The sequence below is a fragment of the Rhizobium sp. Root274 genome, assembly GCF_001429245.1.
Classification (GTDB): domain Bacteria; phylum Pseudomonadota; class Alphaproteobacteria; order Rhizobiales; family Rhizobiaceae; genus Allorhizobium.
Genome location: NZ_LMJE01000007.1, coordinates 1,062,972 through 1,175,754, shown reverse-complemented (window position 1 = coordinate 1,175,754; position 112,783 = coordinate 1,062,972). Strand labels below are relative to the sequence as shown.

Annotated in this window: 107 protein-coding genes and 1 pseudogene (2 of these 108 only partly in view); 60 read left to right on the top strand and 48 right to left on the bottom strand. The window is 61.6% G+C overall.

From position 1 onward, the window contains the following. The 4 genes from ASE36_RS14615 to ASE36_RS14600 form a co-directional block, all read right to left on the bottom strand. Positions 1-912 carry the 5' portion of a glycosyltransferase gene (locus ASE36_RS14615; protein WP_062280828.1) on the bottom strand. 564 nt of this gene lie to the left of the window's left edge, so 912 of the gene's 1,476 nt are visible here — the first part of the coding sequence; the start codon lies at positions 910-912; its stop codon lies off the left edge, out of view. 11 nt (positions 913-923) lie between these two features. Beyond that, the gene (locus tag ASE36_RS14610) at positions 924-2,243 is read right to left on the bottom strand and encodes a nucleotide sugar dehydrogenase (protein WP_062280825.1); all 1,320 of its coding nucleotides are present in this window, start codon (positions 2,241-2,243) and stop codon (positions 924-926) included. Between the two features lie 242 nt (positions 2,244-2,485). Further along, complete coding sequence (locus tag ASE36_RS14605; protein WP_062280822.1) at positions 2,486-3,130, bottom strand: helix-turn-helix transcriptional regulator; 645 nt, start codon at positions 3,128-3,130, stop codon at positions 2,486-2,488. 641 nt (positions 3,131-3,771) lie between these two features. Next, positions 3,772-4,497: a ParA family protein gene (locus tag ASE36_RS14600; RefSeq protein ID WP_062281442.1), complete on the bottom strand. Its 726-nt coding sequence runs from the start codon at positions 4,495-4,497 to the stop codon at positions 3,772-3,774. Between the two features lie 337 nt (positions 4,498-4,834). On the opposite strand from ASE36_RS14600, the gene ytfQ reads away from it, so the two are divergent. From ytfQ to ASE36_RS14575, 5 genes are all read left to right on the top strand, one after another. Then, entirely contained in the window at positions 4,835-5,797 is a 963-nt protein-coding gene (ytfQ, locus tag ASE36_RS14595; RefSeq protein WP_062280820.1) for a galactofuranose ABC transporter, galactofuranose-binding protein YtfQ, read from the top strand. Positions 5,798-5,902: 105 nt separating this feature from the next. Further along, positions 5,903-7,426, top strand: coding sequence for a sugar ABC transporter ATP-binding protein (locus ASE36_RS14590; RefSeq protein WP_062280817.1), 1,524 nt, complete (start codon positions 5,903-5,905; stop codon positions 7,424-7,426). After that, complete coding sequence (locus ASE36_RS14585) at positions 7,423-8,454, top strand: ABC transporter permease (RefSeq protein WP_062280813.1); 1,032 nt, start codon at positions 7,423-7,425, stop codon at positions 8,452-8,454. Before ASE36_RS14590 ends, ASE36_RS14585 begins: the two co-directional genes overlap by 4 nt. Continuing rightward, positions 8,451-9,431: a galactofuranose ABC transporter, permease protein YjfF gene (yjfF, locus tag ASE36_RS14580; protein WP_062280810.1), complete on the top strand. Its 981-nt coding sequence runs from the start codon at positions 8,451-8,453 to the stop codon at positions 9,429-9,431. Before ASE36_RS14585 ends, yjfF begins: the two co-directional genes overlap by 4 nt. Further along, on the top strand, positions 9,428-10,162 hold the full coding sequence (locus tag ASE36_RS14575) for a FadR/GntR family transcriptional regulator (RefSeq protein ID WP_062280806.1): 735 nt from the start codon (positions 9,428-9,430) through the stop codon (positions 10,160-10,162). The genes yjfF and ASE36_RS14575 overlap by 4 nt, the downstream gene beginning before the upstream one ends. 42 nt (positions 10,163-10,204) lie before the next feature. On the opposite strand, the gene ASE36_RS14570 is transcribed toward ASE36_RS14575, so the two are convergent. Further along, positions 10,205-10,918, bottom strand: a complete 714-nt coding sequence (locus tag ASE36_RS14570) for a GntR family transcriptional regulator (RefSeq protein ID WP_062280803.1) — start codon at positions 10,916-10,918, stop codon at positions 10,205-10,207. A gap of 257 nt (positions 10,919-11,175) precedes the next feature. On the opposite strand from ASE36_RS14570, the gene ASE36_RS14565 reads away from it, so the two are divergent. The 6 genes from ASE36_RS14565 to ASE36_RS14540 all read left to right on the top strand — a co-directional run bounded on the left by ASE36_RS14565 (position 11,176) and on the right by ASE36_RS14540 (position 17,091). Further along, the gene (locus ASE36_RS14565; protein WP_062280800.1) at positions 11,176-12,264 is read left to right on the top strand and encodes an ABC transporter ATP-binding protein; all 1,089 of its coding nucleotides are present in this window, start codon (positions 11,176-11,178) and stop codon (positions 12,262-12,264) included. Positions 12,265-12,293: 29 nt separating this feature from the next. Beyond that, positions 12,294-13,580 carry an ABC transporter substrate-binding protein gene (locus ASE36_RS14560; protein ID WP_062280798.1) on the top strand — a complete coding sequence of 429 codons (1,287 nt, stop codon included), beginning with the start codon at positions 12,294-12,296 and terminating at the stop codon, positions 13,578-13,580. Between the two features lie 188 nt (positions 13,581-13,768). Beyond that, the gene (locus tag ASE36_RS14555; RefSeq protein WP_062280795.1) at positions 13,769-14,674 is read left to right on the top strand and encodes an ABC transporter permease; all 906 of its coding nucleotides are present in this window, start codon (positions 13,769-13,771) and stop codon (positions 14,672-14,674) included. 1 nt (position 14,675) lies between these two features. Next, positions 14,676-15,494 (top strand): ABC transporter permease, encoded by an 819-nt coding sequence (locus ASE36_RS14550; RefSeq protein WP_062280792.1) that lies wholly within the window; start codon positions 14,676-14,678, stop codon positions 15,492-15,494. Positions 15,495-15,499: 5 nt separating this feature from the next. Continuing rightward, positions 15,500-16,243 carry an aspartate/glutamate racemase family protein gene (locus ASE36_RS14545; RefSeq protein WP_062280788.1) on the top strand — a complete coding sequence of 248 codons (744 nt, stop codon included), beginning with the start codon at positions 15,500-15,502 and terminating at the stop codon, positions 16,241-16,243. Positions 16,244-16,245: 2 nt separating this feature from the next. Beyond that, positions 16,246-17,091, top strand: a complete 846-nt coding sequence (locus tag ASE36_RS14540) for a GNAT family N-acetyltransferase (protein ID WP_062280785.1) — start codon at positions 16,246-16,248, stop codon at positions 17,089-17,091. Positions 17,092-17,094: 3 nt separating this feature from the next. Here ASE36_RS14540 and ASE36_RS14535 read toward each other — a convergent pair whose 3' ends face one another. From ASE36_RS14535 to ASE36_RS14515, 5 genes are read right to left on the bottom strand one after another with little or no spacing between them, the layout of a single operon-like run. Next, a complete protein-coding gene (locus ASE36_RS14535) occupies positions 17,095-17,595 on the bottom strand; it encodes a GNAT family N-acetyltransferase (RefSeq protein ID WP_062280782.1) in 501 nt (166 codons plus the stop codon). Position 17,596: 1 nt separating this feature from the next. Then, positions 17,597-18,532 (bottom strand): ROK family protein, encoded by a 936-nt coding sequence (locus ASE36_RS14530; RefSeq protein ID WP_062280779.1) that lies wholly within the window; start codon positions 18,530-18,532, stop codon positions 17,597-17,599. Continuing rightward, positions 18,529-19,713 carry an N-acetylglucosamine-6-phosphate deacetylase gene (gene nagA / locus ASE36_RS14525; protein ID WP_062280776.1) on the bottom strand — a complete coding sequence of 395 codons (1,185 nt, stop codon included), beginning with the start codon at positions 19,711-19,713 and terminating at the stop codon, positions 18,529-18,531. Before nagA ends, ASE36_RS14530 begins: the two co-directional genes overlap by 4 nt. Beyond that, complete coding sequence (locus ASE36_RS14520; protein WP_062280773.1) at positions 19,710-20,732, bottom strand: SIS domain-containing protein; 1,023 nt, start codon at positions 20,730-20,732, stop codon at positions 19,710-19,712. The genes nagA and ASE36_RS14520 overlap by 4 nt, the downstream gene beginning before the upstream one ends. Positions 20,733-20,772: 40 nt before the next feature. Beyond that, complete coding sequence (locus ASE36_RS14515; protein ID WP_062280770.1) at positions 20,773-21,540, bottom strand: GntR family transcriptional regulator; 768 nt, start codon at positions 21,538-21,540, stop codon at positions 20,773-20,775. 478 nt (positions 21,541-22,018) lie between these two features. Between ASE36_RS14515 and ASE36_RS14510 the strand changes: the two genes are divergently transcribed. The 5 genes from ASE36_RS14510 to ASE36_RS14490 all read left to right on the top strand — a co-directional run bounded on the left by ASE36_RS14510 (position 22,019) and on the right by ASE36_RS14490 (position 27,469). Then, complete coding sequence (locus tag ASE36_RS14510) at positions 22,019-23,200, top strand: Gfo/Idh/MocA family protein (RefSeq protein ID WP_062280766.1); 1,182 nt, start codon at positions 22,019-22,021, stop codon at positions 23,198-23,200. A gap of 12 nt (positions 23,201-23,212) precedes the next feature. After that, entirely contained in the window at positions 23,213-24,097 is an 885-nt protein-coding gene (locus ASE36_RS14505; protein ID WP_062280763.1) for a carbohydrate ABC transporter permease, read from the top strand. After that, positions 24,094-24,954 (top strand): carbohydrate ABC transporter permease, encoded by an 861-nt coding sequence (locus tag ASE36_RS14500; RefSeq protein ID WP_062280760.1) that lies wholly within the window; start codon positions 24,094-24,096, stop codon positions 24,952-24,954. Before ASE36_RS14505 ends, ASE36_RS14500 begins: the two co-directional genes overlap by 4 nt. 80 nt (positions 24,955-25,034) lie before the next feature. Further along, positions 25,035-26,237 carry an ABC transporter substrate-binding protein gene (locus ASE36_RS14495; RefSeq protein ID WP_413813663.1) on the top strand — a complete coding sequence of 401 codons (1,203 nt, stop codon included), beginning with the start codon at positions 25,035-25,037 and terminating at the stop codon, positions 26,235-26,237. Positions 26,238-26,338: 101 nt separating this feature from the next. Continuing rightward, entirely contained in the window at positions 26,339-27,469 is a 1,131-nt protein-coding gene (locus ASE36_RS14490; protein WP_062280755.1) for an ABC transporter ATP-binding protein, read from the top strand. Positions 27,470-27,542: 73 nt separating this feature from the next. On the opposite strand, the gene ASE36_RS14485 is transcribed toward ASE36_RS14490, so the two are convergent. The 6 genes from ASE36_RS14485 to ASE36_RS14460 all read right to left on the bottom strand — a co-directional run bounded on the left by ASE36_RS14485 (position 27,543) and on the right by ASE36_RS14460 (position 31,924). Beyond that, positions 27,543-27,977 carry a GFA family protein gene (locus tag ASE36_RS14485; protein WP_062280753.1) on the bottom strand — a complete coding sequence of 145 codons (435 nt, stop codon included), beginning with the start codon at positions 27,975-27,977 and terminating at the stop codon, positions 27,543-27,545. Positions 27,978-28,020: 43 nt separating this feature from the next. After that, positions 28,021-28,410 (bottom strand): type II toxin-antitoxin system VapC family toxin, encoded by a 390-nt coding sequence (locus ASE36_RS14480; RefSeq protein ID WP_062280751.1) that lies wholly within the window; start codon positions 28,408-28,410, stop codon positions 28,021-28,023. Further along, positions 28,407-28,655: a type II toxin-antitoxin system VapB family antitoxin gene (locus ASE36_RS14475; RefSeq protein WP_062280749.1), complete on the bottom strand. Its 249-nt coding sequence runs from the start codon at positions 28,653-28,655 to the stop codon at positions 28,407-28,409. Before ASE36_RS14475 ends, ASE36_RS14480 begins: the two co-directional genes overlap by 4 nt. A 160-nt stretch (positions 28,656-28,815) precedes the next feature. Then, positions 28,816-29,916 (bottom strand): D-TA family PLP-dependent enzyme, encoded by a 1,101-nt coding sequence (locus ASE36_RS14470; protein ID WP_062280747.1) that lies wholly within the window; start codon positions 29,914-29,916, stop codon positions 28,816-28,818. Beyond that, complete coding sequence (locus ASE36_RS14465; RefSeq protein ID WP_062280744.1) at positions 29,916-31,397, bottom strand: M81 family metallopeptidase; 1,482 nt, start codon at positions 31,395-31,397, stop codon at positions 29,916-29,918. The genes ASE36_RS14470 and ASE36_RS14465 overlap by 1 nt, the downstream gene beginning before the upstream one ends. A 35-nt stretch (positions 31,398-31,432) precedes the next feature. Next, positions 31,433-31,924, bottom strand: a complete 492-nt coding sequence (locus ASE36_RS14460; RefSeq protein WP_062280740.1) for a hypothetical protein — start codon at positions 31,922-31,924, stop codon at positions 31,433-31,435. Between the two features lie 112 nt (positions 31,925-32,036). Between ASE36_RS14460 and ASE36_RS14455 the strand changes: the two genes are divergently transcribed. The 7 genes from ASE36_RS14455 to ASE36_RS14425 are packed head-to-tail and all read left to right on the top strand — an operon-like array spanning position 32,037 to position 39,563. After that, positions 32,037-32,423: a RidA family protein gene (locus tag ASE36_RS14455; protein WP_062280737.1), complete on the top strand. Its 387-nt coding sequence runs from the start codon at positions 32,037-32,039 to the stop codon at positions 32,421-32,423. A 16-nt stretch (positions 32,424-32,439) separates the two neighbouring features. Next, entirely contained in the window at positions 32,440-33,303 is an 864-nt protein-coding gene (locus ASE36_RS14450; protein ID WP_062280734.1) for a MurR/RpiR family transcriptional regulator, read from the top strand. Between the two features lie 46 nt (positions 33,304-33,349). Continuing rightward, complete coding sequence (locus ASE36_RS14445; RefSeq protein WP_062280731.1) at positions 33,350-34,126, top strand: SDR family oxidoreductase; 777 nt, start codon at positions 33,350-33,352, stop codon at positions 34,124-34,126. A 24-nt stretch (positions 34,127-34,150) separates the two neighbouring features. Beyond that, positions 34,151-36,082 carry a beta-N-acetylhexosaminidase gene (locus tag ASE36_RS14440; RefSeq protein ID WP_062280728.1) on the top strand — a complete coding sequence of 644 codons (1,932 nt, stop codon included), beginning with the start codon at positions 34,151-34,153 and terminating at the stop codon, positions 36,080-36,082. A gap of 12 nt (positions 36,083-36,094) precedes the next feature. Next, positions 36,095-37,540, top strand: coding sequence for a M81 family metallopeptidase (locus ASE36_RS14435; protein ID WP_062280724.1), 1,446 nt, complete (start codon positions 36,095-36,097; stop codon positions 37,538-37,540). A gap of 56 nt (positions 37,541-37,596) precedes the next feature. Further along, the gene (locus tag ASE36_RS14430) at positions 37,597-38,820 is read left to right on the top strand and encodes an MFS transporter (RefSeq protein ID WP_062281439.1); all 1,224 of its coding nucleotides are present in this window, start codon (positions 37,597-37,599) and stop codon (positions 38,818-38,820) included. Further along, positions 38,817-39,563, top strand: coding sequence for a copper homeostasis protein CutC (locus tag ASE36_RS14425; protein WP_062280722.1), 747 nt, complete (start codon positions 38,817-38,819; stop codon positions 39,561-39,563). The genes ASE36_RS14430 and ASE36_RS14425 overlap by 4 nt, the downstream gene beginning before the upstream one ends. Before the next feature lie 3 nt (positions 39,564-39,566). On the opposite strand, the gene ASE36_RS14420 is transcribed toward ASE36_RS14425, so the two are convergent. Then, positions 39,567-41,588 (bottom strand): putative bifunctional diguanylate cyclase/phosphodiesterase, encoded by a 2,022-nt coding sequence (locus tag ASE36_RS14420; protein ID WP_062280719.1) that lies wholly within the window; start codon positions 41,586-41,588, stop codon positions 39,567-39,569. Positions 41,589-41,747: 159 nt separating this feature from the next. On the opposite strand from ASE36_RS14420, the gene ASE36_RS14415 reads away from it, so the two are divergent. Then, complete coding sequence (locus ASE36_RS14415; protein WP_062280716.1) at positions 41,748-42,350, top strand: DUF922 domain-containing Zn-dependent protease; 603 nt, start codon at positions 41,748-41,750, stop codon at positions 42,348-42,350. Between the two features lie 41 nt (positions 42,351-42,391). Here ASE36_RS14415 and pcaF read toward each other — a convergent pair whose 3' ends face one another. From pcaF to ASE36_RS14400, 3 genes are read right to left on the bottom strand one after another with little or no spacing between them, the layout of a single operon-like run. Continuing rightward, positions 42,392-43,597, bottom strand: coding sequence for a 3-oxoadipyl-CoA thiolase (gene pcaF / locus ASE36_RS14410; protein ID WP_062280713.1), 1,206 nt, complete (start codon positions 43,595-43,597; stop codon positions 42,392-42,394). A gap of 12 nt (positions 43,598-43,609) precedes the next feature. Next, positions 43,610-44,311, bottom strand: a complete 702-nt coding sequence (locus ASE36_RS14405; protein ID WP_062280710.1) for a 3-oxoacid CoA-transferase subunit B — start codon at positions 44,309-44,311, stop codon at positions 43,610-43,612. Next, positions 44,308-45,015 (bottom strand): 3-oxoacid CoA-transferase subunit A, encoded by a 708-nt coding sequence (locus ASE36_RS14400; protein ID WP_062280707.1) that lies wholly within the window; start codon positions 45,013-45,015, stop codon positions 44,308-44,310. The genes ASE36_RS14405 and ASE36_RS14400 overlap by 4 nt, the downstream gene beginning before the upstream one ends. 131 nt (positions 45,016-45,146) lie before the next feature. Here ASE36_RS14400 and ASE36_RS14395 point away from each other — a divergent pair, with 131 nt between their 5' ends. After that, the gene (locus tag ASE36_RS14395) at positions 45,147-45,908 is read left to right on the top strand and encodes an IclR family transcriptional regulator (protein ID WP_062280704.1); all 762 of its coding nucleotides are present in this window, start codon (positions 45,147-45,149) and stop codon (positions 45,906-45,908) included. A gap of 6 nt (positions 45,909-45,914) precedes the next feature. Here the strand turns inward: ASE36_RS14395 and pcaQ are convergent, their stop codons facing one another. Further along, positions 45,915-46,838: a pca operon transcription factor PcaQ gene (gene pcaQ / locus ASE36_RS14390; protein ID WP_062280701.1), complete on the bottom strand. Its 924-nt coding sequence runs from the start codon at positions 46,836-46,838 to the stop codon at positions 45,915-45,917. 97 nt (positions 46,839-46,935) lie between these two features. Here pcaQ and pcaD point away from each other — a divergent pair, with 97 nt between their 5' ends. Genes pcaD through ASE36_RS14365 form a run of 5 tightly spaced genes read left to right on the top strand, consistent with a single transcriptional unit; the run spans position 46,936 to position 50,584 of the window. After that, the gene (gene pcaD / locus ASE36_RS14385) at positions 46,936-47,748 is read left to right on the top strand and encodes a 3-oxoadipate enol-lactonase (protein WP_062281436.1); all 813 of its coding nucleotides are present in this window, start codon (positions 46,936-46,938) and stop codon (positions 47,746-47,748) included. Next, a complete protein-coding gene (gene pcaC / locus ASE36_RS14380; RefSeq protein WP_062280698.1) occupies positions 47,741-48,160 on the top strand; it encodes a 4-carboxymuconolactone decarboxylase in 420 nt (139 codons plus the stop codon). Before pcaD ends, pcaC begins: the two co-directional genes overlap by 8 nt. Next, positions 48,153-48,902: a protocatechuate 3,4-dioxygenase subunit beta gene (gene pcaH / locus ASE36_RS14375; protein WP_062281434.1), complete on the top strand. Its 750-nt coding sequence runs from the start codon at positions 48,153-48,155 to the stop codon at positions 48,900-48,902. Before pcaC ends, pcaH begins: the two co-directional genes overlap by 8 nt. Then, entirely contained in the window at positions 48,902-49,516 is a 615-nt protein-coding gene (gene pcaG / locus ASE36_RS14370) for a protocatechuate 3,4-dioxygenase subunit alpha (protein ID WP_062280694.1), read from the top strand. The genes pcaH and pcaG overlap by 1 nt, the downstream gene beginning before the upstream one ends. Positions 49,517-49,534: 18 nt before the next feature. Beyond that, the gene (locus ASE36_RS14365; protein ID WP_062280691.1) at positions 49,535-50,584 is read left to right on the top strand and encodes a 3-carboxy-cis,cis-muconate cycloisomerase; all 1,050 of its coding nucleotides are present in this window, start codon (positions 49,535-49,537) and stop codon (positions 50,582-50,584) included. Here ASE36_RS14365 and ASE36_RS14360 read toward each other — a convergent pair whose 3' ends face one another. From ASE36_RS14360 to ASE36_RS14340, 5 genes are all read right to left on the bottom strand, one after another. After that, positions 50,585-50,779, bottom strand: coding sequence for a zf-HC2 domain-containing protein (locus ASE36_RS14360; RefSeq protein ID WP_062280688.1), 195 nt, complete (start codon positions 50,777-50,779; stop codon positions 50,585-50,587). Next, entirely contained in the window at positions 50,776-51,402 is a 627-nt protein-coding gene (locus ASE36_RS14355; RefSeq protein WP_156378656.1) for a sigma-70 family RNA polymerase sigma factor, read from the bottom strand. Before ASE36_RS14355 ends, ASE36_RS14360 begins: the two co-directional genes overlap by 4 nt. A gap of 89 nt (positions 51,403-51,491) precedes the next feature. Next, complete coding sequence (locus ASE36_RS14350; protein WP_062280685.1) at positions 51,492-51,923, bottom strand: DUF3429 domain-containing protein; 432 nt, start codon at positions 51,921-51,923, stop codon at positions 51,492-51,494. Between the two features lie 4 nt (positions 51,924-51,927). Then, the gene (locus ASE36_RS14345; RefSeq protein ID WP_062280683.1) at positions 51,928-52,920 is read right to left on the bottom strand and encodes an NAD(P)/FAD-dependent oxidoreductase; all 993 of its coding nucleotides are present in this window, start codon (positions 52,918-52,920) and stop codon (positions 51,928-51,930) included. Between the two features lie 45 nt (positions 52,921-52,965). Further along, entirely contained in the window at positions 52,966-53,871 is a 906-nt protein-coding gene (locus ASE36_RS14340; RefSeq protein ID WP_062280679.1) for a LysR family transcriptional regulator, read from the bottom strand. Between the two features lie 122 nt (positions 53,872-53,993). Here ASE36_RS14340 and ASE36_RS14335 point away from each other — a divergent pair, with 122 nt between their 5' ends. From ASE36_RS14335 to ASE36_RS14325, 3 genes are all read left to right on the top strand, one after another. After that, the gene (locus ASE36_RS14335) at positions 53,994-55,598 is read left to right on the top strand and encodes a proton-conducting transporter membrane subunit (RefSeq protein WP_062280676.1); all 1,605 of its coding nucleotides are present in this window, start codon (positions 53,994-53,996) and stop codon (positions 55,596-55,598) included. 4 nt (positions 55,599-55,602) lie between these two features. After that, complete coding sequence (locus ASE36_RS14330; protein ID WP_062280673.1) at positions 55,603-58,059, top strand: YbcC family protein; 2,457 nt, start codon at positions 55,603-55,605, stop codon at positions 58,057-58,059. A 186-nt stretch (positions 58,060-58,245) separates the two neighbouring features. Continuing rightward, entirely contained in the window at positions 58,246-60,786 is a 2,541-nt protein-coding gene (locus ASE36_RS14325; RefSeq protein WP_062280670.1) for a methyl-accepting chemotaxis protein, read from the top strand. A gap of 70 nt (positions 60,787-60,856) precedes the next feature. Here the strand turns inward: ASE36_RS14325 and ASE36_RS14320 are convergent, their stop codons facing one another. From ASE36_RS14320 to ASE36_RS14310, 3 genes are read right to left on the bottom strand one after another with little or no spacing between them, the layout of a single operon-like run. Next, positions 60,857-61,954 (bottom strand): ABC transporter substrate-binding protein, encoded by a 1,098-nt coding sequence (locus ASE36_RS14320; protein WP_062280667.1) that lies wholly within the window; start codon positions 61,952-61,954, stop codon positions 60,857-60,859. Next, on the bottom strand, positions 61,951-63,342 hold the full coding sequence (locus ASE36_RS14315; RefSeq protein WP_062280664.1) for a sensor histidine kinase: 1,392 nt from the start codon (positions 63,340-63,342) through the stop codon (positions 61,951-61,953). The genes ASE36_RS14320 and ASE36_RS14315 overlap by 4 nt, the downstream gene beginning before the upstream one ends. Then, entirely contained in the window at positions 63,329-64,006 is a 678-nt protein-coding gene (locus ASE36_RS14310) for a response regulator transcription factor (RefSeq protein ID WP_062281427.1), read from the bottom strand. The genes ASE36_RS14315 and ASE36_RS14310 overlap by 14 nt, the downstream gene beginning before the upstream one ends. A gap of 259 nt (positions 64,007-64,265) precedes the next feature. On the opposite strand from ASE36_RS14310, the gene ASE36_RS14305 reads away from it, so the two are divergent. The 3 genes from ASE36_RS14305 (at position 64,266) to ASE36_RS14295 (ending at position 67,410) form a co-directional block, all read left to right on the top strand. Next, a complete protein-coding gene (locus ASE36_RS14305; protein ID WP_244474750.1) occupies positions 64,266-65,240 on the top strand; it encodes a Bug family tripartite tricarboxylate transporter substrate binding protein in 975 nt (324 codons plus the stop codon). A 161-nt stretch (positions 65,241-65,401) separates the two neighbouring features. After that, positions 65,402-65,860, top strand: coding sequence for a tripartite tricarboxylate transporter TctB family protein (locus ASE36_RS14300; protein WP_062280658.1), 459 nt, complete (start codon positions 65,402-65,404; stop codon positions 65,858-65,860). Positions 65,861-65,889: 29 nt separating this feature from the next. Beyond that, entirely contained in the window at positions 65,890-67,410 is a 1,521-nt protein-coding gene (locus ASE36_RS14295) for a tripartite tricarboxylate transporter permease (RefSeq protein ID WP_062280655.1), read from the top strand. Between the two features lie 102 nt (positions 67,411-67,512). On the opposite strand, the gene ASE36_RS14290 is transcribed toward ASE36_RS14295, so the two are convergent. Next, the gene (locus ASE36_RS14290) at positions 67,513-67,731 is read right to left on the bottom strand and encodes a hypothetical protein (RefSeq protein ID WP_062280653.1); all 219 of its coding nucleotides are present in this window, start codon (positions 67,729-67,731) and stop codon (positions 67,513-67,515) included. A gap of 272 nt (positions 67,732-68,003) precedes the next feature. Between ASE36_RS14290 and ASE36_RS14285 the strand changes: the two genes are divergently transcribed. Beyond that, positions 68,004-68,693, top strand: coding sequence for an EAL domain-containing protein (locus ASE36_RS14285; protein WP_082511083.1), 690 nt, complete (start codon positions 68,004-68,006; stop codon positions 68,691-68,693). Between the two features lie 69 nt (positions 68,694-68,762). Here the strand turns inward: ASE36_RS14285 and groL are convergent, their stop codons facing one another. Continuing rightward, positions 68,763-70,388 carry a chaperonin GroEL gene (gene groL / locus ASE36_RS14280; protein ID WP_062280648.1) on the bottom strand — a complete coding sequence of 542 codons (1,626 nt, stop codon included), beginning with the start codon at positions 70,386-70,388 and terminating at the stop codon, positions 68,763-68,765. A gap of 37 nt (positions 70,389-70,425) precedes the next feature. After that, a complete protein-coding gene (gene groES, locus ASE36_RS14275) occupies positions 70,426-70,740 on the bottom strand; it encodes a co-chaperone GroES (RefSeq protein WP_062280645.1) in 315 nt (104 codons plus the stop codon). Positions 70,741-71,006: 266 nt separating this feature from the next. Here groES and ASE36_RS14270 point away from each other — a divergent pair, with 266 nt between their 5' ends. Both ASE36_RS14270 and treY read left to right on the top strand, forming a co-directional pair. After that, positions 71,007-71,279 carry an usg protein gene (locus tag ASE36_RS14270; protein WP_062280642.1) on the top strand — a complete coding sequence of 91 codons (273 nt, stop codon included), beginning with the start codon at positions 71,007-71,009 and terminating at the stop codon, positions 71,277-71,279. A 75-nt stretch (positions 71,280-71,354) separates the two neighbouring features. Next, complete coding sequence (treY, locus tag ASE36_RS14265) at positions 71,355-74,012, top strand: malto-oligosyltrehalose synthase (protein ID WP_062280639.1); 2,658 nt, start codon at positions 71,355-71,357, stop codon at positions 74,010-74,012. Between the two features lie 5 nt (positions 74,013-74,017). On the opposite strand, the gene ASE36_RS14260 is transcribed toward treY, so the two are convergent. The 4 genes from ASE36_RS14260 to ASE36_RS14245 all read right to left on the bottom strand — a co-directional run bounded on the left by ASE36_RS14260 (position 74,018) and on the right by ASE36_RS14245 (position 76,892). Further along, on the bottom strand, positions 74,018-74,608 hold the full coding sequence (locus ASE36_RS14260) for a cysteine hydrolase family protein (RefSeq protein ID WP_062280636.1): 591 nt from the start codon (positions 74,606-74,608) through the stop codon (positions 74,018-74,020). 21 nt (positions 74,609-74,629) lie between these two features. After that, complete coding sequence (locus ASE36_RS14255) at positions 74,630-74,932, bottom strand: DUF982 domain-containing protein (RefSeq protein ID WP_062280633.1); 303 nt, start codon at positions 74,930-74,932, stop codon at positions 74,630-74,632. Between the two features lie 74 nt (positions 74,933-75,006). Continuing rightward, entirely contained in the window at positions 75,007-75,867 is an 861-nt protein-coding gene (locus tag ASE36_RS14250) for a PfkB family carbohydrate kinase (protein WP_062280630.1), read from the bottom strand. Continuing rightward, positions 75,864-76,892: a substrate-binding domain-containing protein gene (locus ASE36_RS14245; protein ID WP_062280627.1), complete on the bottom strand. Its 1,029-nt coding sequence runs from the start codon at positions 76,890-76,892 to the stop codon at positions 75,864-75,866. Before ASE36_RS14245 ends, ASE36_RS14250 begins: the two co-directional genes overlap by 4 nt. A 345-nt stretch (positions 76,893-77,237) precedes the next feature. Between ASE36_RS14245 and ASE36_RS14240 the strand changes: the two genes are divergently transcribed. Genes ASE36_RS14240 through ASE36_RS14215 form a run of 6 tightly spaced genes read left to right on the top strand, consistent with a single transcriptional unit; the run spans position 77,238 to position 83,303 of the window. Next, positions 77,238-78,497 (top strand): ABC transporter substrate-binding protein, encoded by a 1,260-nt coding sequence (locus ASE36_RS14240; RefSeq protein ID WP_062280624.1) that lies wholly within the window; start codon positions 77,238-77,240, stop codon positions 78,495-78,497. A 60-nt stretch (positions 78,498-78,557) separates the two neighbouring features. Next, positions 78,558-79,544, top strand: a complete 987-nt coding sequence (locus ASE36_RS14235; RefSeq protein WP_062280621.1) for a carbohydrate ABC transporter permease — start codon at positions 78,558-78,560, stop codon at positions 79,542-79,544. Beyond that, entirely contained in the window at positions 79,544-80,371 is an 828-nt protein-coding gene (locus ASE36_RS14230) for a carbohydrate ABC transporter permease (RefSeq protein ID WP_062280615.1), read from the top strand. Before ASE36_RS14235 ends, ASE36_RS14230 begins: the two co-directional genes overlap by 1 nt. A gap of 11 nt (positions 80,372-80,382) precedes the next feature. Then, positions 80,383-81,408: an ABC transporter ATP-binding protein gene (locus tag ASE36_RS14225; protein WP_062280612.1), complete on the top strand. Its 1,026-nt coding sequence runs from the start codon at positions 80,383-80,385 to the stop codon at positions 81,406-81,408. A 57-nt stretch (positions 81,409-81,465) separates the two neighbouring features. Further along, positions 81,466-82,251 (top strand): ThuA domain-containing protein, encoded by a 786-nt coding sequence (locus tag ASE36_RS14220; protein ID WP_062280609.1) that lies wholly within the window; start codon positions 81,466-81,468, stop codon positions 82,249-82,251. Further along, complete coding sequence (locus ASE36_RS14215; RefSeq protein ID WP_082511081.1) at positions 82,248-83,303, top strand: Gfo/Idh/MocA family protein; 1,056 nt, start codon at positions 82,248-82,250, stop codon at positions 83,301-83,303. The genes ASE36_RS14220 and ASE36_RS14215 overlap by 4 nt, the downstream gene beginning before the upstream one ends. Positions 83,304-83,393: 90 nt before the next feature. On the opposite strand, the gene iolG is transcribed toward ASE36_RS14215, so the two are convergent. After that, positions 83,394-84,389, bottom strand: a complete 996-nt coding sequence (iolG, locus tag ASE36_RS14210; protein WP_062281421.1) for an inositol 2-dehydrogenase — start codon at positions 84,387-84,389, stop codon at positions 83,394-83,396. 188 nt (positions 84,390-84,577) lie between these two features. Between iolG and ASE36_RS14205 the strand changes: the two genes are divergently transcribed. The 7 genes from ASE36_RS14205 (at position 84,578) to ASE36_RS14175 (ending at position 92,009) form a co-directional block, all read left to right on the top strand. Further along, positions 84,578-85,396 (top strand): MurR/RpiR family transcriptional regulator, encoded by an 819-nt coding sequence (locus ASE36_RS14205; protein ID WP_062280607.1) that lies wholly within the window; start codon positions 84,578-84,580, stop codon positions 85,394-85,396. A gap of 120 nt (positions 85,397-85,516) precedes the next feature. Beyond that, positions 85,517-87,445: a bifunctional 5-dehydro-2-deoxygluconokinase/5-dehydro-2-deoxyphosphogluconate aldolase gene (locus tag ASE36_RS14200; RefSeq protein ID WP_062280604.1), complete on the top strand. Its 1,929-nt coding sequence runs from the start codon at positions 85,517-85,519 to the stop codon at positions 87,443-87,445. Further along, complete coding sequence (iolD, locus tag ASE36_RS14195; protein ID WP_062280600.1) at positions 87,442-89,262, top strand: 3D-(3,5/4)-trihydroxycyclohexane-1,2-dione acylhydrolase (decyclizing); 1,821 nt, start codon at positions 87,442-87,444, stop codon at positions 89,260-89,262. The genes ASE36_RS14200 and iolD overlap by 4 nt, the downstream gene beginning before the upstream one ends. A 2-nt stretch (positions 89,263-89,264) precedes the next feature. Continuing rightward, entirely contained in the window at positions 89,265-90,158 is an 894-nt protein-coding gene (iolE, locus tag ASE36_RS14190; RefSeq protein WP_062280597.1) for a myo-inosose-2 dehydratase, read from the top strand. Between the two features lie 104 nt (positions 90,159-90,262). Beyond that, the gene (locus ASE36_RS14185) at positions 90,263-90,529 is read left to right on the top strand and encodes a hypothetical protein (protein WP_062280595.1); all 267 of its coding nucleotides are present in this window, start codon (positions 90,263-90,265) and stop codon (positions 90,527-90,529) included. Positions 90,530-90,553: 24 nt separating this feature from the next. Further along, a complete protein-coding gene (gene iolB / locus ASE36_RS14180; RefSeq protein ID WP_062280592.1) occupies positions 90,554-91,363 on the top strand; it encodes a 5-deoxy-glucuronate isomerase in 810 nt (269 codons plus the stop codon). 115 nt (positions 91,364-91,478) lie between these two features. Continuing rightward, a complete protein-coding gene (locus tag ASE36_RS14175) occupies positions 91,479-92,009 on the top strand; it encodes a DUF3833 family protein (protein WP_062280590.1) in 531 nt (176 codons plus the stop codon). Between the two features lie 13 nt (positions 92,010-92,022). Here the strand turns inward: ASE36_RS14175 and ASE36_RS14170 are convergent, their stop codons facing one another. The 3 genes from ASE36_RS14170 to ASE36_RS14160 are packed head-to-tail and all read right to left on the bottom strand — an operon-like array spanning position 92,023 to position 95,426. Beyond that, on the bottom strand, positions 92,023-93,237 hold the full coding sequence (locus ASE36_RS14170) for a TIGR03862 family flavoprotein (RefSeq protein ID WP_062280587.1): 1,215 nt from the start codon (positions 93,235-93,237) through the stop codon (positions 92,023-92,025). 6 nt (positions 93,238-93,243) lie between these two features. Then, positions 93,244-94,419, bottom strand: a complete 1,176-nt coding sequence (locus ASE36_RS14165; protein WP_062280584.1) for an aminotransferase — start codon at positions 94,417-94,419, stop codon at positions 93,244-93,246. A gap of 17 nt (positions 94,420-94,436) precedes the next feature. Further along, complete coding sequence (locus ASE36_RS14160; RefSeq protein ID WP_062280581.1) at positions 94,437-95,426, bottom strand: LysR substrate-binding domain-containing protein; 990 nt, start codon at positions 95,424-95,426, stop codon at positions 94,437-94,439. 164 nt (positions 95,427-95,590) lie between these two features. Between ASE36_RS14160 and speB the strand changes: the two genes are divergently transcribed. The 5 genes from speB (at position 95,591) to ASE36_RS14135 (ending at position 100,765) form a co-directional block, all read left to right on the top strand. Continuing rightward, complete coding sequence (gene speB / locus ASE36_RS14155) at positions 95,591-96,646, top strand: agmatinase (protein ID WP_062280579.1); 1,056 nt, start codon at positions 95,591-95,593, stop codon at positions 96,644-96,646. 89 nt (positions 96,647-96,735) lie between these two features. Beyond that, positions 96,736-97,824, top strand: a complete 1,089-nt coding sequence (locus ASE36_RS14150) for an ABC transporter substrate-binding protein (RefSeq protein WP_062280575.1) — start codon at positions 96,736-96,738, stop codon at positions 97,822-97,824. Between the two features lie 258 nt (positions 97,825-98,082). Further along, positions 98,083-99,117 carry an ABC transporter ATP-binding protein gene (locus ASE36_RS14145; protein ID WP_062280573.1) on the top strand — a complete coding sequence of 345 codons (1,035 nt, stop codon included), beginning with the start codon at positions 98,083-98,085 and terminating at the stop codon, positions 99,115-99,117. Then, positions 99,114-99,968 (top strand): ABC transporter permease, encoded by an 855-nt coding sequence (locus tag ASE36_RS14140; protein WP_062280571.1) that lies wholly within the window; start codon positions 99,114-99,116, stop codon positions 99,966-99,968. The genes ASE36_RS14145 and ASE36_RS14140 overlap by 4 nt, the downstream gene beginning before the upstream one ends. After that, positions 99,965-100,765: an ABC transporter permease gene (locus ASE36_RS14135; protein WP_062280569.1), complete on the top strand. Its 801-nt coding sequence runs from the start codon at positions 99,965-99,967 to the stop codon at positions 100,763-100,765. The genes ASE36_RS14140 and ASE36_RS14135 overlap by 4 nt, the downstream gene beginning before the upstream one ends. A gap of 9 nt (positions 100,766-100,774) precedes the next feature. On the opposite strand, the gene ASE36_RS14130 is transcribed toward ASE36_RS14135, so the two are convergent. From ASE36_RS14130 to ASE36_RS14095, 8 genes are all read right to left on the bottom strand, one after another. Next, positions 100,775-102,370: a GMC family oxidoreductase gene (locus tag ASE36_RS14130; RefSeq protein WP_062280567.1), complete on the bottom strand. Its 1,596-nt coding sequence runs from the start codon at positions 102,368-102,370 to the stop codon at positions 100,775-100,777. A gap of 26 nt (positions 102,371-102,396) precedes the next feature. After that, positions 102,397-104,532 carry a methylmalonyl-CoA mutase gene (scpA, locus tag ASE36_RS14125; protein WP_062281418.1) on the bottom strand — a complete coding sequence of 712 codons (2,136 nt, stop codon included), beginning with the start codon at positions 104,530-104,532 and terminating at the stop codon, positions 102,397-102,399. A 5-nt stretch (positions 104,533-104,537) separates the two neighbouring features. Further along, positions 104,538-105,002 carry a hypothetical protein gene (locus ASE36_RS22785; RefSeq protein WP_156378653.1) on the bottom strand — a complete coding sequence of 155 codons (465 nt, stop codon included), beginning with the start codon at positions 105,000-105,002 and terminating at the stop codon, positions 104,538-104,540. Positions 105,003-105,010: 8 nt separating this feature from the next. After that, the gene (locus tag ASE36_RS14115) at positions 105,011-107,020 is read right to left on the bottom strand and encodes an acetyl/propionyl/methylcrotonyl-CoA carboxylase subunit alpha (RefSeq protein ID WP_062280561.1); all 2,010 of its coding nucleotides are present in this window, start codon (positions 107,018-107,020) and stop codon (positions 105,011-105,013) included. Positions 107,021-107,085: 65 nt separating this feature from the next. Beyond that, positions 107,086-107,499: a hypothetical protein gene (locus ASE36_RS14110; RefSeq protein ID WP_062280558.1), complete on the bottom strand. Its 414-nt coding sequence runs from the start codon at positions 107,497-107,499 to the stop codon at positions 107,086-107,088. Between the two features lie 3 nt (positions 107,500-107,502). Beyond that, a complete protein-coding gene (locus tag ASE36_RS14105) occupies positions 107,503-107,880 on the bottom strand; it encodes a hypothetical protein (protein ID WP_062280555.1) in 378 nt (125 codons plus the stop codon). Between the two features lie 11 nt (positions 107,881-107,891). Then, positions 107,892-108,812 (bottom strand): glutathione-dependent disulfide-bond oxidoreductase, encoded by a 921-nt coding sequence (gene yghU / locus ASE36_RS14100; protein WP_062280553.1) that lies wholly within the window; start codon positions 108,810-108,812, stop codon positions 107,892-107,894. A 132-nt stretch (positions 108,813-108,944) separates the two neighbouring features. Further along, positions 108,945-110,477 carry an acyl-CoA carboxylase subunit beta gene (locus ASE36_RS14095; RefSeq protein WP_062280550.1) on the bottom strand — a complete coding sequence of 511 codons (1,533 nt, stop codon included), beginning with the start codon at positions 110,475-110,477 and terminating at the stop codon, positions 108,945-108,947. Positions 110,478-110,611: 134 nt separating this feature from the next. Between ASE36_RS14095 and ASE36_RS14090 the strand changes: the two genes are divergently transcribed. The 3 genes and pseudogenes from ASE36_RS14090 to ASE36_RS22620 form a co-directional block, all read left to right on the top strand. Continuing rightward, positions 110,612-112,021, top strand: coding sequence for a helix-turn-helix domain-containing protein (locus ASE36_RS14090; protein WP_062280546.1), 1,410 nt, complete (start codon positions 110,612-110,614; stop codon positions 112,019-112,021). Positions 112,022-112,108: 87 nt separating this feature from the next. Next, complete coding sequence (locus ASE36_RS14085; protein ID WP_062280543.1) at positions 112,109-112,669, top strand: hypothetical protein; 561 nt, start codon at positions 112,109-112,111, stop codon at positions 112,667-112,669. A gap of 35 nt (positions 112,670-112,704) precedes the next feature. Beyond that, positions 112,705-112,783, top strand: a pseudogene (locus tag ASE36_RS22620) (short-chain fatty acyl-CoA regulator family protein); its annotated part runs 76 nt beyond the window's last position; the annotation flags it as partial.

The following is a 112,783-nucleotide window of genomic DNA, read 5'->3' as shown; positions in this document are numbered from 1 at the left end:
GAGCATCTTGTAGCCGCGCTGCAGAAGCCAGAACCAGGTGGACTTGTCGTCGCCGGTCAGGAAGTTGACGCGGCCGAGACGCCAATGGTCAATGAAGTCGTGGCGCACGAGCTCGACGAAACCGGGATCGGTTGCAAGGCTGGCGCGGAAGATCGACATGCGGCCCGTCAGGGTCAGAACGCGCTCGCTCAGCGACATCGACGACATCATCACGTGACGCTGGGAGAAGCGCAGGTCGAACCAGTCGCGGAACAGGCGCCCACCCTGCGTGTCGCTCAGCTCGTCAGTGGTCACAGCACCGACAGCCGGATCTGTGAAGAAAGGCAGGCTGCGATCGACGACATCGATCGGCACGCAGCTGTCTCCGTCGACGAAAACGACGATATCATTGCGGCCAGGGTTCAGCTTGGCGATCGAGCGCAAGGAGGTCGCCAGCGCATCACGCTTGCCGGTGCCGGCGATCTTGTCGATCTTCAGGCCGACCATGGCATTGCTGCCGGGATGGCGAGCGGCAACCGATTCCATCACCCGGCGGATCAGCCGTGCATCGGCTTCGTCGACGATGGACGCGACGATGGTCGCTCCGCCGGCTGCGTTATAGGCGGCCTCGAAGATGGAGCGGTAGACGCGCGTCGAGATTTCCGGAGCGATCTTGTAGGTCGTCACGAGGAAATAGGCGTGATCCTTGAGACCTCTGCGAGTGTAGGCCTCGGCGGCGAGACGCCGCCGCCGGGGATAGGCGAAGTTGAGGAAGTAGGCGGCCCGCGCCAGGTTGATCCCGGCCCAGGCATAACGCCAGGCTCCGATGAGACCAACGGTGATCAGGGTGCCCGAGACCGCGTTGACGGTCGGATGCGGCACGCTGAGCGCGAGGATCATCATGGAGAGGAGATAGATGACGTGGGCCAGCATCGGCGCGCTCCTTACCAGCAAATACCCTGGTAGGTTCCGGACGACCTGATGTCCGGGCGGATGCGCAGGAGGTCGACCATGGGAATGGTATCGCTCGACTTCTGCAGGGCCGGCATGGCTTCAGCGTAATGGTTGCCGACCAGGATGACGTCCGAGGTGTCGATCAGGTCGTCCAGTTCGCCGACAAGGCGGTTCTTCAGGTCGATCGCGGTATCATTGCCGCGACCGGCGCCGCTCATGCCTTCGGCATAAGCCTGCTGAACGAAGGGGTCGTAGATCTTGAGATCATAGCCCTTGTCGATCAGGCGTGAAGCAAGGCTTGCAAGCGGGCTCTCGCGCAGATCGTCCGTGCCGGTCTTGAAGCTGATGCCGACCATGCCGATCGTCTGGCCGCCCATCTGGGAGACCATGGTTTCGGCGCGGTCGATCTGGGCTTCGTTTGCTTCGAGAACCGCGTCGAGCAGCGCGCTTTCGACATGGGCTTCCTTGGCCAGGTGACGAAGCGCACGCACGTCCTTGGGCAGGCAGGAGCCGCCAAAGGCAAAGCCGGGGCGCATGAAGTAGGGGGAGATGTTGACCTTGAGGTCCGAGCACAGGATCTTCATGACCTGCTGGCCGTCGACACCGCAGGCCTTAGCAATGTTCCCGATCTCGTTGGCGAAGGTCACTTTGACGGCGCGCCAGGAGTTGCTTGTGTATTTGATCATCTCGGCGGTGGCGAGCGGCACCGAATGGCAAACGCAGGGAAGACCTGCATTGATCTCGTGCAGTATTGCATCCGTCTTTGCATCGATTGCGCCGAAGACGATGAGGCCCGGATCGTAGTAATCTTCGATCGCAGTGCTTTCGCGGAGAAATTCCGGATAGTAACCGACGCCGAAATCTTTCCCGGCGATCATGCCCGTTGCAGCTTCCAGCGCAGGGATGCACACCTTGTCCATGGTACCCGGCACGATCGTGGATCGGACCACTACGGAGTGGAAGCCGTCCTTGCGGGCGATTGCCGCGCCGATGGCTTCGCAAGCCTTCACCACGTAAGTCAGGCCAACCGAACCGTCTGGGGCGCTCGGTGTGCCGACGCAGACGAAGGACAAGTCCGTCGCAGCGATTGCCTCATCGATATCGAGCGTGGCGCGGAGTTTCCCGCTTGCCACGGTCATCTCGATCAGTGGCTCCAGGCCCTTCTCGACGATGGGCGTCTTGCCGCGATTGATCGTGTCGACCTTTGCCGGATCGATGTCGACGGCCACGACTTCATGGCCATCCTTTGCCAGGCAGGCGGCTGCCACCACGCCGACATATCCGATTCCAAAAACGCTGATCCTAGCCATGTGCTGCCTCTTCTCCTGGCGACAGACCCGTTCGGGACCCGCCGTTGGTTAACATCTGTTAATGTCGACGCTAGGATTGGCAGGTCCCGGTCTCAGATCAAAGTCAGGAAAACCGGAGCCGTGTCAGGATTTTCCCTGACAAAATCAGCAAACTGTCAGAATGCATAAATATTAGATTTTAGCCCAAAAAATAAGCCGCGATCGAATGACCGCGGCTCTTGTAGTATAAATGTCATATTATATTAATGCTGAAGCCAGCCAACACTCATTGCGTAGCTAACTATATCTGATCTTGTCCTCAGATCCAGCTTTTTGGTGGCTCTGTATTTATAGGTTTCGACCGTCTTGGCACTCAGCTGAATGTCGGCGGCGATCTCCTTCATTGCTTTGCCGAGCGCCACATGGCGGAGGACGAATTCCTCTTTCATGGACAGTTTGCGCGAACCAGTGGCGAGAGCGTTCGGCGGCGGATCCGATATGGCAAGGACCGCTTCGTCGATAACCACGTCACCGGCATGCACGCTCTTGATGGCCCTCAACAGTCGAGGGCTTGCGACCGACTTGGTGACGACGCCACTGTAGCCGCGGGTGACATAGCTCTCGCCGGGGAGCGAATCGCGGATGTCGCAATAGGCGATCAGCTTCGACTGCGCCCGCAGATCCTGCAGTTGCATCTCGCAGTCTTCCAGGGTCCGGTCCAGATGAACAGGATCTGCCACGATGACGTCGGGTTCGAGCCGCTTGACGGCGTCCTGCAGTCGTTGGTCCCGATTGGCCAACGCGAGTGCCGCCAGTTGCCGTGTCGAGTTAACGAGGAAATTCAGTCCATCGACCAAGACCGGATTTTCGTCCAACACCAGAACCCTGATTTTGCCAGTGGTCTCCATTGCAGCTCCAATCTTCCGACAATGCCACAAATTTTTTGAAACGCTCTTAGCCTCAGCGTGAGGTTCGTCGTTCACTAGCTTGTGACCCGATGTTCCGAGAGAACGCCTGAGGTGTCAAGATGTTGCGCCGCCGCGAAAATTCTAGGCAAATTGTTGTTGTGCAGCATTTTTGAGCCGCGTCTTGCATCACAATCGATTGAAAAGCTTAAATGCGAACAATATCTTGCTGACCGATATTTAGCGTGTCTATCGCGTGTTGTCGCTAGTCGTCTCAACCCTGAGTACCCATAAACAGTCTCAAATTGAACCATTTCCTTCGGCTCTGAAGTGAAAATCAAAGGACTTGGGGATGACAATTCGGCCTGTGGACGGAGCGGAAGCCCCGGCAAATATGGCGATAATATGGTGGGTGTCTGCGCTTGCCTGCGGTCTTTCGTCATACTGCTATCCCTTCTGATGGGGCGAACACATCGAACCGAACCGGTGGTTCCTCGGAAGGAACGTTACCGATCTTATCAGGCAGAAATGCAGCAGCGACATTTATGTCGGAATCTGAATGGCGCGCTCGGCCGGCCGAAGATCACTCTTCTGCTCGCGTCGTACCGTTTGGCGTTGGCAAAGTTCCGCAGTTTCGGCGCCGTTCACGCAGCGGTTTCGATGGGTGCGTATGTGCGGTTGCTCAGAGGGCCTGATTTGGTGGCGAGACCGGGCGCAACCAGAGCGAGGACGTCATCGGCATAATCCGATGCGTTGGTGACCGCCTTCTCGACATTCCGGCCGGGACCGTCATCGAGGCGGCGCAGGGGGCGGCTGAGGTCGAACATTTCCCGGAAGGCCGCTCTTTCGGCAATCGGCGTGTCGAGAACGTGGATTTCCTGCTGCGTGAGCAGGCGTTTCACCGCCTGCATCGAGCGCGTGGTGATCATCGGGTTGACCCGGGACAGGACGACGGAGTGGGGTATGCAGATCCCCGCCTTACGGTCGAGATAGCGCAGCATGTCGAGAACCTGTGCGCCACCCTGGGCATCCATGCTCGAGCCCTGGATCGGGACGAGGACATGGTCCGACAGCCCGACGGCAGACGCGAGGAGCGGCGACTGAATGCCAGGGAGATCGATGATGACGAAGTCCCATTGGCTGCGACGTTCATGAATGATTTTCTGGATCGTCGACGTGGAGACGTAAGTCTCGATCGTGAAATTGGGAAGAAGCGGCGCGCCTTCATACCATCGGGAGAACCAGCGTTGCGGATCGGCGTCGATGACGCAGACACTGTATTTGCGATGAAGGAGTTCGGTCACGAGAAGAAGGGCTGCTGTCGTCTTGCCGGCGCCGCCCTTGGTATTGGCGAAGGTGATAACTGCCATCGACTGGTCCTGCTGCGTGAAGATCGAGCTCGAATCGCTCCCCCAGGCACAGGCATCGTGCATCTGCAGATATAGCTAAACATGGTTAACAAGCTATTACGATATTTTGGGAGGCTTGCCGAGGATACGTCAGAGGCCCTGCACCACAAGCTTAGCAGATCAATCGCTGCCGCACTGTTTACGGATGCAACGGTCAGCGGGTCCTCAAGGACGAGGCTGTAGTTTATGCTGCAGTGCACAACATATAATAGTACTTTTGATCTTTACAGGCTGCAAACTCTTGCCTATGCATAATGACAGACACCGTGGAGGCGGTGTCTTTCTTAGGGAGGACATCATGAATATTGTACGCAAGCTCGTGCTCAGCGCGAGCGTGATAGCTCTTAGCTGCACTGCTGTAATGGCTAAGGATCTGACCGTCGGCTTTTCGCAGATCGGTTCTGAATCCGGTTGGCGCGCGGCTGAAACTTCCGTTACCAAACTGGAAGCCGAAAAGCGTGGCATCACGCTGAAGTTCGCCGACGCGCAGCAGAAGCAGGAAAACCAGATCAAGGCGATCCGTGGCTTCATCGCACAGGGCGTTGACGCCATCCTCGTTGCCCCGGTCGTCGCAACCGGCTGGGAAGACGTTCTGACCGAAGCCAAGGAAGCCAAGATCCCGGTTATCCTTCTCGACCGCGGCGTTGACGCTCCGCAGGATCTCTACCTGACCTCGGTCGCTTCCGACCAGGTCAAGGAAGGCCGCGTTGCCGGTGAGTATCTGGTCAAGACGGTTGGCGACAAGCCGTGCAAGGTGGTCGAGCTGCAGGGTACCGTCGGTTCGACGCCTGCGATCAACCGCAAGAAGGGCTTTGAAGAAGCCATTGCCGGCAAGTCGAACATCACGATTGCCCGCAGCCAGACCGGTGACTTCACCCGCGCCAAGGGCAAGGAAGTCATGGAAGGCTTCCTGAAGGCCGAAAACGGCGGCAAGGACATCTGCGCCATGTATGCCCATAACGACGACATGGCCGTCGGTGGCATTCAGGCGATCAAGGATGCCGGTCTGCAGCCGGGCAAGGACATCCTGGTCGTTTCGATCGACGCTGTTCCGGATATCTTCGCGGCCATGGTTGCCGGTGAAGCTAATGCCACAGTCGAACTGACGCCGAACATGGCAGGTCCGGCCTTCGACGCGCTCGACGCCTATCTCAAGGACGGCAAGGAGCCCGAGAAGTTCATCATCACGGAATCCAAGCTGTACACCCCTGCTGACAATCCGCAGGGCGAATACGACAACCGCAAGGGCCTCGGTTACTAAGGTAACCCTCCCGGAGCGACCCCGTCATTTTATGGTGGCGGGGTCGTTGCCGCTTCCTCCGGACCGCGTTCGGAGATAGCTTCGCGGGAGAGGGGAAAGAGGCACATGACCGACAATCCATCCATCGTGCTCGCAGCTGCGGGCATCGTCAAAACGTTTGGCAATCATACCGCACTGGACAAGGTCGACATCGCGTTTCATCGCGGGGAGATCCACGCTCTGCTCGGTGAAAACGGTGCCGGTAAATCCACACTGATCAAGATCCTCACCGGTGCCTATATTCCGGACGGTGGAACGATCATGGTCGATGGCGAAGCGGTCAATTTCACCACGCCCCAGCAGGCCCAGACACTCGGCATTGGCACGGTTTATCAGGAGGTCAATCTCCTGCCGAACATGACCGTGGTCGACAATCTTTTCATCGGGCGCCAGCCGACCAACCGTTTCGGCCTTGTCGACAAGCGCCGCATGGAGCGCGAATCCCGCGAAATCCTGTCCACCTACGGTTTGGACATTGATGTCCGGGCCGAACTCTCGACCTTCTCCGTTGCCGTACAGCAGATCATTGCGATCGCGCGGGCAGTGGAATTGTCAGGCAAGGTGCTCATTCTTGACGAGCCGACCGCCAGCCTTGACCGCTCCGAGGTCGAGAAGCTTTTTAGCATCGTTCGGCAGCTCCGGGACCGGGGTCTCGCCATCGTCTTCATCACCCATTTCCTCGACCAGGTGTTCGAGCTGTCCGACCGGGTGACCGTCTTGCGCAACGGCAAACTCGTCGGCACTGAATCGATCGCGTCGCTTGATCGCACGAGCCTTGTCCGCATGATGCTCGGCAAGGATCTCGCTTTCCACCATCCCGACGTGCTCGGCGAAGAGGCGGAAGTCGGCGAAACGCTGATGCAGTTCAACGGTTTCGGGTTGACCAATACGGTCCGGCCATTCGACCTGAAGATTCATCGTGGCGAAGTGGTCGGCGTCGCCGGCCTCCTGGGCTCCGGCCGCACCGAAATGGCGCGGCTGATGTTCGGCATCGATCAGGCCGATAACGGCACGCTGGAGATCGATGGCCAGTCTCGCCAGGTGCGCAACCCTCGCGAAGCCGTCGAGCTTGGTTTCGGCTTTTGTCCAGAGGACCGCAAAATCGACGGTATCTTTGGCGACCTGTCGGTGCGAGAGAATATCGTCATTGCCATGCAGGCGCGGCTCGGCTGGTTCAAGGCGCTCAACCGCGACGAACAGCTGGAGATCGCCGGCAATTTCATCGAGGCGCTTGATATCCGCACGGCCTCGGCCGAGTTGCCGGTCAAGCTTCTCTCGGGTGGCAATCAGCAGAAGGTGATCCTTGCCCGATGGCTCGCCACCGACCCGCGCTTCCTGATCCTCGATGAGCCGACACGCGGCATTGACGTTGGGGCGCATGCCGAAATCGTCCGCATGATCAGCCGGCTTCGCGAAGACGGGCTGGCGCTTGTCGTCATCTCGTCGGAGCTCGACGAGATCGTCAGCTATTCCTCGCGTGTCGTTGTCATGCGCGATCGTCAGATGGTTGCCGAGCTGCACGGCGCCGACATCACGCCTGGAGTCATCGTCCAGACTATTGCCGCCCAACCGGCGGAGGCCGAAGCATGAAAAGACTGCAACTTTCCCGGATCATATCTCCACAATTGCTGGCGCTCGCCGGCGTGCTGTTCTTCAACTGGCTCGTTTTCCCGGGCTTCTTCGACGTCACGTGGAAGGACGGTCGCCTCTTCGGCAGCCTGATCGATGTAATCAATCGGGGTGCGCCGGTGGCCATCCTTGCGATCGGCATGACGGCCATCATCGCGACCAAGGGTGTCGACCTTTCTGTCGGCGCCGTGATGGCGGTGGCGGGTGCGGTTGCGGCGACTTGCGCGGTCGCCGGTCAGCCGCTGATCGTGACGCTGCTTGCCGCTCTTTCCTTCGGCCTGATCTGCGGATTGTGGAACGGCCTGCTCGTCGCCTATCTCGGGATCCAGCCTTTCGTCGCGACCCTCGTGCTGATGGTGGCGGGGCGCGGGGTGGCGCAGCTGATCACCGAGGGATCGATCGTCACCTTCTCCGATCCGGCGTTGATCTTCGTCGGCACCGGCAACCTGCTTGGTTTGCCCATGCCTGCTGTCATTGCGATCGTGCTGATGATCGCTGCCCATCTCGTCATGCGCCGCACGGCCATCGGCCTCTTCATCGAGGCGATCGGCACCAACCTGTCGGCGGCCAATTATACCGGCCTGCGCAGCAAGGTGGTGATCCTGTGCATCTATGCCTTTGGCGGCTTCTGTGCAGCGACGGCCGGGATTATCGCTGCGGCCGACATTCGCGGCGCTGATGCCAACAATGCCGGCCTCTGGCTTGAACTCGACGCCATCCTTGCGGTCGTCATCGGCGGCACCTCGCTGCTCGGCGGGCGCTTCTCGATCCCAATGTCGGTGCTTGGCGCGATCATCATTCAGGCGATGAACACGGGCGTGCTCGTGTCGGGCTTTCCGCCGGAATTTAACCTCATCGTCAAGGCCGGCATGATCATCATCATTTTGGTGCTGCAATCCGCCCGCATCGCCCACGTGCTTGGCCGCAAGTTCGGCCCGCGCCAGGGATTGAGCCAGACGACTGTACAGACTTCGGGGCAGACACGATGAATCCGCGTTACAGGCCGCTTGCCGCCACCACCATCATCTTCATCATCGCCTATGCCATCTGCATCTTCCAGTATCCCGGCATGTGGTCGACCCGCGTGTTCGGCAACTTCCTCACCGACAACGCCTTCCTGGGGATCGCTGCCGTCGGCGCTACCTTCGTCATTCTCTCCGGCGGGATCGACCTGTCGGTGGGCGCGGTCATCGGGCTGATGGGTGTCATCACGGCGATCCTGATCTCCTGGTTCGGCATGCATCCGCTCGCAGTGTTTGCCATCGTGCTGGTGCTGGCGGCGCTCTTTGGCGCCAGCATGGGGGCCGTCATCCACTTCCTGCAGGTACCGCCCTTCATCGTGACATTGGCTGGCATGTTCCTCGCACGCGGCCTGGCCTCGGTGCTGACCCAGGATTCGATCCCGATCGACCACGAGTTCTACCGCACCATCTCCAGCCTTTATTACAAGCTGCCCGGCGGCGGACGCCTCAGCGCCATCGGTCTCCTCATGCTCGGCACCTTCCTCGTCTTCGGCCTGATCGCCCATAAGACGCGCTTCGGCTCCTATGTCTATGCGCTGGGCGGCAACGCGACGTCGGCCTCGCTGATGGGGGTGCCGACGGGTCGCGTCACCATCGCGATCTATGCGCTCTCGTCCTTCCTCGGGGGTCTCTCGGGCATCGTCTATTCTCTCTATACGTCGGCCGGTTACCCGCTGGCGGCCGTCGGTATCGAACTTGACTCGATCGCGGCCGTGGTGATAGGCGGGACCCTGTTGACAGGCGGTTACGGGTTCATCTTCGGGACCCTGATCGGGGTCATGCTGCAGGGCCTCGTCCAGACCTATATTGTCTTCGACGGTACGCTCTCCAGCTGGTGGACCAAAATCGCCATCGGGTTCCTGCTGTTCATGTTCATCCTTCTCCAGAAGCTGGTCTTCAACGCACAGACCGGGCGGTCCCGCCTGAAGAAGGGCCCTGCATGAGTGAGCCGGGGAGCCTTCTTCGCTCCCTGTCCGGGCGGTCGACGGCGCGTAACTTCCATTCGCATGTGATCAATGAAATCGGGGCCGGGGTGATCTCCGGCCGCTATCCGATCGGGACCACACTGCCGAACGACGCCGAACTGATGGCCGATTTCGAGGTGTCGCGCACGGTTCTGCGCGAGGCGTTGAAGACGCTTGAGGCCAAGGGGCTGCTGGAGGCGCGACCGAAGGTCGGCACCAAAGTTGCCAAGAAAAGCCGCTGGAACCTTTATGACCCGCAGGTGCTTGCCTGGCATCTCGATGCGCCGCCGGATGCGGAATTCCTGTCCGGCCTGCACGAGGTGCGGCGTTCGCTCGAGCCGATCGCGGCCGCTGAAGTGGCGCGACGGCGCACGGCTGACCAGATCCGCCTCATGCTATACTGGATCCGCCAGATGGAAACGTCGCTGACCTCGCCGCAGAATTTTGCGCTGGCCGACTTCGAACTGCATCGCATCATCGCCGATGCTGCACACAATCCCTTCATCCGGGCGCTCTACGGCGTCATCGAACTTGCGCATGCCTTTGCCTATCAGCGGCTGGTGGATACGCCGGAGGAGGAGGTGCTGGTCGCCATTCTCGACAAACACAAGATGCTGGTGGAACGGATCGAGTATGGGGACGAGGCGGGAACACGTGCTGCCATGCTGGAGACGATCGAGCATGATCGGCAGATCGCGCTTCGCAGCTAAGCGGATCGCGGGCGCTCAGACCGCCACAAATGCGGCTGCTACCTAAAGCTCCAACGCATCTTTCAGCGTTCGTGTTTCCGCGACCGACAGGTCGAGATCAGCCTCGATATGATCGATGTGATGCAGCATCAAGCGTGTCGCCTCGGCCACGTCACTTCGCTCCAGCGCATTGAGGATCTCATCATGTTCGTCATGGCCGCAACTTGAGATGCCGGTGCGGCCATAGAGCGCGATGACCAGGGATGAGCGCGCCACCAGTTCGTCCATGAATTTTTCCAGCACCTGATTGCCGGCAACCTTGGCCAGCATCAGGTGGAAATCGCCGGAGGCCTTGATTTCGGCGCGACGGGCCGAGGCGCCGCGTTCGGCGCGGTAGCGGGCCTCTTCCTTCAGGTGTTCGCGAAATGCCGAGATCTCTTCTGCCGTGATCCGCTCGGCGGCAGCGGCAATAATGCCCGCCTCGATCAGGCGACGTGAGGCGAAAACCTGGCGGGCCTCTTCCGTGCTCGGGTTGGAAACGAAGGCGCCGCGATTGCGCTCGGTGCGAACAAGTCCTTCAAAGGCCAGCATCTGCAGCGCATCGCGGACCACCGTGCGGCTGACATCGAAGAGCGTGCCAACTTCGGCTTCCGAGAGCTTCGTGCCGGGGGCTAGACGCCGGTCGACAATCGCATCGCGCAGCGCGTCCCGGATCGCGCGGGCGCGATCTTCCTGGTTCGGGTCGAGATGTCGGCGCAGCGAGCTCTTCGCGTTCATGGGTCCATCCGTGTCGTTCTTCCTTTTAGCCAGCATGTGGGGCGAGGGGAAGACCGCGGCCAAATATTGCGCCACAACATTGCATACAATCTGCCGTCAATATTGGCTGCAATCGATTAATTCGTGTGCATGCATTCGTGCAGGCTGCACATTCCGCAAGCGACGCAGATTGCTGCCCCTGACAATTCAAGGGTTTGGCAGGCGGGAGCGCAGTTGGCACGGCTTATGCATCGTTGATGGCAGCAGAAGGAGCCGTCATGACGAAAGCCGCCGAGATCGAACTTGCCGCCGTCTCCAAAGTCTATGGAACTGCCACGGCCGTGCATGCCATCAGTCTCAAGGTTCCGGCTGGCACCTATTGCTGCCTGCTCGGTCCGTCCGGCTGTGGCAAGACGTCGACGCTGCGGATGATTGCCGGTCATGAGAGCGTGTCGTCCGGCGACGTGATTTTCGGCAATGCCAATGTGACCGACCTGCCGCCGGCCAGCCGTGGCACGGCGATGATGTTCCAGTCCTATGCGCTGTTCCCGCATCTCGATCTTGTCGACAATGTTGCCTTCAGTCTGAAGATGAAGGGTGTCGACAAGGAGACCCGTCGCCGCGAGGCGCTGGAGATGCTGAAGCTGATGCAGCTTGAGCCTTATGCCAGCCGCCGACCGGCGCAGCTCTCGGGCGGCCAGCAGCAGCGCGTGGCGCTCGCCCGCGCACTCATCACCAAGCCGGAGGCACTTCTGCTTGACGAGCCGCTGTCCGCGCTCGACCCGTTCCTCAAGATCCGCATGCGCGCGGAACTCAAGAAGCTGCAGACCACGCTCGGCATCACCTTCGTGCATGTGACCCACAGCCAGGAAGAGGCGATGGCGCTCGCCGATCTCATCGTGGTGATGAACGAGGGTCGCATCGAGCAGGCGGCGACGCCGCGCACGGTCTTTGAGAAGCCGGCCACTGGCTTCGTTGCCCGCTTCATGGGTGACCACAACGTGCTCTCCGGCCGGATCGCCGAGCGCGAAGCGGACGGGCTGTTCATCGAGGTGGTCGGCGGCGGGCGCTTTTATGCCGGAGGCACTGCGCCGGTCGACCAAGATACGGCCGAGATCGCCATCCGCACCGACCATGTCCGTATTGGTCCGGCCTCAGTCGCGGGCCTCAGCTTCGACGGCATCGTCTCGAATGTCGAATATCTCGGGGCCAAGGTGAAGCTGACCGTCACCACCGCCTTTACCGATGAATTCACCGCCGTGCTCACGGACGCGGCCTTTTTCGCAGCGCCCGTTAAGGTCGGCGAGGGCGTGACCCTGTCGTGGGACAAACAGGATTCGATCGTCCTCGGACGTGTCGAGAAGTGAAACCAAACCAAGAAAACCAGGAGAACAGCATGACTGCCAAGAAGACTCCCAAGGGCGTTTCGCGCCGCACATTCCTGAAGACGGCCTCTGCCGCTGCCGGCCTCGCCGCCGGCTCGGGCGCCATCACCGGTTTCCCGACGATCTGGGCCCAGTCCAACATTACGCTCCGCCAATTCGGCACCGGCGTGTCGAACATCAATGCGATCGCCGAGCAGTGCAAGAAGGACCTCGGCATCACGCTTGAGATGACCGCGACCGATTCCGACGCCGCTGCCCAGCGCGCCGTCACGCAGCCGAACTCCTATGACATTGCCGACATCGAATACTGGATCCTGAAGAAGGTCTATCCGACCGGCGTGATCCAGCCGATGGAAACGAAGAAGCTCAAATATTACGACAAGGTCGTACCGCTGTTCAAAACCGGCAAGCTGCTGCCCGACAGCGTCATCGCGCAGGGCACTGCGCCGCATACCGTCGGTTATGTCGAGAGCAAGGATGCCAAGACCTTCGCCTCGGGCGAGACCGAACTCTTCACGATGATGCCGACGATCTACAATGCCGATACGCTCGGTATCCGCCCGGATCTGGTCGGTCGTGAGATCACCACCTGGGCCGACATCATGGACCCGGCCTTCAAGGGCAAGACCTCGATCCTGAACATTCCCTCGATCGGCATCATGGATGCCGCAATGATCTGCGAAGCCATGGGCATCATCAAATATGCCGACAAGGGCAATATGACGAAGGCCGAGATCGACACGACGATCGACTTCCTCATCAAGGCCAAGCAGGACGGCCAGTTCCGCGCCTTCTGGAAGTCGTTCGATGAGTCTGTCAACCTGATGGCGTCTGGCGAAGTCGTCATCCAGTCGATGTGGTCGCCGGCCGTTGCTGCCGTCCGCTCCAAGGGCATTGCCTGCAAATACCAGCCGCTCAAGGAAGGCTATCGCTCGTGGGGCGGCGGTCTCGGCCTTGCAGCCCATCTCTCCGGCGCACAGCTCGACGCGGCCTATGAATATATCAACTGGTACACGTCCGGCTGGGTTGGCGGCTATCTCAACCGCCAGGGCTACTACTCCGCCTGCATGGAAACCGCCAAGGAGTTCATGTCCGCCTACGAGTGGGGCTACTGGATCGAAGGCAAGGCCGCGACCGGCGACATCATGTCTCCGGAAGGCAAGGTCATGGAGAAGGCCGGTGCTATCCGCGACGGCGGCTCCTTCGAAGAGCGCATGGGCAAGGTCGCCTGCTGGAACTCCGTCATGGACGAAGACCGCTACATGGTTCGTCGCTGGAACGAGTTCATCGCGGCCTGATCTTACTGCGGTCGCTCGCCCCTCATCCCCCTGCCGGGACCTTCTCCCCGCATGCGGGGAGAAGGGGACGAGCCGCTGACCGTGCCACAAGTGTCTTCTCCCCGCTTGCGGGGAGAAGGTGGCGGCAGCCGGATGAGGGGCAACTCTCTCGGTCCGCACTTTCTCGCAGCGATTGGAGACCTAACATCATGGTGGAAGTCCGATTTTTGGGCGTCGGCGAACCTAAGCCGAAACGCGTGATCCGTGTGCCGCTCGGGCTTGTCTCCTATCTGCAGGCGACGCCGCTGGCGCTGATACTCGGCTGCTTCCTGCTCCTGCCGATCCTGATGATCGCGACCGTGTCCTTCTGGGACTATGACTTTGCCCAGATGTATCCCGACTTCGTTACCTTCAATTATACCGAGACACTGGGCTCCTGGGTCACCTGGAAGACCTATCTCAACACCTTGAAATTCGCCCTGATCGTCTGGACGATCACGCTGTTCGTCGGCTTCTGGGTCGCCTATTTCCTCGCCTTCCATGTGCGCACCTCCGCCATGCAGAGCGTTCTCTTCCTCGTCTGCACTGTGCCGTTCCTGACCTCCAACATCATCCGCATGATCTCCTGGATACCTGTGCTGGGGCGCAATGGGCTGATCAATTCGGCGCTGGTGAATGCCGGCATCGTGCCGCAGCCGATCGAATGGCTGCTCTATTCCGATTTCGCCGTCGTGCTCGCCATGGTGCATCTCTACACGCTGTTCATGGTCACCCCGATCTTCAATACGATGATGCGAATCGACCGATCGCTTCTGGAGGCGGCGCGCGATGCCGGTGCCAGCGGCTGGCAGATCCTCACCAATGTCATCCTGCCGCTCTCCAAGCCCGGCATGGCGATCGGCACCATTTTCGTCGTCACGCTGGTGATGGCGGATTTTTCCACCGTGCAGGTCATGTCCGGCGGCCAGAGCGCGTCCGTTGCGCTGATGATGAAAAACCAGATGTCGTTGCTGCAATATCCGGCCGCTGCCGCCAATGCCGTGGTGCTGCTGATCCTCGTCCTGCTGATGGTCGCGGCGATCCTGCGCGTCGTTGATATCCGGAAGGAGCTCTAAGATGCTTTCCGACAAGCGCCCCCGCGAATTTTACATTCTCGCCGCCTTCTTCGCGCTCTTCGTGCTCTTCCTCTATGGGCCGCTGTCCGCGATCGTCATTCTGTCGTTCCAAGGGCCGAATGGCGGTTTGACCTTCCCGCTCAACGGTGTGTCCCTGCACTGGTTCGCCAACCTGTTCGAGACCCAAGCGGTCGGGGATTTCGGCGGTTCGTTCCGCCGCTCCTTCGCGCTCGGCCTGATGGTGATGGTGGTGACGGTCGTCGTGTCGTTGCTGGCGGGTCTTGCTTTCCGCCGCAAATTCGTCGGGGCGACGCCGCTCTTCTATCTCTCGGTTGCGAGCCTCGTCGTGCCGTCGATCATCATCTCGCTCGGCATCGGCGTGTTGTTCAGCCAGCTCGGCTTACAGCCCGCCTGGTACACCTCCGGCTTCGGGGCGCATCTCACCTGGACGCTGCCCTTCGGCGTGCTGATCATGTTCGCCATCTTCAACCGCTTCTCGCCCTCTTACGAAGAAGCCGCGCGCGATCTCGGTGCCACGTCGTGGCAGACCTTCCGTCATGTGGTGCTGCCGATGATCGCGCCGCCGCTGATCGGGGTTGGGCTGTTCGGCTTCACGCTGTCCTACGACGAATTTGCCCGCACGCTGATGACGTCAGGCACCTACAACACGCTTCCACTCGAGATCTACGGCATGACGACCAATGTCACGACGCCTGTGCTCTATGCGCTGGGAACGGTCACGACGCTGTTTTCGCTGCTGGTGATCGGCGGCACGCTCGGCCTCATCGTCGCGATGAACCGCCGCCGAAGCCAGGGCTGAATTGCATGAAAATTGCCGTCATCAATCCGAATACCACCGCCAGCATGACCGCGACCATTGCGGATGCTGCGCGGCGGGTGGCGCATGCGGACACCGAGATCCAGGCGATCACCTCGTCGATGGGGCCTGTCTCGATCGAGGGCTATTATGACGAGGTCTTTGCCATACCCGGGCTTCTCGTGGAGATTGCCAAGGCGGAGCGGGAGGGGGCAGATGCCATCGTAATTGCCTGCTTCGACGATACCGGCTTGGATGCCGCTCGTGCTCTCGCCTCGATCCCGGTCATTGGCATCTGTGAGGCCGCCGTCTCCGCCACAGCCTTCATCGCCCAGCGTTTCTCGATCGTGACCACCATGGAGCGCTCGCGGCTGCCGGTTGAGCATCTCATGCATCGCTATGGCATGGGCAGCCGCTGCAAGGTGCGGGCGGCGGATGTGCCGGTGCTGTCGCTCGAAGACCCGAATTCGAATGCCCGCGACCGGCTGCGCAGTGAAATCTCGGCGGCGCTGAAGGACGACAAGGCGGAGGCGATCGTGCTCGGCTGTGCCGGGATGGCGGACCTGACGGCGGCACTTCGGCTGGAATTCGGCGTTCCCGTCGTCGATGGTGTTGCGGCGGCCGTCAAGCAGGCGGAGGGGCTTGTGGCGCTGGGGCTTTCGACCGCCAAGCGCGGTGCTTATGCGACGCCGGTCCACAAGCCCTATCACGGTGATCTCGCGCGTTTTTCGCCCGAAGCCATAGGCGCGTGAGAATGTTAGGTGATCCGCAGGTCCGCGTGCTAACGGATGCCGAGGTCGAGGAACTTGTCGGCTGGGCAGCATTGGAAGGCTGGAATCCGGGACAGGGCGATGCCGCAGCGTTTCGCGCGGCAGACCCGGATGGTTTCATCGGCTGTTTCGTCGACGGGCGGTTTGCGGCCGGGATTTCCGCCGTTAGGTATGGTGCCGGTTTCGGTTTTATCGGTCTCTATATCTGTCACCCGGAGTTTCGCGGGCGTGGTCTCGGTCGCCTCGTCTGGGATGCCGGCATGGCGCATCTTGGCGATCGGGTGATCGGTCTCGACGGCGTGGTCGAGCAGCAGGCCAATTACGGTAAGATGGGGTTTGCGGCGGCCTATGACACGGTCCGCTGGAGCATCGAGCGCATGCCGGTCTTGTCGAGGGCTGATGCCAGTTGCCATGCAGTTGGCGTAGCCGATGTCGCTGACATCCTGGCCTTCGATCGAAGTTTCTTTCCGGGAAGACGGGAGAGCTTTCTCACCGCCTGGCTCAAGTCGCCCCGTCAGCCTTTCGTCTGCCGCCGGCAGGGTGCGGTGGCCGGTTATGCGGTGGTACGCCCCTGCCGCAGCGGCCACAAGATTGGTCCGCTCTTTGCGATCGATGGACGCACAGCCGAGGATCTGCTGAAGGTTTGCCTTGCAACTCTCGGTGGTGGCGAGATCAATCTGGATGTGCCTGATTATCAGCAGGGGTTCCGTTATCTGCTGGAACGTCTGGGGTTCAAACCTGGCTTCAAGACGGCGCGGATGTATCGTGGAGAGCCGCCGTCGCTTCAGAAGGCCGGTGTCTATGCCATCACCACGCTGGAACTCTGCTGACGCTTACTCGGAGACACCGGAGGGCGCGGCCGTGGGCAGCATGCCGCGATAGATGCCGGGCGAGGAGCCCTCGATCGGGATCGCGCCGACGCTTCTCCGATAGAAATCGACAGGACCGGCGCCACCAATCACAGCATAGCCGTAACCTTGGTCGCGCATGTCGAGTAAAGTGCGCAGCAGAAGCGCGTGGCCAACGCCCTTGCCACGGGCACTTTCGTCGACCCCTGTCGGCCCGAAGAAACCCTTCATGGTGGCCTCGTGGCAGGCGAAGCCGAGGAGGGTTTCGGCCTCATGGGCTATCCAGCAGGTGACCGGCTGGCGCAGGATCGCGGCCGTCGCCTCGTCGGCCCAGCCTGCGCCGAAGCGAGGGCGGATCCAGTCGCAGATGGTTGTCATTTCGGGAACCAGCGCTCGGCGCAGGGTGATGCCCTGGTCCGTCATCCGTTGGTCTAGCACGGGGTCGGCTTGCAGGTCATAGAGCTTCACCAGCATGTCTGTCGCCATGTCAGCTCTCCCGATGCTCTGCCGCAAATCCGAGACCAAGAATTGCGGCGCCAATCAATCCCGGCTCGACCCTGCATGTAGCAGGCACGACGATCGGATGGGCAAACTTGCGCAGGATGCGGCGGCGCAGCGCCACGTCGATTGCCGAAATCAAGGCCGGCACATTGGACAACCCGCCGCCAACGGGCAGGATCGTTGTTCCCGTGACGTTGACGACAAGAGACAGAGCGTCTGCCAGGATATCGATATAGACGTCGAGGGTGCGGATTGCCGTTGCGTCGCCGTTCTGCCAGTCGGCGAGGATCTCCTCGCTGGTGCGCGTTTCGCCATGCAGTTCGCGGTGCAGCTTCTCCAGGCCGCGCGCGCTACAGACAGCGTCGATGCAGCCGACTTGGCCGCAGCCGCATTGGAAGCGTGGGACGCGTACCGGCGGGGTGCCTGCTTCGTTGGCCTGGACGGGGCCGTGACCCCATTCGCCGGCAAATCCGCCGGCGCTGTTGATCAGCTTGCCGTCGATGACGAGACCGCCGCCGACACCCGTGCCGAGGATAATGCCGAAGACGACGCGGTGGCCACGGGCTGCACCGATGCCAGCCTCGGCCAGCACGAAGCAGTCCGCATCGTTGGCGATGACGACGGGAAGCCCAAGGGCTTGTTCCAGATCTGCCTGCAGCAGCCTGCCGTGGACGCAAGGTATATTGGCGACTACGGCCTTTGCCGTGTCGGGATCGATGACGCCGGCGATCGACAGTGCAACACAGTCCGGGCGCTTGCCGGCCTCAGTTTCCGCCTCTGTGATAACGGCGGCAAGCGTTGCGACGAAGGCGTCAAAATCATGCAGTGGTGTCGGCTGGCGCGGGAAGGGGCAGATGTCGTCGGCCGAATAGGCGACCGCACCCTTGATCGCGGTGCCGCCGATGTCGAAGCAGATGATCATGCTGTGGCCCTGTCCTGCAGCGAAACTGTCTCATAGACACAGCTTCCACCGATCCAGGTGGAGTGGATGTCGAGTGCCTCGTCCAGCAAGACGAAATCGGCGCGTTTGCCGGGTTCCAGCGTACCGCGATCGGTCGCGCCCACCGCTTCCGCCGGATAGAGCGTTGCCATGCGCAAAGCTTCGTCGAGCGGTACGCCCAGCCGTTCGTGAACAAAGCGGATGCAGGAGAGCATGTCGATATCGGCGCCTGCCAGCGTTCCGTCGGCCAGCGTCAGACGACCGTCGCGGCGGTAGACGGTCCGGCCGTTCAGGTCGAAGCTTGTCTCATCCGAGCCGATGGTCGACATGGCGTCGGTCACCAGGAAGATATGCGCCGGTCCCTGCTTGGCAGCCAGTGCCACACGCATGCTGACCGGATCGACATGGAAACCGTCGGCGATCAGGCCGCAGTGCAGGGCAGGGGATGCGAGGGTCGCACCCACGAGGCCCGGCTCGCGATTGCCGAGCTGGCTCATGGCATTGAACAGATGGGTGACCATGCTGGCACCCGCTTCGACATAAGTTGCTACATTGGCGCACTGCGTGTCGGTGTGGCCAAGGCTGACGCGGTAGCTGGCGGCGGTGAGACGCTTCACCTGCTCCGGCGTCACGCTTTCCGGGGCAACGGTAATCATGGAAAGGCCGAAACTGCCGGCAACACCTTCGAGATAGTCGAGATCGGCGTCCGTCATCGTGCGGATGAGAGCTGGGTCGTGTGTGCCCTTGCGGGCGACCGACAGATGCGGGCCTTCAAGATGCAAGCCGAGATAGCCGGGCAGGCTGTGGGCTGCCGCTTCCTCGCCAGCGGTGATCGCGATCCGCTTAAGTTCCGGACGGTCGGTGATGAAGGTGACCATCAAGGCTGTCGTGCCAAAACGGGCATGGGCCTCGCAGATCGTGCGGATGCCGTGCTCTGTCGGATCGTTGTTGAACAGAGTGCCGCCGCCGCCATTGACCTGCAGGTCAATGAAGCCGGGTGTAATCAGGGAGACTGGTGCGCCGGATCGCGGCATGCCGGCCGGCAGGTCGGCCTGGGTGACGATCGAACCGATCTTGTCCCCTTCCACGACCAGAGCGGAATCGGCGTGCATGCGGTTGCCGTCAAAGATGCGGCGGGCGGTGACGGCAAAGGCTGATGTCATTGAGTCTCGGTTACCTTTTTCAGCGCAACGGGCTTGTCCGGGTTAAAACCCCGGACGCGCGACAGGGATTCGATGAAGCCATAATAGGGCACGATCAGCGCCAGCGCATCCGTGATCGGGTGGCCGGTCGCAACGAAGGGCAGCCGATGCCCGCCCGTGCCGAAATCCGAGGTGATGAAGCAGGCGGCATTTCCTGCGGCCAGCTTCGAGACCGTCTGGACAATTGAGGCTTCGGCCTTGTCGCGCGCCGCGAAGCCGACGACGGGGAAGTCTCGTCCGACGATCGAGACCGGTCCATGCAGCACCTCCGCGGAGGAATAGGCCTCGGCGTGGAGTTCGCATGTTTCCTTGCATTTGAGGGCTGCTTCGGCGGCAATCGCGAGGGCCGGACCACGGCCGAGCATATAGAGCGATTCCGCCGTCGCCAGCGGCTGCAGCAGCGGGCTCCAATCCAGCTCAAGCGCCTTGGCGAGATGGTCGGGGAGGGCGGCCACGGCACGTTCGAGATCCGTGTCACGTGTCCATGCCGCGATGATGGCAAGGCCGGCAACAATGGAGTTCACAAAGGATTTGGTCGCTGCGACCGCAATTTCCGGACCTGCCATGATATCGACAGCGTGCGTTGCGGCCTCGGCCAGAGGCGAGGGCAGGGTGTTGACGAGGCTGATCGTGGTTGCCCCGCCGTCGCGTGCACCTTTCGCCATCGCAACGATGTCAGGGCTTGCGCCGGACTGAGACACGGCGAAGGCTGCAGCGTTGCCGAGTTTCATGGGGCGCTCGTAAATCGAGGCGAGCGAGGGACCAAGCGAGGCGACCGGAAGGCCAAGCTGCAGTTCCATCGCATATTTCAGGAAGAAGGCGGCGTGATCGGAAGAGCCGCGCGCGACGGTGACGACCACAGAGGGGTTCTTGTCGCGAAGGGTTTGTGCGCAATGGGCAATCACCGAAGAGGATGTGTCCAGAAGACGAGCGGCGGCGGCCGGTATCTCGTCGATTTCCTCTCGCATTTTCGTCGTCATAAGTTTGCTTTCGGTTGTGCGCTCGTCAGTCTTTTGAGCGTCAGGTCTGTGGCTTCATCGGCGCGCCGATGCTGAGTTCGGCCACGAGGTCGTAGGCGTCGCTACGGTAAAGGGCGGTCGACATTTCCATGACGCGGCCGGTTTCGAGATAGGCGATCCGCTGTACCGACAGCGCGGCGGAACCCGGAGGGACCCCGAGCAGCTTGGTTTCCTCGTCCTTCAGCAACACGGCTGAAATCCGCTGATTGGCGCGCACTGGGCGGATGTTGCTTTTGAGCAGGTGCAGATAGAGCGAATCCTCTATCGCATCCGGATCAGGCAGCAGATCGTCTGGAAGGCTGGTGCGCTCCAGCGCGATCGGCATGTCGTTGGCCGTGCGCAGGCGGTCCAGGCGGGAGACGCGGGCGCCTCCGGCCAGACCCAGCATCATGGTTTCCTCGGCTGTCGGGTAAAACAGGCCGCGGCCCAGCCAGCGGGAACCGGCCACCATGCCGCGCCGGCGCATATCTTCGGTGAAGGAGGTCAATTGGCTGAGCGGCTGCTGCATGCGCTGCACCGGCTTGACGACGAAGGTGCCGGAGCCGCGCCGGCGCACGAGAAGGCCCTCGCTTACCAGTTCGTCAATCGCCTTGCGTACCGTGACGCGGCTGATGTCGGCAGCATCGGCAATATCGCGTTCCGCCGGCAGCGCGTCGCCATGCTTCAGGCGGCCCGAGGCGACAGCGTCCTCGATCATCATGCGCAGTTTCACATAAAGTGGGCCGCCCCGCATGGACTGTAGTTCGTGTAAGGGCAGAGCCAGGTTCATGCCGCGCACCCGTTCTGGCTGATGCCCGCACGCAGACGGTGTCGTCTACCGGATGCTCGGAGGGAATTTGACATGGCACGTCCCGTGATCTGTTTGGTAAAACAATACCAACTCAAAACCTATTTCGCAAATGGTTTTGCCTGACAGCGTGTCAACAGGCTGAAATTAAGAATTTTGCGTGAAATCCCAGTAATTTAGACGGAATTCGGCTCGTTTGAGCGAAATTGGCTTTACGATTGGACTTTGTTTGGTATTGTAATTTAACGAATGGATGAGGAGTTGATCCTTGGGGTCCAGCTGTCTGCCGCACACGCTCACGCGTGGTGGCGCAGTGATGTATCCAAGGTCGGCTTGATCATTCACTTCGCAGTCTCGTGAAAATCATTTTCACGATTGGGCGACATTTTGCTTGATCTGTTGACGATGACGGTTTTTTGACGCAGTCTGCGAAAAATAATTACGAAAGCAGGGGAATGTCATGAAGGTCGCCATAATCGGACTCGGATTCCGTCTTGGATATTTGGGTCGGGTGTTCCGGGAGCTCGATCCGAGCTTCGAGATCGTCGGTTATGTGGATCCCGCGCCCGCTGGGATGGCGACGCTGACCGATAATGGCATCTCCGCTGGCAAGGCATATGATACGCCTGAGGCATTGGTGGCGGCCGGCGGATTTGATCTTTTGATGATCGGCTCGCCGAACCACATGCATCTCGACCATATCCGTCTCGGCCTGGAAGCGGGCCTTACGGTCTTCACCGAAAAGCCGATCGTGACGAGTGTCGAGGAGAGCTATGCGCTCGCCTCTCTTCTCCATACCTATGGCCATGACCGGTTGCTGGTCGGTCTCGTCCTGCGCTACTCGCCGCTTTACCGCGACCTGCGCAAGGCTCAGGCCGAGGGTCGCCTCGGTGATGTCGTCTCGATCGAGGCATCCGAGCACATCCAGCCCTATCACGGCGCTTTCTTCATGCGGGACTGGCGCCGCTATGGCCGTTATGCCGGCGGTTTCATGCTGGAAAAGTGCTGCCATGACCTCGACCTCTACAATGGCGTGGTCGGTGCGCGTCCGCGCTTCGTCGCCAGCTTCGGTGGTCGCAAGAGCTTCATCCCGGCGAACGCCCCGCAGAATTCCGGCATCAACGACATGGAAGTATATCACCGCAAGCCGAGCGGCTGGGAAGGCTCCGACAAGGTCTTCGACAGCGACGGCGATATCATCGATTACCAGACCGCGATCGTTGAATACGAGAATGGTGTATCGATGGCCTTCCACACCAATCTCAATGTGCCCGACGAATTCCGCCGTTTCTGCGTGATCGGCTCCAAGGGTATGGCGGAAGGTGATTTCGTTCGTGGTTTCATGGATGTGCATGATGCCCGCACCAATGAAAAGATCGTCGCCAACACCTATTCCGCGCCGTCGGCCTTGTCGCAGCATTACGGTGCCGACGAGCAGATGGCCGAAGACGTCATCGCTTTCGTGCAGACCGGCGCCAAGCAGCCGGTTTCGGCCATCGATGCACTCGAAGCCGGCATCCTGGCGCTTGCCATGGATGAAGCGCGTTTCGGGCGGAAGGTCGTCGATCTTCAGCCCGTCTGGGAAAAGTTCGACGCATGCCTGCATGGTGCGCCCGGTGCCGTCCAGGCGCGTTCGGCTTAAGGGAGCGGTCGGATGCAAGCTCGCCGTAGCGCTATCCTCTTTGCCTGGTTGCTGATTGCGCCGGCCCTTCTCTATATCGCAGTCATCGTCGCCTATCCGCTGGTCGAGACCTTCATTCTCTCCTTCACCGATGCATCGCTGAAAAAGACGACCAACTGGGTCGGCTGGGTGAATTACGAGAAGATCTTCAACGATACCTTCGGCACTGTCATCGTCCGGACCTTCATCTGGACCTTCTTCTCGGTGTCGATCAAGATGATCATCGGGACCTTCGGTGCCGCGATGCTGAACTCAGCCGTGCCCGGCCGAACGCTCTTCCGCGTGCTGACCATGCCGCCCTGGATCGTGCCGATGGCGATTGGCATCTTCATGTGGGGCTGGATGTATAACGGCCAGTTCGGCATGATTTCCGGTGTGCTTCAGCGCATGGGGGTGGTCGATGGTCCCGTTGCCTTCCTGGCCTATGGCTCGACTGCCTTCTGGGCGACGATCTTTACCGACGTGTGGATCGGCGTGCCGATGGTGACGCTTTACATGTTGGCCGCGATGCAGGCGATTCCGCAGGACCTCTACGAGGCCGCCTGGACCGACGGCGCGGGACGTGGATATCGCTTCCGCCGCATCACTCTGCCGCTCATTCTGCCCGCCATGATCACCATGTCGATGCTGTCCTTGATCGCAACGTTCAACTCCTTCGACATCATCTGGATCCTGACGCGCGGCGGTCCGAGCGGCGAGACGACGACGATGATCATCGACACCTATCACACCGCGATCGGGTCGAAGAAATACGGGGAAGGCGCTGCACGTGCCGTGCTTATCTGCATCTTCCTATCGATCTTCTGCTTTGCCTATTTCCGCGTGACGAGCCGGCTTTCCCAGGAGCACGCCCGATGAGCTACGACAAGACAGCCCTGATCAACCGCTACAAGTGGTACGAACTGATCGGCATCTATGCGGGTATCGCCGTTTTCCTGACCTTCGTACTGGCGCCCTTCGTCGAAGGTTTCCTGGTGTCGCTGAAGCCACTCAGCCAGTTGTTTTCCTCGCCCTACCGCTTCTGGCCGGAAAACGGATCATTCGAGGCCTATCGGACGATGTGGGTGAGCGTTCCCGGCTTTGCCCGATACATCTTCAACTCGTTCTTCATCTCGACAGTTGCCACCGTGGTCGTGCTTATTCTGGTGGTGCCGGCCTCCTATGCGTTCGCCCGTTTCGAGTTCAAGGGCAGCGGCCAGCTGCTCGGCGCCTTCCTTGCCGTCAACATGTTCTCGGGCGCCGTACTGCTGATCCCGCTCTTCCGCCTGATGCGGTCGCTCGGCGTGCTCAACACCTATTTCGCCATGATCGTGCCGGGTGTAGCCTTCCTCATCCCTTCCGCCATCTGGCTTCTGCGCACATACATGATGCGTATTCCGCGCGAGCTGGAAGAGGCGGCCTATGTCGATGGCGCCGGCTATTTCTACACCTTCCGCCGCGTGGTGTTGCCGCTTGCCACGCCGGGCATCGCCGTCGTCGCCATCACGACCTTTATCGGCGCCTATGCCCAGCAATTCATCTTCGCCCTCACCTTCAACTCCAAGACGGAATACATGCCGCTGCCAATCGGGTTGTTCGCCTATTTCGGCCGGCAGGAAGTCATCTGGAACGAGTTGATGGGCGCAAGCTTCGTCGGGATCGCACCGGCGATGATCGTGATCTTCTTCCTGCAGCGATATCTCGTCAGCGGCCTGACCGCCGGGGCGATCAAATGAGCTGCCAACCATAATTCGGGCCAACCGGACGCTTTCAACCTGTCAACAAAGGGGAACTACCGATGACGAAGAAACTGACCATGCTTGCAGGCTCTTTTGTCCTGCTTGCAAGCTCGGCGCTCACCACGCTGGCTGCCGACCAGGAAATCTCCTGGATCTATTGCGGCGACAAGATCGACCCCATCCACGAGAAATACATCAAGGAATGGGAAGGCAAAAACGAAGGCTGGAAGGTCAAGCCGGAAGTCGTCGGCTGGGAACAGTGCCAGGACAAGGCAACGACGCTCGCCGTCGCCGGTACCCCGGTTGCCATGGCCTATGTCGGCTCGCGTACGCTGAAGGAATTCGCCCAGAACGATCTGATCGTTCCGGTTCCGATGACGGATGAGGAAAAGGCTTCCTACTATCCGAACATCGTTGACACCGTGACTTTCGAAGACACGCAATGGGGTGTTCCGGTCGCCTTCTCGACCAAGGCTCTCTACTGGAACAAGGACCTGTTCAAGGCTGCCGGCCTCGACCCCGAAACCCCGCCGAAGACCTGGGCTGAAGAAATCGCCTTCGCCAAGCAGATCAAGGAAAAGACCGGTACTGCCGGTTATGGCCTGCCGGCCAAGACCTTCGACAACACCATGCACCAGTTCATGCACTGGGTTTACACCAACAATGGCAAGGTCATCGACGGCGACAAGATCGTCATCGACAGCCCTGAAGTGCTCGCAGCCCTGCAGGCTTATAAGGACATCACGCCTTACTCCGTCGAAGGTGCGACTGCTTACGAGCAGAACGAAATCCGCGCCATCTTCCTCGACGGCAAGGTAGGCATGATCCAGGCCGGTTCGGGTGCTGCCTATCGTCTGAAGGACACCAAGGTCAATTGGGGCGTTGCTCCGCTGCCGAAGGGTCCGTCGGCCAAGGGCGAAGGCACGCTGCTGATCACCGACAGCCTTGCAATCTTCAAGGGTTCGGGCGTCGAGGAAAAGGCAACCGAATTCGCCAAGTACATCACCTCGACCGATATCCAGCATGAATACGAGCTGCAGGGAGGCGCCGGCCTGACCCCGCTGCGTCCGGGTGCTGTCGTCGACCAGTTCGTCGCCAATGAACCCTTCTGGAAGCCGTTCATCGACGGTATCGCCTATGGTGGTCCGGAGCCGCTCTTTACAGACTACAAGGGCTTCCAGAACGTCATGATCGAAATGGTCCAGTCGGTTGTCACCGGCAAGGCTGAGCCAGCTGACGCTCTGAAGAAGGCTGCCGGCGAACTCGAGCAGTACAAATAATCTCGGGATACCGAGGCTCCGCGGGCCGGTTTCGGCCCGCGGATTTCAACTGAAATGATCAGCCGGTCGCGTTGACAGATCGGCACACGGGGACAGAAGTCGTGGGACAGCTATTTCTCAACAAGGTGCGAAAGTCGTTCGGACATTTCGAGGTGATCAAGGGTGTCAACCTCGAGGTGAATGACGGCGAGTTCGTCGTCTTTGTCGGCCCCTCGGGCTGTGGCAAGTCCACGCTTTTGAGGATGATCGCGGGTCTCGATGACACCACCGATGGCGACATCGTCATCGACGGAGAGCGGGTCAATGACAAGCCGCCGGTTGAGCGCGGCATCGCCATGGTCTTCCAGTCCTATGCGCTCTATCCGCATATGTCCGTTTTCGAGAACATCGCCTTTCCGCTTCGGGTGGAAGGCCTGCCCGAGGAGACGATCCGCGAGAAGGTCGGTGCGGTGTCGAAGATCCTGCAGCTTGATCAACGCCTGCAGCAGCGCCCCGGACAGCTTTCCGGTGGTCAGCGTCAGCGCGTGGCCATCGGCCGCGCCATCGTGCGCGAGCCGAAGATCTTCCTGTTCGACGAGCCGCTGTCGAACCTTGATGCGGCACTTCGCGCCGATATGCGCATCGAACTGACCAAGCTGCATCGCGACCTGCAGGCAACGATGATCTATGTGACGCACGACCAGATCGAGGCCATGACCATGGCCGACCGGATCGTTGTGCTGAATGCCGGCCATATCGCCCAGGTCGGCGCGCCGCTCGAACTCTATCATAAGCCGCAGAACACGTTCGTTGCCGGTTTCATCGGCAATCCCAAGATGAATTTCGTGCCGGTCACCTGCGTCGGTGTCGAGGCGAAGGGTGTGACCATTTCTTATCAGGGCCAGACGGCGCTGATCCCCGTCGATGGGCATGCCGATCTCATCGGCAGGAGCCTGACACTCGGTATTCGCCCCGAGCATACGCGCCTCAGCGACGGCGACATCAATATCATGGTCACACCGGCCGTCATCGAACGGCTGGGCATCAACACGATCGCCTATGCGGCGCTCCCCAATGGCGAGCCCTATTGCGCGCTCCTGCCGGGCTCGGCCCCGGTTCGCGCGGAACAGCCGATGACGACGGGCATCATGGCTGCGGATTGCCATCTGTTCGATGCTGACGGCCAGGCGCTGGAGCGCCGGATCGATTGGCGCACGCTCGACCTTCCGGCATCGGTCACTGCTGCCGAATAAGTCTCCTCCCGGCCAAGGCCAAACCTGGTCCGCCTTCGGGCGGACCTTTTTCGTGGGCAGATGATTGCGGGCGTTAATCCGGAAAACCGTCGAATTGCGGCAGGTTGTCGAGGATATCGTACCAGGGCGCCTTGGAGCCGACGAAGATGTGCATGGATGGCTTCATCGACGGCGCGTCGATCAAGGTGCCCATGGGAACACGGACCTTCACGGTGCCGTTTTCGGCGATCCAGGAATAGACGAGCGAGCCGCAGGTCCGGCAGTGCATGTCATGGATGCCGTCGGAATCGCCATGCCGGAAGAGGTTTTCCTCCCCCTCCGACACCTCGAAATCCTCGACCGTCACCCCGGCAATCGGCTTGAAGGCTGCGCCGGTCGTTCTGCGGCATTTCGAGCAGTGGCAGTTGAGCGCGTAGAGGAACCGGTCTGCCACCGAGTAGGTGACGGCCCCGCACATGCAGCCGCCGCGCAGCCGCCGCAATCCCTGCAACTGCTTGTGCTCCGTCATGATCGCCTCCCATATTGAGACAAACGATCTCGCTGTGGGAGCACTATGCTGCCGAGCGAATGTCCGTCGCCGCGAAATCGTTACCCTTGAACAGCAGCGGTTCGTCCAGATCCTTGGGAAGAGCGTAGGCAAAGCAGTCGCCAAAGTTCAAGCCGGCTTTGTGCCGGCCTTTGCCGAAATCTAGAAATGCCTGCCGGGCCAGATTGCCCTGCTCGATGGTCACGGGCTCGATGATGATTGCTGAACGGCGGATGAAGGTCTCGGCCTGCCTCGTCCCCTCGGGCCCGAGCTGCTTTTCGATCACCATAGATAGTTCGAGATAGTTTGCCACGCTCATCCGCGTTATTGCCGCGCTGTGGATCCGTTGCGTGAAGTCGGCAGCCTCCGGTTCGCCATAGAAGATTGCTACCATGGCCGATGTGTCGACGATCATTTCGGCAAGCCGTCTGCGTCATAGAGCAGGTCGGCGTGATCGGCGTAAGGCTGCTTGAGGTGCGCTGCGGCGCGGTTCGCGATCGTCAACAGTTCGTCGATCGAAGCCTTGCCTTTCTGCTTCTCAATTTGCGCGTAGCGCTCGCGCAGAGCATCGGTGACAACACGGCTCATGCTCTGCCCGGTGGCTGTGGCGATCGCCTGGGCAAGGCGATGCGCTTCAGGATCCTTTATGTTGAGATTCATGGTGCATCACTCCATTTACCAAGGTGGCGAGAGTTCTACCATTCTAGTTGACTTCCTGACTGTTTCAAAGCGTCGACGTGACGGTTGCAGATTCCTTGGCTAGAGAACCTGCACAGTGCGCCTGACGGCTCCGCCGCAGGAGATTTTTGCCTCGAACTGACTACCAGACCAGCCCGCGGGCTGCGACCTCTTCCACGCGGGTGACGATCCCGTCGCGGTGGAAGGTCATGATGTCAAAGAGGTTGGAGACGACGCAGGTGTGGTTCGGGATGATGCGGACCTTGTCTCCGATTTCGGGCCGGCGGCCGGTCACCTTGGACAGGTCGACCGTGCCATGCTCTTCCGAGAGCCCGGTGATGACCGCTTCGGGATATTCCACGATCATGCCGTAATCGGAAAAGCCGAGGAGGTCGGAGGTCAGTGCCTTGGAGCCGGCATCGAGAATGGCCCTGTCCGGGGTCGGCCGCGACACGACGGTGGCGAGGATGTGCATGGCGCAGTCATCCAGGCTGCAATGGCCGGAACGTGCCATGGCGCGGTCGTTATAGACATAGGTGCCCGCCCGGTGTTCGGTCGCAGAGGGGACCTTGTGGGCGGAAAACAGGCTCGGCGTGCCGCCGTTCGAGACGATGGGGCAGGGGATGCCGCGGGCCGAAAGGCCCGCGATGACGGCGGCAAAGAAGGCTTCAACGTCCTCTTCGGTGTTCGCCTTGGGGTATGTGAGGATGCCGCCGAAGGTGAGTCCGGGGGCAGCCGCGATTGTCTCCGCAAGTGCGATCGCCGCTTCCGGCGTCTGCACGCCGCAGCGGCCGCCGCCCGTGTCACATTCGACAAGAACGCTGAGCGGGCGCGATTGCGAAAACGCGCAGGAAAGGCCGCGAACCGTCGTTTCACTGTCCGCCACGACCTTCAGGCCGGAGATGCGCGTGTTCAGGGCAACGAGGCGACTGTGCTTTTCCGCACCCAGAATGTTGAAGGTGATCAGCAGGTCCTCGAACCCGGCATCGGCGAAGACTTCGGCCTCGGTGATCTTTTGGCAGTTTATGCCCCTGGCACCGGCTGCGACCTGCTGTGCTGCGACGGATGGGATCTTGTGCGTCTTGACGTGCGGGCGAAAGGCGATGCCGTTGTCGTCCATGTAGGACTGCACGCGCTCGATGTTGGAGGTCAGCCTTGCCTCGTCGATCAGGGGCAGCGGAGTCGAAAGTTCAAGGATCGGCTGGCCGATCTGCGGGCGTGGGGCAGGCAGGGAATGCAACATCAGGCGGCCTCGCTGTCTTCAGGGGCGTCATGCGGATTGGCCATGATCGGCCAGATGTCGCGACGGACATGGCGATAGGCTGTCTTCGCCGGATTGTTGGGATAAGGGGAGCCGGCGGCGCAGTAAAGGATTTCGGAGGCGATCTTGGAGAAAGCGGCGTAGAAATGGTTGGTCGACTTGATCACCAGCAGGTGCTTCGTGGTCGGGTCGATGCCGAGCGCGGTAAAGAGCGAGGGGTCGTAGCTCTGCACACGCACGCTCGACAGCACGATGTCGATGCCGGCCAGGTGGATGTGCGCTGCATCGCCAAAGGGGGCGATGCTGTCGCCGAATCGCATTTCGGCACTGGGCACGACCTTCACCACCTTCACCAGCCCATCGACGGGATGGCCGGTGCCGGGAGCGGACTTGGCCCCGAAACGCAGCGGGATCTCGGCACCTTCGCCGGCCGCCATGCAGATCTGCACGGCGATCGGGTCCCAGATCATGCCGATGGCGGCATTCGTCACGCCATGCGCCAGCATTTCCTCGAGGATGACGGTCGCGTCCCCCGCCGTGCCGCCGCCGGGATTGTCCCACATGTCGGCGATGACGACCGGACCTTTCGCGATAGCGAGCGCCTGGTCGAGCGCGGACTTCTCATCGATCTGGGGCATCATGAAGGTGCCGCGCTTGGCGAAGAGTTCGAGCCCCAGTTCCCGGGCAAGCGCCTCGCCCTTGGCTTTGTTGCCGTCGGTCACGGCGATGGTTTTCGTCCCCATTTCCGGAACATCGCCGGCCATGAATCCATGGATGACGGAGAGAGAAAGGACATCTGATTCTGCCGCTTCGATGGCCAAAAGCCTGTCAACAAAGCTGCGCATCGGCTCGCGCGATGTCGGGAAGACGTCGATCATCCGGCAGTCGAATACCGACATGACCGGCTTCACCCGACCCTCCAGCGTGTCGACGGCGATGCGCCAGAGGTCTTCGGCGCGGTCGACGAAGTCGGTATGCGGGAACTCCTTGAAGACGACGAAGAAGTCGACGGCTGCCACGCGTTTCGCCGTCAAATGACTGTGCGGATCGAGTTCGGCGCAGAGCAGAATATCAGGGCCGATGAGCTCACGAATGCGGGAGAGCAGATCGCCTTCCGGGTCCATGTATCCATCGGCGACCATGGCGCCATGCAGGCCGAGTACAACGGCGTCGACAGGCATCGCCGCCTTCAACTGGTCGAGAATTTCGTCGCGCAGGCTCTCGAAGGTCTGACGGTTCACCAGACCCGCCGGGTCGGCCCAGGTCGCGGTGCCTTCGATCAGTGTCCAGCCCTTCTGCGCACAGACCTTGCGGCCGACAGTGATCGGCGCGGTGCACAGTGTCGGGGTCGCCGGATGCTGGCCGGGAGGCGCGTAGAGCGATTCCTCGAAGGCCCGCCGGTCGATGCAGATCGGGGAGAAGGTATTGGTTTCCGTTGCAAGCGCGGCGGTGAAGATGCGCAAGGGTCGACCTCCGGATGTGATGGACGAGCCGCTCTTTACAGCGTGCCCATCGGATTGGGCAGATAGCCGGTAAAGCCAGAGATTTTCCAGCGCCCCTCGTGCAGGCGGCAATAATAGAGTGTCTGCCAGCGCATGACGTCGAGGGTACCGTCGGCCTTCTTGATGCCGCCGTCGAACTTCTTGCGCACCAGCGCCGTCTCGCCAGAGATCTCGATCTCTTCAAGGGTCGTCGTGGTAAAAATCGCCATGCGCGGATCTTCGCCGTACGTGCCCTCGGCAAAATCCTTCGCCTGCTTCAGCCATTCGTCGCGATAGGCGGCAAGATTGGGGAAGGCGAGGCGCCAGTTGTCAGGGTTCGGGTCGCGATTGCCGCTGATGCCGATGAAGCCTTCCTCGACGAAATCGTCCGCCACCATGCTCCAGTCTGCCGCCAGGAAAGCGTCGATGTCGCGCTGCACCAGCATCTCCCAGATCGTGCGGCGAGCTGTGTCTGTTGCCGGAAATGGATTGAGGAAAGGATCGCGCATTTCGTCCCCGCTTTTAAATTCTTTTCATGATTGCCGTTTTTGTCTGGTCAAAATCCGTTTTCTATGGTCGTTTGTCAACGATCGAAGAAAATAATTTGCATAAGAGGGCATAATGACGATCAAGCGGTATGGTGCGGAAAAGGCGGGTGCAGGCGGCCAGCGGCTGCCGTTCGCGCGGGCGGTCGAGGCCGATGGTTGGCTTCATGTCTCCGGTCAGGTCGCCATGGAAGATGGCGAGATCATTCCCGGGGGGATCATCGAGCAGACCCACAAGACGATCGCCAATGTCCTCGCCATCCTTGAGGAAGCCGGCTACGGGGTCGAGCATGTGGTGCGCTGTGGCGTGTGGCTCGACGACCCCCGCGATTTTTGGACCTTCAACAAGATCTACCAGCAGTATTTCGGCGAGCATCCGCCGGCGCGGGCCTGCGTTCAGGCTTCGATGATGGTCGATTGCAAGGTCGAGATTGACTGCATAGCTTACAAACCCTCGAAATAGCTGAGGGATTACGGCATTGGATATCTTCGCGCGCATACAGGACGAGGCGGGGCAGTTTTCTGCCTCCGAACAACGCATCGCGGATATCCTGGTCAATTCCTTCGATTTCGCGGTCAATGCCTCGATCATCGAACTTGCGGAGAGGGCGGAAGTCTCGCCGCCGACGGTGACGCGCTTTTGCCGGCGGCTCGGCTGCCAGAGCTTTGCGGATTTTAAGGTCAATCTGGCACGCACGGCCTATGTCGGCGTGCGCTATCTCAATCCGGAAACGAAGAGTACAGATCCGGCAGATGTCGCGACCGATGTCATCACCAAGGCGCAGAACGCTTTGTTCATGTTGCACCGTTCGCTCGATGCCGGCGTTCTCGACAAGGTGGCCGATCGGCTTTCCCGCGCGGAGATGGTCTATGCCTTCGGCTCCGGTGGCAATTCCTCGATGATATCGAGCGAGATCCAGAACCGGCTTTTCCGTCTCGGCTCGCGCATCACGGCTTCCAATGACCATGCCATGCAACTGATGCTGACGGCGGCTGCCCGGCCCAACGATGTGTTGATCGGCTCGTCGTTTTCGGGGCGCAATGCGGAATTGGTAAAGTGCTTCGCGCTCGCCCGCGAAAACGGCATTACGACCATTGCCCTCACGCAGAGCGAGAGCCTGGTCGCGGAGGCCGCCGAATTGGTGATCGGGATCGATCTGCCGGAGGGCGACAACATCTTCCGGCCGACCTCGACGCGCTTTGCCTATCTGGCGGTGGTCGACGCCATTGCCAGCCTCGTTGCCTATCGCAACCGCAAGCAGTCGCTGGTGACGCTGCGCCATATCAAGCAACAACTGGTCGAACATCGCGATGGTGACGACCGACAACTCCTCGGAGACTGACCGTCATGTCGATCACCCGCACCCCTTGCCTTGCCGGAGTTTTATCGTGACGTCCTCGGTTGCGGTGGTAACGGGAGCGGCGGGGGATATCGGTCGGGCGATCGCAAAGCGGCTTGCCGACAATCATGATCTCGTGGTGCTGCTCGATCTGGATGGTGCAGCCGCTGCGCATGCGGCGTCCGCTCTCGGCCCGGCCGAGCGTTTTGTCTCTGTCGCCTGCGATGTGACAAGTGAGCCCGATCTTGCCCGTACAGCCGCGCGCGTCGCGGAACTTGGGTTGGTGAAGACGCTGGTCAACAATGCCGGGGCGGCGCGGGCCGTGAGCCTCGGCGATACCGATGGTGATATCTGGCGCAAGGACAATGCGCTCAATCTCGAGGCGCCGTATCTTTGCTTTCGCGCCTTCGAAGCGGCGCTTAAAGAAAGCCAGGGCGCGCTCGTCAATATCTCCTCGGTGAACGGCATGGCTGTGTTCGGCCATCCGGCCTATAGCGCCGCCAAGGCCGGGCTGATCCACCTCACCAAGCTCATCGCCGTGGAATACGGCAAGTTCGGTATCCGTGCGAATGCCGTTGCGCCCGGTACGGTGCGCACGCAGGCTTGGGAGGCACGGGCCGCCGCCAATCCGCAAGTCTTCGAAGAAGCCAAGCGCTGGTACGCCCTGCGCCGAATTGCGACGGCCGAGGATGTGGCCAATGCGGTGTTCTTTCTGGCCAGCGATCAGGCCGCGGCCATCACCGGCGTTTGCCTTCCCGTCGATTGCGGTTTGACCGCCGGACAGGCCGAACTCGCGCGAACTTTTTCGCAATCCGACAATTATTGATTTCTAGAAGCGAGGAACACGACCATGGCGACAGCCGTCCAGTTTCGTCTTGAAAATACATGGCACCCGGTCGAGGGCGATCCCTGCGGCGCTTTCGTCTTCACGCTGGTCAACCTGTCGGATGCGGCGATCTCCGATTTCGAACTCGCTTATACTTCGCTCACCCGCGTCAAGGATTTTCAGGAACCTGTGATCGGCAACGCCGTCTTCCTGAAACGCAACGCCAACTTCCATCAGTTCGCGCCGCCCCAAGGCTTCGTGCTCGAACCGGGCGCCTCCTGGCAATTCCATGTCGGTGGGCTCTGGCGTCCGGCGAAGCATCGCACCGACGGTGCAAAGTCGGCCTATCTGACGCTCTCGACGGGCCAGCATGCGGCCGTTGCCGTCGCGGACCTGATGCTGTCAGGCGCCCACAGCGTGCCGCCGCCGGCGCTTTTGCCGGAAGGCCATGCGGCAGAGCCCTTTGCCATGCTTCCCTGGCCTGCCAAGGCTGACATTGTGGCCGGGATCGACTTTCCCGTGGCGCTTTATCCGGCGGATGGCAGTTCGATGGTCGAATTGCGCGCCGTCGAGAATGTCTTGCGGCTGTTCTGCCGGCTGTTCCCGGTCGGCCATGCGCCGCTGTCCCTGGCGAAGGTACATGAGGGTCGTGCGATCACCTTTAAGGCCGATGCTGCGCTCGGTGCGTCCGCCTATGCACTGTCCTTCGTGGGCGAGAGCATCGACTTCGCTTATGGTGATGTCGCCGGTCTGCAATACGGGCTGACGGTCCTTGCCCAGATGCTGCACGGCGCGCGCACCAAGCCAGCCGTCTTCCGTTTCCCCTCTTCTGGTAGGATCTCGGATAAGCCACGCTACGACTGGCGCGGTTGCCATCTCGACGTGTCCAGGCAGTTCTTCCCCGTCGAGGACGTGAAGCGGCTGATCGACGTGCTCGCCTGGTTCCGGATGAACACCTTCCATTGGCATGTGACCGATGACGAGGCCTGGCGTCTGGAGATCAAGGCCTTTCCGCAGCTGACAACGCTTGGTGTGCTGCGCGGTCCGGACGAGCCGCTTCTGCCGCAGCTGGGCAATGGTGTCGATCCGGTGGGCGGGTTCTATAGCCAAGACGACGTGCACGACATCGTCGCCCATGCGGGCGCCTTGCAGGTCGAGGTGGTGCCGGAGATCGACATTCCCGGCCATAGCACGGCAACGCTGGTCGCGCTGCCGGAGCTGGTCGACGGCCAGGAAGCCCCGGACAGCTATCGCTCGGTGCAGGGTTACCCCAACAATGCGCTCAATCCCGCCATCGAATATACCTACGAGTTTCTTGGCAAGGTGTTCGACGAGATGGTCGAGCTCTTCCCATCGAAGCTCGTCCATGTCGGCGGCGATGAGGTGGCGGCCAATACCTGGATGGCCTCGCCGCTTGCCAAGAAGCTGATGGAGCAGGAAGGCATCGAGGGTACCTTCGGGCTGCAGAGCTATTTCATGAAGCGCATTCAGGGCATGCTCGCCGAGCGCGGACGCAAGCTTGCCGGTTGGGACGAGGTCAGCCATGGCGGCGGCGTCGATCCTGAGGGCACGCTGCTGATGGCCTGGCAGAAGCCCGAGGTCGGGCTGGAGCTTGCCAAGGCAGGCTATGATGTCGTCATGACGCCCGGTCAGGCCTATTATCTCGACATGGTGCAGGACGAAGCCTTCCAGGAGCCGGGCGCGAGCTGGGCCGGCACCGTGCCGCCGCATCATACCTATACCTATGAGGCAGTCGCAGATTTCCCGCCGGAACTTGCCGCCCGCATGCGCGGCGTCCAGGCCTGCATCTGGTGCGAACATTTCCTGACCCGCGATTATTTCAACCATCTTGTCTTCCCGCGCCTTCCCGCCATAGCCGAAGCCGCCTGGACGCCGAAGGACAAGAAGGACTGGTTGCGGTTTGCCGCCATCGCACCTTTGAGCCCGCGCTACTGAGGATCTGAAACTATGACGCTTCGTATTGCCGTCGGCGGCATTCACACCGAATGCTCCACCTCGTCGCCTGTGCTGATGCAGCCGGAGGATTTTCGCGTGCTGCGCGGAAAAGACCTGCTGGCGCACGAATACTTCAGCTTCCTCGAAGCGGACGGTGTCGAGCATCTGCCGCTACTGCATGCGCGTGCCGTTCCCGGTGGACCGGTGTCGCGATCGACCTATGAGGGGTTCAAGGCGGAGTTTCTGGAACGCCTTGAGGAGGCACTTCCTCTCGACGGCCTCTATCTCGCCATGCATGGCGCGATGAATGTCGAGGGCATGGACGATGCGGAAGGCGACTGGATCTCCGCGGCGCGGGCCGTCGTCGGGCCCGATGTCATCGTCTCCGCCAGTTATGACCTGCATGGCAATGTCACCCAGCGGATCGTCGATCAGCTGGACATCTTTGCGGGCTATCGGACCGCACCGCATATCGATGTGCGGGAAACCATGGTGCGGGCGTGGTCGATGCTGGTGCGGGCGCTGAAGACGGGTGAGAAGCCCTTCGTCGTCTGGGCGCCGGTGCCGGTGCTCTTGCCAGGCGAGCGCACCTCAACCGAGGACGAGCCTGCGAAGAGCCTCTATCTCAAGCTGCCGGAGCATGATGCCGTGCCGGGCATCTGGGATGCCAATCTTATGGTCGGATATGTCTGGGCCGACGAACCACGTGGCACGGCCTGCGCAGTTGTCACTGCCGTCGACAGGGCTGCCGCAGAAACGGCGACTGCAGCCATCGCCCAGTCCTATTGGGATGCCCGGGATGACTTCCAGTTCGGCCCGGTAACGGGTCCGCTTGCCGACATGCTGGACATTGCCGAGCGTACCGAGACACGCCCGATCATCCTCGCCGATTCCGGCGACAATCCGACCGGCGGTGGCGTGGGCGACCGGGCCGATGTGCTGTCGGCTCTGATCGCGCGAGACTTCCAGGATGCGCTGATCGCTGGCATCACCGACAAGCCAGCGCTTGAGGCATGCTTCGCGGCGGGCGAGGGCGCCACGCTTTCGTTGACCGTCGGCGGCTCTCTCGATCCCGCCAGCGCCTCAGTCACCTTCCAGGCGAAGGTCGTGCTTCTGGACGCTGGAAATGATGCTGCCGAGCGGCAGGCGGTGGTACAGACCGGCGGGATCACGCTGGTGCTGGCCGCGCGCCGTCGGCCCTATCACAACATCGCCGACTTTACGCGGCTGAGGCTCGATCCGGCCAAGGTGCGGCTTTTGGTGGTCAAGTCCGGTTATCTTTCGCCGGAGCTTGCGCCGATCGCCAATCCCAACCTGATGGCGCTCACCGACGGTGTCATCAATCAAGACATCGAGAACCTGACGAGCCATCGCCGCCATCAGCCAAGCTATCCCTTCGTCAAGGATTTCAGCTATACGCCGAAGGTGCAGTTCTCCCAGCGATTCCCTGCGGAGTAGCACCTCTCACGCGCCGCTCTCCGGCGGCGCGACCTCCAGCCCGATCGTTCATGCCGATGCTGTCATCCCTCTCGCTCGTCTTTCGACACGCGCCCATCCGGGTCAGCGCGATCGCGATCTTCTTCTTTGGCTTCACAGGGGCGGCGACGTCTCCCTACATGTCGCTGATCGGGATCCGGGAACTCGGCCTGTCGGATGCGCTTTATTCGGTACTGAGTTTTGCAGCGGCCGTGGTCAATGTGAGCGCGGCGGTGTCCGCAGGGATCATCGCCGATCGTCTCGGACACTTCCGCTCGCCGATGATCCTCGCTGCGATCTTCGGTATTGTCGGGTTCGGGCTCGTGTATCTGGTGCCAACGCAGCTGATGTTCTGTGTTGCCGCGCTGCTGTTCATTCCCGTTTTCGGCTCGATCAATTCGCTGATCTTCGCCAACGTCAAGGCGATCTCGGTTGGCATGCCGGTGCGCGAGCTGATCGCTGTGAATTCCGCCATCCGGGCCGTGCTGTCCGCTTCCTGGGTGCTTGTTCCGGGTATCGTGGGCGCGCTGCTTGCAGGCGGTCCAAGCATGTTGCCGGCGTTTCTGCTCGCGAGCCTTGCCTGCGGCGTCTGTCTCCTGCTCTTCATCTTCGGCATCGACCGCAATCCACCGCCGCAGGAGGAGGGGCGCGTCCACACCTCCTTCTTCCGCTCTGTCCTTCAGATCGGCTCCGGCAGTGTTCTCACCCGATTGTTTGCCGTGTCTCTCATCTCGGCCATGCTGCACATGAACGGCACTGTCCTTCCGCTGATCCTGACGGGCAAGGCTGGGGGGACACCGGCTGATGTCGGCGTGATCGTCGGTATCGTCGCCTTCCTGGAGATCATCTTCATCCTGTTCTGGGGATGGGTGGAGGCCCGAACATCGACCGTCCTGACCATGTCGATCGCCGCGACCATCTATTGCGCCTATCTTGTCTTCCTGGGCCTCGCCGACCATCCGATGGATGTCTACATGCTGACCCTGATCAGCGGTTTGGGTGCAGCCGGCATCATCGCGATCCCGATTACCTACCTGCAAAACCTCATTTCCGATCGGGCCGGTCTCGGCAGTTCGCTGATTGCCGTCAACATCTTCGTCAGTGGCGGGCTGAGCTCGCTGATGTTTGCACTTGGCACCGCCATCAGCGACTATGCCGGGACCGCCATTCTATCGGCGCTGGCTGGTCTTACGGGTGTCGTTCTCCTGTGGGGCCTCGACAGACCGGGCCGGACGGAGATTGCGCAAGGGGGAGGCGCATGACGCTGAGCGAAAAACAAACCGGGTCTCGAGTTCTTGAAATCTGCGTCGACGACGCCGCCGGGCTGGCAGCAGCCGTGAAGGGTGGGGCGGACCGGATCGAGCTCTGCTCCGCGCTCGGCTCTGGTGGGCTCACGCCCTCCCGGGGTTTCATGTCGCTTGCTGCCCTTGCACCTATTCCCGTTTATGCCCTGATCCGACCGCGGATCGGTGACTTCGTCTACAGCGAGGATGATATCGCCGTCATGATCGCCGACATCGAGGCCGCGCAGGCCGCAGGGCTGGCCGGGGTGGTCATCGGTGCAACGCGGGCGCCCGGTATGCTGGACCGTCCGGTGCTGGAGCGTCTGGTGGCGGCGGCTGCGGACCTGGATCTTACACTGCACCGGGCCTTCGATGTCGTGGGCGATTTCGATGCTGCACTCGATCTTGCAATCGAACTTGGTTTTTCCCGCATCCTAACCTCCGGCGGTGCCCGCCATGCCGAAGACGGGATCCAGAGGCTGACGCATCTGAGCAAGCTTGCCAATGGCCGCATTTCCATCATGCCGGGCGGCGGCGTGCGTCCGCAGAATGTCGCCCGTTTCCTCGCCATCCCCGGTGTTTGCGAGGTGCATGCCTCCAGCAGTCAGCCTCGGGCGACCGATCCTAGACTCGTGGATTTCGGTTTTGCCGGTGACGAGATGCGCCACACGGATGAGGCGACCGTGCGGGCTCTGAAAACGGCGCTTCAGCAATTTTCGTAAAGGTCAGGGCGCTGCGGCCGCTTCAAGCATCGGAGAAGACAGCACCGCGAATGTGGCCGTCGCCTCCATGGGCTTGCCGAAATAGAAGCCTTGGACGGCCTCAACCCCTAACCCTTCCAGAATGCGGAGTTCCTCTTCCGTCTCCACGCCCTCAACGATCGCCTGCAATTCCATTTCCGCACAGAGAGCAAGCACGGACTTGACGATCTTGAAGCTGGTGCGGCGGGTGTGAATGTCGCGCACGAAGCTGCCGTCGATCTTGATCTTCGTCAGCGGAAGCTTGTGAACGTGGTTGAGGCTGGAATAGCCGGTGCCGAAGTCGTCAAGGGCGATGCCGCAGCCGAGTTCCCGCAGCATCTGGATCGAGGCGCTCGCCTGTTCAAAGTCGTGCATGACCGCAGTCTCGGTAATCTCGAAGTTGATCCGTCGCGGGTCGAAGCCGCTCTTCAGGACGATGGCTACAATGCGGAGCGTGCTTTCCGGTGACGTCAGGTCATGCGGTGAAAGGTTGAACGAGAGATAGACATCGTCCGGCCATTGCCTTGCTGCTGCCAGCGCCTGGCTCAGCAGGAACCGGGTCATCATGGTGATGCGGCCATTGTGCTCGGCGACCGGAATGAACTCTGCGGGCGAGACGCGCCCTATGCGCGGGCTCTGCCAGCGGGCGAGGGCCTCGAAGCCAATGCATCGGCGGGTGCCGACACAGGTGATCGGCTGGTAAACCAGCGAAAGCTCCTTTTCGAGGTCTGCGGCAACGAGAGCCTCTTCGACGATCTTCTGGCGGTTCAGTTCGTTGGCCTGCACCGCATTGAAGATGACGGTGCCCGCACGGTGCGTCCGCTTGGCGGTATAGAGGGCATAGTCGGCAAGCTCATAGATTTCCTGTCCGGTGCTGCCGACGTCGGGATAGATGGCGAAACCGACTGAGCCTGTCACCTGGACCATGCCGCTGCCGATATTGATGCGTTCGGCAATGCGGTCGCAGACGGTCTGTCCCAGCGCCATCACATCCGCCTGCGCATCGCCCTGGAGAAGGAGGCCGAACTCGTCGCCGCCCAGGCGGTAGACCGAGAGGTTGTCGTTGCAAAGCGTGACCAGTCTTGCACCGATCTCGATCAGCACCTTGTCGCCCGCCGCGTGCCCATACATGTCGTTGACGGGTTTGAAGCCGTCCAGATCGATGACGCCGACAGCAAGGCGCTCACCATCTTCGCTTGCGCGGCGAAATGCAGTTTCCACCATCTGGAAGAAGCTGCGGCGATTGGCCAGCAGCGTCAGGCTATCGAGGTTGGCGAGCCGGAGGTTTTCGTCTGACAGGGACTGCATCGCCTTGTTCTGCTCCTGCAACGCTTCCTGCTGGATCAGCAGGACCTGGCGTGATGCATGCAACTGCCGGAAATCTCTGTAGTGGCCGAGCAGGATGATGATCATCGCCATCGTCACCAGGATGACATTGACGCCCGTTGCGATGAAGGTCGGTTCGCCGCTCAGGCACATCACGACAAAGAATGGCAGGTTCACCGTGACGGTGACAATCAGGGCGGCGGAGCGCAGATGCATCAGGCAGAAGATGCAGCCGATGACCGTGATCGCCATGAAGAAGGCCACATGGGCATTCTGATAGGCGTCGCCATAGGGTAGCAGGGCGACCGACCAGGCTGTGCAGACGACGGCGATGGGGAAAGACAGGAAATTGGTGGCGCGCAACTGCCGATATGCTTCGGCCGGCGTGCGCTGGCGCTTGCGTCCCCGCAGCCAGAGCACGGAACGCAGGGTGAAAAGCAGCGTCAGCACGGCCGGGAAATAGACCACAAGCAGATCGGGCGCCGTGCCCTGGTGGGTCCAGGACAGCGAGATCATGTTCGTAGCCAAAATGAAATAGAGCAGGGGTACCTGTTTCGAGAATGCCTCGTACTGGGCCGCCGTCAAGACAGGGTTGTCGTTCGGCACCGCCAGGAGACGAGCAACCCAGCCGACCGCTTCGGAAAGTGGGCTCTTGTATCCTGGACCGGTCACGCTGCGCATTCCTCCTGTCGTGCCCTCAGGACGTGTTTACATCAGCGACAGTTAAAATTGCGGAAAGTCTGGTCCGCAAATCCTCTGAATGTCCAGCATGGCGTCTCATAGCTAGACATTGAACCCGTGCCTTGAGGCGGCTATTGGGGAGAACCGTTCCTGCAGGAGATGTCTGCCTTGACCTCGCCGTTTGCCCGTCTCGCCCTTTGCATCGTCGCGCTCTCGCCGCTTCCCGTGGCCGCTCAGAGCTGGGAACCGATCGAGAAGACCGAGTATTACAAAATCCGTGGCAATTCACCGATGGCGCTCTACCAATCCATCGGGGAGCGCGGACCACTGCTGGGTGGCGGACGGACGATCGCCCATACGACGTTCAAGCTGACATGGCAGCGTGACTATCAGCAGCAGGGCGCTGCCTGCGTTCTCGCCTCGGCCAAGCCAAAGCTGATCATTACCTATACGCTGCCGAAACCGGCGGGTGCGCTCACTGCCGATGTGCAGGCGAAGTGGGACCGTTTCTTCTCCGGCATTGTGAAGCACGAGAAGCTTCACGGGGTCTTCATGCGTGACCTGACGCAGCAGATCCAGGATATCTCCGTGGGCCTACGGGACGAGAACGATCCGGGCTGCAAGAAGGTGCGGGCAGCTTTGCAGGCACAGTTGAAACCGATCTCGGACGCGCACGGGGCGCGCCACAGCGAATATGACCGGGTCGAGATGTCGCCAGGTGGGGCGGTCCACCAGCTGATCCTGTCTTTCGTCAATCCATAGCGTGAAAAGGCGCCCCCTGTTCAGGCGCCTTTTCAGAGGGTTCAGACGCGTTCGAGCGCGATTGCAATGCCTTGGCCGACGCCGATGCACATGGTGGAGAGCGCGTAGCGCCCGCCTGTTTCCTTCAGTTCCAGGGCTGCCGTTCCGGCAATGCGGGCGCCCGACATGCCGAGCGGGTGACCGAGCGCGATGGCACCGCCGTTGCGATTGACGCGCGGATCGTCGTCGGCGACGCCGAGATCGCGGAGCGTCGCGATCCCTTGGGAGGCAAAGGCCTCGTTCAGCTCGATGACGTCGATCTGCTGTTGCGTCAGGGCGAGACGGGCAAGCAGCTTCTTCGAGGCCGGGGCCGGGCCGAAGCCCATGATGCGCGGCGGCACGCCAGCGGTTGCCCCACCGAGGAAGCGAGCGATGGGGGTGAGGCCGTATTTCTTCACGGCAGCTTCCGAGGCGATGATGAGGGCGGCGGCCCCGTCATTGACGCCCGAAGCATTGCCAGCGGTGACAGTGGCGCCTTCCATTTTGTTGACCGGCTTCAGCTTGGCCAGTGCCTCGACCGAAGTCGCGCGCGGATGTTCGTCGCGGTCAACGATCGAGGGATCGCCCTTGCGCTGCGGGACGGTAACGGGCGTGATTTCCTTCGCCAGCCGGCCATTGGCTTGCGCTTCTGCTGCCTTGGCCTGGCTGCGCACGGCAAAGGCATCCTGGTCCTCGCGGGAGACCTTGAAGTCGATTGCGACATTGTCTCCGGTCTCCGGCATGCTGTCGACGCCATATTGCTTCTTCATCAGCGGATTGACGAAGCGCCAGCCGATCGTGGTGTCGTAGATCTCGGCATTGCGGGAGAAGGCCGTTTCGGCCTTGGGCATGACGAAAGGCGCGCGGCTCATACTTTCGACGCCGCCTGCAATCATCAGCTCGGCCTCGCCGGACTTGATGGCGCGGGCGGCCGTGATCACGGCATCCATGCCGGAGCCGCAGAGGCGGTTGATCGTGGTGCCGGTGACGGAGACCGGCAGGCCGGCAAGCAAGGCGGACATGCGCGCGACGTTGCGGTTGTCTTCGCCGGCTTGGTTGGCGCAGCCGAAGATCACATCCTCGACGGCTTCCCAATCGATGCCCGCATGGCGTTCAATCAATGCCTTCAGCGGCACGGCGCCGAGATCATCGGCGCGGACGGAAGAAAGCGAGCCGCCGAAACGGCCGATGGGTGTGCGGATGTAATCGCAGATAAAGGCTTCAGTCATATGTTCTACTCCTTACAGCGCCGGCACGACCAGGTCGGCGACGGGGCCGTCGGTGTGCAGCTTGCCACCGGTCATGGCCTGCAGCTCGTCCATGGTCATGGCGGCCAGTTTTTCGCGCACGACGAACTTGCCATCGACGATGTCGATCACGGCATGGCTCGTATAGACGCGGGTGATGCTGCCGACGCCTGTCAGCGGGAAGCTGCAGCGCTCGACGAGCTTTGGCTTGCCGTCTTTGGTGACGTGTTCGGTGATGACGACGACCTGCTTTGCGCCATGCACCAGATCCATCGCGCCGCCGACGGCTGGAACGCCCTTGGAGCCGACGCGCCAGTTGGCGAGGTCGCCGTTTTCGGCGACCTGATAGGCACCGAGGATCGCGACATCGAGATGGCCGCCACGGACCATGGCAAAGCTGTCGGCATGGTGGAAGAAGGCTGCACCCGGCTTCAGCGTGATCGCCTTCTTGCCGGCGTTGATCAGGTCCCAGTCCTCCTCGCCGGCGGGTGGTGCCTCGCCGAAGTTCAACACGCCGTTTTCGGTGTGGAAGATGGCCTGGCGCCCTTCCGGCTGGAACTTGGCGACCATTTCCGGAAAGCCGATGCCGAGGTTGACATAGGCCCCGTCCTCAATGTCCTGAGCGGCGCGCCAGGCGATCTGGGCGTTGGAGAGCTTGATGTCCTCGCGGGTGTCGATAGTTGGTGCGTCGGTCATGCGTAGGCCACTCCGGCTCGGATGAGCTCTTCTTCCTGTTGCGGGTTGGCGACTTCAACGACGCCATCGACGAAGATGCCGGGGGTGATCACCTGCTCGGGATCGATTTCGCCGGGTTCCACGATCTTCGAGACCTGGGCGATGGTCTTGGCGGCGGCCATGCACATCAGCGGGTTGAAGTTGCGGCCAGCCATCCGGTAGGTCAGGTTGCCCATGGTGTCGCCGAGATGCGCCTTGACGATGGCGAAGTCGGCCTTCAGCCAGCGCTCCTGCACATATTGGCGGCCATCGAACTCGGCGATGACCTTGCCTTCGGCCAGTTCCGTGCCGAAACCGGTCGGGGTGTAGAAGGCCGGTATGCCGGCGCCGCCGGCGCGGATGCGCTCGGCTAGCGTGCCCTGCGGCACGAGTTCCAGCTCGATCTCACCAGCGAGGTAGCGGTCGGTGAAGGCGCGCGGGTCGGAGGAGCGCGGGAAGGAGCAGATCATCTTCTTGACCAAACCGGCATCGATCATGGCCGCGATGCCGATGCGGCCATTGCCGGCATTGTTGTTGATCACCGTCAGGCCCTTCGGCCCCTTGTCGATCAGGGCGTGGATGAGTTCGATCGGTGCGCCGGAGCCGCCGAAGCCGCCGATCATCACGGTCGCGCCGTCGCCGATCTCCGCCACGGCATCCGCCAGGCTTGCAATTGTCTTGTCCATGGGAACTCCCGTTTCCTTGAGCGCGGTCGCCCGCCTCCTCCCTTCACAAATAGGTCCCGCCGCTCATCGACAGCAAGTGATTTGTGCGATATTTGATTTTTGTTCGATTATCGCACGAATAGAGGTCAGGCATGACAGTCGGAGAGCGGGACCTCATGGGCGGATTCGCCAAAGGACTGCGCGTGATTGAAGCGTTCGGGCCTGAGCGACAGCGGCTTAGCATCGCCGAAGCGGCAGAGATTAGCGGGCTCGACCGGGCGACGGCCCGGCGCTGTCTGCTCACACTCGCGCAGCTTGGCTATGCGGATTATGACGGCAAGTTCTTTGCGCTGACGCCGAAGATCCTGCGGCTCGGCCATGCTTGGCTGTCGGCCACGCCGCTGCCGACGATCGTGCAACCCTTTCTTGATCGGCTGTCGGAGCAGTTGGGGCATAGCGCGTCCGCCTCGGTGCTGGACGGCACGGAGATCGTGTATATCGCCCGGGCTGCCCAGAAGCGGGTGATGTCGATCAACCTGATGCCCGGATCGCGGCTCCCGGCCTATAGCGCCTCGATGGGCAGAGTGCTGCTCGCCTCCCTCCCGGATGCCGAAGTCTCGGCCCTTCTCGCGGCGTCGCCCATCAAGGCGCATACGCCTTTGACGCGCACCGACCCGCAGGACCTGATGGCCGAGATTGGTCGGGTGCGGGTCCAGGGTTATGCCGTGATTGATCAGGAACTGGAAATGGGGCTGTGCTCGATCGCCGTTCCCGTCAGCAATGTAAGGGGCAGGGTGGTGGCGGCCATCAATGTCGGTGCGCCTGCGGCCATTCTGCCGGCCGAGGCATTGCCGGGCCATTGTCTCGATGCGCTGCGGGAGGTGCAGGCCGGCTTGCGATCGCTGCTGTCGTAGCGCCCATCATGCCGGTGTAATTTCGGCGGCCACATGGCGGATCGTGCGCATCAGCAAGGCGAGCGGCATCGAGGGCACCGAATCAGCCCGGACGGTCAGGCCGACGGGTCCCTTGGTCTCGCTGGTGTCGATCGGGAGCGCGGCGAGCGTGCCGTCCGCCAGATCCGTCGCCACGACCCCGGCCGAGATGATCCAGATCGCATCCGTTGCGCGGACGAAGGCGCGGCCGAAGCTGTCCGAGACGGTTTCGATCTGGGTGGGCAGGGCCGAAATACCGTTGGCGATTAGGTAGCGCTCGACAAATGGTCTGATGATCGAGGCGCGTGTCGGCATGAGCACCGGATAGCGCTCCAGTTCGGTAAAGACGCCCGGCCCCTGGACCAGAAGCGGATGGCCGGCGCGCACGCAGAAGATCACCTGTTCCGAGTAGAGATGCTCGAAGGAGAAGCCCGCCATCTGCTCAGGTGCCGCCAGGCGTCCGACCACCAGATCGAGATCACCCACGCGAAGCTGTTCCAGCAGGACCGCGTTTTCGCCGGTCACGATCTTGATGCGTGCGGGAATGTCTTCACGCAGGAACTGGCTCATCGCCTGCGGCATAATCCGGGTGGAGACCGTCGGCAAGGCGCCGACGCGGATCGGCGGGGCATCGGCGTGGAGCGCATGGGAGACGGAATCGAAACCCTGGCGAAGGGCTGTCAGAGCCGCACCCGCATGCTTCAAGAAGGCCTCCCCATAACGGGTGATTCGGATGCCGCGGCCGTCGCGTTCGAAGACACCGACACCCAGGACCTCCTCCAGTTCCCGAATGGTCTTGGTCACAGCCGGCTGGCTGATGTTGAGAACGCCGGCTGCCTTCATCACGCTCTTCTGTCGCGCCACCTCGACGAAGGTCTGCAGATGGCGAAACTTGATGCGATTGTCGACCATGGTAAAACCATAACCCCAGAGTTAATGATTGCGCCGAAAACATCATTTTACCTAACCAAACTGGCTAAGCAATATGGGCGCAGTGGAGGAAATATTCGTGCAATTCGTTCAGCTCAACGATGTCGCGCTGCATGACCAGGTCATTGGTGGACCGGCGCAGCGGCCGGTCATCGTGTTCATCAACTCCCTGGGAACCGACTTCCGCATCTGGCGGGACGTGCTCGTACGGCTCGCCGGCGACTATCCGCTGCTGACCTATGACAAGCGCGGCCATGGTCTGTCGGACGTCGGCGAGACGCCTTATTCCATCGATGACCATGTCGATGATCTCATCGGTCTGCTTGAACATCTGGATGTCCGGCGGGCGGTGATCTGCGGTCTGTCGGTGGGTGGGCTGATCGCGCAGGGGCTCTATGCGCGCCGGCCCGATCTGGTGCGGGCGCTGATCCTCTGTGATACGGCCCACAAGATCGGCACGTCCGACATGTGGGCGAGCCGCATCAATGCAATCAACGAAAACGGGCTTGAGGGCATCGTCGATGGCGTGATGGAGCGGTGGTTTACGCCTTCGTTCCGCGAGCCTGGTAATCCGGCCTTTCCGGGCTATCGCAACATGATGCTGCGCCAGCCGGTGGCCGGTTATACCGGCACCTGTGCCGCGATCCGTGATGCCGATTACACCGTCGCTGCCACGAAAATCAGCGCACCGACGCTCTGTGTCGTCGGCGATCAGGATGGAGCCACCCCGCCCGATCTGGTGCTGTCGCTGGCGAAGCTCATTCCTTCGGCACGCTACGAAGTCATTAAGGATGCAGGCCATATTCCGTGCGTCGAGCAGCCGGAGGCGCTGACCGCCGTCATCGAGGCTTTCCTTTCGCCTCTCGTTTCAGGAGACAAACCTCATGGCTGATGCCCGCAGTCCTTCCGAGCGCTATCGGCAAGGGATGAACACGCGGCGTTCCGTGCTCGGCGACGCCCATGTCGATCGTGCCTCGTCTGCGGCGACCGATTTCGACCAGCCTTTCCAGGACATGATCACCGAGGGTGCCTGGGGCACGGTGTGGTCGCGGCCGACGATCAGCAAGCGCGAACGCTCGATGATCACCATCGCGCTTCTGGCAGCGCTTGGCCATGACGAGGAGGTCGCCATGCATGTGCGGGCGACCGCCAATACGGGCGCCAGCCGCGACGACATCTGCGAATCCTTGCTGCATGTCGCCATCTATGCTGGTGTGCCGGCAGCGAACCGGGCGTTCAAGATTGCCAAGCACGTTTTTGAAGAACTGGATGCGGGACGATCCGGGGGAGGAAGCCATGAGTGATTTTTCAAACGGCAAGCCGGAAACCGGGGCCTTTTTCCCCCGCGATCGTGCCTGGCATCCGCCGGCCTATACGCCGACCTACAAGACTTCTGTCCTCAGGTCCCCGCAAAAGGCGCTTTTGTCGCTGGATGGCACCAAGTCCGAGATTACCGGCCCCGTCTTCGGTCATTCCATGCTGGGCGAACTCGACAACGACCTGATCCACAACTTCGCCAAGCCCGGCGAGAGCGCGATCGGCGAACGGATCATTGTGCATGGTCGCGTGCTCGATGAGCGCGCCCGTCCGGTGCCGGGAGCCTTGGTCGAATTTTGGCAGGCCAATGCCGGCGGGCGCTATCGCCACAAGAAGGAAAGCTATCTGGCAGCGCTTGATCCGAATTTCGGCGGCTGCGGACGCACGGTGACTGACGAGAACGGCTATTATGCCTTCCGCACCATCAAGCCCGGCCCATACCCTTGGCCAAACGGCGTCAACGATTGGCGCCCGGCGCATATCCATTTCTCGGTCTTCGGCCATGGCTTTGCCCAGCGCCTGATCACCCAGATGTATTTTGAGGGCGATCCGATGATCTGGAAATGTCCGATCGTGCTGACGATCCCGGATCGGGCTGCGATCGAGCAACTGGTTGCGGCCCTCGACTGGTCGGCAACCATCCCGATGGATGCACGCGCCTACAAGTTTGACATCGTGCTGCGTGGACGGCGTTCCACTCTGTTTGAAAATCGGATGGAGGGGAACTGATGGTCCAGGATCTCGGCTACCTCAAGGAAAGCGCGTCGCAGACGGCCGGCCCTTATGTCCATATCGGGCTCACGCCCAACTTCGCCGAAATACCGGGCGTCTATCCCGTCGATCTCGGCACCAGCATGGTCAACGACAAGACGCGGGGCGAGCGGATCACGATCACCGGACGCGTAATCGACGGATCCGGCACGCCGCTCAGAGATGCGCTGATCGAAATCTGGCAGGCGGATGCGAACGGGTTCTATAACAGCCCGTCTGAGACGCGCGGCAGTGCCGATCGCCACTTCACCGGCTGGGGGCGTTGCCCCTGCGACCTCTCGACGGGCGAATACCGGTTCGAGACGATCAAGCCGGGTCGCGTACCCTTTCGGGATGGACGCCTGATGGCGCCGCATATCTCGTTCTGGATCGTCGCCCGCGGCATCAATCTCGGCCTCAACACGCGCCTCTATTTCGGCGACGAAGAAGCGGCGAATGCCGAAGATCCGATCCTGGCACGCATCGAGCATCGGGTGCGGGTGCCCACCCTGATTGCGCAGCGGGACTGTTCGACCTATCACTTCGACATTCACCTGCAAGGAGAGAAGGAAACGGTCTTCTTCGATATTTGACCGTTTTCGCGAAATCCCATGACCGCATCCGTTTTCGATCATCCGATCCTCTTCGGCCTTCTGGGTGATCAGGAGGTGGCGGGGCAGTTTACTGCTGCCGCCGAACTCCAGGCGATGCTGGCCTTCGAGGTGGCGCTTGCCAACGCGGAAGCCGAAGAGGGGCTGATCCCTAAGGCTGCGGCTCAGGCGATTGCCGGCCTTGCCGAACACTTCGTTGCCGATCTCGACGCGCTGAACCAGGCGACTGCGCGCGATGGTGTGGTCATCCCGGATCTCGTGCGCCAGTGGCGGGCGGCACTTGGCGAGCATGCATCGCATCTGCATTTCGGCGCGACCAGCCAGGACGCCATCGACAGCGGCCTGATGCTGCGGCTGGTCGAAGTGCTGCGGATCCTGACCCAACGGCTGGCCACCATCATCGTCGCGCTCGATGCCTTGGAAACGCGCTTTGGCCCGCAGCCTCTGATGGGTAAGACGCGCATGCAGGCGGCGATCGAGATCACGATTGCCGACCGGATCGCGGCTTGGCGTTTGCCGCTGGTCGAGTTGCGTGAGGCAATCGCGGTGTTTGCCGCAACGGGGCTTCCGGTTCAGTTCGGCGGGGCAGCCGGCACGCTCGAAAAGCTCGGAGCATCGGCGGTGCCGGTTCGGGCGCGGCTCGCCGCAGAGCTCGGCCTTGCCGATCGGTCGCAGTGGCACAGCCAGCGTGGCATCATCACTGAACTCGGCGGTCTCTTCGCCCGCATCACCGGCAGTCTTGGCAAGGCAGGCCAGGACCTGGCGCTGATGGCCGATGCGGGAACTGCCATCCTCGGCGGCGGCGGTGCGTCGTCCGCCATGCCGCACAAGCGCAATCCGGTGAAGGCGGAAGTGCTGGTGACGCTTGCTCGTTTCAATGCCGTCCAGATCTCGGGGCTTTACCAGTCGATGGTGCATGAACAGGAGCGCTCGGGGGCGGCCTGGACGCTCGAATGGATGCTGTTGCCACAAATGGCGATAGCTGCCGGTGCCTCCACCCGCATCGCCGGTGAACTGTTCGGCTCTGTCGAGCGGCTTGGCGAGGCTTAATCAGTCTTCGCGGTTCCTGCCATCGGTTTCGACATACGTCCGACTGATCCGGCGGATCGCGAGCATCTGCCGGCTGAACTGCGTACAGCCATCGCAGCCGAGAAGGTGCAGCCGCAAGGCAAGTCCCTCACGCATGGAGAGGTTTCGGTCGAGCCGATCCGATGCAAGCCTGGTCGCGTCCTCGCATTTGATCATGTCATCGTCTCCTTCGGTGCAAACCAGTGTCCCTCGAGGCAATTGCGGAGCCGCAAGCGGGCGCGGTGCATCAATACGTGGAGATTGGTGATGGTGATGGCGAGTTCCGCGCAGATTTCGCTCGTTTCCAGTTCGACGAATTCGCGCATCATGAAGACGCGCCCCTGATCGGGGGGCAGGTGATCGAGACAGGTCTCGAAGACACGCCAGAAATCCTTGCCGAGCAGATCGGCCTCCGGATTGCCCCAGTGACTTGGCTGGTGTTCCACCGACCAGTGACCTTTCGCATCGAAATAGCCGGTCTCGTCTTCGTCATTCATGCCGAGCGGGATCGAGATCAGGTTCGCGGTTCGCTTCTTGTGGCGCAACTGGTCGGCGATCTTGTTGCGCAGGATGGCAAACACCCAGGTTCGAAAAGCAGAGCGGCCGGCAAAGGCTGCGGAATTGCGCAAGGCTCCGGCGAGGGCTTCCTGCACCGCGTCTTCTGCCATCTGCGGATCGGACAATTGCAGGGCGGCGAATTTCAGCATGCGTTCGCGCAGTTCACCGATATAGATCCCGTCCGCGAGAAAGGCAGCTGCCTGTCCATCGGACCTGTGCATGGTTTCGACCTGTTCCTGCATGCCCCGTCCTCACGCCCCTGGCGGCTCATACGGCCGACAAGGGCATAGTCGCAGAAGCAGGTCACTTCTTACAGGCGGGACAAAGAAAATTACATGGCCAGGATCACGACCCCATAAGCGATCACGACGAGCACCGTCACATTGCGTCGAAGGGCGAGATACCAGTGCGGCTGGTCACCGTCGCGATGGATGCGTTGGTCGGCGAAGAAGAGAGTGATGAACACCGCCGAATGCAGGATCAAGGCGACAAGCGGCATGGCGTGATGAAGCAGCAGGGCCGCGATGGCGGCGAGTGCGGCTCCATTGCTGAGCAGCAAAAATGCGCCGGGACTGGCCTGCTTGATCTGGACCTGGCTCCAGATCGTGCCGGCCATGAAACAGGAGATGCCGGTGCCATAGGCGATGAAGGCGCTGGACGCCCACGCAGGGTCGAGACCTGCGAATTGGCCGAGGGCCAGGGCCCAGAACGGGAGAGCTCCGGCGTAGGTCAGCAAGGTGGAAAGTCTCTGGTTTTGGTACATGGTATCACCCCTCCGCAAGAATAGTGGTCAGGAGATCGGCGAGCGCCGAGGCGCTCTGAAATGCTGCTTCGACCCGGTTGCCGATGCACCAGTCACCGCAGGCACCGAGGCCGAGTGCGGGATCGAACAGGAAAGGCTCACCGGCGGCCTGTTCCACATTGGCGAAGCGCCAGCGGTGCAGGTCTATCCAGGGCGCCTGCCGAAAATTCACGCCGGTTCGGTTTTCGAGCGACGCAAGCATCTGCTCAGTCACGGCGCCCCGGTCGCTCTCAAGGTTCGCCTCAGCCCAGTCATTGCGGCTGTGCACGACCAGGGCGGGCTTCCCGGGTCTGCCGGGTTTTGTCGAGTTGACGGCCATGAAGCTCAGGATTTCGTCGTCGATGCGGGCCGCCTCAAAACCCAGCTGCGGCGCAATTTCAAGACCGATCATCAAAGTGAAACAGCCGCTGAGGCGGACCTCGGCGAGCGCCGCGTGGCCGCTGAAGGCCTGAGGCATAAGACGGGCGGTCTGTGGGGCAGGGGCGGTCGATATCACCAGATCGAAGCGTCCGAGGTCGCGCTGATCCTGATCCCGCAACCGCCAGCCGTTTTCTTCCGAAATGAGGGGGGTGATGGTGATTTCCCTTTGGATCTCCAGTCCACGAGCCATGTGATTGGCTAGACCGGTCATGGCGGGTGCGCCCACGTAACGGGCTTCACCGCTTCTCCCGTCAGTTGCAAGCTGGGCGGGGCCTGTGAGCGTCGGCACCGCAGCCGGCCATTCTGCCAGGCTGCCGGCAATCATGGCTTCGCGCACCAGCGTCCTGAACCGCTCCGAGCGGGCCGTGAAATACTGGGCGCCGTGATCGAAGGCGCATTCTTCGCGTCGGCGCGTCGCCATGCGCCCACCGAGGCCCCGGCTTTTCTCGAAGATCGTTACGTTTGCCTGTGGCTTAAGCCTCTGGCCCAGTGTCAGCCCCGCAAGACCTGCGCCGATAATGGCGATGGATTTTGGCACGCTGCCCCCTCTGCAGTCTCATCTGTCTCTGCTGTCATGGCAGCATTACGCGGAACGGTCACTTTCGGATCGGGACGCCTGGCTCGCTTCGAGCAGAGGGCGAACCAGCGGGTTGGGGAAACGGCGTCGGGTGGTAACGGCATAGAAGTTCTCGATCATGCCGGGCAGGGCATCGAATTCGACGAGACTGCCATTCTCCAACTCGCCCTTGACGACGATCGGCGGCAGAACGGCAAGGCCCGCTCCTTCACGGGCGAGAAGACGCATCATCGCCATGTCATCCACCTCCGCGGCCACCTGCGGCACGATGCCGAGCCGTTCCACCAGGGCCTCGAACTGCGAGCGCACGCCGCTTTCGAGTGTCGGCAGGATGACCGGATGGCGGGTGAGCAGGGCGGCGAGATCCGAGCCTTCTTGTCCGTAGTCCGGTCGGCCGATCAGGCTCACGCGCTGTTGATAGACATGCTGAGCGACAAAGGGCGTCACCGTATCGGCCATCGGCGCCTGGTTGAGCAGGACGACATCCAGATTGAGGCTTTCCAGCGCCCCCAGCAGTTCGCTGGTGCTGCCGGAGCGCAGGATCATGTCGACATCGGAGCGGCCGAGGATCGGGCGGAGGAATTCCATCTGGAAGTTGCGCGAGAGGGTGGCGAGCGCGCCGATGCGGATGGCGCGGCGGGTACGGCCGGTCTCCTTGAGCGTCTCCACCAGCTCTTCGCCGACAGAGAATATGGTGTCGGCATGGTCGAGGGCGATGCGGCCGGCCTCGGTGAGATACAGCTGACGGCCCCGTCGCTCGAAAAGGGGATGGCCCAGCCGTTCCTCCAGGTTCTTGATCTGGATCGACAAAGCCGACTGCGACAGGTTCAGCCGCTCTGCGGTGCGGGTCAGGTTGCCATCATGGGCAACGGCGCGGAAGTAGCGCAGGTGGTGATAGTTCAGCTCCGACATAGTTCTATTTAATAGAACGAATTTTCAGAAACAATGAATTTTTATTGGGCATCACCGACTGGTAACTGGTCCGTGAAGTTTCCAGCCGGCTACCGAGCCGCCAGACCGGAGATGCCCCCGTGATGTACGCTTTGCCTCTTCTCGCCCCGTTGCTGCTGCTGATCGCGTCCGCGATCAGTTTCCTCAAGCCGGGTTTGCGTCCGCGCACCGCCCTTCAGGCAGCAGAGGCCGCAGCGTTTGGGAGTTTCCTGGTCGCCCTCGCGTCGGCGATTGTCCTTTGGCAGTTCGGACCCGGGACCAGCCCGGTCCTCGGCCTGGGCTTCTTCACCTTTGCGTCCCGCGTCGATCTCGTCAGTCTGGTCATGCTGGGACTGGTGTCTTTCATCGGCTGGCTGGTCTTGCGCTATGCGAACACTTTTCTGGACGGTGAAGCCCGGCAGGGCGCCTTTACCGGCTGGATGACTGCGACCCTTGCCGCCGTACTTTTCTTCGTTCAGGCAGGCACGCTGGCGCAGCTTGTCGTCGGCTGGATCGCAACCAGTCTCCTGCTCCACCAGTTGCTCCTCTTCTATCCGGAGCGGGTCGCGGCGCAGCGGGCAGCACGTAAGAAGTTCGTTGTCTCGCGGACCGGTGATATCGCCCTGATCGGCGCGGTGGTGCTGCTTTGGCTTTCATTCGGGACGGGTGACATCTTTCTCATCCTCACCGCTGCCCGCGAAGGCGCTGCCGAGCCCATGGTGATCGCCGCTGCCGGCCTTCTGGCGCTCGCCGCTTTGCTCAAGTCGGCGCAGTTTCCCACCCATGGCTGGCTGACGGAAGTCATGGAAACACCGACGCCGGTCTCTGCACTGCTGCATGCCGGCGTTGTCAATGCGGGCGGTTTCCTTCTCATCCGGTTTGCCGATGTCATGCTGCAGGCGCCGGTGGTACTCGCGGTGCTGGTCATGATCGGTGGCTTCACGGCGCTGTTCGGCAGCCTCGTCATGCTCACGCAATCGGCGGTCAAGACTTCGCTCGCCTGGTCGACGGTCGCGCAGATGGGTTTCATGATCCTGCAATGCGGGCTGGCACTCTTCCCGATCGCGCTTCTGCACATTGTCGCCCACTCGCTCTACAAGGCCCATGCCTTCCTTGCCTCGGGCTCTGCGGTCGAGGTCGTGGCCTCGGCCCGGCGGCCGGGTCCCGTCACCATTCCGAATGTCCGTGCCGTCCGCCGCGCATTTCTTCTCGCCCTCGCCATCTACGCGGTCATCGGCGTGCTCTTCGGCTTCTCCGACAAACCGCCGCAAGCGCTGGCCCTGGGCGCCATCCTGATCTTCGGTACGGCATATCTGATCGCGCAGGGTCTGGCGGATGCGGCCCCCTGGGCACTCACCTGGCGCACCTCGCTCTACTCCGTCTCGGCTGCCACCGCCTATTTCGCCCTGCAGCGCGGCGCCGACAAGCTGATGATCGGCACGCTCCCGGCGACCCCGCAGCCGGGGCCGCTCGAATGGACGCTGATGGTTCTCGCCGTCGTGACCTTCGGCGTGGTTGCTGTCGCCCAGGCGCTCTTCCCGCTCTGGGCTTATCATCCGGCTGCCGCCGGGCTGCGGGTGCATTTGTCCAACGGCTTGTATGTCAACGCACTGTTCGACCGGTTGCTCGGGGGCTGGAAGGTCCCACGATCGAGAGCCGGCGGCTTTTCTTCCCTTGCCACCCCTTCCACCGCCCATGTCCAGGAGTGAACCGATGAACGATCTCCCCACCGTCGATAGCCTGCATGGTGAGGCCCTTGCCCGGGCGGCCGAACAGGCGGTTCGCGCGATCCCGCCGGCTTGGCCGCTCACGGCCACGGTTGCCGTCAATCCCTTCCTTGGCCAGATGGGCGAAACCCTTGAGACAACGTCATCGCGTCTCGAGCGGATCGGCGGCGTGCGGCTGGCACTGCCCCGCAAGCATTACCGCGGCAAGATCGCCGCTGGCGAAATCTCGGATGACGATCTTCTGTCTGCGCTTTCGGCAAGCGGTTGCGGGCTTGATCTCGTAGCACTCAAGTCAGCCATCGCCGAAGATACCAAGCCGCTGCAACCGCTGCCGACGGTGGCCGAGCTTGCGGCGCGTCATTCGGGTCAGGACTGGCCGGCCGTGATTGCCGATCGCATCGGTAATTTCGCAGCAGGCTTCTTCGACGAAGGGCAGGCGCTCTGGGCTGCCTCAACCCGCAATGGGCTCTATGCCGCCTGGCGCGCCTTCGCGACCCATGACCTCACGCCAGAAATCTGCGGCCTGACCGGTTTCGGCGCCTTCGTCACGGAGACGCCGGAGACGGCGCAGGGCGCGATCGAACGGGCGGCTGTCCGGCTGGGGTTCGGACGCGATCCCGGCACCTACTTTCACCAATTGCTGCTCGGTCTTGGCGGCTGGGCTCAACATGCCCGCCACCTGCAGTGGAAGGCGGAACTGGAGGGGCGGACAGAAACGACGGTGCTCGAATTGCTCGCCGTTCGGCTGGTTTTTGAAGAGGCGCTCTATGCACTCTACCAGCCGGACATCGCCAACGACTGGCGCAGCATCCGGAGGGCGCATGGCGAACCGGTTGTCGCGGCCCAGACAACCGTGATCGATGGTGTCTTGCAGCTGGCGGCGGAACGGGCGGCGCAGCGGCGTCTCGGGCAGGCACTGTCTGCGACCACGTCTTCCACACCGGTCGCTGAAGTGCGGCCCTTCCTGCAAGCGGCATTCTGCATTGACGTCCGCTCGGAAGTCTTCCGTCGGGCTTTGGAAAGCGTGGATCCAGGTATCCGTACGCTTGGTTTTGCCGGTTTCTTCGGGCTCGGTGCCAGCCATCGCGGCTTTGCCTCCGATGTTGCCGAGCATCGGCTTCCGGTGCTGCTCAAGCCGTCGGTTTTCAGCTGCACGGCTGTTGACACGGATGACGAGGCCGATCGACAGGCACGCTTCAGCGCCCGGGCGGTCCGGGCCTGGGGTCGGTTCAAGCTCGCTGCCGTCTCGTCCTTCGCCTTCGTCGAGGCGATGGGGCCGGTCTATGTGATAAAGCTCCTGCGCGACGGGCTCGGCTTCGGCAAGGGCAAGGGGCCGGACAGCGCTCCGCCCCGTTTCTCGCCGACTCTCGACCTGGAGACACGGGCGGCTGCGGCCGAAACCATCTTGCGCGCCATGTCGCTCACCGAAGGCTTGGCACGCTTTGTCCTGCTTGCTGGTCACGGGGCCAATGTCGTCAACAACCCCTTTGCCAGCGCCCTGCATTGCGGTGCCTGTGGCGGCCATGCGGGCGATGTGAATGCGCGACTGCTCGCGGGCCTTCTCAACGATCCTGCGGTGCGGCAAAAGCTGGTGCAGAAGGGGCTCGACATCCCGGCAGATACGGTCTTTCTGGCTGGCCTGCACGACACCACAACGGATGCGGTCACGCTCTTCGACAGCGATCTGGAGATGGAGGCGGATGCCACCGACCTTCACAAGATCCGCCGCTGGCTGGAGCAGTCGGGTCAACTGGCGCGGGCTGAGCGCGCGGTCAAGCTGGCGGGCGCTTCCGCACAGTCGGTCGCCTCGCGCAGCAGCGACTGGTCGCAGGTGCGACCGGAACTCGGGCTTGCCGGCTGCAGCGCCTTCATCGCCGCACCCCGGTCGCGCACGCAAGGAAGGGCGCTCGATGGCCGGGCCTTCCTGCATGATTATGTCTGGCGACAGGATGAGGGCTTCAAGGTCCTCGAACTGATCCTCACGGCTCCCGTGGTCGTTGCGAGCTGGATCAGCCTCCAGTATTTCGGCTCGACGGTCGCGCCTTCCCTCTTCGGTGCCGGCAACAAGCTCTTGCACAATGTCGTCGGTGGCATCGGCGTTCTGGAAGGGAATGGCGGGAAGCTGCGGGCGGGCCTGCCATGGCAATCGGTGCATGACGGTGCTGCCTATCTGCACGAACCGCTGCGTCTGACGGTGGCCGTCGAAGCGCCACGGGAAGCCATTACAGCAATCCTCCAAAGGCACGACGGGGTGCGGGCATTGTTCGACAATGGCTGGCTGCATCTCTACGCCCTTGATGAGCAGGGCCGCTTGGCCTGGCGCTATGCTGGCGAGAGCCGCTGGATCGCTTCGCAAGATGGCGTCGATGCACCAGTTTCACCCCCCCCGTGCGGGCAGCAGGCGCGCCTTAATCTACGGGCGCTTTCCTCAACTCGATCATGAAGATGACTGCCGGAGGTGATTCTTCCGGCAGTCGGTTTCTGGGCGGCCCCATCACGAATTTGCTGCAATTGCGAAGCGAATTCCAAGGTCGCTAATTAAGTCGATGTTAGTTTTCCCCATTCATTCTTAGAGGATTGATTAAGGCGCATGTCGGCATTCGCCGCAGTGTCCGAGGAGAATTAAAACGTGTTCATCGATCGCATTCTGTCCCGTTTCAACATCCAGACAAAGGTCCTGATCTTCATCCTGCCTTTTGTCGTGAGCATTTCCGCCGTCGGCTTCACGGGCCTCTATGCCTCCGGTCTGCTGCAAGGTCGGATCGAGATCTCCAACAGCGTGCTGCAGTCGCTCAGCGGTTTCCGTGATGTCTCCGCTTCCATGACCGACTTCCTGGAAAACACGACACCGCAGTCGCGCGATGATGTGACGACGCGCCTGAAGCAGCAGCAGCAGGATCTGCAGACGACGTTGTCGCAGCTGTCTGCGGATGCTGACGGCCGTGCCGAACTTGAGCAGGCGCGTGCGCTGGTCGACACTGTCGTCGCCCGTACCGACGAGTTGTGGCGGCTGCATGAATCGGAGGCTGCATTGATTGCATCGCTGCAAAAGGGCAATGCACAGGTGGTCGGCGCGCAAGACAAGATCACCGCTGCGATGACCGACATGGAAAAGGCCGTTCAGGCTGATGATGCATCTGCCAAGTCCATGCTGCGCGACGCAGAAGGGATCCGCAGCTCGGGGACGTTCCTCAGCGAAACGAATTCGGCTTTCACCAAGGCGAAGACACCGGACGAGAAGTTTGCCGTCATTTCGGCACGTCTTCCCGAGATCGTGTCGCGGCAGCAGATGCTGGCCAATATCCTGCCCCAGGCGAACAAGTCTGCAGCGAAGACGCTGGACAAGATTGCCGGCCAGTTGAAGGCGGTCCTCGATGCGAATGATCGGTCCGATGCGGTGATTACGGAGCTGCAGGGGACGCTGCGTAATTTCACACAACTGAATTCCTATCTGGGCCTTGCCGCCCAGCAGAAGATGAAGGAAGCGACGATCAAGTTCGGCGAACTCGACGCACCGCTCGCCAAGGCGCAGGCTGTCATCAATGACGGTCGCCAGCTGATGTCGGCCGGTTACGGCCTGCAAATCATGATGGCCCGTTTTCTCCTGGAGCCAACCGATGACAACCGCGCGCTGCTCGACAAGCAGTACACGGCCCTCAGGGCCTCGCTCGATACGGTGGGCACCAGTGCTGCCGACCAGCCGATCTTCATGCAGGTCAAGGACGAGCTGACGCCTGCGATCGAGATCATGGCCGGTGCCAGCGTCGAACTCGTCAAGGTCAGCCAGGCGCGCAAGGCAAGTTACGATCAGGCCGGTTCCGACCTCAACGTGATCTGGAAGCAGCTGACGACCTTTGCGGAAATGCAGAAGGTGTCGGCTGGCGAAGAACGCCGCGATGCCAACTCCATTTCGATTGGTGCCACCGGCATCGGCATCCTGATCTCGATCTTTGCTGGTATCGGCCTCGTCCTGACCTTCAAGGGTCCGATCGGCCAGATCACGGGCGCCATGCGCCGTCTGGCAGAAGGTGGCCTCGACACCAAGATCAACGGTGAGAGCCGCGTCGACGAGATCGGGGAAATGGCCCGTGCGCTCGGCGTGTTCAAGCAGAACGCTCTCTCGAAGATCGAGATCGAGAGCCGCAGCGAAGCCGAACGTGCTGAGGCGGAGGAAGAGCGTCGCCGCAACGATCTCGAAAAGCAGGAGATCGATCGGCAGATCAACTTTGCCGTCAATGCGCTTGCCGCCGGTCTCGGCCGGCTGGCCAAGGGTGATATCTCCGAAACCATCGATACGCCGTTCAACGGTCGTCTCGAGCAGTTGCGCACCGACTTCAACCAGTCGCTGGAGCATCTGCAGGATACGATGACCCAGATCCGCTCGAACACCTACATGATCCAGCGCAATGCAGCCGAGATGAGCAGCGCTGCCGACCAGCTCGCCAAGCGCACTGAACAGCAAGCGGCTTCGCTCGAAGAGACAGCGGCTGCCGTGGACGAAATCACGGTGACCGTCAAGCAGTCGGCTGAGCAGGCCGAGCAGGCCAACACCATCGTTGCCGATACCAAGGGTCGCGCCGATACCTCGTCGGTGGTCGTTGCCAGCGCCATCGATGCCATGGGCCGGATTGAAGATGCGTCGGGCCAGATCGTGCAGATCATCGACGTCATCGACGAGATTGCCTTCCAGACGAACCTGCTCGCACTCAATGCCGGGATCGAGGCTGCGCGTGCCGGTGAAGCCGGCAAGGGTTTTGCCGTCGTCGCCCAGGAAGTTCGGGAGCTCGCGCAGCGCTCTGCAGGGGCTGCCCAACAGATCAAGGACCTGATCCACAAGTCCAGCACGGAAGTCTCGTCGGGTTCCAAGCTGGTCCAGCAGACCGGATCGGTCCTGGCAGAAATCTCGGCCAACATCATCACCGTTGCGGAACGCGTCTCTGTGATTGCGATGGCAAGCCGCGACCAGTCAAATGCGCTCGGCGAGGTCAACTCTTCCGTCAACGAAATGGACCAGATGACCCAGCGCAACGCCGCCATGGTCGAGGAAACCAATGCCGCAACCCGCCAGCTCGCGGACGAGGCGGATGCGCTGATGCAGCTCGTCAACCAGTTCAAGCTGGCGCCGGAAGGTCGTGCACGGGCAAGCGCGCCTCATCACCGCGCCGCCTGATCTTCATCGCTGGATCAAGCAAATTCAAAGCCGCCGACGGGATTTCGCCGGCGGCTTTTTTATTGCACCATCAGGGCGGTGTAGGCGAGAAGAGCGACGACCAGTTGGCGATGAAGCGGTCACGGGTCGCCTGGTCCTGAGCTGCCAGCAAGGCCGGACCAATCCGGATCGGGCGTCCGATCCCGGACTCGATCAGTGACATCGGTCCGTCGACATCCGGCGGCAGAGGTGCGCCTTCCGAGAAGAAAAAGGCCTTCTCGCGCGCGACCTTCTGCCCGCGCGGCGACAGAAGATAGTCGAGGAACCGTTTTGCTAGACCGGGATTGGGTGCCTGTTCCGGAATGAGCGCGCCGCGCGACAGGATCAGCGCATAATCACGCGGGATCACCACGCGCAGATCAGGGTTGCGGCGTGACGCGGCATAGGCATAGGAGCCGAGCACGTTATAGGCGATCCGCAGTCGGCCATTCGCGATCTCTCCCAGCACCTCACTGTTGCAGCAGCGGGTCACGACATCGGCGCGGCTGAAGCTTTCCAGAAGGCGGCCATAGGTGGTCGGCGCCTGAAGCGAGTCGTGGAAGGCGAGCAGATAGCCGATGCCGGAGACGCGGACGTCGTAGGTGCCGATGCGGTTGCGATAAAGGTCCGGCTTGGCGCGCAGGAGTTCGGCAATCTCCACGTGGGAGCGCGGCACATCCTCGGGCGGAACACGTTTGCCGTCATAGACGATGACGGCAGGCTCGAAGGTGAAGCCGAAGACTTCATCGCGCCAGTTGGCCCAGGAGGCAACTCCTTCGGTTTCCTGCGATCTATGGTCCTGGGCACAGCCGTCATTGGCAAGCTTCACCAGTTGGTCGACAGAGGAAGAGAGCAAGAGGTCGCCATAGGCCGCCTTGTTGCGGCAGGCAGCTTCGGCCTCGCGAAATAGGTCGTTGGTGACGTAGTCGTTGAACTCGACCGTCACCTCCGGCGCCAATTGCTGGAAGTCGAGGATCAGCGGTTTCATGGCGTCGACATCGGTGGCCCCGCGAACGACAAGACGCGCCTGTTCGGGAGCAAGGGCGTGGAATACGACGCGTTCGCCCTCGAGCGCTCGTGCTGGGTGCAGGTCCGACAAAAGGCCGACGCCCAGAAGCAGAAGAAACGTGAGGAAGCGGACCGCCGTCATGCGTTTTCCTTCCGCAGCAGGGGCAGTTCGAGGACGACGGTAAAGCCGCGATCCGGCGTCTTCTCGCGAAAGGAGAGCGCCCCCCGCAATGCACCGGCGACTTCCGAGGCAATGGCGAAACCGAGGCCGGAGCTGCCTTCGCCCGATTTGGACGACACGAAACGTTGGGTAACATGCGACCAGTCGGCCGGCGGAATGCCGGGGCCATCATCCTCGACTTCGACCAGACCGAAGTCGCCGCGTCTGGTTACCCGGACCTCGAGCTTTGACAACGTTCCGTGACGCAGCGAATTGTCGATGATGTTGACGATGGCCTCTCGCAGGCTCAGTCCGTCCCCGAGAATTGTCAGTGTCTCGTCGGGCGCTTCAAAAGACACAACGGTATCCGGGTCGATGGTGATCGGCACGGCCGCCCGGAAGGCCTTGCGGGCGATATCGGTCAGGTCCAGCGGCGAGAGTTGCGCCGAATCGAAGCGATGGATCACCATGGCGTGGTTGAGCAGTTGCGTTGTGAAACGCGCGAGTTCGGTGGTGCGGTCGCGCACCCGGCTCAGGTGGCGGCGGTTCGATTCCGATAGCGCCTCTTCGTCAATCAGGCTCACCTGTGCGGAAAGGGCGGTGAGTGGCGTGCGGATCTGGTGGGCGCTGTCGGCGATGAAGCGCTGGAGCAGTTTCAGCCGCTCGTCCAGACGACGCATGAAGTGGTTGATGGAATCGACGAAGGGCGCCAGTTCGCGCGGCACGTCGACGGCGAGCGGCGTCAGGTCCTGGGAATCGCGTCGGCGAAGGGTTGCCCCGAGCGCATCGAGCGGGCGCAGCGAATAGCGGACGGCGAGCACGGTACCGGCGAGCGCCAGCAGGCTCATGATCATCACAAGGATCAGGGCGCGGGTGGTGAGTTCCGTCGTGAGCGCCTGACGGGCTTCGGTGGTCTGGGCGATCAAGACATGCGCCCAGCCGCCAATGCTCGGATCGGAAATCGCCCGGCTGGTCTGGACAAGCCGCACCGGCTGGTCGCGGTAGCGGCTCGTCTCGAACAGCAGGCTGTTCAAGCTATGCTCCTTGTCGGTGCTGGAGGCGAGATCGTCATACCCCGTCAGCGTTTTCCCGTCGGGCGCAATGACGCGGTAGAAGATGCGGTCGCGCGGGGCGAGGCCCAGGAGTTCAAAGGCGCTGGGCGGCAGATTGACGGCAATCTTGCCGTCCTCGACCACGAGGCTGTCGAGGATCTGGATCGCTGCTCCTTGCAGGAGCCGATCATAGGCTTCGTCGGCGGCTGCCCGTGCATAAAGCCAGGCTGCCGTCATCAACACCGCCGCGCCACCGGCCAGAACCAGGGCGACGCGCAGGACGAGGCGTGAGAAGAGGGACGGCTTAGTCCTCTGCATCGGACACCAACTGATAGCCCATGCCGCGCACGGTGACGATCCGCGCCTTGGCACCTTCGAGTTTCTTGCGCAACCGACCGACATAAAGCTCGATCGCATTGGGTCCCGCCGCTTCCTCGAAACCGAACAACTGGTCGAGCAATTGTTCCTTGCTGAATATGCGTCCCGGGCGGCTTGCCAGAATTTCCAGCAAGGTCATCTCGCGGCGTTTCAGCTGCACCTCGCGCTTTCCGACGCGCACCGAGCGCTGCGAGCGATCGAGCAGCACGTCGCCGCAGACGATGACATTGGTGGCTTCTCCGCCGCTGCTCCGGCGCATCAACACACGCGCTCGCGCCTCCAGTTCGCGAAAATCGAAGGGTTTGACGAGGTAGTCGTCGGCGCCGAGATCGAGCGCACCTACCCGGTCGTCGATCTCCGATCGGGCCGTCAGGACCAGCACCGGCACGGTGTTCTTGTTCTGCCGAAGCCGTTTGAGGACGGAGAAACCGTCGAGGCCAGGCAACATGACGTCGAGAATAACCAGATCATATTCGGTGAAATCGAGGATTTCCGAGGCGGCACGACCGTCCGTCTGCCAGTCGACCGTGTGGCCGATGGTTTCAAAGCGGCGGCTGATGGCCTCGCCGACGTCGAGCGTGTCTTCCACGAGCAGAATGCGCATGGCCGACGGTCGCATGTCTGGGGACGGCGATCAAGCGGTGCACGTGGTGCTGTCAACCAGTTAACGGGTTTGACAGGATCGTGACAGGATTGAGGCCTATCAATGGCTGGCCGGCACGAGGAGGAAGCTCTTGCCGGCATTTGGGGAGGATCCCAACGCCATCGCCTTGAGGACCATGCGAATGAACATTCGCGTGACGTTCCTTCTGTTGCCTGCGCGGGGATTGTCCGAGGAAAGCTCAGACATTCGGGAGAGAATGATGATCCGCAACACGATGAAATTCCTGGCCGGAGCGGCCCTGATCGGCCTTGCTGCCGCGACCTCTGTTATGGCCGAGCCGACCAAGCCGGAATGCCTGGCCGGTGCAAAGCCCGGTGGAGGCTTCGACCTGACCTGCCGTCTCGCCGCCAATGCCCTGCTTGAGACGAAGCAGATCAATCAGCCGATGGCTGTCACCTATATGGAAGGTGGCGTCGGCGCCGTGGCCTATAACCACGTCATCTCCAAGCGCGCCAGCGATCCGAACCTGATCACGGCTGCGTCCTCCGGTTCGGCGCTGCTGATCGCGCAGGGCAAGTTCGGTCAGTATGACGAAAACGCCGTCCGCTGGCTTGGTGCGCTCGGCGCCGATTTCGGCGTCATCGTGGTGAATGCCGATTCCCCCTACAAGACGATGGCCGATCTGGTCGCCGCTTACAAAGCCGATCCGACGACCTTTGCCATTGCTGGTGGCGGTGCCGTCGGTTCGCAGGACTGGATGAAGGGTTCGCTGATCGCCAAGGCGGCCGAGCAGGATCCGAAGACGATGCGCTACGTCGCCCTTGAAGGCGGTGGTGCTGTATTGACCGCCCTCGAAGGCGGCCACGTTCAGGTCGGCTCGGGTGACGCTGCCGAAATGGGCAAGCACCACCTCGCCGGCAAGGTCCGTATCCTCGCGGTCATGTCGCCAGAGCGTCTGCCGGGCGAACTCAAGGACATCCCCACCGCCAAGGAGCAGGGCTTCGACATCGAGTGGCCGGTCTGGCGCGGCTTCTACGTCGGCAAGGACGTTTCCGACGCCGACTACGACTGGTGGGTCAAGGCCTTCGACGCCATGAGCAAGACGCCGGAATTCGCCAAGGAGCGCGAAACCCGCGGCCTGTTCGAATTCACCATGCTCGGCAAGGACTTCGATGACCGCGTCAAGAGCGACGTCGCGAAGTTCAAGGTCCTGGCAAAAGAAGCCGGTTTCTGATCCGGTGGCGATGCGGTCCAGGAGGGCCGCATCGCTTTGCCCGTCTCACATCGGGGCGGCATAACGCTTGATAATTCCATCTATCGCAGCCGAGGCCGAAGGCTTGAAGCCCCTGGATACGTCCTTGGGACCGGGCTTGCTTTCAAGTCAGGAGATCACACATGTCGGAAAACACGAGAACCCATCAGTTGATCGCACGCATCAGTGCGCTGGTCCTGCTCTTGCTTGCGGCTGCCTATGGCATTGGCGGCAGCATGATCGAATACGCCTTTTCCTCGGATCCGCTCGGCCCCCGTTTCGTGCCGGTGATGCTGGCCATTCTGCTCGGCCTGTTCACGCTCATCTACCTGAAGTTCCCGGGGACGGTCGAAGGCTTTCCGACCGGCCAGTCGTTGCTTCGGGTGCTTGCCATTCCTGTCACCCTTATCGTGTGCGTGGCGCTTATGGAGCCGCTCGGCTTTGCGGCAGCGATCTTTCTCCTGACCACCGTCACCGGCTGGATCTTTGGCGCGCCGCTCAAACTGTCGCTGATCGGCGGTGTCGTGCATGCCGCCCTCTGGTGGTTCATCTTCTCCTTCTTGCTCGAGGTCTATCTGCCGACCGGCGCCATTTTCGGCTGACCGTCGCCAGGACCTGAAAGGATCATTTCATGAGCTTCGAATATCTCTGGCATGGATTCGGCATTGCCCTCACCTGGCAGAACCTCCTGATCGGCTTCATCGGCTGCTTCATCGGCACACTGGTCGGGGCGCTCCCGGCCATCGGCCCGATCAACGGCATCGCGCTTCTGATGCCGATCGCCTATTCGATGGGCTTGCCCGCCGAAAGCACGATGATCCTGCTCGCCTCGGTCTATTGTGGTGCCGAATATGGCGGCCGTATCTCGTCCATCCTGCTGAACGTGCCCGGTGATGCCGGCGCCGTCATGACGGCGATGGACGGCTATCCGATGGCAAAACAGGGTCGTGCCGGTGAGGCACTGGCATTGTCGGGCATCGCCTCCTTCATCGGCGGCATCATTGGCGTCATCGGCCTCGCCTTCTTCGCGCCGCTGCTCTCTGGCCTCGCTATCGGTTTCGGCCCGGCGGAATACTTCGTGCTGATGGTGTTCGCTTTTGCGACCCTCGGTTCGATGGTCGGCTCCCAGCCCACCAAGACGCTGATCGGCTGTGTGCTCGGTCTGATGCTGGCGACCGTCGGGCTCGATGCCACTTCCGGCGCCTATCGCTTCACCTTTAACGAACCGGAACTCGGCGATGGCATCGAGTTCGTGACCCTGGTCATCGGTCTCTTCTCGATCTCCGAGGCCATGCTGATCCTGGAGCATCAGACCAATGGCGTCACCGTCATCCGCGAGCTCGGCCGCATGACGGCCCGGATGTCGGATGTGGTGAAGAGCATGGGCGCGACATTGCGCGGCTCCTTCATCGGCTTCATTGTCGGCGTATTGCCGGGGACTGGGGCATCGGTCTCCAGTGCCGTCTCCTACACCACCGAAAAGCGCATCTCCGACACCGAAGGCACGTTCGGCCATGGTGATGTGCGCGGCCTCGCAGCTCCGGAAGCGGCCAATAATGCGACAGCTGCCGGTGCTTTCGTGCCGATGCTGACGCTGGGTGTTCCGGGTTCCGGCACCACCGCCGTCATGATGGGGGCGCTGATGCTCTACAACATCCAGCCCGGTCCGATGCTGCTCGTCGAGCGGCCGGAAATCGTTGGCGGTCTCGTCGCGTCGCTCTTTGTCGGCAACTTCATCCTGCTCGCGCTCAACCTGCCGCTGGTCAATATCTTCGCCCGCGTTCTGACCATGCCGAACTGGATCCTGGTGCCCGGTATTCTCGTGCTCTCGGTCATCGGCGTCTATTCGACCCATGCCTCGATCTTCGCGATCTACCTGATGCTGGCGATCGGCATTGCCGGCTGGCTGTTGCGCAAGGCCGGCTTCGACATGGCGCCGATCATTCTCGGCTTCGTTCTGGGCAAGGTGATGGAGGTCAATCTGCGCAATGCCCTGGCGATCAGCGGCGGAGATATCTCCATCCTGTTCCAGAGCAAGATCTCGCTGGTGCTGTGGGCGCTCGCCCTTGCTGTCGCTGTTTTGCCAGCGCTGCTCGGCTGGCGGGCCAAGCGCCGCCGGCAGCTTGCTGCCGCCGAAGCGTCTGCCCAGTAAAGTCCAAGGCCGGCAATCTCTGCCGGCCTCCTTACCGATCCTCCCAAGGAGAAGACGCCGTGTTCTGCTTGCAGACGCGGCGTCTATCGTTTGAGAGGCGGCTTACTCTCCCGCCTGCAACTGGCCGCCCATTGCCGTGGGAGCCGCCGAGAGGGCTTCGACCAGCGATTTCACGATTGCCGCCCTCAGGGCGTAGGTATTCGCGGTAGTTTTCCTGTGGTCCAGCCTTTGGGCTGCAACCACCAGGTTTGCCCCCTGTTGCATGACGATCTGCTGCGCCCGCACCATTGCCCAGGTTTCGATTTCCGTATGGTCAGTCATGTCCGCATCCCCAGCTAAGTCATTTAGCCCCGCAGCCGTCCCGAATCGGCTACGAAATAAAGCATATTTGAATAAAATGGACTGATGAAGTGATGCCCAAAAAAGATTACGCACAAGCGGTCGGGGAGGGTTGCAAAATTCGGAGGTGCTTGCGTAGTGCCTTCAACCTTCCTTAAGCGACACGTGTTTTTCTCGATGCGTGTATTGAAGGAGTGTTTCAAGTGTCGTGTCAGGGTTGCCAAGATGGAGCGAAATTCGCCAGCGATTTTTCCATGGCCTTCCAGCCCATTGTCGACATGCGATCGAGGCAGGTCTTTGCTCATGAGGCCTTGGTTCGGGGCGCGGATGGCAGCGGCGCCTATGGCGTGCTATCTCTCGTCGATCCCGACAACCGCTACGCCTTCGACCAGCAATGTCGGGTGCGGGCGATCGAACTGGCCAGCCGTCTTTTTCCCCGGACGGATATGCCGCATCTGTCGATCAACTTCATGCCGAATGCGGTCTACGAGCCGCGCGCCTGCATCCGCAAGACCCTTGAGACTGCCCGGCGCACGGACTTTCCGCTGGACCGGATCATTTTCGAATTCACCGAGGTCGAGAAGCTCGATACCGATCACATCCTCAATATTCTACGGAGCTATCGCGAGATCGGCTTCAAGACGGCGATCGACGATTTTGGAGCGGGCTATTCGGGGCTGAACCTGCTCACGCGGTTCCAGCCTGATCTGGTGAAGCTCGACATGGACCTCATCCGTGGCATCGATACCGACAGCGTGAAGCAGGTGGTGGTGCGCCATACCCTTGCCATGCTGCATGATCTTGGTGTCACCGTCGTTTGCGAGGGCGTTGAGACGGCGGGCGAGATGGAGGTGCTGACGGATCTCGGCGTCAATCTCATCCAGGGCTATTACCTTGCCCGTCCGACGTTCGAAGGTCTGAGCCCTGTTTCGCTCGCGGCCTGATCTTCCGCTGATCCATAAAAAAGGGCCGCCCCTGAGAGCGGCCCTTCTCACATCAGTTTTTGAGAGACCTCAGAAGTCCATGCCGCCGGCCGGCATGGCGGGTGCGGCTTCCTTTTTCGGCTTTTCGGCGATCATCGCTTCCGTGGTGATCAGGAGACCTGCGACCGAGGCGGCATCCTGCAGTGCCGTGCGCACCACCTTGGCGGGGTCGATGACGCCCTGGGCGAAGAGGTCGCCATACTCGCCGGTCTGGGCGTTCCAGCCATAGGCGAATTCGGACGTCTCACGCAGCTTGCCAACGATGATCGAGCCTTCGGCGCCAGCGTTTTCGGCGATCTGGCGAACCGGTGCTTCGATCGCGCGGCGGATGATGTCGATGCCGACGCGCTGGTCGTCGTTCGGGGTCTTGAGGCTGTCGAGCGCCTTGACCGAGCGGAGCAGGGCAACGCCGCCACCCGGCAGGATGCCTTCCTCGACGGCTGCACGGGTCGCATGCAGTGCGTCGTCGACGCGGTCCTTCTTCTCCTTCACCTCGACTTCGGTCGATCCGCCAACGCGGATCACGGCAACGCCACCGGCGAGCTTCGCCAGGCGCTCCTGCAGCTTTTCGCGGTCATAGTCGGAGGAGGTTTCCTCGATCTGCGCCTTGATCTGGGCCACGCGGCCATCGATCTCGGACTTGGAGCCTGACCCGTTGATGATGGTGGTGTTTTCCTTTTCGATCGACACCTTCTTCGAACGGCCCAGCATGTTGAGGGTGACGTTCTCGAGCTTGATGCCGAGGTCTTCGGAGATCACCGTGCCACCGGTCAGGATTGCGATGTCTTCCAGCATCGCCTTGCGACGGTCGCCGAAGCCCGGAGCCTTGACGGCTGCGACCTTGAGCCCGCCGCGCAGCTTGTTGACCACGAGGGTGGCGAGCGCTTCGCCTTCGACGTCCTCCGCGATGATGACGAGCGGTTTGCCCGACTGGACGACGGCTTCGAGGACCGGCAGCAGGGCCTGCAGGTTCGAGAGCTTCTTTTCGTGGATCAGGATGTAGGGATCGTCGAGTTCGACGCGCATCTTTTCCTGGTTGGTCACGAAGTAGGGCGAGAGATAGCCGCGGTCGAACTGCATGCCTTCGACGACTTCGAGTTCGGTCTCGGCGGTCTTGGCTTCCTCGACGGTGATGACGCCGTCATTGCCGACCTTCTCCATCGCTTCGGCCAGGTATCGGCCGATTTCGGTGTCGCCATTGGCGGAAATGGTGCCGACCTGGGCGATTTCCGAATTGTTGGAGATCTTGCGGGCCTGGGTCTTGAGCTCGGAGACGACCGCATCGACGGCAAGGTCGATACCGCGCTTCAGATCCATTGGGTTCAGACCGGAGGCGACGGCCTTGGCGCCTTCCTTGACGATGGCCTGGGCGAGCACGGTCGCAGTCGTGGTGCCGTCACCGGCAAGGTCGTTGGTCTTGGAGGCGACTTCGCGCAGCATCTGCGCGCCCATGTTCTCGAACTTGTCTTCCAGTTCGATTTCCTTGGCGACCGAGACGCCGTCCTTCGTGATGCGGGGTGCGCCGAAGGACTTGTCGATGACGACATTGCGGCCCTTGGGCCCGAGCGTCACCTTCACGGCATTGGCGAGGATGTCGACGCCGCGCAGCATCTTTTCGCGGGCATCGGTGTGGAATTTCACTTCTTTTGCAGCCATGGTTCACTCCTCAAAGGCAAATGATGACTGGTGGTTCTCAGGCGGCTTTCTTTTCGGCAGCCTGGGCTTCGATGATGCCCATGATGTCGGCTTCCTTCATGATCAGCAGCTCTTCGCCGTCGATCTTGATTTCGGTGCCGGACCATTTGCCGAACAAAACACGGTCGCCAACCTTCACGTCGAGAGCGACGATCTGGCCCTGGTCGTTGCGAGCGCCGGGGCCGACGGCGATGACTTCGCCTTCCTGCGGCTTTTCCTTGGCAGTGTCGGGAATGATGATGCCGCCCTTGGTCTTTTCCTCGGACGAAACGCGGCGGACGACGATGCGGTCGTGCAGCGGACGGAACTTCATGTTTTCCTCCTGGACAAACAAAATGGAACGTCCCCAAAGGCCGGACCGGAAAGGTCCGGACGGGTCGCCGGACCCTTCAACGGCATCCGGCGCGCGAAGATTTGGTTTTTCCGATTTTTCGTTTCAAGAGGTGCCGGCGAAAAAATCAGCACTCGCGGCTTTATGCTGCTAACATAATGAAATGTTTTATAAAAAAATACTTTCGCTCTTGCTCTTCGATGGATTTTTGTCAAACTTTTATCGTCCACAACCACGAGGGAAACCGCATGAATTCGTCCCATGATTTCACCCTCCAGATGGAGGGATACGGTTTGACGACCGCCCATATCCTCTATCGCATGCCCGACTTCCGCTCCGTGCTGCAGACCTTCCTCTGGCAGGACTATGATCTGGCACCTGATTTCCCGCAGATGACAAAGTTTCTCGATTTCTGGCGGACCAATCTCGATGGCGACCTGCACTCCGTGCGCTTCAGCCACAAACGGCTGATCGGGCCGAACGAGTGGCGCAAGGTGGACGGCGAGATCAAGCTCCACTGAGGCGATCTGCTGGGAACAACCCGGGGTTGGCGGCGTTACGCAGCGTCGCCCAAAGTTTCTCCCGAGGATGCCAGCATGCCCATTCCCGTCTCGACATACCGTCTGCAGTTTCGCGACGGGATGGACTTCGATCGTGCCATTGGACTCGTGCCCTATCTGAAACGGCTCGGTATCAGCCATCTCTATGCCTCGCCGATCTTTGCTGCCACGAAGGGTTCGACGCATGGTTATGACGTCACGGACGCAAACCTCATTGATCCCGTCCTCGGCGGCCGCGAAGGAATGGAGCGATTGTCTCTGGCCCTGAAGGCCGAAGATCTCGGCCTGATCCTCGATATCGTGCCCAACCATATGGCGGCCAGCCTTGAAAATCCGTGGTGGCGCAGCGTCGTGACTTGGGGCGAGGCAAGCCCTTATGCCCGCCATTTCGATATCGACTGGAACCAGAAGCTCACGCTGCCCTTTCTCGGGGCGAGCTTCGAGCAGGTGGTGATGGAAGGTGGCTTTTCCCTGGCGCTTGACCGCAGCGAAGGCGGGCTGGCGCTCAAGTATTTCGACAGCCTCTACCCGCTGGCGCCCGCCTCCTATCCGGCCGTGCTGAGCGAAGCGACGGATCCGAAGGCAGCCCGGCTTGCAGCCCTCGGCCGGGAGGCGAAGGCTGACAATGCTGCGGATTTTCATGAGAAGGTTCTGGCATTGTGCAACGGTGGCGACTGCGAGCCTCTGCTGCGGGCGCTTGCTGCGCGGGCTCGCGATGCCGACTTCCTGGTCTTCCTGCACAGCCTCCAGCCCTGGCGCTTGATGCATTACACCGAGGCTGCGGAGGGGCTGAATTATCGCCGCTTTTTCGAGATCGCCGGACTGGTCGGCTTGCGGGTCGAGGATCAGAAGGTGTTCGACGACGTGCATCAGACCGTGCTAGAACTTGTCCGCGACGACATCGTCCAGGGGCTGCGGATCGACCACGTCGATGGACTGGCCGATCCTGCCACCTATCTCGCCAAATTGCGCGCGGCCATCGGCCCTGACATTTATCTGGTGGTCGAGAAGATCCTCGCGCCGGACGAAAGCCTGCCCGAGGACTGGCCGGTCGAGGGCACCACGGGCTACGAATTCATCGCAGCCCAGGTGCCCGTGCTTCTGGAAGAGGAGGGGTTCCGCGCCGTCCGCAAAGCCTATGAGCAGGTGAGCGGAGGACCATCCGATATCCCGCTTGAGATGCGCGCCGCCAACCGGCAGATGATCCGCGTGAATTTTGCAGGCGAGGTCGGGGCGCTGGGCCGCCAGGCGGCTCGACTGACAGGTCTTTCCAAGCCGCTTGTGCAGGTGGCGCTTGAGGAACTGCTCCTCGCCTTTCCACGCTACAGGACCTATGGCAGCGACAAGGGTCTTTCGGCCGGGGATGCCGCTCTCCTCGACGAGGTTTTGCTCGAGGCTTCGCGCAATTTGTCGGAGGAGGAGAGGCAGGCGGCTGGCCACATCGTGGCACTGCTGAAGGGGGAAGGCGAGGGTGCATCCGCCGGAGAGGAGGAGGCCGTTCTACGGCGGCGATTCCAGCAGTTGACTGGGCCGCTGATGGCCAAGTCGCTCGAAGATACGCTGTTTTTCCGCCATGGCGAATTCCTTGCGCTCAACGAAGTCGGCGGAGAATTGGAGCCGCCGGAGGAGGGGCTTGTCCATTTCCATCAGGAGATGGCGCGCCGGGCAAAGGAGCAGCCGCACGGACTTTCTGCATCCTCTACCCATGACACCAAGCGGGGCGAGGATGCGCGGGCCCGGCTATTTGCCTTTGCCGAAGACGCCGACGCGATGGCACCTCTCATCCACACATGGCGCCAACTCGCCCGGCCTTTGGTCAAGACCTTGAACGACGGACCGGCCCCGGAGCCGGAAATCGAGTGGATGATCTTCCAGGCGCTGATCGGCCACTGGCCTGTGGACCTCAGAGCCGATGACCGCGAAGGGCTTGCCGATTTCGCTGACCGGGTCTCAGCTTTCATGGAGAAGTCGCTGCGCGAGGCAAAGCTTCGCAGCGACTGGAATGCCGTCGATGAGGAGTACGAGCGTGCCGTCACAGACTATGTGCGCGGGCTCTTGCTCGACCATCACGCGTTTGTCGAGGCTTTCGTGTCCCGCATCCAACCGGTCATCGCCGCCGGCCTAATCAACGGGCTCACTCAGACGGTCGTGAAACTGACGGCGCCTGGTATTCCCGATGTCTACCAGGGCAGTGAGGGGATCGACCTCAGCTTTGTCGACCCCGACAATCGCCGTGCTCCGCCTTTCGAAACTCTGGCGCAGTTTGATCCGGATGCCCCGATCGCCTTTTCCGATCCGCAGGCCTTGGCCTCCGGCTGGGTCAAGCAGGCTTTGGTGGGGCGCACGCTTCGCCTGCGCCACCGCCTCCCGCAGCTGTTCGCCGAGGGCGGCTATCTCCCGCTTGCGGTGGAGGGTTTGAAAAGCCGCCACATCGTCGCCTTTGCGCGGCGATGCGGATCCGAGGCGGTCATGACCATCGCCTGCCGGTTGCCTCTGTCGATGCTGGCCGACGCTCAGGGCATGGGCCATGCCGAATTCTGGAGCGATACTTCCGTTTCGCTTCCCGAGGAGCTTGCCGATATGTCGTGGCGGGACGCGCTGACGGATCAGGTTTTGCCTGCGTCGGAGAAGATCCTGATGCGCAATGTGCTGCAAGGGCAGACCGTGGCCCTGCTTGCGGGGGAGCGGGGTTAACCTGCTTATCCCTTGTCAGCTATTGCCGACAAAAGCTCGTCGGCAGAGAGCGTAGTCATCTGCGCGGAAAAGCGCTTGCCGAGCAGGGCGAGCGAGGCGTCATGCGTCTCGTCCAGGCCCGAACATACGGCATCAGTCACCAGGATCACATGGAAGCCGTGGTCGATTGCGCCGAGCACGGTCGCCATGACACAGACATCCGTCTCGCCGCCGGTGACAACGAGCGTTTCGACCTGCTCGCGGGAAAGTAGGGTAGCCAGGGTCGGGTTGAGCCAGGGTGAGTAGACCGGTTTGTCGATTACCCTTGCGGGCGGAACGAGAGCTTTGAGCTCCGGGACCAGTTGCACCATTTCATCGGGCAGGTGCTCGCCGGTCATCATCCACCAGCGTCGGTAGTAATCCTTCCAGGCGCCGACGGCTGCGTCTGCCGTGGGCGGTGGAATAAAGCGGGTGAAGAGTGTGCGTCTTGGGCTTGCCTCAGCGATCGACACGATCGTCGGCAGCGCCTTCTTCATCCATGGCAGGTGCCACGGGGTGTCGCGGGCGAACATGTGCTGGACGTCGACACAGATATGTCTCCATTCCCCCAAGCGCATGGCGACCTCGTCATCGGCTCCTCACGCAACAGCCTGGCGCCGCTGTGGCAGGAAACTGACCAGCCGTCCGGGGTCGGTTGCCAGCCGCATTCCGGCTTCCTCCGCTGCCGCAATAAAGGCGGCGCGGGCGAGTTCTGCCGCGCGCGCGCCGCGCAAGGCGTTCTGGCAGAGGCGGATTGCCCGCTCATAGGCCGGGCCGCGGCGCGTCGGCCATTCGGCGTCGAGAAAATCCAGCGCGTCATAAGCATTTTGAAAACGTCGCGTGAGGCCACAAGGCAGTTCCAGCTCGACAGGCCGGTTCCAGATGAAATGATACTCGTTCATGCCTTCCTCCGTTGGGTACCCACAAACTCGCTGAGCTTGCGGGCGGTTCCGGAGAGGCGATCAAATAAAGTTGGCTATAACGCTGTTTTTTCTGTTGTCATCGCGAGCGTTTGCTGTTCTCGGCTGGCCAACCATTCGGCGGTCAAAACCGCAGCCATCCGCGCAGCTTCAACAATGTCGGCCCCGGACAGCAAGGCATGAATCAGTCCGCCGCTGAAGCTGTCGCCTGCGCCGATCGTGTCGCGGACGGCAACAACCTGCTGTTCAATCGCAACCGTGATTTCCCGTGTGCCGTCATAGATGGAGATCGCTTGCGGCCCGTCCGTCATCACGAGATGCCGAAGCCGGCCGTCGGCAAGCGCGTTCGCCAGAGACCAACAATCGGTAATGCTCTTTGCGGGCAGATCGGCCTTGGATCCGATCATGATGTCTGCCGGCCGCGGTACAGCTTGGCGCAACGGCAGCTGCGAAACCACCAGTCGCGCCTGATGCAGCGCGGCGAGGATCGTGTCTGGCAGGATGGGCGCGTTGACGTAGAATGCGCCATCCGAAAGCGGCATGGCGAGCACGAATTCGCGCGACAGGCGGCGCTCGTTCGACAGGATCGTGCGCTCTCCCATCGGGTCGAGCAGGATGTCGGCGAAGTCGGTCTCGCCCGGCAACCGTGTCATCAGCGAGGTGTCGAAGCCCAGGGCGTCGAGATCTGCCATGGCCCTATCGCCGTGTTCGTCGGTCATCAGGTTCGACAGGATTGCCACGGGATGGCCAAGGTCGCGCAGCCGTCGGGCGGTAAAATATCCGCCGCCACCCAGCCGGGTCTCGCGGCTGCTCCACAGAATACGGCCCCCGGCACGCAAGGGTTCTGTCAGCCGCCAGATGCAGTCGTGATTGACATGGCCGATCACGACAATGCGCCCGTCCGTCACGTCCGTCATTGGCTCACGTCCTTGGCAACCGGGCGACTGGACTCGCGGAGGATCAGTTCCACCGGCCAGAGTTCAGCGACGTCTGTCGCTTCGCGGCCGGCCAACATCTGGAGCAGGAGGTCGGCAATGCGGGTGCCGGCCGCGCGGATCGAGGAGCGGGTGGTCGATAGGGACGGGGCCATGTTCTCCGCCGTCAGATAGGGAAAGACGTCGTCATGGGCGATGACGGAGATGTCGCGCCCGACAACGAGGTTCATCGAGCGGGCTGCGCGGTAGACACCGAGCGCGCTCATCATCGACCCGGCGACGAAGGCCGTCGGGCGCGGGCGCTGCTCAAGGGCGGCGCGGGCCACGCGAAAGCCGATCTCGTCGGTAAAATTGCCGTGGGTCACCAGTTTGGCATCATAGGAAACGCCCCGTTCGCTGAGCGCCGACCTGTAGCCCTTCTCGCGGTGCTGGGTAAACGTCAGTCCCTCTCGGCCGTTGATCATGGCGATGCGGCGGTGGCCAAGATCCAGCAGATGCTCGGTCGCCCGACAGATTGCGCCCTCGTTGTCGATGTCGAGCCAGGCATGGGGCACGTCGGTTGCAGAGCGGCCGTGCACAATGAAGGGCAGTTTCAGCTCGTGAAGCAGTGCAATTCGGGTGTCCTTGGGACGGGGCGAGTGGATGACGACAGCATCGACACGGCGGCTCTCGGCGAGCCGGCGGTAGAGTTGCAGCTCGTCGCGGCTGTCCTGCTCGGCCATGGGTGTGATCAGGATATCGATGTCTTCAGGGCTCAGCCGCTCGGCCATGCCGCTCAGAAATTCGGAAAACTGGTATTCGCCGGCACGGCTCATCACGACGCCGATTGCCCCGGCGCGGCCGGTCGCGAGGCGAACGGCATTGATGTTCGGGCGATAGCCGAGCCGCGCTGCTTCTTCGGCCACCCTTGTGCGTGTCGCTTCGCTAACCTCCGGATAGCCGCTCAAGGCGCGGCTGACGGTTGTCGGCGACAGACCGATATGCTGGGCGAAATCCTTGAGCTTCATGCGTGGCTGGCGTCCTTGCGCGAGATCCCCTGTCGGCATCCCTCATGTGCTTATCCCATGGCCGCTCGGCCTCTGGCAAGATTTCCTCTGCAGGATTCAAAGCGATTACAATTTGCGTGCGCTGGGATCGTTTTCCCGCTTCCCGGCAGAAGTATCTTCCCCAGTGTGAATCTAGGGAATTTTCAAAAAATCCTATTTTTATCATTGGTTTGAAGTTTTGTGATTTGGAGACTTGGAACAAGGTTTGACTCAATTTCGGTTTTTTGCCAGTCTAAGGGAACCAAAGCGTTTTCAATTTTATTGTGGAGGCCGTAAACGGCTTTGGTTTCTCGGGAGGAGATATCGATGAAGACATTGTTGAGCGCCGCACTGATTGCGGCAACCGCGCTGTGCGGGTCCGTCCAGGCAGCTGAAATTGCGGTTGCTGCCAATTCCACCGGCAAGAACCTCGACTTTCTGCGCAAGCTGTTCACGGAGTTCGAGGAAAAGAGCGGTCACAAGATCTCGCTCGTCACCATGCCGCCCTCCAGTTCGGAGCAGTTCGCCCAGTACCGGTTGTGGCTTGCCGCAGGAAACAAGGATGTCGACGTCTACCAGACCGACGTCGTCTGGGCGCCGCAGTTGGCTGATCAGTTCGTCGACCTGAAGCCGGCAGCCGGCGATGCGATCAACGAGTTCTTCCCGTCGATCATCGAGTCCCAGACGGTTGACGGTCGTCTCGTCGCGATGCCGATGTATACCGACGCGCCGGCGCTGTTCTACCGCAAGGACCTCCTGGAGAAATACGGTAAGGAGGTCCCCAAAACCTGGGCCGACATGGCTGCTGTGGCCAAGGAAATTCAGGACAAGGAGCGCGAGGCCGGCCAGAAGGATCTCTGGGGCTACGTCTTCCAGGCGAATGCCTATGAAGGTCTGACCTGCAATGCGCTGGAATGGATCAAGTCTTCCGGCGGTGGCCAGATTGTCGAGACCGATGGCACGATCTCGGTGAACAACGAGAAAGCCGCTGCCGCTCTCGATCAGGCAAAATCGTGGATCGGCACCATTTCGCCCCCCGGCGTGCTCGCTTATCAGGAAGAGGAATCCCGCGGCGTCTGGCAGACCGGCAATGCCGTCTTCATGCGCAACTGGCCTTATGCCTTCGCGCTCGGCAATGGTGACGACAGCGCCGTCAAGGGCAAGTTCGACGTGGCGACACTTCCGGTTGCCGCAGCCGGCGACAAGCCGTCTTCGACGCTCGGTGGCTGGAACCTTGCGGTGTCGAAATATTCCGAAGAACAGGAAGCCTCGATCGAACTCATCAAGTTCTTGACGTCGGCCGAGGTGCAGAAGCGCCGTGCCATCGAATTGTCGAACCTGCCGACCCGCTCGGCGCTTTACGACGATCCGGATGTGGCGGCGGCCCAGCCCTTCATGCCGCAGTGGAAGCCGATCTTCCAGGATGCCGTGCCGCGTCCGTCGGCAACAACCAAGGTCAAGTACAACGAGGTCTCCTCGCGCTTCTGGAGTGCGGTTCACAATACGCTTTCCGGCTCGGGAACCGCCGCCGAAAACCTCGAACTCCTTGAGGTCGAGCTCAACGAACTCATGGGCAATGGCTGGTGATGCCGGTGCCGGGCGGCCTTCACGGCGCCCGGCGTCCACCGCTTTCAGGGAGGACCGCCCATGACCGATTTGCCAATTGAAAGAGCCGTAAATCCAAGGGCGGCAAGCGCCGCCGCCGGCTCGGATCTCAGCGCCCAGCGCACCCGATCCGCCTGGATCTTCCTCGCCCCGACGCTTCTGGTCCTTGCCATGGTGGCCGGCTGGCCGCTGGTCCGGACCATCTATTTCAGTTTTACCAACGCCACCTTGAACAACCTCTCCGGTGCCGAATTCGTCGGGTTCAACAACTACCTGACCTGGATCACCTTGCAGAGCGGCCGCACCGTCTGGCGCGGGTTGCTGGTCGATCCGGCCTGGTGGGGTGCGGTGGCCAATACCTTGCGTTTCACGTTGCTGTCGGTCTCGATCGAGACCGTGCTTGGCCTCGTCGTGGCCCTGGTGCTGAACGCGAAGTTTCCCGGCCGCGGCCTCGTACGCGCCGCCATCCTTATTCCCTGGGCGATCCCGACGATCGTCTCGGCCAAAATGTGGGCGTGGATGCTGAACGACCAGTTCGGCATCCTCAACGACATCTTCCTCAATCTCGGCCTGATCAGCGAGAAGATCGCCTGGACGGCCAATCCTGACACGGCGATGGTGGCTGTCCTGATCGTCGACGTCTGGAAGACGACGCCGTTCATGGCGCTTCTGATCCTCGCCGGTCTGCAGATGGTGCCGCAGGATATCTACGAGGCGGCGAAGATCGACGGGGTCCATCCGGTCAAGGTGTTCCTCCGGATCACATTGCCGCTCATCCGTCCTGCGCTGATGGTTGCGATTATCTTCCGCATGCTCGATGCGCTCAGGATCTTCGACCTCATCTATGTGCTGACGCCAAACAATTCGCAGACCAAGACCATGTCGGTGATGGCGCGTGAGAACCTTTTTGAATTCGACAAGTTCGCCTATGGGGCGGCCGCATCCACGATGCTGTTCCTGATCATCGCCTCGATCACAGTGCTCTACATCGTTTTCGGTCGCGTCAATCTTTCGGGAGGAGATCGCTGATGCCGACCGTTGTCAAACAATCCGCCTTCTACCTGCTCGTCACCGTCATCGTGGTGATTGCGGTTTTCCCCTTCTACTACGCCATCATCACCAGCCTCAAACCCGGCAGCGCGCTCTTCGATATCAGTTACTGGCCGAAGAACGTGACATTCGGGAACTATGAAAGCGTGCTGTCGCGCGGCAGTTTCGTGCGCAGCCTTGGCAATTCGCTGCTGGTGGCAACCGTCGTGGTGGTGCTGTCGCTGTTCCTGGCGGTGACGGCGTCTTATGCGCTCGCCCGTGTCCGGTTCCGGGGAAGGGGGCTGCTGCTGCTCACGATCCTCGCCGTCTCGATGTTCCCGCAGATCGCGGTGCTGGCCGGCCTGTTTGAGCTGATCCGCTGGATGGGGATCTTCAACACGCCGATCGCGCTCATCTTCTCCTACATGATCTTCACGCTGCCCTTCACAGTCTGGGTGCTGACCACCTTCATGCGGGACCTTCCGATCGAGATCGAGGAGGCGGCGATCGTTGATGGGGCCTCTTCCTGGGTGATCATCACGCAGGTGTTCATGCCCCTGATGTGGCCGGCGCTGGTGACCACCGGGTTGCTCGCCTTCATCACCGCCTGGAACGAGTTTCTCTTCGCGCTCACGTTTACGTCGTCAAACACGCAACGCACCGTGCCGGTCGCCATTGCACTGCTCTCCGGCGACAGCCAGTTCGAAATCCCCTGGGGCAGCATCATGGCCGCCTCGGTTATCGTCACCGTACCGCTGGTCATTCTCGTTCTGATCTTCCAGCGGCGTATCATTTCCGGCCTCACCGCCGGCGGCGTCAAGGGATAGGAGGATCACCCATGGCCCAAATCCAGCTTTCCAATATCCGCAAATCCTTCGGAGCGCTTGAGGTCATCAAAGGCGTCGACATGGAAATCCGCTCCGGCGAGTTCATGGTCTTTGTCGGCCCGTCCGGCTGCGGCAAGTCCACGCTTTTGCGCCTTATCGCGGGCCTGGAAGACATCTCGTCTGGCACACTCGCCTTCGACGGCGAGGTGATGAACCAGTTGCCGCCGGCCAAGCGCGGCATTGCCATGGTGTTCCAGTCCTATGCGCTCTATCCGCATATGACCGTGTTCAACAACATGGCCTTCGGCATGAAGCTTGCCGGCCAGGACAAGGCGGAGCGGGACCGAAGGGTGCGGGAGGCGGCCGAGATGCTGCAGCTCACCCCCTATCTGGAGCGGCTGCCCCGGCAGCTTTCGGGTGGCCAGCGCCAGCGTGTGGCGATCGGTCGCGCCATCGTTCGCGATCCTCGCGTGTTTCTGTTCGATGAACCACTCTCCAATCTCGACGCCGCCCTGCGCGTTGCCACCCGTCTCGAAATCGCCAAGCTTCACCGCAGCATGCACAACACGACGATGATCTACGTGACCCATGACCAGGTGGAAGCCATGACGCTGGCCGACCGGATCTGCGTCTTGCGTGACGGCGTGGTCGAGCAGGTGGGTACGCCGCTCGAGCTTTATGAGAGCCCGAATTCGCTCTTCGTCGCCGGCTTCATCGGCTCACCGAAGATGAATTTCCTCGACGGGCGCTTTTCGGACGAATTGGGCGCCCATACCATCGGGATCCGCGCCGAACATCTTTCGATTGAACAAGATGGGCGCTGGCGGGGTTCTGTCGTGCATTCCGAAATGCTCGGATCGGACAGCTATGTCTATGTCGACATCGGCACGTCCGAGCCGATCGTTGTGCGGCAGGAGGGAACGGCGACGCTGAAGCCCGGCGAAACCGTGGCTCTCTCGCCTGTTGAGCACGAACTGCACCGTTTCGACCGCGATGGCCGCGCCATCGGCCGCGGCCTGATGAAAGGCGCCGCTTAGCGCCATGATGAAATACGGTCCTCCATGGCGGAGGGCCGAGACCCAAGGAGAAGTCAGATGACGATCAGAACGGTTGTCTGGGGTGAGAACGTCCACGAACGGGAAAATGCGATTGTCCGTGGGATCTATCCCGACGGCATGCATTCCACCATTGCCGCAGCCCTCAACACCGACAGCGAGATCGAGGCTACCACCGCGACCCTGCAGGAGCCGGAGCACGGCCTCTCAGTCGAGCGGCTGGCCGAGACGGACGTGCTCGTCTGGTGGGGCCATAAGGCGCATGGCGAAGTGTCCGACGAGATCGTCGAGCGGGTCGCCAAGCGGGTATGGCAAGGAATGGGGCTTCTGGTCCTGCATTCCGGGCATTTTGCCAAGCCGTTCAAGCGGCTGATGGGCACGCCCTGCGCGCTCAAATGGCGTGAAGCGGGGGAGCGCGAGCGCATCTGGACGGTCAATCCCGGCCACCCGATCGCCGCCGGCATTCCGGAGAATTTCGTGCTCGAAAACGAGGAAATGTACGGCGAGTTCTTCTCGGTTCCCGAGCCGCTCGAAACCGTCTTCATCTCCTGGTTTGCAGGCGGCGAGATTTTTCGCTCGGGCCTGACCTGGAAGCGTGGTGCGGGCAACATCTTCTACTTCCGACCGGGCCACGAAACCTATCCGACCTATCATGACGCGACCGTGCAGCAGGTCATCCGCAACGGCGTGAAATGGGCCTATAACCCCATGCCGCGTTACGGTGCTGTCCACGACGCTCCGAATGTGCCGGTTGAAAAGGCGCTTGAGCCGATCACCGAGCGCGGTCCGCGTCTGCACCAGGCCGGCGAGGAAGGCTACAAATGAGCAGTCCCATCCGTCTTCTGGTGCTCGGCACCGGCGGCATGGCCAATACCCATGCCATGAACTTTTCCACCATCACCGACGTTCAGCTCGTTGCAGCCGTCGATGTCGATCTGGCGAAGGTTCGCGCCTTCGCCGCCCGGCATGACATTCCCAACACGTTCACGAGTCTTGAAGAGGCGATCGCTTGGGGTGAGTTCGACGCCGTCACCAATGTGACGCCCGACCGTATCCATTATGCGACTACATTGCAGCTCCTGGCGGCCGGAAAGCACGTGATGTGCGAAAAGCCGCTCGCTGAGAGTTACGCGAAAGCCGATGAGATGGCGACGGCGGCGGAAGCTTCTGGCCTCGTCAATATGGTCAACCTCACCTACCGCAATGTGGCGCAGGTGCAAAAGGCCCGGCAGATGGTTCTAGCCGGCGAGATCGGCAAGGTGCGCCACATTGAGGCCTCCTATCTGCAGAGCTGGCTCGTCTCAAAAGCCTGGGGCGACTGGGCGACCGAGAGCCAGTGGCTGTGGCGGCTGTCGACCAAGCACGGGTCGAACGGCGTGCTCGGCGATGTCGGCATCCATATTCTCGACTTTGTCGGTTATGGCGCGGTCACCGAGATCGACCATGTCTTTGCCCGGATGAAAGCTTTCGAGAAGGCGCCGGGCAACAAGATCGGCGAATATGATCTCGATGCGAACGACAGCTTCACCATGACGGCTGAGTTCACCAATGGGGCCATGGGTGTCATCCATGCGAGCCGCTGGGCGACGGGGCATCTGAATGAGCTTCGGCTCAGGGTGCACGGAGACAAGGGCGCGCTAGAGGTCATCCACCGTCTCGACGGGTCGCGGCTCAGGGCCTGCCTGCAGGAGGATGTCGAAAAGGCGGTCTGGCGGGATATCGAGGTGGACCCGGTGCAGACAAACTATCAGAAGTTCATCGCCGCCATCCAGTCCGGCTATACCCAGGAGCCGAGCTTTCGGCATGCGGCCAACCTGCAGAAGATCCTCGATCTCGCCATGCTGACGGAAGTGGAGCGGCGGGAACTCGCTGTCTGAGATCTTTACTCTATAAACGAAAGTGCCGCCCGAGGAGGTTCGGGCGGCACTTCCATGTGCGGGATTTTGCAACCCCGCAAAAACGTCGGCTTAGTAGCTGACTGTGACGGCCGACTTGTCCTTGGCCGACTTGACGGCAGCGTCAGCCAGCGCCAGCGCGATCAGGCCGTCTTCGGCCGAGGGTGCCATCGGCGTGTCATTGTCGAGCGCGTCGATGAAGGCGGAGATTTCGGCGGCATAGGCTGCCGTGTAACGGGTCATGAAGAAATCGTGCAGCGGCGGGCGGGTATAGCCGTCCTTGTTGGCGACTTCGATCGAGACCGGGCGCTGGTTTTCAGCAGAAACAGATCCCAGCGAGCCATGCACTTCGATGCGCTGATCATAGCCATAGGATGCGCGGCGCGAGTTGGAGATGATTGCCTGGCGGCCGCTCTTCGTCGTCAGGATCAGCGACGCGCTGTCATAGTCGCCGAGTTCGCCGATCTTGGGATCGACGAGAACGGAGGCCGAGGCCTGGACCGTTTCGATTTCTTCGCCGAGCAGGAAGCGGGCCATGTCGAAGTCATGGATGGTCATGTCGCGGAAGATGCCGCCGGACACCTTGATGTATTCGGCCGGCGGTGCGCCCGGGTCGCGGCTGGTGATCGTGACCATTTCGACCTTGCCGATCGAGCCCTTGTCGATTTCCTTGCGCACGGCCCGGAAATGCGGGTCGAAGCGACGGTTGAAGCCGAGCATGACCTTGCCGCCGACGGCGCGCACAGTTTCGAGGCAGGCCTTGGCGCGGGCAACGTCGAGATCGATCGGCTTTTCGCAGAAGATCGCCTTGCCGGCCTTGGCGAAGCGCTCGATCAGGTCGGCATGGGTGTTGGTCGGCGTGCAGATGATGACGGCGTCGATGTCCTTGTCGGCCTCGATCTCCTCGATCGTCTTCACCGCGCAGCCGGTCTGGGCCGCAATGGCGTTGGCAGCGTCTGCAAAGGCGTCTGCAACGGCGACCAGCTTGGCGCGCTTGTCTTCGGCAATGGCTTTCGCGTGAACCTTGCCGATGCGGCCGGCGCCCAGAAGGGCCAGTCTCGTGACCATGATCATTCCTCCCTGTGCCCGGCCCTATTCGTAGACTAGGCGATTGTTGTGTTGTTAGGCGCTCGCGGGAAGCGCCCTGTCTCTGTTCCATTTCGCGCTGGCAAATGTGACGATTTGGAATATATGTTCTATTTTGCTAGATCGTGACACTGTTCATGTCAAGCGGAGTTCAGGCAAACGGGGGCGGGATGAACGAGAGTATCGGGCCACAGACGATCAAGGCCTTCGAGGACCGGCTGCTGGAGGTATCGAGCACGCTGCCGAAGCGTCTGAAACAGTGCGCCGACTATGTCGCGGCCAATAAGGACCGCATCGCCGTTTCCACCGTGGCCGAGATGGCGGAAGGGGCAGGCGTGCAGCCTTCGGCCTTCATGCGCTTCTGCCAAATCATGGGTTTCACCGGTTTTTCCGAGATGCAGAAGCTCTTTCGCGAGAGCTTCGTCGGCGGTTGGCCGGATTATTCGACGCGGCTGCAGCACCTGCGCGAGATGCAGGAGGGCGCACCCTCGGCGCTTCTGGCCGAATTCGTCGAGGCCGGCCGCATGTCGCTGGAAAATGTTGTAAAAACCGTTGATCCCCAGGCGCTTGAGGCGGCTGTTGCGCTGCTGTCCAAGGCGCGGATGATCCATATCATTGGCCTGCGTCGGAGCTTTCCGGTGGCGAGCTACATGGCCTATGCGTTTGAAAAGATGGGTGTGCCGGCCATGCTGCACAGCGTGGTTGGGCGGCTCGACAATCATCACGCCATCCGCGAGGGCGATGCGCTGCTGGCCGTGACCTTTTCGCCGTATTCCTCGGAGACGCTGGATCTTGTCGAAGACGTGGCGGGCAGGGGCATTCCGGTGGTTGCCGTCACTGATACGGTCGTCAGCCCGCTGCGCCGGATGAACGCCACTTTGCTGTCGGTCTCTGAAGTGGATTTCGGTGCCTTCCGGTCACTCTCCGCGACGCTTTGTCTCGCCATCACTCTATCCGTTGCCGTGGGAACGGCGCGGCAGGAAGATTGAATGTCCGTATTGAAATTCTGAAAAATAGAATTTATAGTCCATTTTGAAGAATGGCCGTTCCATTCCATGGAATGGTCGGTGGAGAGCGGGGCAGATAGATCCCGCAGCAGGGAGGACAATTTGGCTTCGCTCGATCTGATCACGATCGGCCGCTCGTCCGTGGACCTTTACGGGGCCCAGGTCGGCGGTCGGCTGGAGGACATGGCCTCCTTCAACAAATATATCGGGGGGTCGCCGACCAATATCGCGGCGGGCACCGCGCGGCTCGGGCTGAAATCGGCACTGATCACCCGCGTTGGCGACGAGCATATGGGCCGCTTCATCCGTGAGCAGCTGGTGCGCGAGGGCGTCGATGTGCGCGGCGTGAAGACCGACAAGGAGCGGCTGACCGCGCTCGTCCTTCTCGGCATCCGCGACGAACACCAGTTTCCGCTGATCTTCTACCGCGAGAACTGCGCCGACATGGCGCTGTCGGAAGACGATATCGATCCGGATTTCGTCGCCGAAGCGCGCTGCGTCTGCGTCACTGGCACGCATCTGTCCAACCCGCGCACGGAACAGGCGGTGCTGAAGGCGCTGGCGATCTCGCGCGAATTTGGCGGGCTGACAGCCCTCGATATCGACTACCGCCCGAACCTTTGGGGTCTGGCCGGCCATGGAGATGGCGAAAGCCGCTTCGTGGAATCCGAGAAGGTGACGGGTAAGCTGCAGTCGACGCTGCATCTGTTCAACCTGATCGTCGGGACGGAAGAAGAGTTCCACATCGCCGGTGGCTCCACCGATACGATCGAGGCTCTGCGCGCCGTGCGCCAGGTCTCGCCGGCCACGCTGGTTTGCAAGCGCGGGCCGATGGGCGCTGTTGTTTTTGAGGATGCCATTCCAGACAGCCTGGATGAGGGGCAGACCGGGGAGGGGTTCCCCATCGAAGTCTTCAATGTTCTCGGCGCTGGCGACGGCTTCATGTCGGGCCTGCTCAAGGGCTGGCTGACCGGCGAAGACTGGCCCACCTCACTGAAATTTGCCAATGCCTGCGGCGCCTTTGCTGTCTCGCGTCACGGCTGCACGCCGGCCTATCCGAGCTGGGAAGAGCTGCAGTATTTCTTCAAGACTGGCATCCAGAACAAGGCGCTGCGCAAAGACGCGGCACTCGAGCAGGTGCACTGGTCGACCAACCGCAAGGGTGACTGGTCGACGATGCGGGTCTTCGCCTTCGATCATCGCATGCAGCTGGAAGCCATGGCCAAGGAAGCCAGCGTCTCCGAACATCGCATCGGCGCGTTCAAGAACCTTTGCCTCGACGCCGCCCTCAAGGTTTCCGATGGCAAAGCCGGTTATGGTCTGCTCTGCGATAGCCGCCTGGGACGCGATGCGCTTTACCGCGCCGCCGGCACAGGGTTGTGGATCGGTCGTCCGGTCGAGTGGCCGGGTTCGCGCCCGCTGACGCTGGAGCCGGAGATCGGCCCGGATTTTGGCGGCCTGGTCGAATGGCCGGTCGATCATGTTGTGAAGGTGCTCACCTTCTATCATCCTGATGATACGCCGGAGATGAAGGTCGTGCAGGAGCAGACGGTGCTCAGGCTCTTCCATGCGGCGCGCCGCAATCGCCTCGAATTCCTGCTGGAGGTTATCCCCTCCAAGGTCGGGGCCTGCGACGAGGAGACCACCGCTAAGATCATTCAGCGTTTTTACGAGATCGGCGTCTACCCCGACTGGTGGAAGCTGGAGCCGATGAAGACGGTGGCGTCCTGGGCGAATGCCTGCAACGCGATCGAGCGCAATGATCCCTATACGCGCGGCATCGTCGTGCTGGGGCTCGATGCACCGCAGGCCGAACTGGAGGCGAGCTTCCAGCTTGCCGCCGGCTTCGATCTGGTCAAGGGTTTCGCCGTCGGTCGCACGATCTTCGGGGATGCCGCGCGCAAGTGGCTCGCCGGTTCGCTGAGCGATGTCGCTGCCGTGGAGGATATGGCCGCGCGTTACCAGAGCCTCTGCGCCATCTGGGACGCCGCGCGGCAGAAGGCGGTTTCCGCCAAGGGAGAAAAAGCATGAAGACGATCCGGCTGACCGCCGCCCAGGCGATGGTGCGTTACCTCGCCAACCAGCTGAACGAGGATGGCGTTCCCTATATCGCCGGCATGTGGGCGATCTTCGGTCACGGCAATGTCGCCGGCATCGGCGAGGCGCTTTACGGCATCCGCGACGAGTTGCCGACCTATCGCGGCCAGAACGAGCAATCGATGGCCCATGCAGCAATCGCCTATGCCAAGCAGCTCGGTCGCCGTCGCGCCATGGCGGTAACCTCGTCCATCGGCCCCGGCGCGCTCAACATGGTGACGGCGGCAGCGCTCGCCCATGTCAACCGTCTGCCGGTCCTCTTCATCCCCGGCGACGTTTTCGCCAATCGCGGCCCGGATCCGGTTTTGCAGCAGATCGAGGATTTCGGCGACGGCACGATGTCGGCCAACGACTGCTTCCGTCCTGTCTCGCGTTACTTCGACCGCATCATGCGGCCGGAACAACTGCTGACGGCACTTCCGCGCGCCATGCGGACGCTGACTGATCCCGCTGATTGCGGCCCGGTCACGCTTGCCTTCTGCCAGGACGTGCAGGCCGAGGCCTATGATTATCCTGAGGGCTTCTTTGCCAGGAAGACCTGGCGCTTCCGTCGTCCGGAGCCTGACGTCGTCGAGTTCGAAGCGGCGGTTGCGGCGCTGAAGGCGGCGAAGAACCCCGTGATCGTCGCTGGTGGTGGCGTACATTTTTCGGGCGCCACCGACACACTGAAAGCCTTTGTCGAGAAGCATCAGATCCCCGTGGTCGAGACGCAGGCCGGCAAGTCGGCACTGGCCTGGGATCATGGGCTCAATTTCGGCCCTGTCGGTGTGACCGGTGCCGAGAGCGCCAATGTCGTCTCCGAAAAAGCGGATCTGGTCATCGGCGTTGGCACGCGATTTCAGGATTTCACCACCGGTTCCTGGGCGTTGTTCAAGAACCCCAACCGCAAGATCCTGGCGCTCAATGTGCAGCCTTACGACAGCGCCAAGCATGATGCGATCCCGCTGGTGGCTGATGCCAAGATCGGCCTTGAAAAGCTTTCGGCCGCCCTCGGCGATCACAAGTTCGCCGCACCGGATGCCGGTCTCAAGGCGTTCTGGTTCGCCAAGGCGGATGCCGTGACGGCAGCGCCTGTCGACAGCAATGCGCTGCCGACCGACATGCAGGTGATCGGTGCCGTGCAGCGCGCCTCGCGCGACAATACCGTCGTCATGTGCGCAGCCGGCACCATGCCGGGGGAATTGCACCAGCTGTGGAAGTCCAAGCTGCCGCTCTCCTATCACATGGAATACGGCTTCTCCTGCATGGGCTACGAGATCGCCGGTGGTCTCGGCATCAAGATGGCGGAACCGGATCGTGACGTCATCGTCATGGTCGGCGACGGCTCCTACATGATGATGAATTCGGAACTCGCAACCGCCGTTGGCATGGGCGCGAAGATTACCGTCGTCATCACCGACAACCGAGGTTACGGCTGCATCAACCGGCTGCAGATGGGCACCGGCGGGGCGCAGTTCAACAATCTCTATGCCCACACCAATGTCAGCCCGATGGCGATCGACTTCGCCGCACACGCGGCGTCGATGGGCGCGCGGTCCCACAAGGTCTCGTCGATAGCAGAGCTGGAAACAGCGCTTGATGCCGCCCGCGCGGCGACCGAGACCACAGTGATCGTCATCGATACCGATCCTTATCCGACCACCGGAGCCGGCGGCTACTGGTGGGATGTCGCGGTGCCGGAAGTCTCGGCCCGCGCTGAAGTCAATCAAGCCCGCGTTGCCTATGAAGCGGCTCTGAAGGAAAGAACCTGATCATGATCCTTTTCGGAACCAACCCGATCGCCTGGTCGAATGATGACGACCGCCGCCTCGGCGCCCATATCAGCCTCGAACAGTGCCTGGACGAGACCGCCAAGATCGGTTTCGACGGCATCGAGAAGGGCCATAAGCTGCCGACCGATCCAGCCGGATTGAAGTCGGTACTTGAGCCGCGCGGCCTGAAATTCGTCTCCGGCTGGCATTCGCTGAACCTGCTGACCAACTCTATTGAGGAAGAAAAGGCCGCCATGCAGCCCTTCCTCGATGTGCTCAAGGCCATGGGTTGCAAGGTCATCATCGTCTGCGAAACGTCCAACGCCATCCATGGCGCCGATGACACGGCACTCGCTGACCGTCCGGTTCTTTCGGATGCGGAATGGGCCAAGTTCGGTGCCGGCGTCGAGGCGCTGGCCGAATTCTCGGCTTCGCAGGGCATCTCTCTGGTCTATCACCATCACATGGGCACCGTCGTCGAGACCGAAGCCGAAATCGACAAGCTGATGGAGCATACTGGTCCGCATGCCAAGCTGCTGCTCGATACCGGCCATTGCTATTTCGGCGGCGGCAATCCGGAAGCGGTTGCGAAAAAATACATGCACCGCGTCGGCCATATCCACGCGAAGAATGTTCGTCCCGTGATCGCTGATCAGGTGCGGAACGAGAAGCTCTCCTTCCTCGAAGGCGTGCGTCGCGGCGTGTTCACCGTGCCGGGTGACTCGGAAGGCGGCGTGAACTTCCCGCCGGTACTGAAGATCGTGGCCGAGCATGGCTATGAAGGCTGGATCGTCATCGAGGCCGAGCAGGACCCGGATGTGCGCAATCCCTTCGAATATCAGAGCCTCGGCCTGAAATCGCTCAAGGGCTTTGCCAAGGATGCCGGCCTGATCTGATATTGAAGCCGGGGCGGGACTTATCTCCGCCCCGTGTTTTGACAGCACACGGATTTGGGCTCTATTGCAGGCGACCCATTCACAAGACTGCCGGGAGCAAAGCCTTGAAGTTCCAGATCCTCGATCCGACCCATCCGTTTTTCAAGCCGCTGTGGATCCGCATCCTCTGCACGGTGCTGCCGCTCGCTTGGGCCGGGGTGGAGTATTCGAATGGTGCGACGGGTTGGGCGATGATCTTCGTCGTCACCGGTTTCTATGCCGGATACGAACTGCTGTTCATGTATGACCACACAATGAAAAAGGCCGAAGCCAAGGCGGAGGCCGAACGCGCGAGGATCGCGGCGGAAGCCGAGCGCTCCGACGCGGACTAAACGCAGAATTTTGGGAGATGAGATATGGCCGATCTGTTGCGCAAGCCCTCGGGTCAATTGGGCAAGGTGCATGACATCACGCCAGCCAGCGCCGGCTGGGGGTATGTCGGCTTCGGGCTCTATCGCCTGAAGGCCGGCGAAAGCGCCGCAGAGCCGACCGGCGCGACAGAGGTCATTCTGGTGCTGGTCGAGGGCAAGGCCACGATCTCCGGTGGCGGCAAGGATTTTGGCGAACTCGGCCAGCGCATGTCGGTCTTCGAGAAGACGCCGCCGCATTGTGTCTATGTGCCGGCGGGCGCGGATTGGTCCGCCAAAGCGACGACGGACTGCGTGCTGGCGGTCTGCACGGCTCCCGCAATGCCGGACCGCGAAGCCCAGCAGATCGGGCCGGATGGGATCTCGCTCGTCGAGCGTGGCAAGGGCGCCAATACGCGGCATATCTATCCGATCGCCATGGAAGACCGCGACGTCGCTGACAGTCTGCTGGTGACGGAAGTCTTCACCCCTTCGGGCAACTGGTCGTCCTATCCGCCGCATCGGCATGACGAGGACAATTTCCCCGAGATGACCTATCTTGAGGAGACTTACTACCACCGCCTCAACCCTGCTCAGGGCTTTGGCTTCCAGCGCGTGTTCACGGAGGATGGCTCGCTGGACGAGACCATGGCGGTGTCGGATGGCGATGTGGTTCTGGTGCCTAGGGGGCATCACCCTTGCGGTGTCCCCCATGGCTACGAGATGTATTATCTGAACGTCATGGCCGGCCCCTTGCGCAAATGGCGTTTCCAGAACCATCCGGATCACGACTGGATTTACCAGCGCGATAGCAAATAACAGGCTTGGAGGGCGCTTTCGTCTTCACGAAAGCGTTTCCTGTACCAACTCCAAATCCGCCTGCCGATCCGCTCCGTAGTGGGTGCACAAACGCGCCAACGATGGAGACGCATCGATGCCGAAGTTCAGCTTGGCCCTTGTCGGGCTTGCCCTGAGTCTGCTGCCGGTCACCGGACAGGCCGCCGACAAATTCACCTTTGAAGACTATTTTGCCGGCCGCACGGAAGCCGTCGGTTCGTTCAGCGCCATCAACGGCGTCAAGAGGACGTTCACCGTCGATCTCACCGGAAAATGGGACGGCAAAACGCTGACCTTGCGGGAAGACTTTGTCTTCGACGACGGCACCAAGGACCGCAAGACCTGGCGCTTCACCAAGACCAGCCCGACCACCTATAGCGGCACGCGCGAGGACGTCATTGGCGAGACCACCGTTCGGCTGAACGGCGCCGTCGCCCGCTTCAACTATCTGGTCTATCTGAGCCCCGAGACCCAGGGCAACAAGGTGCGCTTCTGGGACAAGATGGTTCTGCGTGAGGATGGAACCGTGCTGAACACGGCTCTGGTCACCAAGTTCGGCATCCCGGTCGCCAAGACGACGGTCGAGTTCCGCAAGCCCGGTTCTTCGCACAAGACGGCGAGCCGCTGAGGCCGGCGGCCGTTCAGCCTTTGCTTCCGTCCAACCAGAGGTCGATGCCGCTGGCGGCCGCGATACCGGTCGCGAAACAGGCGGTGAGCAGATAGCCGCCTGTCGGTGCCTCCCAATCGAGCATTTCGCCTGACACAAAAGTGCCTGGACGGGCGGTGAGCATAAAGCGATGATCGATGGCATCCAGCGCCACCCCACCGGCGGTGGAGATCGCTTCGGCGATGGGGCGCGGGCGCGTGACGGAGAGCGGCAGAGCCTTGATGAGGTTTGCAAGCGCCTTCGCCTCGGACTGGTTTGCGGCGGGGTTGACCTCCCGCAATAGGGCGACCTTCACGCCATCGAGATTGGCGGCCTTCTTCAGTCGTGTCGATAAACTCGACTTGTGATCCTGGCGGGTGAGATCGGCCGTCAGCTTCTCCACCGTCCGACCTGGCGCGAGATCGAGCATCAGTTCGGCATGTCCGTCCCGGTCGAGCGCATCCCTGAGCGCTGCGGAATGGGCATAGATCAGGCTGCCCTCGATGCCGCCCCGGCTGATGACAAATTCGCCTTGGGTTGTGCCCGCTTCCGAGGTGGCTTTCACCGACTTGACTGGCTGGCCGGAGAAGCGCGTGTCGAAGCTTTCGGAAAAATCGCAGTCGAAGCCGCAATTGGCCGGGCGAAGTGGGGCAATGTCGATGCCTTCGGCTTCCAGCAGCGGCACCCAGACGGCATCCGAGCCGAGCTTCGGCCAGCTGGCGCCGCCGAGCGCCAGGAGTGTGGCGTCTGCCGTTACGCGTTTTGGACCGTCTGGCGTGTCGAAGAGCAGGGCGTCAGCGTCAAATCCCGTCCAGCGGTGGCGGGTGAGGATGGTGACGCTCATTCCTTCCAGCCGTTTCAACCAGGCGCGCAAAAGCGGCGAAGCCTTCATGACCTTTGGAAAGACGCGGCCGGAGGAGCCGACAAAGGTTTCCGTGCCGAGCCCGGCTGCCCAGACGCGGATCGCCTCGGGTGTCATCAGGTCGAGCACCGGGCGCAGCCGATCGTTTGCCGCGCCATAGCGGGTGACGAAACGCGCATAGTCCTCGGCATGGGTGATGTTGAGGCCGGACTTGCCGGCCAGCAGGAACTTGCGGCCGACCGTCGGCATGGCGTCGTAGACGGTGACGCGATGGCCCTTGCCGGCGAGATGCTCTGCCGCCATCATCCCCGCCGGGCCGCCGCCGATGACCGCCACGCTTTTCGTCATGTCCGGTCAGTCCAGGGTGAAGGTCGAAAGGCGGGCGACCAGACCTTCGATCGTTCTGCTATCGGCATTGGCGAAGGCGAAGCGAAGGTAGTCCTGGCAGTCGTCACCAAAATAGGCGCCGGGGATACAGAGCACGCCGGCTTTCTTGGCCAGTCTTTCCGCAACATGGGCGGAATCCTGGCCTGCAAAGGGATGTCGGATGAAGGCGAAATAGGCGCCGAGCGAATCCATTTTCCAGTCGGGAAGCTTGGCCATCACGCCTTTCAGGGTTTCGGCGCGGCGCAAGATCTCGATACGGTTGTCGTCGCGCCAGGCTTTCAGTGCCGGGATCGCCTTGGCGACGGCCGCCTGGGGTGCGCGAGGGGCGCAGATCTGCAGGTTGTCCATGACCTTGGCGATTTCCGAGACGGCGCGCGGGCCGGCGGTGATCGCGCCGAGGCGATGGCCGGGGATGCAGAAGGATTTGGAGAAGGAGTAGAGCAGGATCAGGTTTTCTTCCCAGCCGTCGACCGAGAGCAGATCATGCGGGCGGTCTTCGCCGGGGAGGAAGTCGCGATAGGTCTCATCGAGGATCAGGAAAGCGCCGGCCTTGCGGCAGGCGTCGAAGGCCTGGCGCAGCAATTCCGCCGGATAGATGGCGCCCGTCGGGTTGTTGGGCGAGACCAGTGCCACGGCCTTGACGCCCTTCGCCAGGACCGCCTCGATGCCTTCGATGGTCGGCACGAAGCCGGTGGCCGGATCGAGCGGGATCAGCTCGCGGCGGATGCCCATCATCGCCAGCGTGGTTTCCTGGTTGAAGTAGAAGGGATCGGTCAGCGCAACGGCATCGCCGCTTCCAGCAATCGCGGAGACCGTTGCCATGAAGGCCTGGTTGCAGCCTGCCGTGATGTGGATGTTTTCGGCCTTGATAGGTGCGCTGTAAACGGAGGCGACTTCTGCCGCGTAGGCCTCGCGCAGCGGCGTCTCGCCCTCGATCGGGCCATAGCCGGCATTCGCCCGGGCCGAAGCGGCTTCCGCCAGCCAGGCGAAAAGATCGGGATGTGGCGGATAGCCGGGGACGGCCTGGCTCAGATCGATCATGGGGCCGGCTGCTCCGTCATAGGCGCGGGCCCAGGCGAAAACGGAAGGCACGGGCGGCGCCGAGAGATCTGCGACGAGCGGGTTGAAGGGGGCGGCGGGCATGGCAGGTTCCTCGGCGGTTATTCGCTCTCTTCCAGGAGCGGAACGGCGGTATTGGTATTGCGTTTGCGGATCGAGGGCAGGCCTCGTCCCGATGGGCGGCTTGCCGGGCGCGGCTGGGCCGCACGCTCGGCTTCAATCGTGTCGAAGATCCAGTCAATGAAGACCTTGGCGATCGGCGCCGCGCGAACGTCGTTGCGGGCGGCAACATAGAAGGCATCCGGTGCTGGCACTGCGAGATCGAAGGGGATCACGAGTTCGCCGGCGGCAATCAGGCTCGATGCGGTGATGCTGTCGCCGAGCGCTACACCCTGGCCGTGGCGGGCGGCCTCGGTCGACAGGCGTGCGTCACCCATGAAGTGTTCGCGCGCCTTGGGCATGTCGAGCTGGTCGGCGGCGGCGAGCCAGCTTCGCCATTCGCGGCCATCGTCGCCATGCAGCAGGACATGGTCGTGCAGATCGCGAACCGATCGCAGCGGCCGCGTGTTGAGCAGCGTCGGGCTGACGACGGGGAAGAGCTCGAAGGTGCTCCAGAGCCGCGTCCAGCAATCCTTCCAGCCGCCCGGGCCATAGAGGATCGCGATGTCGATGTCGGGCGAATAGATCAGGCTGGAATCGTTGCTGGAGGTGAGCGTCAGGCTGATTTCGGGGTAACGATCGACGAAGGAGCCGAGGCGGGGCACCAGCCAGAGCGAGAGCAGCGCCGGTACGCAGGAGATGCGCAGGCTGCCGCTGGTCGAGGGGCGGTTCATCAGCGCGGTCGCCGCTGCAATGCCGTCGAAGGCCTGGGTGACGGCCGGCAGCAGCAGGGCGCCCTGGGGTGTCAGTTTCAGCCGCTTGCCGCCGCGCTCAAAGAGCACCGTTTTCAGCGTTTCCTCAAGGCTGCGGATCTGATGCGAGATCGCGCCATGGGTGACGCTCAGTTCCCGAGCTGCCGCCGAGATCGAGCCACGGCGGGCCGCTGCCTCGAAGGCGCGCAGAGGATTGAGCGGGGGCAGGCGGCTTGCCATCGATGGTTCAGGATCCGTGAATTTTTCTCACATCGATTGCTATAACATCGTGAATTGATTTTCCAAGTGCGTTGCAGGTTAATGCTCACAATAACAGCAGGCGCGGATCGTGCCGCAAAAATGGACGACTGACGAATGATAGTTCACGAACAGGGAACTTGGGCATGACTTTCGATGAGAAGCGCCTCGCGGCGCTGCGCGAGAAATACGGAAACGACAAGGCCGGTGAGATCTTCGATCCAAAGTTTGCGAAGGTCGGCGAGAAGATCTTCTCGAACGGCACCCGCGCCGCGCCCTATGCCGGCGTGCCCACCTTCGTTTCCGCACCCTATCGTCAGGTCGACCAGCGCAATCCTGATGTCAGCGATCTCGATGTCGCGATCGTCGGCGTTCCCATGGATCTCGGGGTGACCAACCGCCCTGGCTCGCGCTTCGGGCCTCGCGCCTTGCGGGCCATCGACCGCATCGGCCCCTACAACCATGTTCTCGAATGCGCCCCGGTCTTCGATCTCAAGGTGGCCGATATCGGTGACGTTCCATTCTCCAGTCGCTATCGCCTGGAGATGAGCCATGAGGATATCGAGGCCTATTACACCAAGCTCGTCAGCCAGGGTGTGCTGCCGCTTTCGGTCGGCGGAGATCACTCGATCACCCATCCGATCATGAAGGCGATTGCCAAGAAGCACGGCCCTGTCGGCATGATCCATATCGACGCCCATTGCGACACAGGTGGCGCCTTCGACCAGACGAAGTTCCACCATGGCGGCCCTTTCCGCAATGCCGTGCTCGACGGCGTGCTTGATCCTGTCAGGACGATCCAGATCGGCATTCGCGGGCCTGCCGAATATCTCTGGGAGTTCTCCTACGAGTCCGGCATGACGGTCATTCATGCCGAAGAGATCAACGGCCTCGGCATCCCGGCGATCATCGAAAAGGCGAAGGCCGTGATCGGCGATGGCCCGACTTATCTCTCCTTCGACATCGACAGTCTTGATCCGAGTGTTGCCCCCGGCACCGGCACCCCGGAGGTCGGTGGCCTCACCTCGCGTGAGGCACTTGAACTCATTCGCGGCTTCAAGGGCGTGAACCTTGTTGGCGGCGATGTGGTCGAAGTCGCACCGCAATATGACGCCAACCACAATACGGCTCATGTCGGCGCACAAATCCTCTTCGAAATCCTCAGCCTGATGGTCTACAGTCCGTCCACCAAGGCACGCTGAGCATTCTCATTCCGGACAGGTCCGACTGTCCGGTTCCGGGTACAGACAAACGGGCGAAAACGCCTCAACCACAACAAGGGAACAGGACCATGAAAGACATTCTCTCCACCTCCGTCAGCCGCCGCGGCGTGCTGGCCGGATCGCTGGCAGCCGCCGGCGCGCTCGCCATGCCGACGATCCTGCGCGCCCAGGACAAGTCGATCAAGATCGGCGTCTATGGCGGCTACTTCAAGGATTCGTTCGACAAGAACATTTTTCCGGAATTCACCAAGGCGACCGGCATTGCCGTCGAATCCGTCGCCGAGCCCACAGGTGAAGCCTGGCTCGTGCAGCTTGAGCAGGCCGCCAAGGCCGGTCAGGCACCTGCCGACCTCTCGATGATGTCGCAGGTCGCCATGCTGAAGGGTCAGGCGACCGAGCTCTGGGCACCGATCGACATGGGCAAGCTCAAGAACGCCTCGGGCCTGATCGACCGCTTCGTCAACAAGTATCCTGATGGTCGCGTTGCCGGCGTTGGTGCAGTTGCCTGGTATATCACGCTCGTCACCAATACCGATGTCTACAAGGAGGCTCCGACCTCCTGGGAAGCGCTGTGGGATCCGGCAAATGCAGACAAGCTCGGCCTGCTCGCCCTCGTCTCCAACTCCTTCCTGCTCGAGGTTACTGCAAAGACCTATTTCGGCGGCACCAATGCGCTTGATACGGAAGAGGGCATCCTGAAGGCCTTCGACAAACTTGCCGAAGTAAAGCCGAACGTGCGCCTCTGGTATCGTGACGAAGCGCAGTTCGAACAGTCGCTGAAGTCGGGCGAAATCCCGATGGGCCAGTATTATCACGACGTCACGGGTCTCGCTGCTGCCGATGGCCAGCCGGTCCGCTCGACCTTCCCGAAGGAAGGCGGCATTCAGGACTCAGGCTGCTGGGCGCTGTCGCGCGCTTCTGCCAAGACTGAGGAAGCGCACATCTTCATCGACTATATGTGCCAGCCCTCGATCCAGGCAACCCTGTCGCGCAAGGTTGGCACGGCCCCGACCGTTAAGCGCGAACTGCTCGACCTGACGGCCGAAGAATTCGCCGCAGTCTCCTCCGATATCGAGCCGATCACGCCGCGTTACGACCTCTACCAGACCAAGTCGGACTGGCTGAACCAGAAGTGGACGGAGCTGATCGTCGGTTGATTTTTGGGGCGTTTGCCCCTCATCCGCCTGTCGGCACCTTCTCCCCGCAGGCGGGGAGAAGGTGACACGCGGCTCGCGCGGCGCCTGCCTCCCCTCTCCCCGCTTGCGGGGAGAGGGGAGGGTGAGGGGCAAAGCCCCAACCATGAACGCCTATTGCGCCTCATGCCACCGCTCAGCGTTTGCAAGACAATTCGGGCGGGAGATGCTATTGCCGCGCCAAAGGGCTTCGAGCCTACACCATTTGACTTCGGAGACATGATGTCCGGCCTCGCCCTCAATTCCATCACCAAGCAGTTCGGCCCGTTCACGGCGGTCGACAATGTCCAGCTTTCGGTGCCGCATGGCACCTTCGTCTGCCTGCTCGGCCCCTCCGGCTGCGGCAAGACCACGCTGCTTCGGATGATTGCCGGTCTCGACAGTCCGACCAATGGCGCCATCGTTCTCGATGGCAAGGACATCACACAGGTGCCGACACACAAGCGCGAGCTCGGCATGGTTTTTCAGTCGCTGGCGCTCTTCCCGCATTTGACCGTCGGCGAGAACATCGCCTATCCCTTGCGCATCCGTGGCATCGGTCGCGAAGAGCAGGTGAAGCGTGTGGACGAGCTGCTCGCGATGATCCACCTCACCGGCTACGCCGACCGTCCGGTGCACAAGCTCTCCGGCGGCCAGCGGCAGCGCGTGGCGATTGCCCGGGCGCTTGCGATTTCGCCCAAACTGTTTCTGCTCGATGAGCCGCTGTCGGCGCTCGATGCGAAGCTGCGCGAGGCGATGCAGGTGGAACTGCGCAAGCTGCAGCAGCAGCTCGGCATCACGACCATTGTCGTGACCCACGATCAGCGCGAGGCGATGACCATGGCCGATACGGTCGTCGTCATGAATGGCGGCAAGATCCGCCAGGCGGCGAGCCCGATCGAGATCTATCGCAAGCCGGCCGATCGTTTCGTTGCTGATTTCATCGGCTCGACCAATCTGCTGCCGCTCACGGCGCAGGGTGGAACCACGCTGGTGCTCGGACATGCCGTTGCCGGCATTTCGGCACCGTCAGGTTCGGCGCAGGCGAGCCTCTCGGTGCGCCCGGAAGACGTGAAACTCGCAGCTCCCGGCGAAGGCCGGATCACCGGCAAGGTTACCTTCATCCGCGATCTTGGCGGCACGATCGAGACCTTCCTCGACGTCTCCGGTACTGAAGTCGTCGCCGTCTCGACGCCGCGCGAGCGGCCTGTCGTGACCGTCGGCCAGGATGTCGGCATCGTCATCGACCCCGAAACCGCCGTGGTGCTGTCGGCATGAAACGCGAAGCCCCAAAAACTGCGCTCGACTATGCGCCGCTCGCCTTTCCGGCCGGCATGCTGATCCTGTTCTTCGTCGTGCCTTTCGCGACGATGATCGCCGTCTCCTTCTTCAAGCGCGATCCGACCGGCTTCTACTCGCCGGATTTCGTCTTCGACAATTATGCCCGCTTCCTGTCGTTCTTCTTCGGCGGCGTGCTCAGCTTTTCGCTTGGTCTCGCGATTGCGGTTGCCGTCGTCTGCGTGACGCTGGCTTTGCCCTTCACCTATCTGCTCGCCCGCATGTCTCGCAAAGCGCAGGTGCTCTGGCTGGTCGCACTCCTTTCCATCCTGTCGCTTTCCGAAGTCATCATCGGCTTTGCCTGGTCGACGCTGTTTTCCCGCACCGCCGGTATCACCAACCTACTGGTCATGGTCGGGTTGATGGAAAAGCCGGTGGCGCTCATGCCGAATTTCGGCGCCGTCCTGACCGGCATGGCCTATCAGGCGCTGCCCTATACCGTGCTGGTGCTCTATCCCGCGATCGTCCGGCTTGACCCGACGCTGACAGAAGCCGCCCGCACGCTCGGCGCCTCGCCGCCCAAGGCCTTCTTCACCGTCGTCGTACCGGCGCTGCGCAACACGCTGATTGCGACGCTGATCATGGTCTTCATCTTTGCGCTTGGCTCCTATCTCCTGCCGCAGATCCTCGGCCGTCCTTCGCACTGGACACTGTCGGTGCTGATTACCGATCAGGCGATCTATCAGTCCAACATGCCGTTTGCGGCGGCAATGGCGGTGTTCCTCGTGTTGGTCACGCTCGGCATGGTCGCGCTGACGCTGCTCATCGGTCGTAAGGGAGAGGCAGCATGAACAAGGCTCTGACCCGTCTCTACTTCACCCTGATCGGCATCTTCCTTGCAGCGCCCATCGTCGTGGTCGCGGGTGTGTCGGTGAATGCCAAGCAGAGCCTGAACTTCCCGCCGCAGGGCTTTTCTTTGTCCTGGTATGGCGCGATCTTCACCGATCCGGGCTGGCGGGCGGCGCTGTTTGCCTCGGTCATCCTGGCGCTTTGCGCGGCGGCTCTTGCTGTCGCCATCGCCCTGCCGCTCGCCTGGTTCCTCTGGCGGCGTCTTGCCCCTTGGGCGCAGGTCTTCCAGCTGCTCGGCATCGCACCCTTCACACTGCCGCCCGTCATCACGGCGCTAGGCCTGCTCACCTTCTGGGCCGCAACGGGCTTCTATGGTCAACCTTGGACGGCCGTGATCAGCCACGCGATATTCTTCGTCACGCTGCCCCTGGTGACGCTGTCGCTCGGTTTCTCGGCGATCGACCGCTCCCTGGTCGAGGCGGCCGCCACCATGGGCGCCGACGACCGGACGATTTTCCGAACGGTCGTTTTGCCACTGATCGCGCCCTATCTTGTCTCCGGTTATGCCTTTGCCTTCGTGCTCTCGCTCAACGAGTACATCGTCGCCTATATGACTGTTGGTTTCGTGATGGAGACTCTGCCGATCAAGATCTTCAATGCGCTGCGCTATGGTTATACGCCGGTCATGGCTTCGGTGACGATCCTGTTCGTTGCGGTGGCCGCCACCGTGTTCGGCCTCGTGGCGCGCTTTGGCGACCTGCCAAAACTGCTCGGGGCGAATGCCGACGACCGCAGTTGATGAATGGCGTCAGCGGTGATCTTCGAGGATCATAGCGGCTGCCTTTTCGGCAATCATCAGGGTCGGCGAATTGGTATTGCCGGAGACAATGGTGGGCATGACCGAGGCATCGGCGATGCGCAGCCCCTTCAATGCCCGTAGATTCAGGCGCGGATCGACGACGCTGTCCGGATCGGCCCCCATGCGGCAGGTGCCGACGGGGTGGAAGATCGTCGTGCCGATATCGCCGGCTGCCTGTTCCAGCTCCGCATCGCTTTCAAGCGCTGGGCCGGGGCGGTATTCCTCAGGGTGATAGCGGGCAAAGGCGGGCTGGGCGGCAATCTGGCGGGTGAGGCGGATCGAGCGGATGGCTACATCGCGGTCGCCTGTCGTCGAGAGATAGTTCGGCGCGATCCTCGGCTGTGCGGCGAAGTCCGGCCCCGCGATATGCACCGATCCACGGCTTTCAGGTCTCAGGTTGCAGACGCTCGCCGTCATCGCCGGGAAGGGATGGACGGGATCGCCGAACTTGTCGAGCGAGACCGGCTGGACATGGTATTCGAGGTCGGCGGTTTCCTTGTCCGGGCCGGAGCGGGTGAAGATGCCGAGCTGGCTCGGGGCCATGGACATGGGGCCTGAGCGACGGAGAGCATATTCCAGTCCTATCATCGCCTTGCCGTAAAGGCTCGACGCGCGCTCGTTGAGGGTCGGCACGCCCTTGACCTTGAAGACGAGGCGGAGCTGCAGATGATCCTGCAGGTTTTCGCCGACGGCCGGCACCTCCCTCATGGTCTCAATACCTGCATTTTGCAGGACATCACCGCGACCGATACCGGAGAGTTCGAGGATCTGCGGCGAGCCGATGGCGCCTGCTGAGAGCACCACCTCGCGGCGGGCGGCGAAGCGTTTCAGCTCGCCGTCGTGATGCACCTCGGCGCCGGTCACGCGGTCTGCCTCGATGGTCAGGCCCTTCACATGGGCGTGGGTGAGGATCGTGAGGTTCTTGCGGTGCCGGATCGGCTTCAGAAAGGCTTTCGCCGTATTCCAGCGGATGCCTGAGCGCTGGTTGACCTCGAAGAAGCCGGAGCCTTCGTTGTCACCGCGATTGAAGTCGTCTGTCTCAGGGATGCCCGCTTGCTTCGCCGCCTCGCGAAAGGCTTCCAATACATCCCAGCGCAGCCTCGCCTTCTCCACGCGCCATTCGCCGCCGGCGCCATGCTTGTCATCGGCCCCCCGGTGGAAGTTTTCCGTCTTTTTGAAGAGCGGCAGCACGTCGTCCCAGCCCCAGCCGTCGCAGCCCATCTGGCGCCACTGGTCGTAGTCGCGCGCCTGGCCGCGCATGTAGATCATGCCGTTGATCGAGGAGCAGCCGCCGAGCACCTTGCCGCGGGGATAGCCGATGGCGCGACCGTTCAAGCCGGGCTCGGCTTCCGTCTTGAAGCACCAGTCGGTGCGCGGGTTGTTGATGCAATAGAGATAGCCGACGGGGATATGGATCCAGTGATAATTGTCGCTGCCGCCGGCTTCGAGCAGCAGCACACGCCGCGTGGGATCGGCGGACAGCCTGTTAGCCAGCAGGCAGCCGGCGGTGCCGGCGCCGATGACGATGTAATCGTAGGTCTCCATGCTCCTCCCCGAGCGCTGCCGGCGTCTCAACTGTTTCGCAGGCGACCCTCCAGAAGGTCAAGCACGGAACGGGCGGCATCCATGACATTGGTGCCGGGGCCGAAGACGGCGGAGACGCCATGCTCCAGCAGGAAGTCATAGTCCTGACGCGGAATAACCCCGCCGACGACGACGATCACGTCATGGGCGCCCTTGGCCTTCAGCGCCTGGACCAGCTGCGGGGCGAGCGTCTTGTGGCCGGCGGCAAGCGAGGACATGCCGACGACCTGCACCTTATTGGCAACGGCGAGATCGGCTGCCTCCTCCGGTGTCTGGAACAGGGGACCTGCCACGACATCGAAACCGATATCGCCAAAGGCCGACGCGATGACCTTGGCGCCGCGATCATGGCCATCCTGGCCGAGCTTGGCGATCAGGATGCGCGGCTTGGAGGCGGCCTTGCCGTAATCCTTCAGGCGGGTCGACAGCGTTTCCATTTCCGGATCGCCTTCGTAGGCCTTGCCGTAGATGTCATGCACGACTTCGGGGACGGCGACGTGATCGCCGAAAACGGCGCGCATGGCGTCGGAGATCTCCCCGACGGTGGCGCGGGCGCGGGCGGCGTCGACGGCGGCTTCGAGGATATTGCCTTCGCCGGTTTTGGCGACCTCGGTCAGCCGGGCAAGGGTTTCAGCCACCCGCTTCGGGTCGCGCTGGCGGCGCGTCTGCTCGATACGCTTGATCTGCGACAGGCGGACGGCCGTGTTGTCGATCTGCAGGATATCGATCGGCTCCTCGTTTTCGAGGCGGTACTTGTTGACACCGACGATCACCTCCTCGGCGCGGTCGACGGCTGCCTGGCGGCGGGTGGCGGCTTCCTCGATCAGGCGCTTCGGCAGGCCGTCATCGACGGCTTTGGTCATGCCGCCCAGCTGCTCGATCTCCTCGATCAGCGCCCAGGCTTTTTCGGCCATGTCATTGGTCAGGCTCTCGACATAATAGGAGCCGGCCAGCGGATCGACGACCTTGGTGACGCCTGTCTCGTGCTGCAGGATCAGCTGCGTGTTGCGGGCAATGCGGGCTGAGAATTCCGTCGGAAGCGCGATCGCCTCGTCAAACGAGTTTGTGTGCAGCGACTGGGTGCCGCCGAGCACGGCCGACATCGCCTCAAAAGCGGTGCGGACGATGTTGTTATAGGGGTCCTGTTCGGCCAGCGATACGCCCGATGTCTGGCAATGAGTGCGCAGCATCAGGGAGGACGCCTTCTTCGGCTCGAATTCCTGCATGATGCGGGTCCAGAGCAGGCGGGCGGCGCGCAGCTTGGCGGCCTCCATGAAGAAGTTCATGCCGATCGCAAAGAAGAAGGAGAGACGCCCGGCGAACGCGTCGACATCAAGGCCCTTGGCGATGGCGGCGCGGACATATTCGCGCCCGTCGGCCAGCGTGAAGGCAAGCTCCTGCACCAGCGTCGCGCCGGCCTCCTGCATGTGATAGCCGGAGATCGAGATCGAGTTGAACTTCGGCATCTCCTTCGCCGTGTATTCGATGATGTCGGCGATGATCCGCATCGAGGGTTCGGGCGGGTAGATATAGGTGTTGCGGACCATAAACTCCTTGAGGATGTCGTTCTGAATGGTCCCGGACAGTTTCTCGCGCGACACGCCCTGTTCCTCGCCGGTGACAATGAAATTGGCGAGGATCGGGATGACGGCGCCATTCATGGTCATCGAGACGGAGATGTCCTGCAGCGGAATGCCGTCGAAGAGGATCTTCATGTCCTCGACACTGTCGATCGCCACACCCGCCTTGCCGACATCGCCCTCAACACGGGGATGATCCGAGTCATAACCGCGATGGGTGGCGAGGTCGAAGGCGACCGAGACGCCCTGCTGGCCGGCCACAAGCGCCTTGCGGTAGAAGGCATTGCTCTCCTCCGCCGTCGAAAAACCCGCATATTGCCGGATCGTCCAGGGGCGACCGGCATACATGGTGGCACGCGGGCCCCGGGTGAAGGGCGCGAAACCCGGCAGGCTGTCGAGATGACCGATGCCGGCGATATCGTCTGTCGTATACAGCGGCTTCACCGCAATGCCCTCGGGCGTCTCCCAGACGAGGCTCTCCGCCGGACGCTTCAGTTCCTTCTCGGCAAGCGCCTGCCAGTCGGCGATGGTTTTCTTGGTCATCGATGTCATGCCCCCAACGTTTGAATTTGACCGGCACGGTCCGAGGTTCTGGCAGGCCAGTCCCGTATTGCGAAAAGACCGACGACGACATACGCAACCAAAAAACCGTTGCCTAACAATGATCCCGATACAAGCCCGTGTTCTGCCAGTTTCCCTGCCACGGCAATAACGGCCATGCCCGCAACGTAGACGGTGAGAACTCTCCGAACACTGAGGCGCCCAAAACAAATTCTCACTACCATGCCGTATAAGACCGCTCCCCAGAACGACCAGACTGCATGATTGTACAAGTGGATTTCATAGGGAGCTCCCCCTGGTGTTGGGAAGCCAAGGAGAAGCGATGCAGCAACAAAGGCGACCTCGGAGTTTAAAGGTGTTTTCATCCATATGAAAAAGTGGAGGAAAATCGCGCACGATGTGCCAATCAAGCCGCCGAGCATTGACGCTATGATCTTGGCCTCTCGTTTCACCCGCTCCCTCACCCCTCAAACTCCATGATCAACTCGTCGACGGCGAGACTCTGGCCCGGCTTCACGACGATCTTCTTCACCGTACCCCGCCGTTCGGCCTTCAGGATATTCTCCATCTTCATCGCCTCGACGGTGGCCAGCGCCTGACCGGCTTCCACGGTCTCGCCTTCCTTCACCGCAACCCCGGTGATGACGCCCGGCATCGGGCAGAGCAGCATCTTCGACGTATCCGGCGGCAGTTTTTCGGGCATCAGCTTGGCCAGTTCTGCGACACGCGGGGAGCGGACGCGGGCGGTCACATCCATGCCGCGCCAGCGGAGCCGAATGGCGGGGCCCTTGAGGTCGACCTTGACCGCGAGCGTCTCGCCGTCGATGTCGACATCGGCGAGTGTCTGACCCGGCTGCCAGTCGGTGGCGATCACCAGCTCGTTGCCGGCTTCGAATGCGATACGTGTGTTGCCGGTGCCGCCGGTAATCGCCAGCGCGTGGTCGCTATCGGCGAGATTGACGACCCAGTCCTTGCCTAGCTTGCGGGCATGATTGCCGATGGTGCCGGAGATCTGGATCGCGCGCGCCTGCAGGCGGTGATTGATCACGGCGGCGATCGCGGCAAGCTTTTCGGCGGACGCCGCATCCGGGGTGACTCCGGTGAAACCGTCCTTGAATTCCTCCGCGATATAGGCCGTGGTGATCTTGCCGGAGCGGAAGCGCTCCTGGTTCATCACGGCGGAGAGGAAGGGCAGGTTGTGGCCGATGCCTTCGACCTCGAAGCTGTCGAGCGCTGCGCTCATCGCGTCGATCGCGGTGAGGCGGTCTGGTGCCCAGGTGCAAAGCTTGGCGATCATCGGATCGTAATACATCGAGATCTCGCCGCCCTCGAAGACGCCGGTGTCGTTGCGAACGACAGTGCCTTCTGCCGTCGTTCCTTCTGCAGGCGGACGGTAGCGGGTGAGGCGACCGATCGAAGGCAGGAAGTTGCGATAGGGGTCTTCGGCGTAGAGACGGCTTTCGATCGCCCAGCCATTGAGCTTCACATCGTCCTGACCGAAGGCGAGTTTTTCGCCCGAGGCGACGCGGATCATCTGTTCGACGAGATCGAGTCCGGTGATCAGCTCGGTCACGGGATGCTCGACCTGCAGGCGGGTGTTCATCTCAAGGAAGTAGAACTTGTTCACTTTGCCATCGACGATGAATTCGACGGTGCCGGCGGAGTGATAGCCGACGGCTTTTGCCAGTGCCACGGCTTGTTCGCCCATCGCCTTGCGGGTTGCGGCATCGAGGAAGGGCGAGGGGGCCTCTTCGATCACCTTCTGGTTTCGCCGCTGGATCGAGCATTCGCGCTCGCCGAGATAAAGCACGGTGCCGTGTTTGTCGCCGAGCACCTGGATCTCGATATGGCGCGGTTCGGTGACGAATTTTTCGATGAAGATGCGGTCGTCGCCGAAGGAATTCTTCGCTTCGTTCTTCGACGACTGGAAGCCTTCGCGGGCCTCCTCTGCGTTCCAGGCGATGCGCATGCCCTTGCCGCCGCCGCCGGCCGAGGCCTTGATCATCACCGGATAGCCGATCTGATCGGAGATTTTTACCGCCTCGTCGGCATCCGCGATCAGCCCCATATGCCCGGGGACCGTCGAGACGCCGGCTTCGGCGGCCAGCTTCTTCGAGGTGATCTTGTCACCCATGGCCTGGATCGCGCCTACAGGCGGGCCGATGAAGGTGACGCCCGCCTTTTCCAGCGCTTCGGCAAAGGCCGCATTTTCCGAGAGGAAGCCATAGCCGGGATGGACCGCATCGGCGCCGGTCTGCCTGATCGCGTCGAGGATCTTGTCGATGACGATATAGGACTGGTTCGACGGCGCCGGGCCGATGTGCACCGCCTCATCGGCCATCTCGACATGCAGCGCATTGCGATCGGCATCGGAATAGACAGCGACCGTCTTGATGCCGAGCTTCTTGGCGGTCTTGATAACCCGGCAGGCGATTTCGCCCCGGTTGGCGATGAGGATTTTCTGGATCATGTCTTCTCTCCCTGCCAATTCTATCCGCGCACAGCCGCCAGGCGCTCAATCGCCATGTTTGCCCGCTATTCCCGCGCCTGCTTCTTCAAACCCTTGGCCACACTCTGCTCGTTCTTCACCTCGCCAAACGCCTCCGGAAAGTTCTTCCGCGCCAGCGGTTCATTCAGCTTCAGCTTGGCGAAGTAGGATTGCGGATCAAAGCCTCGCTCGGCGGCGATGAGCTCGCGGCCGAACAGTCGGCAGAGGCGTTCGCCGTCGAGATTGCCGCGCTCGAAGGGTTCGGTGCCGAAATATTGCCAGAGCGCCTGTACAAAGCCGAGGTCGGCCAGCGCCACGGATGGGTCCATGGTGCGGTGGCGCGGCCAGTTGGTGAGCGGCGTCACCTTGGGGTTCGGTCGGCGGATCGTGTATTGCCACTGCGTTCCCGGCAGGCCGGGCGGAAAGCCCTGGTGTTTCGGCATCAGAGGCTCTTTTGCCATGGCTCAGACCTCGAACACGTCGTCAAAGGACTCCGGAAAGCTCTTGCGGGCCACCCGTTCGTCGATCTTCAGCAGCGCGTCATAGGACGTCGGGTCAAACGGGCTTTCGGCCGGTACCACTTCCCGTCCGAACAGGAGGTTCAGCCGTCCGGCATCGAGGTTGCCGCGCGGAAAGGGCTCGGCGCCGAAATGGTGCCAGAGTGCATGCAGGAACGCCGCATCAACCTTCTGCTCAATCGTGTTCGGACGAGCAAGGCGCTGCAGGGGCTTGAGGGGTGTCGCGCCTTTTTCATTGGCGCGACGGATGGTGAAGTGATGGCCATGGCCCGGCAGCCCCGAGGGGAAACCGCGATGCTTGATCATTTCAGGTGGTCTGGCCATCTCTGTCTTCCTCAAGCCTGCTGCTGCTGGACGATCTTGTCCTGCGTCTTCGTGTCGAAGTCTGCCGCATCGTGGCGTTCATGCAGCTGTTCGGAGAGCGGGCCGGTTGCCTTGTTGACCATGGCGCCGCGTTTCACGGCCGGGCGGGCGGCAAGCTGCTTTGTCCAGCGTTGGACGTGCTCGTAGTCGTCTACGGACAGGAAGGTGCCGGCATCGTCATAGGCGCCGTGCAGGGCAAGCCGGCCATACCAGGGCCAGATCGCCATGTCGGCGATGGTGTAGTCCTTACCGGCCATGAATTCATTGTCGGCGAGGTGACGGTTCAGCACGTCCAACTGGCGCTTCACTTCCATGGCATAGCGGTCGATGGCGTATTGGATCTTCATCGGCGCGTAGGAGTAGAAATGGCCAAAGCCGCCGCCGAGGAAGGGAGCCGAGCCCATCTGCCAGAACAGCCAGTTGAACGTTTCGGCGCGGGCGCGCGGGTCGGACGGAAGGAAGGCACCGAACTTTTCCGCGAGATAGGTCATGATCGAGGCACTCTCGAACAGACGGACCGGCTTGCCGCCATCGACAGGCGCATGGTCCATCAGGGCCGGGATCTTTGAGTTCGGGTTGACGCCGACAAAGCCGGAGCCGAACTGGTCGCCCTTGCCGATATTGATCAGCCAGGCGTCGTATTCGGCGCCTTCATGGCCGGCCGCCAGCAGCTCCTCAAGCAGGATCGTCACCTTCTGGCCGTTCGGCGTCGCCAGCGAATAGAGCTGCAGCGGATGTTTGCCGACCTTCAGCTCCACTTCCGTCTGCGAGCCTGATGTCGGGCGGTTGATATTGGCGAACTGGCCGCCATTGCCTTGCTCCCAGGTCCAGACCTTGGGCGGCTGATAGCCGGCAGGCAGGTTCTTCTCGGGCGGGAATTTTTCGTCGCTCATGGGGAGGATCCTTTCTCGTTCAAGGAAGTGCTTAACGCCACCCATATAGGCATGTCGTATCGCAATACTTCGATCGAGCTCCTTTTTGTCCGTCAATTCAAAATAATTCAGCGAATGTTTGCCGCGATCGTTTCACAACGGGATCGTGTCGTGCTTCTTCCAATGCGTGCCCACCTGCTTGTTCCTGAGGCTCGCGAAAGCCTTGGCAATGCGGCGGCGGGAGGAATGCGGCATGATCACCTCGTCGATAAAGCCGCGTTCGGCGGCCTTGAAGGGGTTGGCGAAGTTGACTTCGTATTCTTTGGTCCGCGCCGCGATCTTCTCGGCATCGCCGAGTTCCGAGCGATAGAGGATCTCGGTGGCCCCCTTGGCACCCATCACGGCGATTTCGGCGGTTGGCCAGGCATAGTTGATATCGGCGCCGATATGCTTGGAGGCCATGACGTCGTAAGCGCCACCATAAGCCTTGCGGGTGATGAGGGTCACCATGGGTACGGTTGCCTGGCTATAGGCGAACAAGAGCTTGGCGCCATGTTTGATCACGCCGCCATATTCCTGGGCGGTGCCGGGCAGGAAGCCGGGCACGTCGACCAGCGTCAGGATCGGGATCGAGAAGGCGTCGCAGAAACGGACGAAGCGGGCGGCCTTGCGCGAGGAGTCGATGTCGAGGCAACCGGCGAGCACCATGGGCTGGTTCGCGACGACGCCGACCGTCTGGCCCTCCATGCGGATAAAACCGGTGATGATGTTTTTCGCGAAGGCTTCCTGGATTTCGAAGAAATCGCCCTCGTCGGCCAGCGCGTAGATCAGCTCCTTCATGTCATAGGGCTTGTTGGAGCTGTCAGGGATCAGCGTGTCCAGCCGCATCTCGATGCGGGCGGGATCGTCATGGAATGGGCGGACCGGCGGCTTTTCGCGGTTGTTCAACGGCAGGAAGTCGAAGAGCAGGCGGACCTGTTCCAGGGCTTCGATGTCGTTCTCATAGGCGCCATCGGCGACGGAGGATTTCTTCGTGTGGGTGGAGGCGCCGCCGAGTTCTTCCGCCGTGACGATCTCGTTGGTCACCGTCTTCACCACATCGGGGCCGGTGACGAACATGTAGGATGAATCCCGCACCATGAAGATGAAGTCGGTCATGGCGGGCGAATAGACGGCACCGCCGGCGCAGGGGCCCATGATCACGGAGATCTGCGGGATGACGCCAGAGGCATCGACATTGCGCTTGAAGACATCGGCATAGCCGGCAAGCGAGGCCACACCTTCCTGGATGCGGGCGCCGCCGGAATCATTCAGGCCGATGACTGGTGCGCCGACCTTCATCGCCATATCCATGATCTTGCAGATCTTCTGGGCATGGGTTTCCGACAGCGAGCCGCCGAGCACGGTGAAATCCTGGGAGAAGACATAGACCTGGCGGCCGTTGATCGTGCCCCAGCCGGTGACCACGCCATCGCCCGGCACCTTCTGTTCGGCCATGCCGAAATCCACGCAGCGATGCGTGACATACATGTCGTATTCTTCGAAGGAGCCTTCGTCGAGCAGGACTTCGATGCGCTCGCGGGCGGTCAGCTTGCCCTTGCCGTGCTGGGCGGCAATGCGCTTTTCGCCGCCGCCGAGGCGGGCCTCCGCGCGGCGCGCTTCGAGCTGGTCCAGGATCGTCGACATGCTTCCTCCGGAATGATCTGTTTGGCTGTAAAGCCTTGTGTGACACCTATTCCACTGTGCCGCAGAAGAAAACGGTTGAACAGGTGCATCTGTGGATTTATGAATTTGCAAAGTAAAAATTGCGAATTTGCGAAATGGCCATCGGGAAACTCTTTATCGGCCGCAAGGTCCGCGACATCCGCCAGGCGAACGGGGCCACCCAGGCGCAGTTTGCCGATATGGTCGGCATTTCCACCAGCTATCTCAACCAGATCGAAAACAACCAGCGCCCGGTTTCGGCCTCGGTGCTTCTGTCGCTGGCGGAAAAGTTCGGCATCGACATCACCGAGCTCTCCTCGGGCCAGAACGACCGGTTGATGTCGGCGCTGACGGAGGCGCTCTCCGATCCCTTGTTCGAGACCTATTCGCCGAGCCTGCAGGAGCTGAAGCTCGTCACGCAGAATGCCCCCGGCTTTGCCCATGCGCTGATTGCCGCCCACCAGGCTTACAGGCGCGGCAATGAGCAACTGGCGAGCCTCGATGACCGGTTGGGCGCTGCCCCCACCCAGGAGGTGACGCCTTATGACGAGGTGCGCGACTTCTTCCATTTCGTCGACAACTACATCCACGATCTCGAGTTTGCTGCGGAGCAACTTGCGACAGAGCTGAAGCTCGGGGAGGGGGAGAATTACGCGGCTCTTTCAGGCCATCTCGAAGCACAGCACGGCGTCCGCGTGGTGCGCGGCGAGGCGGGCGACGAGGCGATCCGCCGCTTCGATCCGGTGGGACGGATCCTGACCGTCAGCCGCTACGCCTCTGCCCCCACCCGCGATTTCCACATCGCCATCCAGATTGCCCAGCTCGCCGCTGCCACCAAGATTGACCAGGTGCTGAAACAGGCGAATTTCCGCAGCGAAGAGGCGGTCGAGATCTGTCGCATGGGCCTCTACAACTATTTCGCTGGCGCGCTGATCCTGCCCTATCGCAGCTTTCTCACCGCCGCGCGGGATCTGCGCCACGACGTCGAACTGCTCGCCGCCCGTTTCGAGGCCTCGCTCGAGCAGGTCTGCCACCGCCTCTCGACGCTGCAACGGCCGGGCCTGAAGGGCGTGCCGATCTTCTTTGCCCGTATCGACCGGGCCGGCAATATCACCAAGCGGCACAGTGCCGCCCGCCTGCAATTTGCCCGCTTCGGGGCGGCCTGCCCGCTGTGGAACGCGCATCAGGCCTTCGAGACGCCCGGCCGGATCATCCGCCAGACGGCGGAAACGCCCGACGGTGTGCGTTATCTCTGCATCGCGACGCAGGTGTCAAAAGGCTCCGCCGGCTTCCGCGCCGCCAATCCGCGCTACGCCTTGGCGCTCGGCTGCGAGATCTCCTATGCCGGTGCCTTCGTCTATGCCGACGACCTCGACCTCTCCAACCGCGGCGCCTTCGACCCCATCGGCATTTCCTGCCGCATCTGCGAGCGCGTCAAATGCACCAGCCGCGCCGTGCCGCCACTGAAAAGGAAGCTGGTGGTGGATCATCGGGTGCGGAACCCGATGCCGTATGAGATTGAGTGAGGGGTGTTCTGAGTTGGGGCAGGGCGCATTCTCGTCAGCATTTGGCCCATTGCAGAGGTGGAACCATGTCTGTAGCGTCGATTTACTATGAGCAATCTGTCCTATCAAATATTGCCCAATGACGATGACAACACCTACGAAGTGCGATTTATCGTCGATGGTACAGACTGGATCGGAGACGACCACTTGGGTCTCGATCCTCCCGACATCATTCGCCAGCTTACCCAAGGACATAAAGGCAACCTGATCATAGGCCGATGCAGTTGCGGTTGCATGGGATGCGACGATGTCAGCGTCCACGTGCGGAGGGCGGCGACCTCAGTAGAGTGGTCATCTCACAACCGGGCAACTGCCATCTTCGATGCCGACTATTATGACCAACAGGTCAGCATGCTTAGCAAGGATTTTGCTTGGGAACCCCTCAATCGGACTGTTGAGCGCCATCTTGACGCGATGTTTTCGAGCAAGGTGACTGATGATGGCTATCGTTACGATTGGGCCAGCACCAGAATCAAGGCTGGCGTTATCAATATAAGCGTGACGAAAGAACATCATCAGAAGCTGCTGGAATTTTCTTGGGATGGAACAACAATAGAAAGCGCTATGACGCGCGGTCGGCAGTTATTGAAGGAACGCTTCGTCGACTGATGCGCGAGGCCGCCAATGTCGCAAACCGGTAGATCCTTCACCTCTCCAACAGCGGCGCCTTCGACCCGATCGGTATCTCCTGCCGCTTCTGCGAGCGCGTCAAATGCACCAGCC

Coding starts and splice junctions, on each gene's coding strand:
- ASE36_RS14610 (WP_062280825.1), bottom strand. CDS start 2,243: ATGGCTAGGATCAGCGTTTTTGGAATCGGATATGTCGGCGTGGTGGCA.
- ASE36_RS14605 (WP_062280822.1), bottom strand. CDS start 3,130: ATGGAGACCACTGGCAAAATCAGGGTTCTGGTGTTGGACGAAAATCCG.
- ASE36_RS14600 (WP_062281442.1), bottom strand. CDS start 4,497: ATGGCAGTTATCACCTTCGCCAATACCAAGGGCGGCGCCGGCAAGACG.
- ytfQ (WP_062280820.1), top strand. CDS start 4,835: ATGAATATTGTACGCAAGCTCGTGCTCAGCGCGAGCGTGATAGCTCTT.
- ASE36_RS14590 (WP_062280817.1), top strand. CDS start 5,903: ATGACCGACAATCCATCCATCGTGCTCGCAGCTGCGGGCATCGTCAAA.
- ASE36_RS14585 (WP_062280813.1), top strand. CDS start 7,423: ATGAAAAGACTGCAACTTTCCCGGATCATATCTCCACAATTGCTGGCG.
- yjfF (WP_062280810.1), top strand. CDS start 8,451: ATGAATCCGCGTTACAGGCCGCTTGCCGCCACCACCATCATCTTCATC.
- ASE36_RS14575 (WP_062280806.1), top strand. CDS start 9,428: ATGAGTGAGCCGGGGAGCCTTCTTCGCTCCCTGTCCGGGCGGTCGACG.
- ASE36_RS14570 (WP_062280803.1), bottom strand. CDS start 10,918: ATGAACGCGAAGAGCTCGCTGCGCCGACATCTCGACCCGAACCAGGAA.
- ASE36_RS14565 (WP_062280800.1), top strand. CDS start 11,176: ATGACGAAAGCCGCCGAGATCGAACTTGCCGCCGTCTCCAAAGTCTAT.
- ASE36_RS14560 (WP_062280798.1), top strand. CDS start 12,294: ATGACTGCCAAGAAGACTCCCAAGGGCGTTTCGCGCCGCACATTCCTG.
- ASE36_RS14555 (WP_062280795.1), top strand. CDS start 13,769: ATGGTGGAAGTCCGATTTTTGGGCGTCGGCGAACCTAAGCCGAAACGC.
- ASE36_RS14550 (WP_062280792.1), top strand. CDS start 14,676: ATGCTTTCCGACAAGCGCCCCCGCGAATTTTACATTCTCGCCGCCTTC.
- ASE36_RS14545 (WP_062280788.1), top strand. CDS start 15,500: ATGAAAATTGCCGTCATCAATCCGAATACCACCGCCAGCATGACCGCG.
- ASE36_RS14540 (WP_062280785.1), top strand. CDS start 16,246: ATGTTAGGTGATCCGCAGGTCCGCGTGCTAACGGATGCCGAGGTCGAG.
- ASE36_RS14535 (WP_062280782.1), bottom strand. CDS start 17,595: ATGGCGACAGACATGCTGGTGAAGCTCTATGACCTGCAAGCCGACCCC.
- ASE36_RS14530 (WP_062280779.1), bottom strand. CDS start 18,532: ATGATCATCTGCTTCGACATCGGCGGCACCGCGATCAAGGGTGCGGTC.
- nagA (WP_062280776.1), bottom strand. CDS start 19,713: ATGACATCAGCCTTTGCCGTCACCGCCCGCCGCATCTTTGACGGCAAC.
- ASE36_RS14520 (WP_062280773.1), bottom strand. CDS start 20,732: ATGACGACGAAAATGCGAGAGGAAATCGACGAGATACCGGCCGCCGCC.
- ASE36_RS14515 (WP_062280770.1), bottom strand. CDS start 21,540: ATGAACCTGGCTCTGCCCTTACACGAACTACAGTCCATGCGGGGCGGC.
- ASE36_RS14510 (WP_062280766.1), top strand. CDS start 22,019: ATGAAGGTCGCCATAATCGGACTCGGATTCCGTCTTGGATATTTGGGT.
- ASE36_RS14505 (WP_062280763.1), top strand. CDS start 23,213: ATGCAAGCTCGCCGTAGCGCTATCCTCTTTGCCTGGTTGCTGATTGCG.
- ASE36_RS14500 (WP_062280760.1), top strand. CDS start 24,094: ATGAGCTACGACAAGACAGCCCTGATCAACCGCTACAAGTGGTACGAA.
- ASE36_RS14495 (WP_413813663.1), top strand. CDS start 25,035: ATGCTTGCAGGCTCTTTTGTCCTGCTTGCAAGCTCGGCGCTCACCACG.
- ASE36_RS14485 (WP_062280753.1), bottom strand. CDS start 27,977: ATGACGGAGCACAAGCAGTTGCAGGGATTGCGGCGGCTGCGCGGCGGC.
- ASE36_RS14480 (WP_062280751.1), bottom strand. CDS start 28,410: ATGATCGTCGACACATCGGCCATGGTAGCAATCTTCTATGGCGAACCG.
- ASE36_RS14475 (WP_062280749.1), bottom strand. CDS start 28,655: ATGAATCTCAACATAAAGGATCCTGAAGCGCATCGCCTTGCCCAGGCG.
- ASE36_RS14470 (WP_062280747.1), bottom strand. CDS start 29,916: ATGTTGCATTCCCTGCCTGCCCCACGCCCGCAGATCGGCCAGCCGATC.
- ASE36_RS14460 (WP_062280740.1), bottom strand. CDS start 31,924: ATGCGCGATCCTTTCCTCAATCCATTTCCGGCAACAGACACAGCTCGC.
- ASE36_RS14455 (WP_062280737.1), top strand. CDS start 32,037: ATGACGATCAAGCGGTATGGTGCGGAAAAGGCGGGTGCAGGCGGCCAG.
- ASE36_RS14440 (WP_062280728.1), top strand. CDS start 34,151: ATGGCGACAGCCGTCCAGTTTCGTCTTGAAAATACATGGCACCCGGTC.
- ASE36_RS14435 (WP_062280724.1), top strand. CDS start 36,095: ATGACGCTTCGTATTGCCGTCGGCGGCATTCACACCGAATGCTCCACC.
- ASE36_RS14430 (WP_062281439.1), top strand. CDS start 37,597: ATGCTGTCATCCCTCTCGCTCGTCTTTCGACACGCGCCCATCCGGGTC.
- ASE36_RS14425 (WP_062280722.1), top strand. CDS start 38,817: ATGACGCTGAGCGAAAAACAAACCGGGTCTCGAGTTCTTGAAATCTGC.
- ASE36_RS14420 (WP_062280719.1), bottom strand. CDS start 41,588: ATGCGCAGCGTGACCGGTCCAGGATACAAGAGCCCACTTTCCGAAGCG.
- ASE36_RS14415 (WP_062280716.1), top strand. CDS start 41,748: ATGTCTGCCTTGACCTCGCCGTTTGCCCGTCTCGCCCTTTGCATCGTC.
- pcaF (WP_062280713.1), bottom strand. CDS start 43,597: ATGACTGAAGCCTTTATCTGCGATTACATCCGCACACCCATCGGCCGT.
- ASE36_RS14405 (WP_062280710.1), bottom strand. CDS start 44,311: ATGACCGACGCACCAACTATCGACACCCGCGAGGACATCAAGCTCTCC.
- ASE36_RS14400 (WP_062280707.1), bottom strand. CDS start 45,015: ATGGACAAGACAATTGCAAGCCTGGCGGATGCCGTGGCGGAGATCGGC.
- ASE36_RS14395 (WP_062280704.1), top strand. CDS start 45,147: ATGACAGTCGGAGAGCGGGACCTCATGGGCGGATTCGCCAAAGGACTG.
- pcaQ (WP_062280701.1), bottom strand. CDS start 46,838: ATGGTCGACAATCGCATCAAGTTTCGCCATCTGCAGACCTTCGTCGAG.
- pcaC (WP_062280698.1), top strand. CDS start 47,741: ATGGCTGATGCCCGCAGTCCTTCCGAGCGCTATCGGCAAGGGATGAAC.
- pcaH (WP_062281434.1), top strand. CDS start 48,153: ATGAGTGATTTTTCAAACGGCAAGCCGGAAACCGGGGCCTTTTTCCCC.
- pcaG (WP_062280694.1), top strand. CDS start 48,902: ATGGTCCAGGATCTCGGCTACCTCAAGGAAAGCGCGTCGCAGACGGCC.
- ASE36_RS14365 (WP_062280691.1), top strand. CDS start 49,535: ATGACCGCATCCGTTTTCGATCATCCGATCCTCTTCGGCCTTCTGGGT.
- ASE36_RS14360 (WP_062280688.1), bottom strand. CDS start 50,779: ATGATCAAATGCGAGGACGCGACCAGGCTTGCATCGGATCGGCTCGAC.
- ASE36_RS14355 (WP_156378656.1), bottom strand. CDS start 51,402: ATGCAGGAACAGGTCGAAACCATGCACAGGTCCGATGGACAGGCAGCT.
- ASE36_RS14350 (WP_062280685.1), bottom strand. CDS start 51,923: ATGTACCAAAACCAGAGACTTTCCACCTTGCTGACCTACGCCGGAGCT.
- ASE36_RS14340 (WP_062280679.1), bottom strand. CDS start 53,871: ATGTCGGAGCTGAACTATCACCACCTGCGCTACTTCCGCGCCGTTGCC.
- ASE36_RS14335 (WP_062280676.1), top strand. CDS start 53,994: ATGTACGCTTTGCCTCTTCTCGCCCCGTTGCTGCTGCTGATCGCGTCC.
- ASE36_RS14330 (WP_062280673.1), top strand. CDS start 55,603: ATGAACGATCTCCCCACCGTCGATAGCCTGCATGGTGAGGCCCTTGCC.
- ASE36_RS14320 (WP_062280667.1), bottom strand. CDS start 61,954: ATGACGGCGGTCCGCTTCCTCACGTTTCTTCTGCTTCTGGGCGTCGGC.
- ASE36_RS14315 (WP_062280664.1), bottom strand. CDS start 63,342: ATGCAGAGGACTAAGCCGTCCCTCTTCTCACGCCTCGTCCTGCGCGTC.
- ASE36_RS14310 (WP_062281427.1), bottom strand. CDS start 64,006: ATGCGCATTCTGCTCGTGGAAGACACGCTCGACGTCGGCGAGGCCATC.
- ASE36_RS14305 (WP_244474750.1), top strand. CDS start 64,266: ATGATCCGCAACACGATGAAATTCCTGGCCGGAGCGGCCCTGATCGGC.
- ASE36_RS14300 (WP_062280658.1), top strand. CDS start 65,402: ATGTCGGAAAACACGAGAACCCATCAGTTGATCGCACGCATCAGTGCG.
- ASE36_RS14295 (WP_062280655.1), top strand. CDS start 65,890: ATGAGCTTCGAATATCTCTGGCATGGATTCGGCATTGCCCTCACCTGG.
- ASE36_RS14290 (WP_062280653.1), bottom strand. CDS start 67,731: ATGACTGACCATACGGAAATCGAAACCTGGGCAATGGTGCGGGCGCAG.
- ASE36_RS14285 (WP_082511083.1), top strand. CDS start 68,004: ATGGCCTTCCAGCCCATTGTCGACATGCGATCGAGGCAGGTCTTTGCT.
- groL (WP_062280648.1), bottom strand. CDS start 70,388: ATGGCTGCAAAAGAAGTGAAATTCCACACCGATGCCCGCGAAAAGATG.
- groES (WP_062280645.1), bottom strand. CDS start 70,740: ATGAAGTTCCGTCCGCTGCACGACCGCATCGTCGTCCGCCGCGTTTCG.
- ASE36_RS14270 (WP_062280642.1), top strand. CDS start 71,007: ATGAATTCGTCCCATGATTTCACCCTCCAGATGGAGGGATACGGTTTG.
- treY (WP_062280639.1), top strand. CDS start 71,355: ATGCCCATTCCCGTCTCGACATACCGTCTGCAGTTTCGCGACGGGATG.
- ASE36_RS14260 (WP_062280636.1), bottom strand. CDS start 74,608: ATGCGCTTGGGGGAATGGAGACATATCTGTGTCGACGTCCAGCACATG.
- ASE36_RS14255 (WP_062280633.1), bottom strand. CDS start 74,932: ATGAACGAGTATCATTTCATCTGGAACCGGCCTGTCGAGCTGGAACTG.
- ASE36_RS14250 (WP_062280630.1), bottom strand. CDS start 75,867: ATGACGGACGTGACGGACGGGCGCATTGTCGTGATCGGCCATGTCAAT.
- ASE36_RS14245 (WP_062280627.1), bottom strand. CDS start 76,892: ATGAAGCTCAAGGATTTCGCCCAGCATATCGGTCTGTCGCCGACAACC.
- ASE36_RS14240 (WP_062280624.1), top strand. CDS start 77,238: ATGAAGACATTGTTGAGCGCCGCACTGATTGCGGCAACCGCGCTGTGC.
- ASE36_RS14235 (WP_062280621.1), top strand. CDS start 78,558: ATGACCGATTTGCCAATTGAAAGAGCCGTAAATCCAAGGGCGGCAAGC.
- ASE36_RS14230 (WP_062280615.1), top strand. CDS start 79,544: ATGCCGACCGTTGTCAAACAATCCGCCTTCTACCTGCTCGTCACCGTC.
- ASE36_RS14225 (WP_062280612.1), top strand. CDS start 80,383: ATGGCCCAAATCCAGCTTTCCAATATCCGCAAATCCTTCGGAGCGCTT.
- ASE36_RS14220 (WP_062280609.1), top strand. CDS start 81,466: ATGACGATCAGAACGGTTGTCTGGGGTGAGAACGTCCACGAACGGGAA.
- ASE36_RS14215 (WP_082511081.1), top strand. CDS start 82,248: ATGAGCAGTCCCATCCGTCTTCTGGTGCTCGGCACCGGCGGCATGGCC.
- iolG (WP_062281421.1), bottom strand. CDS start 84,389: ATGGTCACGAGACTGGCCCTTCTGGGCGCCGGCCGCATCGGCAAGGTT.
- ASE36_RS14205 (WP_062280607.1), top strand. CDS start 84,578: ATGAACGAGAGTATCGGGCCACAGACGATCAAGGCCTTCGAGGACCGG.
- iolD (WP_062280600.1), top strand. CDS start 87,442: ATGAAGACGATCCGGCTGACCGCCGCCCAGGCGATGGTGCGTTACCTC.
- iolE (WP_062280597.1), top strand. CDS start 89,265: ATGATCCTTTTCGGAACCAACCCGATCGCCTGGTCGAATGATGACGAC.
- iolB (WP_062280592.1), top strand. CDS start 90,554: ATGGCCGATCTGTTGCGCAAGCCCTCGGGTCAATTGGGCAAGGTGCAT.
- ASE36_RS14175 (WP_062280590.1), top strand. CDS start 91,479: ATGCCGAAGTTCAGCTTGGCCCTTGTCGGGCTTGCCCTGAGTCTGCTG.
- ASE36_RS14170 (WP_062280587.1), bottom strand. CDS start 93,237: ATGACGAAAAGCGTGGCGGTCATCGGCGGCGGCCCGGCGGGGATGATG.
- ASE36_RS14165 (WP_062280584.1), bottom strand. CDS start 94,419: ATGCCCGCCGCCCCCTTCAACCCGCTCGTCGCAGATCTCTCGGCGCCG.
- ASE36_RS14160 (WP_062280581.1), bottom strand. CDS start 95,426: ATGGCAAGCCGCCTGCCCCCGCTCAATCCTCTGCGCGCCTTCGAGGCA.
- speB (WP_062280579.1), top strand. CDS start 95,591: ATGACTTTCGATGAGAAGCGCCTCGCGGCGCTGCGCGAGAAATACGGA.
- ASE36_RS14150 (WP_062280575.1), top strand. CDS start 96,736: ATGAAAGACATTCTCTCCACCTCCGTCAGCCGCCGCGGCGTGCTGGCC.
- ASE36_RS14145 (WP_062280573.1), top strand. CDS start 98,083: ATGTCCGGCCTCGCCCTCAATTCCATCACCAAGCAGTTCGGCCCGTTC.
- ASE36_RS14140 (WP_062280571.1), top strand. CDS start 99,114: ATGAAACGCGAAGCCCCAAAAACTGCGCTCGACTATGCGCCGCTCGCC.
- ASE36_RS14135 (WP_062280569.1), top strand. CDS start 99,965: ATGAACAAGGCTCTGACCCGTCTCTACTTCACCCTGATCGGCATCTTC.
- ASE36_RS14130 (WP_062280567.1), bottom strand. CDS start 102,370: ATGGAGACCTACGATTACATCGTCATCGGCGCCGGCACCGCCGGCTGC.
- scpA (WP_062281418.1), bottom strand. CDS start 104,532: ATGACCAAGAAAACCATCGCCGACTGGCAGGCGCTTGCCGAGAAGGAA.
- ASE36_RS14115 (WP_062280561.1), bottom strand. CDS start 107,020: ATGATCCAGAAAATCCTCATCGCCAACCGGGGCGAAATCGCCTGCCGG.
- ASE36_RS14110 (WP_062280558.1), bottom strand. CDS start 107,499: ATGGCAAAAGAGCCTCTGATGCCGAAACACCAGGGCTTTCCGCCCGGC.
- ASE36_RS14105 (WP_062280555.1), bottom strand. CDS start 107,880: ATGGCCAGACCACCTGAAATGATCAAGCATCGCGGTTTCCCCTCGGGG.
- yghU (WP_062280553.1), bottom strand. CDS start 108,812: ATGAGCGACGAAAAATTCCCGCCCGAGAAGAACCTGCCTGCCGGCTAT.
- ASE36_RS14095 (WP_062280550.1), bottom strand. CDS start 110,477: ATGTCGACGATCCTGGACCAGCTCGAAGCGCGCCGCGCGGAGGCCCGC.
- ASE36_RS14090 (WP_062280546.1), top strand. CDS start 110,612: ATGGCCATCGGGAAACTCTTTATCGGCCGCAAGGTCCGCGACATCCGC.
- ASE36_RS14085 (WP_062280543.1), top strand. CDS start 112,109: ATGAGCAATCTGTCCTATCAAATATTGCCCAATGACGATGACAACACC.